Source organism: Halorubrum laminariae (genome assembly GCF_024494655.1).
Lineage (GTDB): Archaea > Halobacteriota > Halobacteria > Halobacteriales > Haloferacaceae > Halorubrum > Halorubrum laminariae.
Window position 1 is genome coordinate 1 of sequence record NZ_JANHDL010000011.1, and the last position, 96,820, is coordinate 96,820.

A 96,820-nucleotide genomic window follows, 5' to 3' on the forward strand; every position below is an offset into this window, starting at 1 on the left:
TGGTTTGTGCCGGAGTTGTCGGCTTCTGCGCGCGGGCCGAGGCCCGCTCGCACGGCCCGAGGCGCGTAGCGCCTCGCTGTCCTCTCCGGCCTACTCGCGTCGTCCTTCCGACCGGCGTCGGAAGTCCTCGCTCCTTGAGGCCGGAGGCTCCGCCTCGAAACTGCTGAAACAACTTTATACGCAGTTTCGAATGAGGTTACAGTTGTCCGAAACAAGGAGCCAGAGAATGGGAGAGAGTAGGGTCTTAACCAACAAATCTATGTCTTCGACGTGCTGTGTTGGTTAATACGAGGCGACCCCCTCATGTCAGACGAGCCACCGACACCGCCATCGGAACTGTCCACCGACATCGTCAACACACTCGACGACTATTCGCCTGAAAGGCTCCGACACGTTGCTGGGTACGCCGAGAAACTTGCAGACCACAGGGAGCGTGAGGCCCGCCTTGGCGAGGAAGATGAGGACGAGATTGAAGCGCGCCCCGACGACCTCCCTGATGACGTCCCCTTGAAGGCGACGACCACGATCAAGGAGATCAACGACAACCGCTACTACTATTGGCAGTGGCGAGATGGCGACAAAATCCGTTCTCAGTACAAAGGACCGGTCAATCCCGACGAGTAGACACGAAGGAACGCTCCATCCGGATAATCGGTGAGGTTATGAGGTGACACCCAGACTGCGAAGTGAATGAAAGGAACTGTCAGCACCGGAGTCACGGTGTTGTCTCGTCCTGATCCCGAAGAACCCCACTCCGTATTTCCCGAGAGATACAGCAATGGCTCGGGAAAACCATGCCGATAGAGGACACCCACACCGCGTTTCCTGAGTCCATGCGAAACTATGCCGGACTTTACCCCTCACCTCTTTTCCTGAGAGCTACTGCCCTGGCAAGGTTAGAAAAGTCGCCACGAAGGTGAAAAGGTAGAGTTCAACTGGAATGTACGTCGCATCTATCCGTCGATGGAAAATAGAGAAAACCACGGAGGAACAGAGGTCTGATGAATGGCATACACACCATATTTCCTCAGAGTAGTCTCTATTGTTGGATACCTGTCTCTCACCCACAAGTTGGGTCGCCAAGAGAGGACCCAGTCAGCACCGAGAGCGGACGGAATCGTCGGGAATCATCGGTATCACGCGGAGTGAGACGTGATTCCAGCTGTGAGTGTAGGCTGATTCGAGTATCCCCCGGAGCCGATATTCCGTCTCGTGTCACGTTGTAGCCTGCCAGAATGCTCTTAGATCGTCATCGAGAACGCTCAAAACTCTGCTTAGATCTCCCAGACTCATGGGGAAGAGACAGGGTTGGAAACGTGGAACGGGAGCAAGAAATACGGGGGACAGACACACCGGATTTCCTGAGAGCAGCCAAGAAACAGTACAACGAGCTAGTTGAACGCTACTCCAAACAGTACTCTAGTCAACTGCTAGAAAAGAAGAAGCTGATATTACGGATCCTGTTTAGAGGCATACCTCTTATAATTTGTCCTTTTCTAGAGGTCAGATTCGCCTTAGCTGGAAAGGTACCCTTTTGTAGATCGGATCTCGGGAAATATGGTGTGTGAGAGGGGCGTCCTTCTTTAAGTATCTCCGGCTCTCAGGAAACTCGGGAAGTCTGAGGAAACTCAGGAAGCGAGGTTTTAAGAGACATCGGGTTAGTGGTTTCTCCATGGGTCTTGAACCGTTCACGGCAGAAGACCCGGTCTTCGTTGATGAAGACGTCCTCCGTGATAGTCACAAACCTGAGGATCTGATTGAACGAGATCGAGAGCTCGCGGAGTACCAAGCTGCCCTCAAACCTGTTATCAAAGGTGCGAGACCGAGAAATATCTTCCTCTACGGTCAAACCGGCGTCGGGAAGACGGTGGCTACCCAGATGATCATGGACCGTCTTCGCCAAGACCAAGAGAACTACGACGATCTCGATGTCCATGTGATCCATGTTGTTTGTAAGAATCTAAACAGCTCTTATCAGGTGGCCGTCAAGCTAGTCAACGAATTCCGAGGCCCCAACAACAAGATCCCTACAACCGGTTATCCTCCGGACACCGTCTATGAATTCCTCTGGGAACACCTCAAGGAAATAGACGCGACTCACGCCATCTTCGTATTGGACGAGGTCGATGCAATCGGTAACGACGACGATATCCTCTATGAACTCCCCCGTGCCAACGACAATGGAAACGTCCCTGTTGATGAAACCAAGGTGGGAGTGATCGGGATCTCAAACAAATTCACGTTCCGGGATAATCTCTCAGCCCGTGTTAAAGACAGTCTTTGCGATGAAGAAATCCACTTCCCGCCATACGATGCTAACCAGCTCCGAAATATCCTGTATCAGCGAGCGGAGAAGGCCTTTGTCGACGATACACTCTCTGATGACGTTATTCCGTTAGCAGCTGCGATGGCAGGCCAGGAGTCTGGTTCCGCTCGCCAAGCGTTGAAACTCCTGTTCAAGGCAGGTGATCTTGCCCGAGGTGCCGGAGATGAAGAGGTTACGGAAGAGCACGTCAGGCAGGCAGAGCCGAAGGTGAAGGAATCTCAGGTCCGGAACGAGCTTGAATCGTTGCCGACTCAAAGCCATTTGACCTTGTACGCACTCTTGGCTTTAGACCGGCAAGACGATCTCCCAGCGAAATCCAGCGACGTTTTCGAGGTCTATGAGGTCGCCGCCAACAGGATCGACGCCGATGTGAAAACCGATCGGACTATCCGTGACCGCCTCAGCCAGCTCAAATTGAAAGGCTTCCTGGATGTCGAAGAACATAATGAAGGTCCAAAGGGCGGCAGCTACTACCTCTATGAGTTCGGAGATATTCGCCCTGACATGGTTCAAGAAGTACTGCAGGATGTCGACAGACTTGACGAACTCTTCCAGAAAGATATAACCAGCTACTGACCTCTACTCTTCTTCCAGTTCAAGCCCTCTTGCTTCTAAGACGTATTCAGCTAGAAGGTCCGGGTTCTCGATTCCGAGTTTCAGTAAGGCGTCGTCGAACTCGCGCCCCTGTGGATCCCGCACACCGTTTTTCCTGAGTGTGGCTTCAGCCTCGAATTTCGCGTCTTCCCACTCCTCCCAAGTCTCCTCGTGCGGATACAATGGTCTTTGATGATTCTTCACCGACCGAAACAACACGGTAAGACGCTTCTCCAACGATGACTACCGGCCCTTCCAGATCGAGAACCTGATATTCCCCGATAGTGCTCAGAGAGACTGTCTCTGAGTCTATTGCGAACGATACGTCGAGATCAGTATCGTCGCCCACGCGTCAAAAACTGCAAAGGGCTCTATTCGACCTGGGCTTCGTACTCGTCCCAAAGCGTGTCGATGTCCGTGCCGGTCTCCTCAGAGATATGGCGCAGCAGTTGCGCCCTGTTCTCGAACCGACGGAGCTGGCCCTTTGCGCTCATAGTAGGATATAATCGCTCCTGCAGTAATAAATCACGTGGGTACATTTTCCCGCTCAACAATACACAACCTATTCGTTCCTTAATCCCCCTGCTCAGCGAGCGTGGGAGATGGTTGGTCGATGGCTGTGTATTCCCGATCTCGGCTGGATCCGTCTGCTTCGAGGAGGTTGTATTGAGTCATCTTTGACAGATACGCCCGAACGGTTCGCTTGGTCCGTGGATCGTCGACCTCCTCGGTATAGCGGTCGTGAATCTCGCTGGGCCCGAGCGGGCCGTGCTCGCGAACGATATCGTAGACGATCCGCTGATGGGGGGTGAGTGAATCGAGGCTCTTCTGCTTAATCTGCGCCCGGGCATCCTCGGCGGCGTCCAGGAGGATGTCGTCGGTGATCCGCTCGTAGTTCTCGCGATCGGCCTTGCCGGCCGCCGTTCGGAGGATGCCGATGGCGAGGCGGGCGTCGCCGGCGGCCGCATCCGCGATTCGATAGAGCTGGTCATCGATGATGACGTCCTCGTCGAGGCCCCATTTTGCGCGAGCGCTCAGGATGTCGTACAGCTGCTCGTCGTGGTACTTGTCCATCCGGACGTGCTCGCTGGAGCGCAGCCGGCTCACGAGGCGGTCGTCGACGCGGCTGAACAGTTCCTCCTCCTTGTTCGCGATGCAAATGATCGCGAACTGTGGCAGGCTGTGGAGGTCGTAAATGACACTCGGGTCTTCCAGTTGGTCGACTTCGTCGAGGATGACGACGGTTCGCGGGCCGTCGTGTTGTTGGAGGCGATCGATGAGTTCGTCGTGCGGCGTCGATTGGCGGTGAATATCGATGGTTGCGCCGAGATCGTCGAGAATCTGGTAGAGGGTGCGGAATCGAGTATAGTTGCGCCAGCAGTTGACGTAGATAGCCTCGACGTCGAGGACCTCTTCCCGGAGACGTTCGGTGACAAATTGCGAGATGCACGTCTTCCCCGTCCCGCTGGGTCCGGTGACGATAGCCGTGTCTGCGGGTTCACCGTTCGTGATTGGTTCGAGGACGCTGGAGAGATGGTTTACTTCGGCGTCGCGATGCTCGACTTCGCGAGGAACGAACCCGGCCCGGAGGACGCGAGCATCGCGAATCATCTTTGCTTGATTGACTGGTTTTCCATCAAAATATAAAAACGTAACCGGGTCGTTTCCGGAAACTGATCCTCACGTTTCCGTGATTGACTTCCTCACGTTGTGTATCTCCCTTTTCACTCTATAACAAAGAGATGTTTCCGGACATTTCCGGAAATTCGAGGTTCCCAGAATCTGCGATATCTGTGCTTCGATCAGAAGAGACGGCTACTTGATGTGTTCGTGTTTCGGGAAACGTCCTTGGAAACTCTGTATCATGGTAGTAGATCCAGCCACGGGATGCCCCTGACACCGAATTGTTGAAACTCGGAAGCGACCCGGATTCGCACTTTAGGACGACGCACATAGTGCGATATTGCCACCTCACTATGATCGAGTTCGAGGAGCAGATCTCATCGATACTTGCTGCCGATACTAGCGACCTCTATGAGCGTGATCCAGAGACGTTTTTTGCAGCCCATATTGGCTTCTGCCCCCGTCAGCTGTACGTGAACAAGCTCGGACTCTCGAAATCCGAAACGTACTGGGGTAAGTATCGCGCGTCGCGCCTGATTCAGAACTACTTCGAGCAGCAACTCAGCGATCGTAATCCGACACTGGAGACCAAAGTAAGCTTGAACATTGACGAGGGCCCTGTCCGATTTCTCGGTCGGTGTACGCTGTATGATCCTACCGACGAAATTGTGTACGCGCTGAAGGTACGGAATGGCTGGTACAAATTCTCCCCACCTATTGACCGTCATCTCGACCAGCTCCACATCTATATGCAAGGATTGGGGGTTGAGCGTGGAAAACTCGTGTACGTTTCGAAAAACGATCTTAGTGACATTCGAGAGTGGCCACGTTCAGACGCTGACTCGTCAGTCATCCAGTTCGACGAATCACGATATGAGGGCTTAGTCACGAAAGCAAAGCGGATTCGCAACCAGATTTGGACGCATGGCATCGCGACGACTGAGGCTGAAATTCCACTTGAGAAATGCGGCTGCTACTTTTGTCAAGAGGAATCGTTGGCTTTCCCGGACTCAGTGCGTCCAATATCGGACGGATCTGGTGAGCCAGCTCTCGATACGTTTGAAGATGGGAGTTGCGTGGCAGAGAAGGCTGTCGAGACTGGCGTAGATGATGGGGCTGGACAGACTGCTTCTACTGAAGCGGAAGCCAGAGATCTGCTTGATGTACCTAATTCGAACGGTACACGTATTTTGGACGTGGATAGTTACCATATCCCGTCGGCATTGCGTGACTTGGATATCTGGGTAGTCTGGGATGGTCGGTCGAAAGTCGCTCTCGCGCCATGGCAGGCGGACACAATGTACCCGTGTGAATGGGCCGCTTCAAAAGACGTGAATCCGCGTCGAGGCTTCCAAAAAGCGAAGATGATAGCGGATCTTCCGCTTCGAGAGATACATCGTGCGTGGCCGTTCCCTGATGGTGAGGATCTTCCCGAGGCCGTGCATCCAGCGGTTCTCCTCCCACATGATCCACCAGATCCCCCGCTCTCGTTCGTGGATTTCGATGATGTTCGGGATCCAGAGACGGGCGAGGTATCAGGCGAAGTGGCAACTCTCGTTGATTCGCTTAATGGCTATACGGAGGTGAGCCAAAGTGGAACAGGACTCCACGTGTACGTGCGTGGTTGTCTCCCAGAGGGGATCGGGGCCTTTGCGACGGCGCTTTCCCAGCGTGGCGCCCTCGAGATCTACGATCATTCTCGATTCACAGGTGGAACGTGGCGCCACGTCGCCGGGACCCCACTTGATAAAGTCCCTGAGGCGACGGATGTCCTCGCTGCAATCGTTTCCCAGTATTAGTCTCGGTCTTGCTTTGCTAATTCACGGATCTTCTCTTTCGTTTCTTCCTGATGTTCACCGAATGCCACCTCGAAAATCCCTCTATAGAAGTGTTTGTTCTTCTCGAGCGTGATGTCTTCACGCTTCAGTTGCTTCTTTAACCGAGTGAATGTTACCTCGATCTCCTCACTCTGCGCCGGTTCCACGTATATGGTGGCCGAATCCCAATCCTCTCTGATGTTTAACGGTTCATCGTCTGATTCCTTGGTCGGCGATTTAGTCTCCGTAGCTGGCGTGGCACTCTCCTGACTTGGTTGCTCCTCGCTCGCTGTCGTAGGTCGGCTATCTTGGCTTTCTGCTTCAGGTGTTGTGTCCATCGTCTCGTTGCCGGCGGCGGCTTCTTCGTCTTCTGCTTCCTCTGAAGGGTCGTCGAACCGCTCATCCATTCCTCGGGGCATATTTACACCTCCTCCTGCGTTTTGTCGAACGCTTGTTCCATCGTCTCAGCAACCTCCAGGAAGAGCTCACGTTCGACTTGCTGGTCGTTAGCGTCTTCCCACTCGAAAATATCGCAGCCGTTGTCCCACGCGCGCTGTATCGCCACCCGCATTGGGAGCTTGAAAATCGGGGCTAGTGACGCATATGACTCGTCGAATGCATCCAGGAACTTCTGCGATTGCCCATCGTTTCGGTACATATTGGCCAGCAGCCCTACGATCGCTATCTCGATCTGTTGGTTATCTTCGATGGATTCCAGCTGATCCCAGAGGTCATCCAGAGCATCCCGTGATGTCGCTTGGGTCTGGGCAGCCAGGAACACGTTCTGTGCCGCGATGAACGCTGCATCCGTCAAAACCGAGAGATCAGGTGGACAGTCGATTACGATGAAATCGTAGTCGTAGCCGTCGTCAATCAGCCCTTCGAGAGCAACTTTCAACGAGAGACGAGCACCTGCATCGTCCATCCAATCTCGGGCAAGCCCCATGTCCTTGTGGCTCGGCACGAGATCGAAATTCAGGTGTTCATACTCGTCGCTGCGGATCACAATCTCTGAAAGCGTCGTGTCATTTGTGCGCGGATTGTCGACGAGGACGTCGAGGAGATTTGCGTCATCGGTCGCGAGCGTATTTGGAAGGTCGTTCTTCGGGCTTGACGGGTCGTTATCGTCGCCCGGCCCCAATCCCAGCCCCTTCGTCATATCGGCCTGTGGGTCCATATCAATCGCAAGGACATCGTGATCTCGAGAGGCCAGTGCAGCGGCACTGTTTATCGTGGCCGTTGTTTTCCCAGTCCCGCCTTTCTGATTGCCGAAAGCGATTGTGGGAATGCCAGTCGGTGGTGTGACGCCCCATCCATGAGGTGACTCGGTCATAGTTCGATCATTGATTCACTGATTCATAAATCTACGTCAGACACCCTACTGCTGATTTAGAACTAGGAAAAACGCTCAATTCAGGGGTATAAGTCCTTGACAGGTCCATACTCTATTTCTCCTGGATCGAGATTAATGAATCTATGATTCCTTGATTCAGTGCATTCTGGACTTCTCACTCTGTCTGACCCCTTGAGTAGTGGACTCTGCTACCTAAATCACTGAATCATTGATTCAGCTACTACCGGAAGCACTGATTCTCTGATCCTTGATTCAGTGATTCAGTGAATCCGCCATTCAATAACTCTGGGATTTTCTATGGTCTATTAGATTCCGAGAATCATATATTCCTTGACTCTTGGATTCAAGATTTCATTGACTCAGGGATTCACTGATTAGGTTCTACTCGCGCGCTATTATGTAGAACTGCGGAAAGACGTATTAACCAACATTAGGTGCCGATTGTAGGGGTTTGTTGGTTAATTTACTACACGAAAGTAGAATACGCACATACCTTGATCACCACTTCGGATTTCACCGAAATGGTCATCTGACCGGGACACAAAGGTTCAGACACAATGTCCCGGCCCGACGCCGCCTCGCTCACGCCAGACGAGAACACGGCCGGTCTCAATCCGATCGCAGCGTTGAGTGTCCTCGACGACACGACCCGCACGAATATCATTGGGACGATCGTCGGCCATCCGAAAGGCGCACCCTCGAAGAAGGAACTCGAATACTACAATCCGAGCGTCGCCGCGTCGACGCTCACCGACCACCTCATCCGGCTGGAGGAGGTGAGACTGATCGAGGCCATCGAGCGAGATCGTGAAGGGCTTGAACGGGGCCAACCATACCGGTTCTTTCAGCTCACCGACGCTGCCCGCGAGCTGTTCGACCGAAACAACCTCTTTGAGCCCGACGCATACCGAGAGCTGTTCGCCGAAGTCGAGAAAACAGACGAGATCAAAGCGGCCGAAGACGTCAACCGACTAGATGAACGAAACCAAAATTAACCTAGTGGTCGCAGCTGCACCGCGAGTGAGCATCGGCAAACTCGACGAGATACTGGTGAATTTCTTCTGCCAAGTTATGCAGCACCATCGCGAAATCTCGTCCAGGCCGGTCGATATCGTAGTAGAACCGCGAACGATGTTCGGAACGGAAGGCTTCGATTCGACTAGCGATGTCCTCGTCAGAAAAGACGTTTCGCGCTGCGATGTCGTCAAACACGTCCTCGTGGTTGAGGAAGTCCGCTGATTCTGCTGTCGTCATCTCGACAAGGTGAACCGCCTCGGGGTCAAGCCCCGAGACTTCCCGTGGATTAGTCGGACACTCCCACACGACCATCGGCCTGATAGCCTTGAACGGTCGGATGGGTCACGGCCGGGGCGTCCACAGCCCCCGATGCCTGCCGTCGCACCTTCCGAACAACGGGAAGGCTGTTGAGAGCAGGCACATTCCAATCGAGTTTCTTGATGCCTTTCACGGCGATGTTGACGCTTGCACCACGGTCGCTGTGGTCTTGATGCTCACAGTCCTTGCACTTGAACCGCTTCTTGTTACGGTTCGCACGCTCCGTATGTCCGCACATCGGACACCGCTGGCTGGTGTACTCGGGGTTAATCCACGCAGTCGGAACCTCCTCGAATGACGCCTTGTACGACGTATAGAACTGTAGGGCGCGGAACGGGAGGTGGTGCAAGCGCCGGTTCATCCGGGTGCCGTAGTCGATACTGTCGCGCATCTCTTTGAGGTCTTCAAAGACGATGCACGGTTTTTCGAACTGACGGCTCCACTCCACGATGTGACGGCTCACCTTGTGGAGTCGGTCACGGACGAACCGTTCCTCGCGCCCTTCCAACGTGTCGTGGATGCTGTCTTTCCCGGCGTTCTGCACGCGCTTTCGCATCGTGAAGTAGCGGTGACGCTCGAACTTGATTTCGGGAAAGTCGATAACCAGCGTGTCCTCGACGCCATCCTCTGACAGAGCGGTGAGGGCCACGTTGTCCTCATTCACGTCCACACCAACGACCGTCCGCGAGTCCTGCTTGTCTCGAACCGTCTGTTCGGTGTTGGTGACGTTGACGTGCAACTCAGGGTTGTCGTTGTGTAACAGGGCTTCTGCTGTGCCAATCTTCCACTCGTCGCTGGTGAGCGCGGTCTTGAGAATGTCGAGGTGAGCGCCGTCGCCTTCGAGAACACCCTTGACGTGCTTGTATGGCTTTGCGCTGATGCGGAACGCCACGTCACTGTCGTCGGAGAGCGACAAGTTGTACCCTTCTTCGTAGTTCGCTCGAAGCGGGTACGCGCCGTTCTTGGTGTGGCTCGGCTGGCCGAAGTCGTCGTACTCGTAGTAGTTCTCCATCGCACCGAGTGCTTTGGCGACGACGCGCTGAGTCGTGTTCTTCACGAGGTTGGCGTCGTCGGCCACGCGGTCGGGAATCGCGTCCCAATCCACGCCTTGCTTGGCGAGGCGGATGGTTTCGTTGTACACCGAGCGCGATTCGAGACAGGCGTCACGGAGCAGGCTCTCGTTGCCACTCTGGATGTCGAGTTGGAAATCCAGCGTCTTGACGAGAGCCTGTTCGTTGGTCATTCTTGGTCGTTGGGTTGGACGTGATGGTAGTGGAGGAGAAGCGTGCGGAGTACGCTGTCGAAACTCGTGTGTCCCTCCTCGTCCTTGAGTTCGTCAAGGTCGTCGTACACGCCGTCGGATACCTTGAGTTGCTTCGTCACGGCTACCTCTTGTTCATCTATAAATAAAAGTCTACCTGTAGTAGACTATGAGTCACTTCAAAGAATACTTTTTATTGGTCGTTGTACTGGTAGATATGGGCGAAAAGCGGTCGAACCACACGGTGTACAACGTCAACTACCACTTCGTGTGGTGTCCAAAGTAACGTCACGCAATTCTCGAACACATCGAGGATTCGCTGGAATCGAGTTTCCGCGACGTGTGTAACGAGTACAGCTATGAGATACTGTCATTGCACATCTCTCCCGACCATGTACACCTGTTCTTGTCATCCCATCCGAAACACGCACCGAGTGAGATTGTACGAACCGTCAAGAGCATCACGGCGCGGAAGATGTGGGAACAACACGAGTCGTACTTGGAGTGCTCTGTTGAAGAGCGATCTTATCAGCCGATATCACTGGTTTAGAAGGGTGAAGCCGAGGAAATCGAACCTGACATGGAGATCGACATCCTCGACTTCATCGAGCAGTGTCGTCACCTAGCTAAACAAGCGTTGGGGAAGCACGCGGGCGAGCCCGCCAGCGGCGGGTTCGCCCGCTGGGTTCACGTCGTCCTCCACTGTTTTCGGGTCGAAGAGACCCACAGCTACCGTGAAACGCCGAATCGGCTGAAGTACATGGACGAGGTTCGTGACGCTCTCGACCTAGATCGGGACGAGCTCCCCGATCACACGACGATCTACAAGTCGTTTGATCGGCTGAAAATGTGGGTGTGGCGGGCGCTGCTGCGCGTCTCCGCGCAGCAGCACCCGCAGTCCGGCCACGCTGCGCTCGACAGCACGTTTTTCGACCGGCGACGTGCGTCATCGTACTTCCGCCAGCGGGCAGGACGGACGATACAGACGCTGAAAGTGACGACATTGACCGATGTGGAATCGCTTGCTGTTCTCGATGTTCACGTCAACGCACGGTGGAAGCATGATACGAAGACCGGACCGCAGGTCGTCCGCCGAAACGCGGACGACCTGCAGTCCGTCGCCGCCGATAACGGCTTCCAAGACTGGCATACCGAGTACGAAATCGCCGCACACGGCGTTGAGTATCTTGTTCACTATCGCGGTTCGTCAGCGAAAGCAGCCGCGAACAACGCGCTCAACCAAGCAAATGGCTACGCTCAGCGGTGGATGGCCGAAACATCCTACTCGACAACGAAGCGCTCGCTCGGCGATGCCGTGCGAGCGCTGGGCTGGTATCGACAGTTCCGTGAAATCGTCCTGATGTTCGCTATCAGCAACATAGAACCGCTGTGTGAACCGCTGTAACCGTGACTCAGCATCTATTCAACACAGCAACTTGGAGAGGTATCTATGGAGCGGTGGATTCTGGGAATGGTCGTACTACATCGGAACTGCGGGAACAGTCTCAACGGAGACGATTGAGCGGTACATCGAACGAACAGAACACGTCTAATTGTCGGCTTCACCCTCGGGATCAAGCCCCGAGGCACTCGTCTTGCTCATCTATAGAACTGGAACGACCGCTCGATTGCGTTGAATGAGAGTTCGACGATGCTCACGTAATTGTTCGTTCCGTGCCGAAGCTGCCGACACGTCCCCAGCATGACGCATGCCTTACCGAGCTGGATATCAGCGTCATCGTCAGCCCGCTGCCAGGAGAGTGAGTCCTGTGCCGGACCGGTTTCGCCATCTTCTAACAGCTGTTCGGCGCGCTCAAGCGCGTCGACGACCTCACTCAGCCCCATCTTCGAACACCTCCCGTTTTACTGCGTCGAGTGCTGGCGAGTCTCGGAGCGTCAGTCCTTCAGTGAGAATGTTACTGATCCGGTCGTGATTCGCGGCCGACTCTTTGGGTTCGACGATGATGTGTGCCTTGTACCGATCTCCGTCAAACTGTTCGTCGGCGATTTCCTGTTCAATGGTGTGGGCCTCGCGCTGGGCTTGCATTCGATCTTCCTCGACAACGACGAACAGGTCGATGTCGCTCGTTCGGTCAGCGGTGCCTCGCGCGACGCTGCCGAAAAGGATGACACCGACGTCGTCGCCAACCCGTTCTTCGAGACCGGTGAGGATCGCTCTGACCGGTGCGTGATACTCCGATTGTGGAATGGTCGTTACCGGATCGTCAGCCTTGACGAGCATCTCTGAATCCATCCGAACAGTATTTGCCCGGCCAGATCGATCGACGGTGATCACGCCAAGTGTCTCGAGCGTATCGACGGCGGCATTCACACTACTCAATCCTTTTCCTGTCACTCGGTGGAGTTCTCGATTCGTGAACTCTCGCTCTGGATTGTCGACGAGCAGATGCAGAATATCGGCGGTTGCCCCGTATCGGAATGCATCCGTATCACCGAGTGGGACGGGGAGCTGAACGTATGAACCCTCCGTTGGCTCTTCACACCGAACCGTCTTACTGTTCATGAATGTTCTAATGGTTCAAGGCAACAAAACCCCTCGGTGACAACGATACACGGAGTTCTCGGAGCCGCCTTGACTTACTGCATCGGTGACGCAGCTGCCGAAGCGGCGAGTGAGTACTCTTGATCCCGACTTGTGCCTTCCACTTCGAGGAGGTTGTACTGAGCCATCTTGGAGAGGTATGTGCGGATAGTCCATTTCGCCCGCGGATCATCAACGTCTTCGATGACTTCGAGCCGGTGGATGCTGGTGAGATGGACACAGTTGAGGCCGAGAGCGAGTTCGGGACGGAGTGTGCCGGTCGCCCTGCTTGACACCACCGCCCTCTCGTCCTCTTCGCTATTGCGAGTGCCCCGACGACTACCACGACTGTGATCAGGGGATTATCCTAAGTCGAACCAATCACGCGTGTCTTCAAAGAAGTCTTGAACCGTATTTTGGTGGAATCTACCTACGTAGCATATCGGATATTTTCGGTTCTTTTGGCTTGTATGCCTGAGAAACCGCTGGGGATCTCGGAGTCCACTTTTATCCAAGAACGCTTCTCGATCAAAGATGACGTGATATCCAGCAAAGTCTCCAAGCGATCCCTGTTCATCAAATTCAAGACACGAGAATCCACCGTGCTGGAAGTCGGTTCGTAGTCCGCGGAGAAATGTGAGCCGACGACCATAGTACGGGGGGTCTCTATTGTTTCCCGTAAATTCGCCGTGCTGAATGTCTACAGCATCAGAAGTGTGTTGGTTAACGAGAATTCGAATGGTCTCGTTCAGTGAGTACAACGATGAGAGATAATTATGTAGCAATCTGAGAACCTCAAACCCCTCATTTTGACGATTCTGGGATTGACAAAGAAAAATTGGATTCGTTTGTAAATCTCCGTCGATATACTCATTCAGTCGGTGGTAATTCTGGTCGATAGTCCGCTTCGCTACGGTTAGTCGTCGATTCGCTGCCACATCTATACGGTCTGTTGGCTTAATTTCGCTGTCGGCAATTCGTTGAATCTGAAACGAAAAATCAGAACCGTCTGACGACGACACAGCTGCTTACTCGTCGGTATCGTCGCTGTCGGTGAACCGCACTGCTGAGAGTGCCTCTCTTGCGGTCTCGACGTCTCCACCCGAAGATTCAGCCACTTCTTCTGAAGTGGGTGCGGTTCCAGAGCTCCTCATTACAGACTATGCTTCCCACTCCGTCTATAAAAACACTCCCCTAAATGTCAATGTAGAAATGAATACTACACCGGATGTTAACGTCCTTGTTTCTGAGGGATGTTCTTAGCTGTACCGATGTCTGTGGGGCGTGTTTCTGAGGAGGCGTACTCGTCACTCACCATCTAGGATTTCTTGGGCGCGCTCGCGAACGCGCTCACCGTTGCGATCGCGATAGGACTTGTGTGTTGTCTCGATGCTCTGATGACGGAGCGCCTCCTGAGCGGCCTCCGCGTCGTGGGTGTAGAGTTCGTCGCCGAGACCACGCCGGGCCCCATGCAGCTTCAGATGCTCGCCATCCGAGCCGGACAGCCCCGACGCGTCGGAGTGTTCGCGAAGGATTCGTCGGGCCCCGCCGATGGAGAGCGCTGGCGGCGTGCCGCCGTGCTCGCGGTAGACATCCAACACGGTGTCAGGGGCGAGGCGGTCGTCGTCTTCGTCGACGCCGTCCAGCGCGCGAGCGCCGGCGTAGAGTGACGGAGGGTGTCGCGTCACCCAGACGGGCCAGTCCTCATCTCTGGGGTTCTGACGCCGATAGTGGTCCGCCAGCCGCGTTCTTCCGGCGTCAAGGAGCGGCGCTTCCTCGATTTCTTGAGACTTCCCGAGGACAGACAGCGTCCCTGCGTCGAGGTCAACATCGCGCCACCGAAGACCGTTGCGTCGGTCATTGTCCAGGTCACGGAAGAGTTCGGCGCCGCGGGCCCCAGAGTAGGCGACCGTGGCGATGAGGGCCCGCTCGCGGGCAGCATCCGCCGGTGTGACCCACGCCTGCTCGTCGTCGAGGGCGGCGTCGAAGTACCAGTCCGTCCAGCGGACGATCTGCTTGCGCGTCTCCGGGCTCCAGAACTGCTGGCCGTCGTCGGTCGTGCCGAGTGACTCATCAGGGAGTTCGTCCTCGACGCGATGGCTCTTTGCAGGGTTTTCCGAGATGAGGTCGCGCTTGACGAGGTACTCCAGCCACGCACGCACCCGAGCAAAGTACTGGTGGGCGGTGGCCCCGCTGATGCCGTGTGGTTTTCCCTGTTGCTCGCGGGTCTGAACGCGGCGGTCCAGATGCTGGGCGTAGGCCTCGAGGAGCTGCGGGGAAATCGCCTCGATGTCCTCGACGCCGCGGTCGGCTGCGAGCTCGGCGAAGCGCTCCAGCAGCCGTCTCGAGTCGGTAGCGTAGCGTCCGGAGTCGCCGACCTTCCCCTTTGATTGAGCGAACTGCTGAATCGCTGCCTCGATGGTGGTTCTGTCGGCGTTATCCCTGGGGGTAGCGCCGTCCTGAGTGTCGTCCATCCTGTCGGCTGACCCGACGGCACGGCGGTCTATAATTCTACCGTCGCTTATTCGATTAAGCACAAGTAGAAAATTTGGAGAGGCTAAACCCGCGATATTGGAGTGTAAAGGACTTCTACCCTTGAATCAGACGTTAAACACGGGGTGATAAATTGTATATCGATATATGGAAAATTTGTCGCGTGAGCCACCACGTTTTCGGGATCTCGATTTCTACCAACCACAAGCTCGCTGATACGTTGTTTGTGCGGCGGTACTGTTCGACGAGAAAGCTATGGCTCCACTAGAGAGACAAAATAGTCGATTAAGCGACTAATGTGACGACTTGAAATCTCTCGCCACCGCTCTCGGAAATGCGATGAGATCGACTATGGGAGAATCAGGAGGACGCGCACAAGAATTCGTCCAGATCGACAGAGTGCTAGACGACTACTACAACAGGTGGCCGTACCCTTTGCGTTCGAGTTCGGCTTCCAGTTCGACGTGCATCGCTTCGACAGTCTCCTCGCCGAAGTGCTGTCCCGTCATCGCTCCCGACATTTCCGCGATCTCAGCGTGCCACTCGCGAACTGCGTCCGCAAGCGCGGCGAGAAGTTCTTCTTCGGTCTTGTTTGCGCCGTCGACCTCCTCGACGATCTGCCAGCCTGGCTGGAAATTTTCGAGGACGTATCCTGTCTCCTCGAACTGAATCGCGAACCGCTCACAGACTGCTCCGAACCCGGTTTCGATGCTGAGTAACGGGATGACGTGAACGATATCCTCGTACTCCTCCAGTTCACGGAGGTCCGCAACGGGCACAGCGGTTTCTGGAAGTACAGAATACAGCGGATCAGGCAGAGGAGGGCCGCGCTCATCGGCCCCTGACGGCTCGTACTGGTCGTCGATTGAGTCTCCCTTCTCGTTCACGGCTTCCGGCTCTGTGTCACTCGGTTCCTCGCTGAGAACCTCTTTCAGAATACCATAGAAGCGCCACTCGTCGCCGTAGTCGTAGAGATAGCAGATGCGGTCGTACTGTTCGAGACCGAGCTGACGAGTCATCTCACCGATCGTCACATCGCCTGCGTTCTCGACCCGCTCGGTACGCAACACTGGGTCGCCACCAAGTGATTCCTCATACTCCTGCGGGCACTGGTATTTGACAGTGCTGTCCCAGTAGTCCTCGTCGTCGCCGACAAACCAGAGATGGCTCTGATCGAGCCCGAATGTGGGGTTGATTGCTGATTGGAATTCAGCGATCGTCCTATCCGCCCCGACAACGATATCTCGCCACAACGATGTTGGGTCCGGATCGAATTTGACGCGAAATCGGTAGGCAGTCATCCTTGCATCTCCGTACCCGTGCGGAAGCTCGTGAGGTCGTCGATACGCTGCTCCAGGTCTTCGATCTCGTCTCGAAGTTGTTCAGCTTCGTCGTCCTCGCTGGTGGCGAGACGGTCTTTCAACCCCTGGAGCCGAGATTCTTTCACGTCTTCATCGACCTCTGCCTTACGGACGTACTCGCTTTCCTCGATGTCGTAGACATCCGATTCAGAGAGTGTGGTCACCTCGAGTGCTTCATCGACTTTCGAGCGGTCGACGCTCAGTACACGCTCGCGGTCGATGCCAGCGTTCTCGAGGCGTTCCAGCACCTCTTCGTCGTCTTTGAGCGAGCGATTGCGGCGGCTCGTCCGCTGGACCGAGCCATACTGCCCGGAAACCGGACGGTCGTGATGAAGGCGGGCGAGGAGGACATCAGCTACCTCCTGACGGAACTCGTTGGCATCCCGCTGGACATCCGAGAGCAGCGTATAGAGATTCACCAACGCATCTGTGTCCAACTCAGAGAGATCAGTCACATCGTGACGTTCGAGTGCGTCAATGAGGAGGAGCGCGTCCGAGTAGACATCCAGTCCGTCGGGTTCAATTCGGTCCTCGTCCGTTAGTTCCTGTTCCGCGTCGACTACTTGCGTTGCGGTCGCAACTTCTGATTGGGTGATAACACTAGCATCCTCATCAACCTCGAATCGTGGATGGACACTCCACACCGCAGGATACGGATCGGCATCCGCCGGGAGACGATCAAGGTCAAACCCGTCCGGGGCATCCTGAATCCGTCGATAAAGCGTTTCGAACTGGTCTCGCTGGAGCGGCCGCGTCTCGTCTCTGTCTTCGAAGTGGATGATGACGCGAGCTTCCTGTGCCTCAGTAATACAAAATCGGTGATGGGAGAGCGGCGTGATGAGCGTTGTTCCTTCGGGAAGGTCGTCGAGTTCGTCGAGAAGCGTGTGCCAACTGGCGGTGAAAGACATATACTGTGGTTTTGCCCCATCCCGACTAAATCTTGTTCACAACGCGGCCATCGGCGGCTAGTCTCCGTATAGACTCTCTAATACGTATCTCTTCGGAACTACCGATATGGCTGAGACGTACGCACTCCGCGTTCAGATCGACTCACACGAGTACAACGGCGAGTTCTATCTCGTCGGCGAAGGATACGGAACCCCAGCCGACGTGTTGGACAACATCGCTGGCGACCATCTCTTGCGAATCACGAATGCGCCACGTATCGAAGAGTACCTGTCGATGTGCTGAAGCACGGAGAGAATACAAGTGAAGCCGAGTATGAGGCGACAGACAGCGACGTCGAATGCTGGATTCACGTCGATGTCTCCTACCAGAAGTACGCCTTCGGTGTCGGAGACAGAGTGTTCGAGTTCTCCAGTGAACCGATCAAAAGCGAAATCACGTCGACTGTCACGCAACTCCAGTAGGCTTCTGCCTCTCGTTCAGGGATCGAAGTGGTAGATGTAGGGGTGATCAGCCTTCCCCGTCGGCATAATCTCTTCAAGGAGCTCGCGAACCTCGGATTCGGAGGGAGCACTAGTGATGGTTCGGTCATCGTAAATCGCCACATAGGCCTCGTTGAGTCCTAATTCACGCAGCTCCCGCCCCAAGCTTCGAGCACGGGCCTTTCCCATCTCCTGGTGGTAAATCCGCTCCAGTTTGTCACTTTTCTGCCGCAACTGCTCGATCTCCGACGCGTATCGCTCTCGATTACGCTTGTTCTTCATGTAGAAGCGCAACTCTTCGGCGTCCGTCTTTTCGTCTTCCTCGGGTGCTGGAAGCGAGTCGATTATGCCGAAGCGATGTTTGGCCTCCTCGTACTCGTCGTCGATGTCGGTACTGAGCGACCCTCCGAAGATGATGTTCTTGACTCCGACCCATCCATCGTAGACGATTTCGCCTTCGAACGGCAGCAGAGCGACACTCGAAACCGGGACTGGAAGTGCGGATTCATCCCACAGTTCGGCGAACGGAAGCCGAGCCGGGCGGACTGCGTATGCTTTCGGCGGTTCTGTCCAATCGAGAAAGATCGCATCGTTCGCTCGATAGCGGACGACGACGAACTCTCCGGCGACGAAGTCAGTCCACGCTGCGACCTGTTCGAGGTCAGCCCCCGATAGGTCGGCAGGATTCTGTTCAACGAAGTCCTCTATCAGATCCGTCGTTGACTCGTTATACAGCGTGTTTCGGAGCGGGAGAAGTTCGTCAGTGTAGTGCTGTTCCAGATCTGCGACCGTTTCGATCTCTTCGATGACCTCGAATCGATCGTTGACATACACCAACAGATGGGCATACAGATCCAGAAACCGTTGCTCGCTCTCTTCGGACAGTCGTCTGTCGGCTTCACTCATTGGTAATCGACGTGTTCACGGTCACACTAATCAGGCGTTTCGAACTCCGAGCGAGTTCCTCATCGATACTCCGAGATCGTCCGATACGGCACGTAGTACCCGATCTCGTCGATCCACGTCGACAGCCACTCGTCAGCAGTCGCTTCATCGATCTTCCCAGCGTCGATTGCAGCCAACAGAACCCCGACCGACCCGACAACTGTCACGCCCTGATCTTTCGCAAACGACCGGGCATCCCCGTCGTCGGTCAGTAGGCGACCGTCCGCTGCGTCCGCCAAGGCGAACGCCTGGGCCTCGCCAGGATCGAGATGGCCCCTGACGACTGCTTCTCTATTCGCGACCGTATCCGAAATCGTCGCGACTGGAATCTCGCCGTCGAGTGTATCGAGTGCTGACTGAAGATACGGATGGTCGTCGACGCCGTCTTCGAGTTCCTCGCGAACGACTGGAACCGCACAGATTCCAGAGAGTCCTGCAACGACCCACAGTTGGTCGATATACGCGAAATTCGAGAGGACAGTCGTGTTCAGAACGCTCGGATTCGCTGGAATATCATCACCTGTCATTTCGCGCGTGACTCCCCGTCGTTCGAGTCCTCATCATCGAATTCGAGTTCGCTTGCTGCCTCTACCTCGTCAGCTGCGTCGTCTTCGTCAACGAGTCCGAGACGGAGTTCGACACCGTGCTCACGGAGGATATCCCGCATTGTCCACCGGTCAACATCAGCAAGCCTCGCAGCATCGCCGAGTGTGATCCGCTCGCGTTCGTAGAGGGCGACCGCAGCTGCAATACGTTCGTTCTCGTTGTCCTCGAAGTATTCACGCACGAACTCCCGTAACGCATCACTCTTGCCGCCAAACACACCAGCCTCGACAGCCCCCTCAATGAGGAGGTCAAGATCGTCTGGATATGACCCGGTGATTCGTGCCATCGTTCTATCCCAGTCTACGTCTTCATACTATTTATGAACTGCGCCGGATTGCCACATGCATTGAGAAGGCCGGTCTCAACTTCTGTTGTGCTATGAGGAGGTACCGCCTCAACGACGTGAACCAAACGCAGTTGACCAATCCGACTGGCGAACTCGATTACCTGTAACAGCTGTGAACACGCTTGATACGGGGCTGGTGAGTGCGTATCGACAACCGCATGGAGACTACTTGGACGAGTATCAACGTGGGAACGCTCCTGACATGATTTCACTTCGAAGTTGGGGTGTTCATTTCGAAGTCGGTGGGTCTCAGAATGTCACTGGAGGATGTCTTCGGGCGAAGAGACACTCTCGAGATCCTGAAGTCGTGGGTCTTCAGCGAGTGTAGCTGCGAGCACGATTGCGGGGCGGTGGTTGAGCTCGTGGTCTTTCTTGATCCCGCGTCTGTCGCCGCGGCCTTTTGTTTCACTCATCGTGACGCCCAAAAACTCCAACTCGTCCAGGAGGTCCGAGACACGCTGGTACCCGAGGACGTTTGATTCGACATCCTTCGCGACGGTCTGATAGCGATCGTAAACCTTCGATGTTGAGACGGTGTCGCCTCTTCCGTTAAGCCGCTTTGTCAGCGTATATAGTACGATTTTTGCTTGATCTGGGAGTGTACTGATACTCTTCGATAGGAGATCCGCTTCAACGAGGTCTCTTGCCTCGGTGACGTGGTTTTCGGTGACGGTCTCGTCCATGTTTCGTCGGGCCATCATCCCGGCCTTGTTTAGCAACTCGATCGCTTTTCGGGCGTCACCGTGTTCGTCGGCGGCGAGCTCTGCTGCTGTTCCGATCGTGTTGTCGCCGAGGACGCCTTCCTCGAAGGCATCGCGACGATTCTCGAGGATATCTTCCAGTTGGGTGGCGTTGTAGGCTGAGAACACGAATTCGGACCCACCCATCGAGCTTTTGACGCGCTGGTTAACGTTATTCTTGAATTGGGTGGTTTTGTTGCTGATGAGGATGATAGAGATGTAGGTGTCTATCTCTTCGTTTTCACGGGCGCGGGAGAGGGCGTGAAGCAGCTGGTTGAACTCCTCGAGGAGGTCGATCTCGTCGAGAATAATGATGAGCCCATCGTAGTAGTCGTCGATGATATCCCAGAGCTCCTCGGTGTACGTTTTCCACCCGACTCCGCGTTTGGGTGGTTCTGAGATGCTGGGCTGAGCTTTCAACCCGTATTTCTCGTCTAGTTCGTCGAAAATAGAGAAGAACAGCGTTCGCGAAGCGCGCGTGATGGTGTTGCTTGCGTTACAGTCGACGTATATATTGGTCGCGTGGACGCCGTTTTCTTGGGCACGTTCGACAATTTTTGAGGAGACGTGTCGTGAGACGAGGCTCTTCCCGGTGCCGGTCTTACCGTATATTTGAATATTGTCAGGAACGTCGTTGTAAATAATATCCTCGAGGCTGAGTGCGACATCCGTGATCTCTTCCTGTCGTCCGACGATTCGGTCTTCGTCGGGGACAGTACCGACCGAGACGAGAGACTTGTTCTGGAAGATTCGTGGTGAGTTACCGATCACCTGGTCGACCGAGAATCCGCTTTCGCCTGAGTCGCCCATGGTTCCGGGTTGTGCGTAGGGGCCATAAATCTGCCGCCCCTAATTTGGAGTGAGTTTGTTGATTATATTGGTTCCTAGTCGACTTTTTACGGGGATAGATGAGAGGCAAACACCCCTAGTTTTGAGTGAGAGGCGGTTGAACCCCACCCCTCGTTTGGAGTGAGCATCTCGGGTATCTGATGTAGGGGACCCCTTGTTTGGAGTGAGTCTATTAGAGAATTGATAGAGGGAGGGACCCCTCATTTGGAGTGAGTCTATTAGAGAATTGATAGAGGGAGGGACCCCTCATTTGGAGTGAGTCTATTAGAGAATTGATAGAGGGAGGGACCCCTCATTTGGAGTGAGTCTGCCAAGGGAATCGGTAGCGCAGTGAAGCCGAGAAATTCCAAACGAAGTAATCTATGGGGTGAGTTCGATGTGAACTACCCTGCCCTACTGCGCTCGGGGCTACCCGCCCCTCGCTTGTTGAGGACAGGGCTTCCTGTTTCTGTGTCAGAGCTTGTATCCGACGTGGACACAGCGGCTCGAGACTCCGCAGGCGACTTCCCTTTACGGGTGGTTCGGAGTGTCCCACTCCTACCGGGTGGACACTCAGCCACAACCGACAGTGCGCGCTTCTTGTCGCGCTTGAACACCGTCAGCAGTGTGGTGAGCATCGTACTACACCATTCAACGGCGGGGGTGGTAAATGTGGCGCAGAACGTGCAAACAAACGATGACGGCGCTGTATCCCTACCCTACTGCGTTCCTTGTCCGCTGGCGCGGACTGCGGTACTCGTTGAGGGTGGGGGCTTAGCGCCTGCATACAGCTAATTTTGATTTTCACTTCTCGTCTTGTCGAGGTTGTCTCAAACTGTCTTTTCTACAGAGAGAGCTAGACCAGAAAGGATCTAGAACTTAACCAGCAGTTCGTCTCGAGATATTCTACACTACTACTATACTAACATATTATATAGATAATGGTAAAGGTAATAAGTAAACAGCAAAAATAGAGAATTAAGTGCTATTACTGTCTGTTAGAGCTAACAAGAGGTTAGTGATATCGACTCTTTATATATTTCATGTTGTGGTCTGCCAACCTACCGTGTGTATGGTCCCGGTTGGACCGTCTCTCGTCTTCTGCGAAGCTCACTCCAAACGAGGGGAGCCCGTGTTCGGGCCGTGAAGAGACAGTTGCGAGAGACTGTCTGAAGAGCCGAGATTCCGGGGATTAACAGCGGAAACGTGGGGTGTGCTGTTCCATCCGTGAAACGAGGACCGTTCAGACTGACTGATTCATTACACTCGCGAGCTGCCGGTCGATGTCTTTGACCTCTTGGGTAAGACAGGAGACCAGCTCCATCTGGCTCTCGTTTTCGTCTGCGTCCATCAGATATCAAAGAGTGAATCGACGACGGACCGTCGTACTCGCATAAGCACCCACAGCGAAACAACTAGATTCAGTATCATGAGTCCGATCGTTCCAATTAGAAGTTCTTGTGTCGTGGGACCAACGAGAATCCACAGCGCCGCGAGAGCGAGAAGATCCACAACAAAGAGCGTCGAAACGGTCAGGAATCCTGTTCGAAATATCTGCCACTGATCGTCGAAATCAAGATCCCCGATCAGATGTTCCGTCTCCGACTGGCTTTGTGAGTTCGGCTCTTTGGGTTGCCTCGGGAGCAACCGGAATCGGACAAGCGTGCGGTGGAGCCACAATCCGAGTCTCTTTGTAAGCGGTTTCGATCCCTTATCATCGGCCATGGTTCAAACTCACCGTCCGTATTTATATAATCTGTCTACGAACTTGCGCGCTTTGCCTCTCGTCTGTCTCGGTGGGTTGAGGTATCCAGAACAGTCTTTTGAGCTGATACCAATGACCGCATATGTTCGGTACCAGCGGTGTCCGCGGTCCTGTTGGCGATGTGCTCACGGCCGATCTCGCGCTCGATATCGGCCGCGCACTCGCGACAGATGGCGCGGAGACGGTCGTGATCGGCAGAGATGCTCGCGACAGCGGGCGGATGCTCGTCCAGGCGCTCACGGCCGGGGTCACGGAGTGTGGGACCGACGTGATCGACGTCGGCGTCGAGGCGACGCCCACGGTCGCCCGCGCAGTTATTCGGAAGAACGCTGATGCAGGGGTCGTCGTCACCGCGTCGCACAACCCCGCACCCGACAACGGGATCAAACTCTGGACGGCCGCGGGTCAGGCGTTCGACGAGAAGCGAAACGATCGGATCACGGAGATCGTCGGCGAGGAAGCGTTCACCTTTGCCGCTCACGACGCGATCGGGACGGCAACCCGTGTCGATGACGCGCGAGCGCACCACGAGCGCGCGCTCTGCGAGGCGGTCGCGCTCCCTGACGACCTGTCGGTCGTCGTCGATCTCGGGAACGGCGTCGGGCGCATCACCGCGGACGCACTCTTTGCGGGCGGCTGCGACGTGGAGACGCTCAACGGCCAGCGTGACGGTCGGTTCCCAGGACGGCCGAGTGAGCCGACGGCAGCAAACTGCGAGACGGCGTGTGAGGTCGTCGCCGCCACCGATGCCGATCTCGGGGTCGTCCACGACGGCGACGCTGACCGCATGATGGCGATCGACGAGCAGGGGCGCTTTGTCCCCGGCGATGCGCTGCTCGCGCTGTTCGCCCGCCGCGAGGCGAGCGCTGGTGACCGCGTCGCAGTCCCGGTCGATACGAGTCTCCTCGTCGCGGACGCGCTCGCTGAGGTCGGCGCCGACGTGACCTACACGCCGGTCGGCGACGCCTACGTCGCCGCGCGTACCGAGGAACCGGATGTGGTCTTCGGCGGCGAGCCGAGCGGCGCGTGGATCTGGCCGGCGACGACACGCTGTCCGGACGGCCCGCTCGCGGCGTGTCGGCTGGCCGCACTCGTCGCCGACCACGGATCACTCGCTGAGCTCGTCGATGACCTCCCGACATACCCGATCCGCCGGGACTCGATCCGGACCGACGCGAAGGCGGCGGTCGTTGAACGCGTCGCCGAGTTGGCGACCGACGAGTACGACGATGTCTCGACGCTTGACGGGATCCGCGTCGAGACCGACGCCGGCTGGTTCCTCGTACGGGCGAGCGGCACGGAGCCGCTGATCCGGATCACCGCGGAGGCGCGCGACGAGACCGATGCGGACGCGCTGTTCGAGACGGCGCGCGACCTCGTCGCGCGTGGCCGTGACGCGGTCTGAGCAATCGTCGGAGCACCGAGCCGAACCAACATCCGACCGCAGCCGCTAAATTCCGTCCGTCCGTCAGGTCCAGCCATGTACGGAGTCGTACTCGCAGCCGGCCGCGGCACCCGGATGCGACCGCTGACGGACCAGCGTCCGAAACCACTCCTCCCGGTCGGCGACCGAACGCTTCTGGAGCATGTCCTCGACGCCGCGCGTGATGTCGTCGACGCCTTCGTCGTCGTCACCGGGTACCGGGGCGAACAAATCCGTGAGGCAATCGGCGAGTCGTACCGTGACCACCCGGTCGACTACGTCGAGCAGACGGAGCCGCGGGGGACCGCCCACGCGATCGCGCAGGCCGAACCCGTTGTCGACGAGCGGTTCGTCGTGCTCAACGGCGATGTCCTCGTTGACCCCTCTCTCCCGCGCGCGCTCGCCGACGCGGGCGGTACCGCGGTCGCGGCCACCGAAGTCGCCGACCCGAGTTCGTACGGCGTGATCTCGACTACCTCTGACGGGACGCTCGCGAGGATCGTCGAGAAGCCCGCCGACCCACCCACGTCGCTGGCGAACGTCGGCTGTTACGCGTTCGAGCCGGACATCTTCGAGTACCTCGACCGGACGCCAGAGAGCGAGCGCGGCGAGTACGAGGTCACGACGACACTGGAACTGTTGGTAGACGACGACCGGATAATCTCAGTCGCGCAGTACGACGGCACCTGGCTCGACGTCGGCCGCCCGTGGGAGTTGCTCACGGCGACAGAGACGGCTCTCGACGACCTTGACGGCCAGCGCCTTGCGGGGACAGTCGAGGACGGCGTCCACCTCCACGGGCCGGTCGTCGTCGAGGACGGCGCAACGCTCCGCTCCGGGGTTTCCGTCGAAGGCCCGGTGGTGATCCGCGCGGGAGCCGAGGTCGGCCCAAACGCCTACATCCGCGGGGCGACGGTCGTCGGTCCCGACGCCCACGTGGGCCACGCGGTCGAAGTGAAAAACGCGGTGCTCATGGCTGGGGCCTCGGTCGGTCATCAGTCGTACGTCGGTGATTCGGTGCTCGGACGCCATGTCAACTTCGGCGCTGGGACGAACGTCGCGAACCTGCGGCACGACGGCGAAAACATCCGACTGACGGTGAAAGGCGACCACGTCGACACCGGTAGACGGAAGCTCGGTGTGATCGTCGGCGACGAGGTGAAGACGGGGATCAACACGTCGCTGAACGCCGGCGTCCGGATCGGGGTCGGCGAGCGGACCGGGCCGGGTGAGGTTGTGACGCGCGACCGCGTGTCGGAGTGAGACAGAACGAGCGGACACTCGCCGTTGCCGCGGTAGGAGAGCTGTGATCGAAATCACAAAGTAGCCGTTTCGTGTCGATGTGCGTGAGGGCGTAGCGTCCCAGAGTGGTACCAGCGTGCTCCCGCTGTGTACCTCTGCTCTGACATGAACTCTCTGTGGGGCGGTACGCTCTCTCATCTCCTGCGTAGCAGATAATTTGTTTGTAGAGGCAGGAGCTCCCTGTGTTAACCAACACAACACGGAGGTGACAGTCTAGCGTTGGTTAACACTGGATCGCAACGGCTGATCGGTTTCGACTGCCGTTACAAACTTTCATATGGACTACCAAAAACATGTACGTAATGGCACCACAGACAGCCGTCGTACTGGCCGGCGGCGAAGGCCAACGGCTGCGGCCACTCACTCGGAATCGACCAAAACCGATGTTGCCTGCGGCCAACCGGCCGATAATCGAGTACGTCCTCGATGCGATCATTGAGGCCGGTGTTTCTGACATCCACCTCGTGGTCGGGTACAAGCGACAACGGGTCCAAAGCCACCTCGGCCCGACGTATCGAAACGTCAAGCTCACGTATCACACCCAAGAGAAACAACTCGGGAGCGGGCACGCACTGCTGCAAGCGCGTGATGAGATCGACGAGTCATTCGTCGTGGTCAACGGCGACCAGATCGCCGATCCTGCGCTCATCACCGACGTTTTAGACGCCCACGACTCCCAAGTGGCTGCAGCGACACTCAGCGTCGTCGACAGCGAAAAAGCCGTCCAGTACGGAGTTGTCACAGTTGAGGGAGACCACGTAACACAGCTGCGTGAGCAGCCACGCAACGAACCGACCGGCTTGTTGAACGCCGGGATCTATGCGTTCACTCCATCAATTTTCGAGGTGTTAGACACGCTTCCCCGGCCAAGCGGGACGCTCGCGTTGACAGCGGCTGTCTCACATCTGATCGAAGAGACCGAACAGCCGGTCCGCGGTGTGCGCGGCGACGGCTTCTGGATCGACGCGACGTTCCCGTGGGATCTCCTGGCGGTCGCCCAGCAGGTGTACACCATGGAGTGGATCGACGAACCCACCATCGACCCGCACGTGTGGGTTGCCGAGAGTGCGACCGTCCACCCGTCGGCCACCCTGGAGGGGCCAGTCGTGGTCGGCCCCGACGCCGAAATCGGAGCTGGTGCGGTCGTGGGGCCGGCAGCGACAATCGGTGGGAACGCGACGGTCGGTGCGAATGCCGTGTTGACGAATACACTCATCGATGACGGTTCACGCGTCGGTGCGAATTCGACTGTCGTCGATGCCGTCTTCGGGCAGGATGTGGTCTTCGGGCCAAATAGTGTGATTACAGGTGGTGACCACGATGTCACAATCGACACCCAGGTGTATCCAGATCGCGAGTTGGGCGCGGTCATCGCCGACCGGTCACGACTCGGCGGGGGGACGACGGTGTGTGGCGGGGTGTTGATCGGCTCCGGCGTCCGGGTTCACGATGGCGTCCGGGTTGAGACGAACGTAGCTGACGAGGTCGAACTCCGCTAACAATGTGTGGCATTATCGGGTATATCGGTGCGGGCAACGAGACGCTGAGCGTGTTGATGGGTGGGCTCAATAATCTCGAGTATCGGGGGTATGATTCCGCCGGGATTGCGGTCGGCGGATCGTCGCTGTCGGTGGTCAAGCGATCAGGGGAAATCGAGGCGCTTGAGGCCGCGCTGAATGGGCACTCGATCGCTGGCTCGCTCGGGATTGGGCACACTCGCTGGAGCACGCACGGGCCGCCGACTAACGCGAACGCCCATCCCCACACGAGCGAGAGCGGTGCGGTGGCAGTTGTTCACAACGGGATCATCGAGAACTACGAGGCGCTCAAACAGGAGCTCCAAGCCGAGGGGGTCACCTTCCAGAGTGACACCGATACTGAGGTTGTTCCGCACCTGATCGAACGCGAACGGACCCGGGGTGCCGATCCGGAGACCGCCTTCCGGCGTGCGGTCGCCCAGCTGGAGGGGAGTTACGCGCTGGCGGCCGTGATCGCGGGGACGGACGCGGTGTTTGCGGTCCGCAACGACTCGCCGCTCGTGCTCGGGATCGGGCAGGACGGCTACTTCCTCGGGAGTGACGTTCCGGCGTTTCTCGAATACACCGATCAGGTGGTCTATCTCGACGACGGTGAGATGGTCACTCTAACGCAGTCACAGTATTCCGTGACGGATCTCGATGGAACACCAGTCGACACGACCGTCGAGACGGTCGATTGGGACATCGAGGACACGGGCAAGAGTGGGTACGAGCACTACATGCTCAAAGAGATCCACGAACAGCCAACTGCGCTCCGGCAGACGCTGTCTGGTCGGGTGAATGAACAAGCGGGCACTGTTGAACTCGAGGATCTGGATGGACTTGCGGGTCGAGAGCCGGCCGGTGTCCAGTTGGTAGCGTGTGGTACATCATATCACGCGGCGCTGTATGGCGCCCGGATGCTCCGCGAACAGGGGATTCCAGCGACGGCGACAATCGCGAGTGAATACGCGCTCGAACGGCCACCCGTGGCTGACCAGCTCGTCGTCGGGGTGACCCAGAGCGGGGAGACCGCAGACACGCTGAGTGCGTTACGGACAGCAGCCCAGCGGGGCGCCGAAACGGTCGCGGTGACGAATGTGGTTGGATCCACTGCAGCCCGCGAGTGTGACCACGCGCTGTACATTCGGGCTGGGCCCGAAATTGGGGTGGCGGCGACGAAGACGTTCTCCTCACAGCTCGTGACATTGCGCTTGTTAACGGAGCATCTGACGAACGGTACCACCGATGGGATCCACGATCGGTTGGCCACGCTCCGGGCCCTACCGGGCGCACTCCAGGAGGTGCTCGATGAGACGCAGGCACCGGCGGTGGCTGAAGAGTACGTCGGGGCTGACGGCTACTTCTTCATCGGCCGTGGCTACAACTATCCGGTGTCGTTAGAGGGGGCGCTCAAATTCAAGGAGATCACGTATGAACACGCCGAGGGATTCCCAGCTGGAGAGCTCAAACATGGAACCTTAGCGCTGGTCACGAATGAGACACCCGTGATCGCGACCGTCACTGGAAATGATGAGGCAGCCAGAAAGACGGTCGGGAATGTCAAGGAGGTCGAAGCACGCGATGCGCCAGTTATTGCTGTTACGGACGGGCAGACTGATGTTGCTCGATACGCCGATCATGTGCTGGAGATTCCCGACAGTCATCCGACGACAGCACCAATTCTCGCCAATACACAGCTCCAGCTGTTTGCATATCATATGGCGAATGAGCTGGGACGTGCGATCGACAAGCCGCGGAACTTAGCGAAGAGCGTGACTGTGGAGTAGCCTGTTCAAGTCTGGGACGGTGACGCCAAACGGCAGAGTCACTGCCCATCTTGACGGGGTCGTGGACGAGCTCTGCCCTCCACGAGCACCCTGTCAGGGTGAGAGATGTAGATGGATAGCTGCTGCAGTTTGAAAGCGATACGAGCGCAGAGCTGGCTTCCTATGAGCCAGCTATTTTTTGAGGAGAATATATCGTCCGAAAACGGTAGCTCTGCTCGCTACACGTCATTAGCGTGGGATCGTCGTCTATCTGTAGCGTCTTAGTAGAGTGAGATGATAGAGGCGTCAACGATGAATCTAACGACTATACTCGGTGAGTGTAGAGAAATAGCAATTCCTTTGTAACCATTTCAAGTTATAACTGTATGGACATTCTGGTAACGGGCGGTGCCGGCTTTATCGGCGGCCACCTCGCCGTAACCTTCGCAGCCGAAGGCTATGATGTCACAGTTCTTGACAACTACGAACCCTACTACGACCTCGGTATCAAGGACCACAACGTCGAGACGGCCCGCGACGCCGCGAAAAACTCGCATGGCTCCTACGAATTCGTCGACGGCTCCGTAACGAACGAGGACCTCGTCGACGACCTCACTGAAGATGCTGACATCATCTATCACCAAGCCGCTCAGGCGGGCGTCCGCAAGAGCGTCGAAGAACCGGTCAAAGTCAACGACTACAATGTCACAGGCACGGTGAACATCCTCGACGCAGCGCGCCGAAACGATGTCGACCGCGTCGTCTACGCCTCCTCCTCGAGCGTCTACGGAAAACCCGAGTACCTCCCGTACGACGAAGACCACCCGAATGAGCCCGTTTCCCCATACGGAGTCTCGAAACTCACCGGCGAGCACTACGCGCGCGTCTACAACGAAGTCTACGGTCTCTCCACGGTCTCTCTCCGATACTTTACCGTTTACGGCCCGCGAATGCGCCCGAACATGGCCATCTCTAACTTCGTCTCTCGCTGTATGCGAGGGGAACCTCCAGTCATCTACGGCGACGGCGAACAGACACGTGACTTCACGTACGTCGACGACATCATCGACGCCAATCGAACGCTGCTCACCGAGGACAACGCCGACGGTGTGGTCATGAACATCGGTTCGACGGACAACGTCGACATTCTCACGCTCGCGAAAGTCGTTCGTGACGAGATCGATCCGAGCCTCGACATCGAGTTCACGGATGCACGTGAGGCCGACGCCGAACACACACACGCCGACGTTTCGAAAGCGGGAGAACTGATCGACTACGAACCGAGTCGCGACATCCGTGAAGGCGTCAGCGAGTTCATCGACTGGTACCGTGACAATCGCGACTGGTACGAACCACTGGTCGTCAACTCCTAGATTCGTCCTTCCGACTCCACGAGTTCGGAAGCCTGCTTGACGTCTGCGGGGCGATTGACGTTTACTCGCTCATCGACCTACCCCGATTATCGTCGGCAGGCGATGTAGGAGGCGATGCGCCTTCGAGATAGTGTTTGTCGGGAGCTGTATCTGTGGGTGGACGTGAGCGAGTCGGGATCGTGATGCCGGGATCTGGGACGGTAGGCATCGCTAACTTCGTGGGTGTGAATGGGTCGGGAATCGTCGGGAGTCGTCGGTATTGAACCCTGTTCCGGATTAATTCACTCGTTATCAGCGATAACGATTGATGGCACGATTCTTGTTCTGTTAGGGACACATTTATGGGGGGGGGGAGGTCACATCTAGATACAGAACATGACGCGGGGCCGCGATGCAGCGTCAGCAACCATAGGGGTCAGCATGGCTTTCGGCTATCGGTCGAGAGGGCTGCTGTCACTAGTTCTGAATAACGGCGATGATCGCTGCTCGGACCGGACGGGAAGGGGTACGGGTACGCCTACCAACAACTAATGACGAGCACTTTCGAATCAGCACCGGACGTCGACTTCGTCGAAGGAGAGTTCGGTCCGATCACGGTGGTCGGCCTCGGCTACGTCGGGCTTCCACTCGCCGTCGCGTTCGACGTCGCGGACCAGCAGGTTCACGGCTTCGACGTCGACGAGAAACACATTGAGACCCTGAAGAACGGCGTGGACCCGACGGGGGACCTTGGCGACCGGGCCATCGAATCGAGCGAGATCGCGTTCACGAGCGATCCGGCATGTATCCGGGACAGCGAATTCGTCATCGTCGCCGTCCCGACGCCGGTCGATGACCTCGAGAACCCGAACCTGACCTACGTCGAGGCCGCCGGGAACACCATCGGCGAGCACCTCCAGATCGGCGCGACAGTCGTCCTCGAGTCGACGGTCTACCCCGGTGCGACCCGGGAGATCCTCGCGCAGGCGATCGAGGAGACCTCCGGACTGACGGTCGGTGAGGAGTTCTCCGTAGGCTACTCACCCGAGCGGATGGTCCCTGGCGACGACGAGCATGGGCTCCGGGACGTCGTCAAGATCGTCAGCGGGCAGGACGAGGAGACGCTCCAGCGGGTCGCCGCACTCTACGAGACGATCGTCGACGCGGGCGTTCACCGTGCGCCCAAGATCGCGGTCGCGGAGGCCGCGAAGTGTATCGAGAACATCCAGCGGGACCTCAACATCGCGCTGGTGAACGAGCTCGCGATCGCGTGTGACAACCTCGGACTCGACACGCACGAGGTGCTCGACGCTGCCGGGACGAAGTGGAACTTCCACGATTACAAGCCCGGGCTCGTCGGCGGGCACTGCATCCCGGTGGATCCATTTTTTATGATCTACGAGGCCGAGCGCAACGGCTTCAGCCCAAAGCTCATCGAGACGGGCCGGGAGGTCAACGAGTACATGCCCGAGCACGTCGCGGAGATGACGCTGCGCGGGCTCAACGACTGCGGGAAGGTCCTTCGGGACAGCACGGTGCTTGTCCTCGGGCTGTCGTACAAGCCCGGCGTCGGAGACATCCGCTCCTCGGTCGTGGGCTCGACGATCGAGAAGCTCCAGTCCTACGGCGTCGACGTGGCGGGGTACGACCCCTACGCCGAGGACGACGCCATGCGCGAGGAGTTCGGGATCGAGATTCAGTCGGAGCTGTCCTTCCAGGACGTCGACGGCGTCCTGCTCGCGACGCCACATGATTCCTTCCTCGAGATCGACTACACCGAGGCAGCCCACCGCATGGCTGACGATCCACTAGTCGTCGACGTCATGGGCGAACTCAACGGGCGTCTGGCCGATTACGAGGCAATCACCTACGAGCGAGTCTGACAATGTACAGAGACCACACCATCGGCGTCGTCGTACCAGCGTACAACGAGGAGGGGCTGATCGGGAACGTGATCCGGACGATGCCGGGATTCGTCGACAGGATCTACGTCGTTGACGACTGCTCGACCGACGGGACATTGGAGGAGGTGCTTACCAGCGTGAAAGAGGACCAGCGCGAGATACCAATGCTGGACTCGGTGGTTCCCTCCCCAGCGGACTCCCAAGAGACGCAGGAAGTCACGGCCGACGGCGGTGGCATGCTCGCCCAGCGGGCGAAGGTCCACGACCCGATCGGGCGCGTGATCCCGATCGAGCACCGCGAGAACCTCGGTGCCGGCGGTTCGATCAAGACCGGCTACCTCGCCTCGCTGCAGGACGAGACGGACGTCACCGTCACGATGGACGGCGACGGGCAGATGGATCCCGACCACATGCCCAAGCTCCTCGATCCCATCGTCGACGACGACGCCGACTACGCGAAGGCCAACCGGCTGCTATACAGGGAGTACCGCCAGGAAATGCCGAAGTTCCGCTTCATCGGGAACTCCATTCTCACGTTCCTGACAAAGATCTCGAGTGGGTACTGGAAGACGATGGATCCCCAGAACGGATACACGGCGATCTCGCACTACGCCCTGGACAACGTCGGCGTCGAGGCAATGTACGAGTACTACGGCTACTGCAACGACCTGCTCGTAAAGTTGAACACGAAGGGGATGCGCGTTGCCGACGTCGCCGTTCCGGCCAAGTACGGCGAGGAGGAGTCGTCGATCAGCTATCCGACGTACATCCGCAAGGTGTCGGGCATGTTGCTACGGAACTTCCTGTGGCGGCTCAAGACGAAGTATCTCGTGTTGGACTTCCACCCACTGGCGCAGTTCTACATCTTCGGTGCGGTGATGGCGCTGTTCGGGGTGCTCGGTGGCGGGTGGTCGGTGTATCAGAAGGTCGTCGTGGGGAATCCGCTGTTCGTCAGAGCGTCGACGAGCCTGCTCGTGTTCTCGATCGGGAGCATGTTCCTGATGTTCGCGATGTTGTTCGACATGCAGGTGAACGAGAATAAGGAAATCCAGGTGCGGGATTAATCTATGTCGGACCGCCCTTTGAAAATTCTGCGTGTTGCGAGTAGTATCTATCCAGAAGTTGTCGGTGGGGTGGGGCTTCACACTCATCATATGTCTAGGCTTCAGGCCGAACAAGGTCATGAGGTGACGGTTTTGACGACTAACAATGGCGACCGTTCTTTACCCCGCAGAGAATCCCGCAATGGATATACACTCATCCGTCATCGAGAATTGTTCCGCCCTCTGGACAATAGCATTGTTCCAGGGATAGCGAGGACTCTTCGTCGGAAGATTGTTAACTTCGATATCATTCACCTCCATTCCCACTTGTACTTCACGAGTAATATCGGAGCGCTGCTGAGCAAATGGGCGGATAAGCCAGTTGTTGTCACGAACCACGGCTTGGTATCTCAGACGGCCCCGGGTTGGATACAGTCGATATTCAATTCTACTCTGGGAAAATTCACGTTTGAGGCCGCTGACGTCGTACTTTGCTACACTGACACTGACCGAAAGCGGCTAGAGAAGAAAAATATTGGGACTGACCTTGAAGTCATTCACAACGGGATTGACTGCACACGGTTTACTCCTAACAATGGAACATCTAAGAAACAGATCCTTTTCGTTGGGCGATTGAAACCCGGAAAGGGTGTCGACGATCTTGTCCAGTCTTTTGGAGAATTATCTGAGGACTATCCAGGCTGGGAGTTACATATAGTTGGAGATGGGCCATTGCTGCCAGACTTAAAAGAAGAAGCGGAACAACTCGGCGTGAGTTCCTCCGTCACGTTCCACGGGGAGGTTCCAAATGAGCGGTTGCCACATCTATATCAAACTGCATCAATTTTTACTTTGCCTAGTTATAGTGAGGGGCTACCGAGAACAGTACTAGAGGCCATGGCCTGCGGAACACCGGTCGTGACATCTGAACTGGAGCAGCTGCAGGCACTAGTAAAAGATGCTGGATTAACTGCACCTGCGGGCGAACCTCAGAAATTAGCTTCTGCTCTCGCAAACCTTGTTGAGAATCCTAGAATGCGTAGAGAATTTGGTTCAATTGGCCGGGAGAGAGTTGAAGAAAATTATTCGTGGGAGGATACCGTTCGCCAAACAACAGAGGTATATAAGGAGCTTCTTGCTTAAGAATACTCGGAAAATATATGAACAGAATTACATCATCCTCCGTCTGCCCTATCACACAAATGGATAATCCGAAAGGGAGCGTACTGATTCGGTCTAAGGTAACTCCTTATATCGAAGATATTCGCGGTGGAGCGGGGGCGCTGATGATGAATCTGGGTAGAGCTTTGGCTATATCTGGATGGGATGTCCATTATCTTTCCCCTCAACCGGCCGGTGATGTTCACTCTCAACCAAATCATCAGAGAATTCAATTCCACGAGTTCTCTTATACCAATCCGACTGGAACTATTGGCCGGCTAATTGGATCAGTGCGAGGGAGGGGCCGGTTTCTTTCTATCGTCGAACAGCACAATGTTGACGTCATTGTAGACGATGTATCGCCGATTCCGTTCTACCCAGCTCATATTTACTCATCACATGAAGCCAACACCTCGCTGTTCCTCCATACCGCTCCTTTCAGTGATGCTCGTGGCACGAGTGGGTGGCTAAAGGGGTCTTTTATAGATCTACTCAATCGTAGTCTCGATTATCTTGGCGACGTGGAGATCATATGCGCAGGTGCAAGTACTGAGGAGCGTGTTCAGAAGCACCTCAATCCCTTAGAGACCCACGTTCTGAATCCGTGTGTCGGCATATCAAACTATTCTTATAAATTCAATGTCAATTCGAAACAACTTCTCTATCTCGGCAGGATCTCCAAGCGGAAGAATGTCGAATGTCTCGTTCGAGCATGGCAGAGAATGGAACAACAATTTCCGGAATATGATCTGGTAATTGCGGGCGACGGACCGCTCAAGAATGAGGTGGTTGCTCTTTCGAACGAGTTGAATCTTCAGAATGTCTCGTTCCCGGGGTTCGTCTCCGACTCGGAAAAACACCGATTATTTAGGGAGTCGCTCCTTACGATCATACCATCTTATAGAGAGGGGTATGTCACAACTGGCATTGAATCGCTAGCCGCAGGCACGCCGGTTGTTGGTTCGGACACGAGAGGTATTAACGACTATATTGTTGATGGGGAGAATGGGTTTCTTTTCGAAACTGATGATCCGGTTGATTTGGCACAAACCATTGAGGATGCTTTGACAGAGTCGGAACGGCTCAAACCGATGGCCCAACGTGGGCGGGAAGTATCTGAGTCCCACTCATTTGAGCAGTTCAAGCGCCGTGCGGACAATGTGATTCACAAAATAAATGAGAGTTCATCAAGTTGAATGTGGATGCGTGAGATTTAAGGTGATCGTTGATTTAGCTAATCCTATCAAAGCAGATCGTTTTGATTCTCTCTTTGAATTTCGACTCTTTATGTCTTCATGGTCATGAAACGAATAGCATTTTTTCTTGGAGGGCACATTGCGCCGAATGTTGTCAGAGATGTTACCAACATGGGATCGATGTTAAGCGAGGAATTCGTTTTAGACCTAATTGCAACTGACGATCCTCAAGTAAATGATGGATTCCCCCATTTTTCAAAATTCACCTTCACGGGCACATCGAGGCGTTCCGAAATCTTTGGCCTAAACGAATATCTTTCCAACAATAACCCCGACGCTCTAGTCCAAATGAGTCAACCGACACAACACGGTTGGCTAACAACGTTACTAGGAAAGAGGGCTGGTTGTTCAACTGTTTATAGATACGGCACAGATGCTTTTGAAGCATTTAGGGTTGCTAACGGAATTCAAAAGGTCAAATTCTTTTTGTTTCACAATATGATTAGCAGTTGGCTGCCAAGAATCGCTGATAAGTCGATTGTGCTCGGACCGGCGGGGAAGGAGCAGCTTCTTAGACGAGGCGTTGATGAGTCCGATATTGGTATATTACCTCCAACAATTGCCACATATAGAATCAACCCTGATACTAAGACACCGCCCGGGATTGCCGCTACCTTCGAGACAATTCAACAGGAGAATATAGTCTTGTTCGTTGGACGATTAAATCGTGTCAAGGGATTCTCCTTGCTGATGGAATCTATCCCCCAAATCCTCCAAAAACGAGATGACGTGCATTTCGTCATTGCAGGAAGCGGGGAACAACCCGATCTAGAGGACGACTTGGTGGACCATGTGACATTCACCGGTTTTGTTGATCCAGATCATATCGGTCATCTCTATGATGGAGCAGATGTGTTTGTGCTCCCATCCCTCCGGGAAGGTCTGCCCCGTGTCCTGCTTGAAGCCCAATGTGCTGGTCTCGTCACTATCGCAAAGGACGTCGGCGAAGTTCGATCTGCCACTGAGAATGTGTTCGAATCTCGTAGTGAGTTTATCGAGATGATGTGTAAGTTTGAGGATCTCCCAGCCTCTTCCGGTGAGCAATTCTCTCGCCAGAATCTACAATCCGATCATATTGAATTCTTCTCCGATCTGGGGGAGTAAACGATTATTAGGAGTTTCTGAAACCGAATATTTCGTTGCTTTCTTATCCGGTACGAATCTGTTTCCATTTACGACGACCGTGTTTAGACGCTCGAAATTGCGGGTTTCAGGGCCTCAATCGCAACCAGCACGAATAGCCAGAAAGCCCTCGGCCTTTCAGTCCGCCAGGGATCCAGATTTGTAGACCCGCTACGCAGGGAATACACTTGGTGGATCGAAAGGGCGAACCCACTTCGCGCGTCGCTGCCTCACCCCTATCCGAACGAGCGGGAGGAACGCAATGACGACACGTGAGTGGGTGAGGGCTTTCTGCCGCTTCTCGGTAGAAGCCGGAACGTGTGGAAATCAGGCGTCTAAACAAGCCCATTAGGACCCACGTGGCAGCCAAAGTTTTCTAGCCGGTCCTTCAAGCATATTAGATAAGTTCAGTACCTCACAAAGCATCCCCGACGAACTGTTTCTGAAGCCTGAGTTCTGCATTGGAGCAGTTGACCTGACGATTCTAACGAGGGGATCATGGAGAATCAGCGGGAGCTGTCGCTGTCGGCGGCTGATCGCCGCCGACGCGACAGCGCTACCACTCTCGAAGAGGCGTGCTCGGTCAGTGATTACCGGTAGAACCGATCGTCTGGTGGGCGATTTGCGGGGACGGCCCGACGCACCACGAGGGCCGTCCACGCTGCCCGACACAGCATGTTGATGAACTCCGTGAATGACCACGACCAGAGGCGACGCCCGCCACGGCGGGGCGTCGCCACGTACTCCCAATGGAGATATCGCCAGACATTCTGCATGAGTAGGCTTATCACAACGTACAACAGCCGTACGATCTGCTCTGTTGAAGAGCGATCTTATCAGCCGATATCACCGGTTTAGAAGGGTGAAGCCGAGGAAATCGAACCTGCCATGGAAATCGACATCCTCGACTTCATTGAGCAGTGTCGTCACCTAGCTAAACAAGCGGTTGGGGAAGCACGCGGGCGAGCCCGCCAGCGGCGGGTTCGCCCGCTGGGTCCACGTTGTTCTTCACTGTTTCCGGGTCGAAGAGACCCACAGCTACCGTGAAACGCCGAATCGGCTGAAGTACATGGACGAAGTTCGTGACGCTCTCGGCCTAGATCGGGACGATCTCCCCGATCACACGACGATCTACAAGTCGTTTGATCGGCTGAAAATGTGGGTGTGGCGGGCGCTGCTGCGCGTTTCCGCGCAGCAGCACCCACAGTCCGGTCACGCTGCGCTCGACAGCACGTTTTTCGACCGGCGACGTGCGTCATCGTACTTCCGCCAGCGGGCGGGACGGATAATACAGACGCTGAAAGTGACGACATTGACCGATGTGGAATCGCTTGCTGTTCTCGACGTTCACATCGCAGCACGGTGGAAGCACGATACGAAGATCGGACCGCAGGTCGTCCGCGTTCCGGCGGACGACCTGCGGTCCGTCGCCGCCGATAATGGCTTCCAAGACTGGCATACCGAGTACGAAATCGCCGCACATGACGTTGAGTACCTCGTTCATTACCGCGGTTCATCAGCGAAAGCAGCCGCGAACAACGCGCTCAATCGAGCAAATGGCTACACTCAGCGATGGATGGCCGAAACATCCTACTCGACAACAAAGCGCTCGCTCGGCTGGTATCGGCAGTTCCGTGAAATTGTCCTGATGTTCGCCATCAGCAACATAGAACCGCTGTGTGAACCGCTGTAACCGTGACTCAGCATCTATTCAACACAGCAGTACGATCGGATTTTGTGTCGTGGTCGTCGCAATGCTTTGTTCGGAGAGCCGGTAGCTGGCCTCGATACCGAAGCGTTTCGCGTAGTGTATCGCGCATCTCGTGGTGTCTCGATGAACGGCGCGTCAGCGGCATAGCCGTGACGCGCCACCCCGTGTTCGTCGTATCGTCCATTTTTGTAGGTACAGTCGATGTAGACGGGAAACTCGATGGTCCAGCTGTGACCGTCGAGTTTCCCTGTCAGATCGTGTTGAATGACCCGACTCCAGCCTTCCGAGAGTTCCTGCTTGATCGTCTTTCCCCACCGGACGATCGGCATCACGTACGCGTAGTTCTGAGCGTGAAGGAGCGTGAGACACTTGCTATCGTAGAATTCCCGATCAAGATAGACGGCCTTGACGCTTAATGATCAAGATAACATTTGAAAGTCAAGGAACTGTTCGCACCACTTCTTTGCGAAGCTGACGCGTTTCGTTATTTTCTCGAAAGTGTCCTGAACGAGGTCTTTGAATTCCGCTTCGTTCTCAACGACGATTGGTGCCATCGTCCATTTGAGATACTTCCAGACTTGCTCGATTGGATTCAGGTGTGGTGAGCCTGATGGAATGAAAATCAGGTCGATCCCGAGCTGATGCGCGCGCTTGCGCGTGTATTCACATCTATGTGAACCGTGCTTGTCCAAGCGAGCAGAATCCCGGCAAGCGGATTCTGCTCGCGGATCTTCTCTAATACCCCGCAAATTTGCTCTTTCTCTTCGTTTTCAGTGAACGTTACCAGACTCTCACCGTTGAGGGCATAGAATCCGACCGCAGAATCGTGTGTCTTGACTAACTCCCGTTCAATGTGGGGATCGTCAACGTACCAAACACGCCGCGAATTATCGTACGGCTGTGGCTTCGATGCATCAAAAAACCCGACGACGGTACCGCCATCAGTACAGATATTGTCCTCAACAATCCACCCTTCTTCGTCTTCTCGCTCACGTTTGTTGTGTGGCTGGTCGTCCTCGTCGAGCGCGTCGTCGACGCGCTCTTCGAGGATTTCATCAGGATTCTCTGGTCGGTGTGGCCGCTTTGGTCGTGGTTTCGCGTACGAGAGACCGAGTTCCCGAAGGAAGGTACCGAGATAATTTGGGCTGTAGGAAACGCCAAATTCCTCTTGGAGAAGATGCTGAATCTCCTGTGATTTCCACGGTTGGCCGTCACGAAGCATCTCCACCAACTCGTCTTGCTCATCCTCGTCGAGTTTCGGGGGCCGGCCGCCCCCGAAACTCGGCATCAGTCCTTCTAAGCCATCCTCGTTCCAGGCATCCGCCCAGCGACCACCGGTGGCGGCCGACCGACCTTCTCGGTCGGCGGCCTCTGGAATTGAGTCGCCCTGGTAGAGATTTTTCAAAAACCCAAGCCGGCGAAGGTGGTGATCATCTTTGGCCTCACGTAGCAGCTCATTGATTTCTTCCTCAGTCAAGTGACGCTCAATCTCTTTTCGACGTGAGCGTTCTATTACTCTTCTATCAAGCTTAACTAACAAAAGTTTTCGTACTCATTATTATTGACGAGGAAGTTAAGAAGTTGGTCCTCGTAGATTTCATTGTCTGCTTGCTTGTTGGAGTGCACATCCTCAGCAAGCAGAAGTTCTAACTAACCGGCTTTGTGAGGTACTGAAGTTTGTTTATATCTCTCGGTGGGGTCGTTATCCCAAGCGACGTTTGCACACTGCCTGTCTACACGCCACGATCAGTAAGTATACTTCCGTAAGAGAATTATATTGATGGTGGATACTTCTCATTGTTCCATGGGTAAACCGAACGTCCTTCTAATCGTACTTGATACTGCCCGTGCTCAGGCTGTTTATGATGAGGAAGTGATGCCAAACCTGAATCAGTTTGCGGAGAAGAGCCTCAAATTTACGAACGCATTTACCACAGCACCTTGGTCGCTCCCGTCTCACTCATCTCTTTTCACTGGTGAGTATACGTCAAATCACAGGACACATGCGGACTCACAGCATTTTGATCCGGATATTGACCCATTAGCGGAGCGATTCCGCCAAGGTGGTTACCGGACGGTTGCATTCTCAAACAACGTTTGGATCAGTCCGACTTTTGGGTTTGATCAAGGGTTCGATGGATATTCTGTCGGCTGGGAACTTTTTGAAAATTCTACAGATATCGTTGCCATCGCCAAGGAGTATGACAGTACCGTAAAACGGGTAAAAGCACTCGTTCCAGAGTTATTCTCGATAGATTCACCGAAGACTATTGTGAATGCACTTTACTCAAACTACCTCAGAAAGTTCTACGATAGTGGCGCATGGCTGACTAACCGGCGAATTCGCCATTGGTTAGAGTCTAATTCCAATGACGAACCGTTCTTCATGTTTGTAAATTATCTTGAACCTCATTTGGACTACGATCCGCCAAAAAGTCATATTGAAGAAGTGACGCCGGAATCTGTTGAGGCCCCTTCCGCCGATGAATTGAACCAGAATGCATGGTCATACATCGCAGGGGACGAGGATATGTCTGATGATGATTTTGAGGATCTAAGACTTCTCTATGACGCTGAATTGAGGTACTTGGACAAGCGCTTGGGGCAGCTCTTCCGGTATCTCTCTGAATCGGGGCTTCTGGACGATACTGTTGTCGTCGTGACTGGTGATCACGGGGAGAATATCGGTGACTACGGGCTAATGGATCACCAGTACTGTCTCTACGATACGCTCTTGAACGTGCCTCTATTGGCACATTATCCGGACAGTATTAGCCCCGGTATCAGGGAAGACCTCGTCGAAATAAGGGAGCTTTATCCAACTCTTCTGGACATAGCTGACGTTGAAAGCCCGGCATCAACAGACCGCAATTTCATCCGGGATGGGGCGAGAGAAGCAGTGTTTGCTGAGTACAGGGTCCCTCAACCGTCTTTAGACACGCTTCGAGAGAAATTTGGAGAGCTACCCCAAGAGGTGCTCAAATACGACCGAGGGCTACGAGCTGTACGAACACAACAGTGGAAGTTTATCGAGGGTACAGATGGGGCCAAATATTTGTTCAATGTTGATAAAGATCCTCACGAGCAAATGAACGTGGTAAATATGCATCCTGATGTCGTTAGCGATCTAGAAATGGAGCTGAACTCACAGTTAGCTCCGATATCGCACTTCGACGGTCAATCGGAAACAGAAATGGATGCAAGTGTTGAGAGTCATTTGGAAGAACTGGGGTACTTACAATAATAATTGATAAACAGCTATTCTTAACGAACTGAGCTTCTGTATTACTCGAGGTATCCAAGATCCTCTAATCTACTGCGTACCTCAGAACTTTCACTGTCGACCTTAGTCTGCTTCCTCAATTTAGAGTTTGTTTGTTCTCTGGATACGTCACGACTGAATGGCGAGCTGTCTCTATCGAATGCACCTTTCAGGACTTCACCATCCATGTTGGCTGGGACAGCGCACCCATGCAGATGGAGAAATGTCGGTGCTAGATCGAGAATAGAAATTTGATCGATGTGTCCGGTACCAAAGTCTGGTCCATTTGCTACGAACAGGGCATCCCGTTTGTTCTCTCCTTGCCACCCATCGTCGTCCGGTTGTGAGAAGACTTCCTGACGACCAAGTCCACCTTGGATATGGACTCCATCTGCTTGGTCAATAATAATGTCTGGCGCCTCATCGGCGTATGCTCCATGGAATACATTCTCTCCTCGATGCACCTCGTCTGCAATGATTTTCCCGTCTGGATTTTTGAGTTCCGAGAGCGCTTTGATCAATTTTTTTCGGATCTGTTGATACTTTTCTCCATCCCCCTTAATGTAGACCGGTCCCTGGCCACTAGCAAGAGCTGAACTCGCATTCCAGTCAAGATTTGCCGTTTTACTTTCTCTATTAATCTCGCCGGATTCCGAAGGTATCCGGTCAATAACCGCTTGAGGGGTAAGTTGTTTCGCGATGTCACGAATACCGAGATTCGACGTTAGTTCAAGGAGGCGCTCTTTCGTTAAGCCGAGATTCTCCATGGTTCCGGCCACTCTCATATCGGTTGTCAAGTAGCCCTCCTGCTCCAGCCACGCATTAATATGAAAGACCGTGTCAATCTCCGTCGCACCGTGGTCGCTCATCAGAACAACGTTGAAGTCATCCTGGAGAAAGTCACCGATGTGGCGGTCAACGACTTCCCATCCCTCAAGTGTTCGTTCGTCGTCCCAGAAGAAGTGATGTAGTGAGTTCAGGTAGAATGTGGTGATTTGTAGAAACACCGGATCGTACTTATCAAGAAGGTCTTTTCCAGCACGGAAACGAAGATCAATAAGCTCAACAATCTCACGGGCCGCCTCATCGGGGCATGTCTTGAGCGACCTGTCTTTCGTAACCCGATACTCGAACTTATCTCGGAGTTCGGACTCGAGATTATTTGGATGAGTATAACCTGTTTCTTTCCCATCAGGAGCGCCAGAAACAATAAAGGAATTGACCTCTCGAGGTGGATAGGTCGTTGGAACGTTCACCACGCCAGCCGAACTATCTTCCCCGATAAGTTCCCAAAATTCCTCATGTGTGTTTTTACGCTCATCGGGATAGTAGACTTGCTTGCCTTCCATATCAACGTTCTCCCACCAAAATATACCGAGTTTGCCGGGGTTCTTTCCCGTAGAATACGCTTTCCAGTTAGGCGATGTAACTGGTGGAAGAACTGACTGCATATCAGCGGTGACTCCACCTTCAATTATATATTTGATATTTGGCAGTTTGCCCTGTTCAATCCACGGTTCGATGATCTCGAAGTGCGCTCCGTCGAGACCGATGACAATTGTTTTTTCAGCTTCCATTTGTAGTGAGCGATGACTTTGGTCGAAATACGATTGCTGTTGTATCTTCGATTTGGATCTTCTTACGGAGTCTCATAGTGGTTTCCTTACGATATGTCTCCTTCGCGAAGTTCTTGCATCCGTTTAATTAGCACCTGATTTTCGTCATGTAACGATCCAAGATGCCCCAAACCAGCGCTCATAGGTTCCCACTGATCGTCATTCGCAAAATTGTATACGTGGGTCCATAGATGAACGTGCTTGTTCGATTCTATCGCCTGGTCCATTGCTTTTATTAAATATTGGCGGTGAAGGCGACGCCGAATCCGAGAAGGAATGGTTCTAAAGATTGGGTGAGGTGGCGAACGGCCGTTGGGCAATGATACTGCCGTAAGCGATGGATGGGGTGTGACAGTTGTCTCTATAAGTCCTTTACGCCGGTGTACTTTGGAAACCGGGTGGTTTCGTGTAAGGAGCCACCATAACTTTGTGACCGGATTCGAAAACCGTGGTTCATACTCTTCGAAAGGTTTTCGTATTGTTTTAATATTATTATCTTTTATGACGTAATAATTTGGCCGCTGATGCCGAGGCATGACGATGGATTTGGGAGAAGGAAGTCCAAATTCGCGATGAATGGCTGTCGCTTTCGAGAGTTCTTCTGCTAACTCCTCATCTGGCGCCACTTCAGCAAGGTGATGTGAGTATGTGTGTGTTGCAATCTCATGGTCAACCTCTCGATTCTGAATCTCTTTGACTAGATCGGGTGCATAAAACTGCGGGTGGCTCTCTACATCGGTTCCAGGATCTTCAGTCCACCAGCCATCACGGAATGGTCCAGTGTGATGACCCGGACAGGAATCTTCTAACAGGTGTCCGACGATGTCAAATGTGATCGGAATATTGTATCGATCCGCCAAGGAGAGGAGACGCTCAAGTGCAACTGTCTCAGCAGATCTATCGTTCGATAAATGACCGTATTCCTGCTTATCGTGCATTCCCCAACCGAGTTCTAATTCGACACTCAGAGTTACGACGCCGGGCATGGAGATAGGTTCAACTGTAATTTATAGCCAAGTCAATGTTGTGTAATTCTTCTCCGGAACGAGAGGATCTCTTCCCGTACAGGAGCGTTTGCCGCCATCAATAGACCATACAACAATACTCCAGTCATAACTCCGATCGATAGTCCGACCCAGTCTGGAAGCAGATATGGTTCAATGACGTACACTCCAACACCCATAAGGATGGCACTCATGGTGCTCCAACCGAACAGTCGTAGGGGGATATCTAGGTCTATCATTTGATCAAGATAGAACCCACTGATGAGTGCGGCGACCCCCGAACTCGAGGTCGTCGCAAGAGCCGCTCCTAATATACCAAACGGTGGTATAAGTGCGAGATTCAATATGAGGTTCAAAGAGAGTGCGGTTACTTCCGCACGATACCCTAACTCCGGCTGATCCATCGCATAGATCGTTGCAGTGAATAACAGATGGCCGGTTCGAATGACTTTTTCTCCCATGAAGATTACTAATACTGGGGTGGCGATGGCGACTTCCTCACCAAAGGGAAGTCTGAGAACGGATTCTCCAAGGACCAGTGTCCCGAAGATCCCTGGAATAATCAGGTAAACGGGTGGCTGGATCCATCGATATACTAATGTGCGGATCTCTCCGACAGCTCCGTTTGCGTCCATCTCCGATATCTTCGGGAATATCGTCTCTCGGATCGCGTTTGTCAATTGAAGCGACGCTGCAGCGACGCGCCAAGCGATCTCGTAAGCTCCGACGTGAGCGGTAGGAACAAAGAAGCCCAGAATGGCTACGTCCATCCATGAATAAATGTAACTCCCCGAGCTCCTGAGCATGATATAGTACCCGAAACTTAACAGCGAACGGGCACGTTTGACCGAGGGTTTTGCATAGGCTAAGTCTAGACGAACTAACGCACCCAGGACAATAGCAAGGTCTCCAGCGATAAATCCGATCAGAATCGCAAGTGCGTCAAGTCCGGTGAGAATCAGTGCGACGCCAACAATGATCCACACGAGCTTTCCGATGATTCGGAGGCTCGCGGTCTGTCCTACGCGCATTTGCCCTGCTAATAGGCGAATTACCAGTCGGCGAGCTTGTGTCGCTACCAAGCCGAGTGCGACGTATAGACTCACGCCTTTGATACCAATGTACGTGTCAAGAACTGGCTGAGCGATCAGAATGCCAGCGACAAACGGGATCAATAGGAACGATGTTAATACGACCGTCGTTGCCATTACTTCACCTGGATCCTCACCGGCGGAGAGCTCTTTTTCTGCAGCTCGCCGTAATCCCAAATTCGATCCGATCGCCGTGAGCCCGATCACTGTTTGAAAGAGGAAAAAAGATCCAATTGCGTCGGCACCGAGGACTTGTGTGAAATACGCTATTCCTCCGAATCCGATGATAGAGAGAAGAACACGCGCCGAGAATAATTTGAAGATGGCTCCCCGAAGATCCATTATGAGTAGTGGGAACCTGTAATGTAATCAACGTAACGATAACTCGCTCAAATATCGCACTTCGGTTGAAATCGATGCTAATCGTGAACTGCACGTCAATTGTGGCGTGCATGGGGTGCCTCGTGGGCATTCGTCTTTAGTTAATACTCTCAGTAATACTGTTCTGGGCCAGTTTCTGCTCGAATTCTGCTGATTTACACCCTCTACGGCGAGAAAACCGTGTTTCTAGGGTCGGTTTATTGCTTGATTTCGGTGGATACGATGTCTGGCTCGTCTGATTAGTACGCTTCAATACTACAGAGCATAATTCCATCTATATATATTACTATCAGGCTTAAGTAAAGACGGATGGCCTCGTGGGTTTGACACCAGAGGCGACCCCTTCCGCAGGGTGTCAGTTTCTACTGAACTCTATAGGACATTGAGACGTGACCAAACTTTTTACAGGGGTAGGAGTCGCTATAAACACCAATGATTAACTCATTTGCAAAAGCAGTTCTCCCAGAGAGTGCCATAGAGAAGATCATTCGCGGTCTGGGAACCAAAGGTGCAGACAGACAGAATATCGTCACCTCATGTGTCGATTCGGACGATTCTGTCCTTGACATCGGATGTGTTCAACACTCTCTTGACAATGTGAATTGGAGAAATCCGCGAAGAGGTGAGTGGCTTCATGCGGACCTCCGCCGTGTTACTGACGATGTAATAGGTATAGATATTGTGGAAGACGAAATCGAGCGGATGTCTGAGGCAGGATTTGACGTCGAGGTGGGGAACGCTGAGACGTTCAATTTTGATCGGAAATTCGATGTGGTCGTCGCTGGTGAGCTTATCGAACACCTCTCCAACCCAGGGCAGTTTCTTGATCGCTGCCGTGAACACGTCCATGATGACGGCCAAGTTATCATCAGTACACCAAATCCACGAAGGTTAGAGATGGTACTTTGGTTCCTCTTCGGGACTGAGCACCAAGCTAACCCCGAGCACACAATGTGGTTTGACCATTACGTGATGGATTCTCTTGTCTCCCGACATGGATTCGTCCTCGATGATTTCGAATTTCATAAACCATCGATTCATCCAATTCTGCGACCACTCTATCGGTTAGGAATCGGAAGACCACTGTCTAGCGGCGGGTACATTTTCAAACTCACCCCCGTTTAATTGTTGTCTCTATTTCAAAACGTATCACCGCAACGATGTTATACCACACCCACCTGACTCAAAACAGATAGACTCCGAGTGAGTGCCATTATTGCCGTTGTGTTTAGCCGTCTCATTTTCGCTCGGGGTTCGTCGTGTCAAGTCTTCACAAGCGTAGGTATGGCTATTGGTAGATTGAGTTGTCGTGTTGAAGTTATGAGGCTGTTTAGCAGCTCGTAATCGTGAGGATCCCGCTGAACGCGTGCCACTCGATGCGACGGAAAGCCCACAACAACTCCGTGAACTTGCAGCAGAGATTCTGGTGGAGCCTGGCGATATCCCGCCACTCGAGGGCAAACTCGATTCCAGTACGAAAGAGCGACTGGAAGACCTCGGATACGTCGAGTAGCGCCGCCGACCTCATCTGAGGATTGTTTCCCAAGAAATATACCAGTTCAGTAATTCGATTTTGCCAATGAACCTCGAACTCGATGATGACCTCGCGGGTCGTCTCGCAACGCGCGCCGAAAACAACGGCTTCGATTCGACGGCCGAGTACACGCAGACGCTGCTCCGCACCGTCCTCGACGAAGTCGACCGCTTCGAAGACGATTCCGACGTCGAAGAACGTCTCGAAGACCTCGGCTATCTCTAAGCGCCGATCTTCCGCGCAGCCTGCCGAATTCGCCTGATCTCACGCTCACGGGCCGAGACCGACCGGTGCTCGACAGTGCGACTCGCTGCGTTACTCTCCTCGTCGAAGATCGACTGCCGCACAGATCCATCTATGTCGGTCGGGATCGCACAGTCGTGAAGATGGAGCAGTGTTGGGGCGAGGTCGAGAACCGAAAGGTCCTCGACCTGCCCCTGGCCAATCTCCGGTCCGGTCGCCGCGAATAATCCGTGGCGCTTGTTCTCGCCGCGCCAGCCATCTTCGCCAGGCACCGAGAACACTTCGTCACGACCGATGCTTCCAGGGATATGAACGCCCTTTGTCTGGTCTATCACGAGATCCGGCGCTTCGTCGGCGAACTCACCGGAGTATACCTCTTCGCCGGGGAGAACTGCATCGACGACTTCTCGTCCGTTCTGATCCGTGATCCCCTCGAGTTGCGTAATTAGCTCGTCGCGGAGCCGGTCGTACGCTGGATCTTCACGGTCGGCCGTCAGATAGATCGGCCCCTGTCCGCTCGCGATGACGTCAGTACGCTCCCAGTCGACGTTGTCGGTCTTGCTCTCGCGGTTGATCTCTCCCTGTTCGTCCGGGATAGTGTCGATGATTCGCTGGGGCGTCACGCGCTCGGCCACGTCTCGAATACCCAGACGTGAGGCGATCCTGATCAGCCGATCGGTGTTGATGCCGACGCGGTGGAGACCAGTTGCGACGCCGGAATCGAGGGCGAGATACCCCTCGTCGGCCAGCCACGAGTTAATGTGAAACACGGTCTGGATCTCGTTCGAGCCGTGATCACTCATCAACACGACGTTGTGACTGATGGACCGCGTTTGTAGATAATCGCCACCATCAGCCGTTGTGTCTCGCGTTTTCCGTCGACCTCCGCAAGAGCAGCTTCGAGATCCCCCACCGTAATATCTTCGAGTTTTGCCATTACTACATCAAGTACTCAAACCATCTGTTTCTATCGATTAATTCTATCGCTTAGTATAGAACGAATGGTGTTTGTCACTTGTGTTGGATCTAGTGGTGGACATACTATCGATCCGACCTTTAGTCTAGTTAAAGTGACTATTTTAGATGGTAGCAACTGGCTTGTGAGATACCAGAGCTAATTTTGAAACCGTGCAACGGGCCATAGTAGAACGAACGCAATAGGGATAGCCAAGACGACGAGATGTCGATGATCGCGGTTATACTTGCGACACCCATCAATAAATGATGCTCTTTCCGATACTTCCAAAGAATGCTCTTTTGCCCTTGAATGCCATCGTTACATGTTTATGTTTCCCAAACCTTATAAATGATATGAGTGCCTCTGTGGGCAGGCTTTATTTTCTCGTTTCGGCAACAATTCTTTCTTTGTTTTCAGCCACATATTATATTGTTTCCATAAAGCATGATTTATTCCCCTACACTTCTGCACTAACGCTTCTCATATCAACAGTTCTTCTCTCTTTGATATTCCTCGATTTAGGACCCGAGAAACCGCGATCTGTCTATATTTGGGCTGCATCAGTCTGTCTTGGCTTTTTCAATATTCTTGTTACATACGACCACACTGGCAGTATAATTGGTATTGATCCTGACGTGTATGCACTCTGGGCATATCAAACATCAATTACTACAGATCCGTCTATATCTGGTTCCTCTTTTTATAGCGACGCTCCTCTCTTCCATACATTCATCTCACTGATCCAGATGATCTTGGGGACATCAATGACAACCACGATGATGGTACTGTCACTCTGTTTACTGGCGTTCTACGTGACCTTCACGCACCGATTCACTCTCCAATACACCAACTCATATGACTCAGCGGCTGTTGGGGCTGTTCTAGCGGCGACCTTGGCGATTTTAGTTAAGCGGTCTTTCTGGCCCATCGCCCAATCATTCGGCATCATATTCTTCCTTTTATTCGCTTACATCGCCTTCTTCGGTCTGTCAAAGCCGAAATACGAGTTCCCGATTTCTATTGGGCTTCTGGCCGGCATGGCATTTGCGCATAAATTACTGCCAGTAGCTACTCTTCTAATACTCGGGCCAATCTTTATCTCAGACAAATTAACATCGTATAATGATTATAGAGAGAGTGGTGAACGTGCCCTAGTAGTTGTTTACAGCATTTTTGTCCTCCTCTTCACATTGATTCAATGGACGTATATTACAACCTTGGTTGAGACAGTTGTGCGCGACCTCACCTTTATTTTCACATTGGGGAAAGGTGGTGAGATGGTTATGATTCCTACTAGTGTGATAGTTCCAGACGCCGGTGCACTGGAAGTGTTTGGGCATCAAACAAATATGCTGGTGATGCTCTTAATCAGTGGATTGGCGTGGGTCTGGCTGGCCTATTACCGTCGTAACCGGTCTATTACCCTCTTGATCGTCACAGTGTTGTTTGCATCTCTCACTGGGATGTTCGGTATGCTTACAATTTCGACCAGTTTAATTAATTATCCACTGCGCGTCTATTTTTTATCGGCGATTTTTCTCATTTCGATCGTGTCATATGCCGCTGTCACAGCGATTCGGCTGAATAGCATTCCAATCAAAACCGTTGCCTGTTCTCTCTTACTCGTGCTTCTGGTGTTTCAGGTCTTCTCGGCGGCTGCAATTGCTGACTTTCCGGGTCAGTTCGACCCATATTTGTCGGACTCAGAGGCCGAAGGCAAATTTTTCGTAGAGACCCATTTTGATGGAGATGTCCATACGGACACTTTGTATGCTCACAAAATCGTCGACTTTGAGCGCTATACTGGGGGTCTCCAGGCAAGCAATTCTGAGGTGATATATGGGGGTTCTGGACCGAACTATGTGATATACGACGAGTGTTTGTTTAATCAGACATCGTGCGACGTGGATGATGGATTGATCATGTACCGATCTGGTAACGACATTTATCGCACCTGGGGGACATGGAAGGGGTCAGAATATCGCCTCCAATGGGATCCCAGCGGAAAATTCGCAGCTGGCGAAAATGTGGTGTATGACTCCGAAAATGTGGAGATCTACGGGGAGTGAGCCGGGCTATAGATTGTTGAGGCATAGTCCCAACCCCGTCAATAGAATTGCCAAAAGTGATATTTATCAGAGACAACGCGAAAATATCTATGATGATGGAAGAATATAGACAAGTACTTGTTGAGTGAGGACCACGCTATCGATACGCAACACTGTTCGTGATAATACGGTGAGCTGATTGAACCAGCCCAATATCGTTCTGATCGTAATGGATACCGCCCGAACGTAATCAACTCTCGGTACTGAGGAGGTAATGCCAAACCCTCAGGCACTGACGTAACAAGATTGGGTCTACGTCTCAACACCGACCCCTATATTTGCTTTAATAAAATGGCAATAGTAATAGTATATATTTATATTATGCGGAGACCATTTTCTTAATTGATCTTACCGGACCAGGGAAGAGAGAGGTGAAAAATTTGGCCTGTTGACAAACCATCAGGAATGATCAAAGAATCGAGCCCTCCAATAATATTAATGATATTTGAAGAATGTTAGCCCCGTTAACGACAAGAATCAAGTAGCCAACCCAATCCAATCTGGCCGTGCACGAATCTACCGCTCCTGATTATTCCAACATCGTCGTCACCGGTGGTACCGGCTTCATCGGGAGCCACCTCACAGAGGCCCTCCTCGCTCGCAACAACGACGTGACGATTCTGGACGATCTTTCCGCGGGCGATCCTGCCAACGTTCCTGCAGACGCCGAGCTCGTCGAGGGTGACGTCCGCGACCAAGCAATACTCGACGAACTCCTCGCGGACGCCGAGTACGTCTTCCACGAAGCCGCTCTCGCCAGCGTCGCGGACTCGATCGACGATCCGGAGGAGAGCCATTCTCGCAATTCCACGGGCACCCTCCGGGTGCTCGAAGCCGCAAGCCGCCACGACGTCGATCGCGTCGTCCTCGCCTCGAGTGCTGCCATCTACGGCCATCCGGAGTACACGCCCATCGACGAGGACCATCCTACGGAGCCCACCTCTCCCTACGGACTCGACAAACTCGCGAGCGATCACTACGCCCGGCTCTACAACGAGCGCTACGGACTCGATGCGATCCCGCTTCGCTACTTCAACGTTTACGGCCCCCGCCAGTCCGCCGCCTACGCTGCCGTCATCGCCGTCTTCCGCGACCAGGCTCGATCCGGCGAGCCGATCACCATCGAGGGTGACGGCACCCAGACCCGGGACTTCGTTCACGTCGACGACGTCGTCCAGGCGAACCTCCGCGCTGCGACCTGCGACGCACGTCACTGCGGTAACGCCTACAACGTCGCGACGGGGGAGACCGTGACGATCCAAACCCTCGCGGAGACGGTCCGCGACGTCGCGGATTCCGATTCGGAGATCGTCCACGTCGAGCCGCGAGAAGGCGACATCGATCACAGCGTCGCGGACATTACCGCCGCTCGTGAGCACCTCGGCTACGAACCGACGGCATCGCTGGAGGAGGGCCTGACCGATCTCCTGTCCGACTCTCTGTAGTCGTAAGCCCCGGATCCTCTCGAGCCCAGATATCGCATCTCTTGACCGGGGAATTATCAGCTGTAACTGCCGCATGGATGACGACCGATCCCACAAACCCCAAGGCGGGACTCCGGAAGGGGCCGACCGACCGCCATGTTCTAACGAAGGTTAGCCGATCACCTTTGATAAATAATGGAAATGTTACTTTTCTATGGGTCGCTAGCTCGTAGAGATATTGTTTATCATAATCATCGGCCTAGCGACCACGAGCGACGCCTGCGCCACGTATCAACACAGCACTCCCCGAACCATCTCGCCCCAATATCGTACAGTATAGCGCCGCTACGTACATTATATTGATCCTATAGCCAATCGAGCCAATAAACCGCCCCAGACCCCGACCCAGGCCCAATCCACATTCGAATTATATCAAATGATACTCAAGTTACTCTGTAGGACCGCTAGGATCCGGCGACTTAGGGCCAATTTGAGTTGGTTAGAATCGACAAAGATTGAATGGATTTTATCCTGGTACTGACGGCTGAGTGAATCGTCGTGAGCAAAACCAGTAAACTACGTCGAGTTTGAGAAATGAGTCCCGGATTTGAAGGTTCGACAGTGATTGTAATCCGATTGTATTCCCATCTAGCGAATCTACAGAGCAATTTCTTTCAGATTATGGCTCAACTACCGGAATTTGTCAAAAATAGCTAACTTATATACAAGTCGCCTGTCCCCATCCACGAACGTGAACGCGCGGAGTCTCAGTCGCGTCGCTATTGTCGGCACCCTCGCGGTGGTCTTGGTAGCGACGCTCGTCCTCTCCGGTGCAGGAATGGTCCTCGACGATCCCGAGCAGCGCGCCGAGGACGACGCCGACGAGACCGCTATCGAGGGCATAGTCGTTGCGGAGGGTTCCGTAACCGTCGAAACCACTGACGGCCAGACGATCGGCCGCTCCGCCGGCGAGGAGTACTTCATGTACGGCGCGAGCGCCCTCGCCGGCCTGCTCGTCCTCGTGCTCCTGCTGGATACTTGGACGCTCCGTACCCGCAAGCTCCGAGTAGATCCCCGCGCTTGACCGCTCCACGACCAGCTGCTCCTGTGCGTCCGATCCTACTTCGAGGAGGGACGCGTGGAGACGGTGGAGCTCCACCGCACCTCCAGACAGCGGACCGGACACTCGGATTGGGCCCGAAGTATCGATTCGACCGCAGTGGTGCCGATGAGTGAGTTGCTGACCCACGTGCTTGTCGCCGTAACCGCAGCCACCATTCTCTCCTGGCGCTACAAGGCGATCACCCCGTTGATGTTCTCGTGATCGACCGCCGCGACGACCGGCTGGAGCGACGTCCCAAAGACGTAGTCGCCGTTCACCACGAAGAACGTCCCGTCGACGTGCGGTTCCGTCTGAAGAACAGCATGGGCAAGCCCCGACCGCTCACGCTGGTGAACGTAGCTGACCGGCGCGCTCGCGTACGCGTCGTCGAACATGGTCGACGATCTATCCCCTTCGTAGCCGATCACCACAATGAGGGCATCCGCACCGGCCTCCAGCGCCCGATCGAACACGTGAGCGAGCAGCGGTCGACCAGCGATATCGATAAGCCCCTTCGGCTTGTCGGCAGTCAACTCGCGAGACGCAATCTGCGACCAGCGACGGGAATTACGGCCTGCATGCCACGACGTACTGACGCCATCCCCCTGTAAGCATCGTCTGGCAGACACGAAGACGCTCGATGCTCCGACTTATGCATCGAGCAACGAACTCTGCTACAACTGGACGGAAATGACGGGTTTCCACGTAGAGATCGGACCGGTAGTATCGGCCAGATTCAAAGTTGAGAGCTGTGCGTTCTCCGGGAGCGATCCCGTATCAATAGCCACCGCCACCGCGATCCGACGCGAGACGCTCATGTCGCTGTACACAAGGCTCAGGTGCGGGAAATACGCCTCGGAAGGAAGTGAAAGCGCGTCGCGCGCCCGCTGATGGAGATCGAACAGTTCGATCGACGGCTCAACGAGCTAGAAGACACACTGGTGCCGCGTCGTGGAACACCGTACGTCGCCGAACGTCACGGCGAGTGGATCCGTTTCGGCCGCGAGCAACTGTGTCGTCTCCGTGAGCGCCGTGCGGTCACCGTCGATCCCGCCGACAACCGTGATATGGAACTCAAAGACGACGGCATCCTCGTGTGTCGCGGCGAGGTCATCGATTGTATCTCGAAATTGTCGAGCCGCTGCCATCCCCTCTTCGGGAGTGAGCCAGAGCGAGTACTCGATGGGGTGTCGGTCATACTGTGTCTCCAGTCGGCGACTGATCGATCAGTACTCTCGAGACATTGCGACCACCAGCACTGAACCTCTCGCGTGTTACGCCTCTAGTTCGCCTTCTTGTAACCGCTCCTCGGCCTCGTCCCGATCCTCGGGATACCCCACGTCGATCCGCCACCCCTCCAGCCCGATTGCGTCGATCGTCCGTCCGCTTTGGATCAACAGATCGATCGCCTCGCTGATCTCGTACTCACCGCGGTTCGACGGCTGCACGAGGTGACACGCGTGGAAGATCGCGGGCGTGAACGTGTAGAAACCGGTCATCACCAGATTCGACGGCGGGTCGTCGGGCTTCTCGACCACGTCCGTGATCTCGCCGTACTTGTTCGTGTCACAGACTCCGTACCGCGACGCGTCCTCCCAGTCGACCTCCTCAACGAGGAACGCCGCGTCGGCGCGGTCCTCACGCTGGCGGCGCACCACATCCTCCAGGTTCGCCTGGAACACGTTGTCGCCCAGCATGAGCATGAAATCGTCGTCGACGTGCTCTTCGACAGTTAACAGCGCGTGGGCGAGCCCCTGCTGGTCGCGCTGGTGGGCATACGTGATCGGAATCCCCTCGTACTCATCACCGTAGTGCTCGATGATCTCCTGTTTGAGGTACCCCACGACGACGACAAACTCGTCGGCGCCGAGCTCGGCGAGCTGTTCGAAACAGTGTGTGAGAATCGGTTTCTCGTCGACCTCGACCATCCCCTTCGGCTTGTCCTCCGTGAGCGGGCGCAGTCGCGTCCCCTCGCCGGCGGCCAGTACGACGGCTTGCATGGTCGAAGAGAGCCGGGACGCCGGCATATATCTTTTCACTCCACCAACCGGTCGAGCGCGACGACCTGCCGATCCGACGTTTCTTGTGGCCCACCCGTGAACGGAGAGCCGACATGCGTCTGTCCATCATCGGAAGCGGCTACGTGGGGACGACGATCGCGGCGTGTTTCGCAGATCTCGGCCACGAGGTCGTAAATATCGACATCGACGAGGACATCGTCGAGATAATCAACGACGGGCGAGCACCCATCCACGAGACGGGCCTCGACGAGCTCGTCGCCGCCCACGCCGGTTCCGAGGGGACCGGCCGCCTCCAAGCGACAACCGATTACGAGGCTGTCCTCGACACTGACGTCACCTTCCTCTGTCTGCCGACTCCACAGAACGACGACGGTAGTATCGACCTCTCGATCATGGAGGCGGGCGCGACCCAACTCGGCGAGACGCTCGCCGAGAAGTCCGACTGGCACACGGTGATCGTCAAAAGCACCGTCGTTCCGGGATCGACCGAAGACACCATCACATCGATTCTCGAAGCGGAAAGCGAGAAGACCGTGGGCGAAGATTTCGGCGTTGGTATGAACCCGGAGTTTCTTCGCGAGGGGACGGCAGTCGACGACTTCCTGGCCCCTGACAAGGTTGTGCTCGGCGCTGACGATGACCGCGCACTCGCGGACGCTCACGACGTCTTCGACCCGCTTGTCGCACAGGCGGACGCACCGGTCGTTGAGACCGATACCCGCACGGCGGAGATGATCAAGTACGCCAACAACAGCTTCCTCGCGGCCAAGATCAGTCTCATCAACGATATCGGGAACGTCTGTAAGGAATTCGATATTGACGCCTACGAGGTCGCGGACGCGATCGGTCTCGACGACCGCATCAGCGAGCAGTTTCTCCGGAGCGGTGTCGGCTGGGGCGGAAGCTGCTTCGGGAAGGACGTGGCGGCGATCATCGCCGCGGCCTCCGAGGTCGGATACGAGCCGCCACTGCTCAACGCGGCCGTCGAAGTCAACGATCGCCAGCCACATCGGTTGGTCGATCTTCTTGCGGACCACAGTACGCTTGAGGGCGCACAGATTGCCGTGCTTGGGCTGGCATTCAAATCCGGAACTGATGATATGCGGAATTCCCAGGCGATCCCCGTCATTCAGCGCCTCCAAGAACTTGGTGCGTCCGTGACTGCGTACGACCCAGTCGCTGAGGACAACGCCAAAGCGTACCTCGACGATATCACGTATGCCGACTCTGCCGCGAACGCGCTGGTCGATGTCGACGGCGCCGTCGTCGTCACTGACTGGGATGAGTTCGCCGCTCTCGACGAGGAGTTCGACGCGATGGCATCCCCGGTCGTCGTTGACGGGAGACGGACCATTGAGCGGCGCGACGGAATCACGTACGAGGGCCTGACGTGGTAAGAACGCGGAGACCCTAGTGTCGGATGAAAGTGTCGTAGGTGAGATATTAACCAACAAGACCTCAATCTCATTCCGATATGTTGGTTAACACCGATCTGTACAAGGAACAAGGACTTCAGTTGATTTATTCACATTATTTCTGATTGATCGCCAGAAGACATTTACCTATCTTCCAGCTATCGCGCCCATATGTACCGGGGCGCAGCCGGTACATGCCCACCCCACACATATGATTACACGGGCAGTCACCATCGAAGACATCGATGACCTGTACCTGACGTGGAACAGCCATATCAACGGCTCTGCCCTCTATCGCCGCGCCCTCCGCGAGGAGATGGAGCTTCGCGATGTCGACCCGGATGAGCTTCGAGACCTCTTCGAACGGGCCCGCGAACAGGGCTACACGAAAGACGAGATCGTCGACGCAACCAACCGCTACGCCGATCTCAAGGCGCTCGTCGACGACACCGAGGAGTAACCCGCTATGTCACAGGACAACACGCCCTCCGAAACGACTCCGGATCGAGCCAACAGCCAGTCCACGACGTCAGGCAGGCGTCCGAGGCAAGCCGCGTTCATCGTCGTTGTCCTGACCCTGTTCGCTGTGGAACCCGCTGCCGCACAGACGAACGCCGTCTGCAGTGCCGAGAACCTCCCCAGCATGATCGAGGGCTTCTTCCAGCTTACCACGGCGCTGGGTATTGTCGGCCTCGTAGTCGTGTGGCAGGCTGATTCTCTTATCGAGATGTTCTCGATCACGCCCGAGCAAAAGAAGGCCCTCAAGCGGCACAAACGGTCGGCGCTGAAGTCCGCGGTTGTCCTCGTCGTTCTCGGGCCACTCTACACCGTTGCCGGATCGATGATGAACCTCCCGTTGGCGCAGTGTGTCGACCTCGCGCCCTGGTAGGCGACTTCCGCCCCCGTCGAACCCTCCCTCATGGAACACCGAGAGCTCTCCGTGCTCATGGTCGCGCTGTTCGTGACGAGCTTAGTCACGGGTATCGTCGCCGCTGACCCGCCACGGCCGGGGACAGAGGAGAACGGGCTCACCGAGAACGAGTCGGCGACGCTCTGGTCACGCGACGCGGACACCTACATCAGCCAGGAGGAGTATCAGCAGCGATACGGCGAGAATCGGACGGCGATGCACCAGCTCGCGAACGGGACAGACATCACGTTCACGCGCCCGCCGGAGACCGCTGCAACATGGACGCGAAACGACTTTGCGGATCTCGAAGCCGGTGGGTCGGATACCTCCGTCCATCCATCTCAGACATCGCTCGAAGACGGGGTGTTCATCGAGGACGCCCACGCGACGGTGTTCGCAGCCCAGCCGTCGACGCGGGGCCACCTGGAGTCAGGTGACACGCCGTTCTATATCGCGCCGAACGGGACGATGCGGGGGTTCGTCGACTATCGCGTTCGCGTCCCGAACGGGAGTTCCTCGGGGAACACGACCATCGACTGGTCGCTCACGGAGCACGAGGTCGAAGAAGTCCGGCTGAAGAAGGACGGTGAGACCATCGCGACGCAGGACGGGTCCCATACGCCAGCACTCGATTACCAGCTCGAGGATGACTGGAGCGCGAATCTCACGCTCGAAGCGGAGATCCACACCCGGTTGAAGAAGACCACCCGGATCGATCACGGCGACGAGACCGACGTCGAGGTCACGTATCAAACCGAGTCGCTCAACGTCTCGGATGGAATCGACGTCGAGATCTACGACCTGTCGGCGTCCTCCTACAACGCCGAGTATCCAAATGGTGACGCTGGTGTCGCTATGTTCCAGTCCCGGCCGTGGCAAGGATACACGCTCACCGAGGATGGCGATGCGCGGGTGCGTGGGATCTGGCGGTTCTACACCGCTCGGAACACGAACTGGGACACGCTCGTCCGGTCGGGTCGAACACGCAGTACGACAGTCGAATCCGACGCAATCCCCGTGTACGTTCACGCGTATCCATCGCGAATCGGGCCGCGTGCCGAGCCCGTTCGTGATGGGCCCGAGATCATCGAGACGTGGGGGACAGACCGACCCTCCCCCGTCGAAACTCTCGGCGAAAACATCAACATCGACATCGTCAATCAGTCCTACACGACGACGTACGGTGTCGCCGTTCGTGCCGAGACCGTCGATCGCGACGCGCTTCAGGTTGGCGGGATCGTCCGGGGCGTGAACGCCTCGATCGTGGAGCCAGACGCCGGCTCAGAGCGGCAACTTCGGCGGAGTAATCTGACTTCCGAGGTTCTCCAGCAGAACGAAAGCCAGGCCACGCTCCGCATCGAACTCCGGGACAACGAAACCGGCGCACCAATCGTTCTCAGCGATACCGGTCGACAGTATCCGATCGGCGGGACCACCCGAAACGGCTACATCACCGTCGCGGAGCAGCGCGTCGAGACCAACACATCCGGGGTAGCTATCGTGACGATCGACGAGCCGGGGATCTACACGGCCCGCTATCATCCGGGCTCGTGGCTCGGGCACAACCCCGCGTATGTGAGTGATACGGCGACTGCTCGGTGGCATCCGCTCGGAACTATCGACGGCTGGTTCGCCTTCATCGTCGAGGTCGGCTGGCAGCTTATCCCATTCTTCGTGATGTTCTACGCAGGTAAGCGGCTCCTCCGAATGCTCGGTCCGGAAGACATCTTCCAACGGAACCCATAGCCTATGACCAGAAACCACCCACAGATCAGTCGGCGAACCGCCCTCCAAACAGTCGCTGGCGCAGCGCTCGTGGGCGTCGCTGGCTGCCTGAACGACAATGGCGGGTCTGGAACGCCCAGAGACGGAACCACGTCTCCAGACGGCCACGGCCCGCTCACGCGTATCGCTGTCGAGGGGACTACACTCGTCGTCGAACTCTCTGCGGACGCCGACGTCGACCAAGTCAACCTCATCCAACCGAACGGCGAGCTATTCGGAGAGCGTGACGTAGCCACAGGTGCCCAACAGGTTTCGTTCGATATCGGCACCACGTACACGCCCGGTGAGTACCGTGTACTCGCGTTGAAGGGCGAGGAGACAGTAGTCAAGACCACGACTGAATTCCGTCCAGAGATCCAGATACAGGATGTCGGACTCTATCGGAATAATCCAGACAAGCCGTGGGACGAAGTCTATGGTGAATCCGAGACAGATCGGATCAAGAATGGCGAGGCATTCGTCACGGTAGAGAACACAGGGAGTGGCCCGGAAGCGATAACTGAACTGATCTTCTCCGGAGACGCCCCCAATCCAATTGAGGACCCCAGGGGCAGTGGAATGCACGAAACCGACCGGGTAGTAGTCTCTCCTGGTGAGACGGTCGACCTGTTCAGTAATTCGTTCCCGTTCGGTTCAGAGAGTGAGGCCGGAATGGGGTGTTCCCCAGATGGTAACAGCGGCCAGTTCACGGTTATCGTCGAGACCCGAGTCAGTGGTAATCAAGTCACGAATGCCTACAATGTCCAGTACTCTGGTTCCGACGATATGACTGACTGTACGGTCACGATCACGGGGACTGACGATGGTTGATCTCATTAACGTCGTCGTTGAGGGTGCCAAGGACGTCGTTGAGTGGTTCATCGAGCTGTTCATGGATGGTCTCAGATCGGGATATGACACGCTGACTGAGGGTATGTTCGGAACCCCGACCCCAGAGACGAACGGAGCCTTTGTCTTCGGTGACCCGATCAACGCACCCTGGCCGGCGATCCATGATGCCCTCATCGGCGGCGAAATTATGCTGATCGCTCTCTTGCTTCTCGTGATGAGTGTCCAGGGGCGTCACACGGTTCGAATCTTCAATATTGGAAGTGCCTACGAAGCCCGAAAAACGAAGAAGACGGCCTGGGTCGGAGCCTTTCTAATCATTACGTGGTATTGGGTTGGGACTCTTGCACTCTACCTCGTCGACGGGTTCACCATTGCACTGATGCCGGAGCTTTCCTCCGTATCCTCAGCAATGCTTGAGTTTCTGGGAGCAGCCATTACAAATCCCGGACTGGGGCTATTGTTCGCCGTGATTGGTGGAATCTCAATGTGGGCTCTGGAAGCACTGTTCTACATCCGGATGATCCTGATCTATGTCTACCTGTACGGGATGCCAGTTGCTATTGCAGTGGCCTACGGAAACATTCCGGTCGTATCCGATATCGCAATGGGGTTCTGCAAACGGTTCGTCCCGTTGGCTGTCCTCCCGCTTCCAGCTGCAATGGTCCTCAAGGGATACGACTTGATTTACTCAGGTGGGACGCTCACACCAGGAACAGCGTTCCTCAAGTATCTCGTCGCTGCGTCCCTCCCACTGGTCGCACTCTTCATCACGTGGAAAACGTTCAAATACGCAACGCCGTTGACGGCCAAAGTCGTCGGCGGTGCGACGAAAGGCGCAGCCCTTGTCGGCGGTGTCGCCGCCGGAGCCTACGTCGGTGGCGCCGGCGTCGCGACGACCGCCGCCAGGTGGGGACCGAAAGCCGCTGCCGGCCACGCCGTTGCACAAAAAGCGGCTGCCCGCGGTGGACAAGGCGGCGATGAGGGGGGCTCACCGTCGTACCGGCGTACCGAGAATGACCCGGGTGGAGCGACAGCGGACTCGACGAGTGACGAACACGGAATGGACTTTGACCGAGGGATCCACTAACAATGTCAGCAGATCAAGACGCGGCCGCACGGCGCATCATGGACCAGTTCGGTGAGGAGAGCCAAATCCCGTATCTCAATATCGAGGAAGGCGACGTCGGTATGCTCATCGCCTTCCCCATCATTGGGTTGTTTATCGCGGGCCTCACCGGCATCGAGTCGCTTGCCCTCCCGTTCGTCGCTGGTGGGCTCGGATTTGGCGTCGCCGTCATCTACGTCTCACCCAACCACCTGAACGCCTGGACGTGGACCAAAGACGTCTATCGGTACCTCAAACGGCCGCAGGTCACGTTCAGTGCGCCCGAGGAGGCTGACAGCAGTACCAACGAGTCAGAGCGCAACGAGGGCGGGCTCGCGAACTACACGCCGTTCACGCCCGACGAGCGAACCCAGGACCTCACGAACATCGAGCGAGCGTGGCCGGGCGCTAGCGCGATCCAACGTGAAGACGGCGCAATGGAGGCGTTCATCGAGATCGATCCAGCGAATATGGATTTCGCGATGTCCGACGACTGGGCGCAGCTCCAGGACGCCGGCGAGGAGTTCGCTAACAAGGAACTGGACTCGAAGCTCAAACTCTACGCGACCACCCGGTCATTTCCGGTGGAACAGATCACGGAGACCATCGAGGAGCGCCTCACTGACGAAGACGTCACAGAGAACCCGATCTTCAAAGAGCTCCTCGAGGAGTACCGGGAGACGCGACCGAAGGAGATGCGTGACCGCGGTATCCAGCAGGTCCGGTACTACATCGGCGTTGAAGTCAGCCCTATCGAGGTGTACGACCGCTTCCGCGACGAGGGCACCCCCGCCGAGAAGCTGACGCAGTTCCCGGTCATCGGCTTCCTGTTCAACCCGTTCGTTACCCGTCGCGAGGACCTCACCGACGTCGAACGCCGTGCCCAGATGTTCGAGAAACTCGACAGTCGCGTCAACGACGTACGCTCCGAGTTCATCCAGCAGGCGTCGGGCTGGTCTGCGCGTCGGCTCAGCACGGTCGAGCTGTTCGTCCTGAATATGGACTTCTGGAACGGCCGCGAACACGACTACGACGAAGCCGAGCGCGTCGTTCGCGACCAATCGATCATCGGCCACTCGCGCCGGGAGGATCCACACGATGCGTAACCTGGTCCTCCAGGCTGGTGGTGGCGCGCTTGACCCCGTCACCGAGTGGCTCCAGAACCTGACAGCAGTCGAGGGAGCAGCGCTTGCCCTCGTATTGGGTATCGGCCTTGGTCTCGGCAGCAAACATCTCTGGGACCGCTTCACTACGGATGATGAACCAACCGTAGATTTCTCAGACATCCTTGACGAGGAAACGCTCGAGGACGGCGAGGCCGAACGTCAGCTCCTCGATGACATCTCCGAGTCGCACAAGACGGTAACGGCGCCCGGGGCTATCGAGTGGGGAACGCGAGCCGCACGGGTCGGCGAGCAGTGGACGACGACGCTGTACATCGCCAACTATGCCGACTATCCCAACGACGGGTATTTGAGCGACCTCTTCGAGCTGACCGACGTCGAATTCGATCTCACCGCCCACATTTCGCCCAAAAATCAAGAGCGAGCCCGGAACGAACTGCAGGACATCGCTGACGACCTCCAGGTCGATGCTGACCTCGAACAGAGTATTCGGAGTGCCTATCTCCAAGAGCGTGCCAACGAGGCCGCAGCGACGTACACGGCCGTCGAGAACGGCGCGAACGTCTTCGACCAGGGGATGTTCATCACCGTGCGGGCCGACGAGAAAGACGCTCTCAGAGACGCCGTCCAAACGGTCAAGAGTGCACTCCGTGACGACCCGGCGAACCTCACGCCGAAGACCGCCATCTGCCGACAGGACCTCGCCCTCCAGTCGGCCGCGCCGATCGGCGACAACGAGTTCGGCCGCACGTCGATTGCGCTGGGCGGCGCCGTCGGTGCGTTACTGTCCTCGCCGCACAACGCGACGATCCTCGAGGAGGGCGGTGTCGAGTTTGGCATTCACAAAGACAACCAAAGCCCCGTCGTCATCGATCCCTTCTCCCGAGATAACGGATATGCGATGTTCACAGTCGGCGACACGGGCTCGGGGAAGTCGTTCAGTTCCAAGCAGAACTTCATCCGGTCCATCGAACAGAGCAAGGACCGTATCGGCATCATCCTCGAGCCGTTGAACAACTGGGCGGGGGTCTCAGAGGCGCTCGACGCCAAGCGAATCACCGTCGGTGGGACGCTCGGATTGAATCCCTTGGAGATCCGCGAGACGCCCGACCACGTCCAGCGGGCGATGGGCGAGGACGCGAGCCCGTTCAACGAGAAGCTCGACGACGCGATGAGCTTCCTCACGAACTTCTTCGCGCTCCGCGGCATCTCGCTCGGCGACCGGCGGACAACACTCGAACTCGGGCTCAAGCGCGCCTACAAGCGTCAGGGGATTACGGACGACATCACCACGCACACCAACCCGAGTCCGACCATCCGCGACATGATGGATGTCTTCGAGGACATGATCGACGACCCCGAGGAGTTCGTGGTCCGCTCCGACGAGGAAGCCGGGAAAATCAAGGAAGACGCGACGTGGCTGCTCGACCAGCTCCGCCCCTTCGAGGACGACGGCCGTCATGGGAATCTCGGCCAAGAATCCGACTTCGACATCCGAGATGAGAAGGTCGTCTATCTCGACCTCGCCCAGCAGGAGGGCAGCGTGGACAGCAGCACGGCGCTGACGATGCAGCTACTCATCTCGCTGGTGTACGAGCGAGCGAAGGTCTCGGACAAGGAAGTGGTGTTCTACATCGACGAGGCCCGCTACATCATGCAGGACGCCGCGAGTCTGGCGTTTCTCGAGACGGTGTTCCGGCACCACCGACACCACGATCTCTCGATTCGGCTGGTCACACAGACCGTCGACGAGTTCTTCGAGCACGCCGAGTCCGAAGCAATCCTCGACCAGTGTGCGGTCAAGCAGTTCCACCGCCTCGACGGGATGGACAAGGCGTGGGCCGACGAGTTCGGGCTGAACTACGCGCAGATGCGGTTCGTCCAGGACGCGGTGCCCGGCAACGAGGACGCCGGCTTCGCCGAAGCGCTCGTCGGCGTCGACGGCGAGTGGCGCGGTATCCAGGTCGAAGCGATGCCCAAGGAGAAACAGGTAATCGATTTCGAGCCAACCGAGCAACGGCGAACCTCGCTCCCCGGAACTGGTGAAGACGCTGTGGACACGGATGTCCAGGCGTTCCAAGACGATCTCGAAGCCCGAGCGACCGACAACGAAGAAACAGCGCCCGAGCGGCTGCCAGCGGAATCCGATGGCGGTTCAAAAGAGAGTGATACCAATGTGTGAGTACCTTCGCGTGACGCCGACCTCTGAACAGTTCGCTCAAGAACGTCTGCCGAAGGCAGTAGAGAGTCTTCACAAACTGACTGCAACCGATTCGACAGGGTTAGCTAACAAACTGAATCCCCTCCATAGCGAGACACCGCTGCGATTCGAATTCCTCGCGCTCAGCGAGGGGGAGGACGAACCTGTCGAGTTCTATTACGGCGCCGACGACCACTTGGATACCCTCAAGAAGCGGCTCCGATCGATCTATCCCGAGACGTTCGACCTCGAACACGTCGAGGTCGATGTCGCATCCCGACTCGTCCAGCCTGTCGAATTCGACCGTGACGCATTCGTCGAACAGTATGAGTCAGGGAGACTCCAGTACGAATTCGGTCCTGACGAGCACTACGACCACGGAACTGACGACAACAGTCAGGCCGAGCCGGCAGACACCGAATCAGCCGCAGATGGAGGAACAGCCGCTGACCTATCTGCCGACCATATCGTGAAAGTCGGAGACACCGCCCTCGAACTCGCCCCACCAGAGGCGATGCCCAGGGACAAGCCGGTCACAACGCTGGCGAAACCAACGATGACGTCAGAGGGGACCGTCCTTGCTCGGCCAGCGACAGATACCGTCTCCCCGCTCGGTGTCCGGTGGCAGGGCTCGGCGACTCGAAAACAGGACTGGATGTCCTCGATCTCGCCGTTCACTGGCGACGATGGAGACGATAGTCCCGATGCCGTCGACCAGCCCGGTGGCGCGCTCGCGTCGCTCGTCGATGACTTGACGGCGGCGAGCGCACCACTCGCGTTCCAAGTCGTCTTCCAGCAGCGAGATAGCTGGCAGGGCGATGCCGACGTTCGCATAGAAGACATCATCGATGGGCGGGACACCTGGGCACAGCGGTTTTTCGGACCCCTCTTGGAGCCTGACGATGGATCCAATAGCCGAAGCCGAGAGGAGTTGCGTGGCACACGAGCCGATCGTGTCGGCGCTATCGAGGCGAAACACGCGAAGCGCTCGTTTACGGCGAATATTCGCGCCCTTGGCGTCCCATCCGATGAGGACGAGCGTGAGGCACTCGACAAGCGCTTACAGTCACTCGGGTCAGTCTTCAATACACTTGACGGGCCGTGCTACAAGATACGGGCCGAGCGGCTGCGCGACAACGGCTTGCGGCAGGCCAAGAAAGACCAGCATGCACGAACCGCGCTACACCGGCTCTTAGACCGCGAAATCACGACCGGCCGCGGGAAGACCCGACCCGAGTTCGTGCTGGATGGCCGCGAGCTTGCGAACTTCGTGGTGGTGCCCTCCTCGGAGCAACTCTCCGTCGAAGGCGCACGCGGAACACGTGCGGAACAACAGAGTCGGAATCCGCTCGCACGACCGCATCAGGACATCATGAGCGAGTTCCGCGAGGGGATGGCCATCGGCTACGCCCTCGACGAGAACGGCGACCCCGAAGATGTCCCGACACGCATTCCGCCCCAACTGCTGCCGATGCATTACGGACGATTCGGCACCACCGGCTCAGGCAAGTCGAAAGGCCAGATCAACGATTTGCTGTCGCTGTACGATACCACCGAGGGCCCGAACATCATCATCATCCCGAAAAACGACGATATGGCCCAGAACTACATGCGGGCTCACGCACGTCGGTTTGGGATGACCGACCTCAAAGAGAACGTCGTCCACTTCCCGATCCCGGACGTGCTTCCCGGGTTCTCCTTTTTCGATCTCGAACCTTCGCTAGAGAGTGGCCGCCGACGTGAGGATGCAGTCCGGCGAAAAGCCGACCATTACGAGGAGATCCTGAAGCTCGTCATGGACGAGGAGCGATACAAGCGAGCCACGGTTGCCCCGACCCTCATCAAGACGCTCATCACCGCCCTGTTCGACGAGGAATACGGCCGGGAAAACGGCCAGTACCGCGAGTCGACGGACTACTTCGCTCACCGACAGCTCGAACACGTCGTCGACCAGCTGTGGGAATCCGGTCCACCACAGCCGAACCTCGCGGACGCACCCCGGTCGAGTGACGAAGAGGTCGCCCGCATGATCCGGCGGCAATTCCAACACGATTCGACCACCTTTGACAACGTGATGGGCGGGGTCACGCACCGCCTCAACTACATCTCGCAGAACCCCCACCTGCGCCGCATCTTCAACAACACGGAGAACCAGTTCGATTTCCGGGAGGTGCTCGATGAGAATCAAGTAATCCTGTTCGACCTCGGCGATCTCCGTGACGAGGCAGCCCGGATTATGACCGGGATGATCCTCACCAATCTCGACGATGCGCTCAAAGACCGCAAGCGTGACCTCACCCAATACCCCGACGATTACGTCGTGAATCTCCTCGTCGACGAGGCATCCTCGGTCGTGGTCTCCGACATTATGAACGACCTCCTCGAGAAAGGCCGCGGATTCAAGCTTTCAGTGGGCCTCTCGATGCAGTTTCCCAAGCAACTGGAAGCGGAAGGTGGGCGAAAAGTCTACTTGAACGCACTGAACAACATCGGAACGTCACTCGTCAGCAAGATCAACGTCGATAGAGACCTGGCACAAGCCATGGCCCACGAGGATATGGATCCAGCGAATTTCGCCAACAGGATTGGCTCATTACCCCGGGGAGAGTTGATCGGCAGCACACTCAGTCCGACATTCGGGGAAACCGGGCCGTATCCGTTTAGTCTCAAACCCCTCGACATCCCACCGGGCCATCCCGAGAGTGAGTACCCGCTGACAGAGCGTGAGGAGGAACAGTTCACTGAGACAATCGCCTCGATGTACGAGGACATCAGTGACGACTACGGAGTGCCAGCAGAATCAGATGTGTCTACAGCGAGTACACCTGCCGACTACGACGAAGTGCTCAGCCTCGAAAGCGACGATCTGGACGTCGCGCTCGCGAAGGTAGTTCGAAGCTGCCAGCTTCGAGACGGCTGTCGGGAAGAAAACGGCTGGGTAGCTGTCGAAGCAGTCGACGAGGAGCTCAGACGGCTCTTCGAAGGGGCCGACACCGAGCCGCCGTCGTATGAGGAACTGGCAGACATCCGCGAGCGGTCACGTTATCTCGATACGACTGTCGATATCGACGCCGACGAGATCCGGATTCGATTGACCGACGCTGGCGAAGACGTCGCGACACCCGAGACCGGGGGCGTGCAAGCCGCCGGTGGGAGCGACCACGATACAGCACTTCTCCAGATCGAAGAAGAACTTACCGAACTCGGGTTCACCGTCTCGATCCTGGCACAAGATGGCAGCGAGAAACCGGACGCGAGGGCGAGCCACCCCGACGTTGACGACCGATTCGCCATCGAAGTCGAGACGACGACACCCGAGAATCCCGCGAAGGTACTTACGAACCTCCGGAAAGCCCAGGAAGCAGGAGATATCCCGCTGTTCGTTGTTCGCCCCGGATCAGACGAAACAGAGTGGGCCGAGCGTGTCGACGGCATTCTCACACAACCCGTTCGAGAGTTGCAGAATGGCGATACTCGGTTCTACACTGACGATTCAAATATCACGTTCAACGGCGGGGCGACCGAAGACGGCGGGGTGACCGCTGTTCGTCCCGCAAACGACGGCGAGAACGGGACTCAAAACATCTGGCAGCGTGATGGCGACGAGGTCGTCCTTCGTGATACCAGCGGGACGGAACACGTCCGTGTCCCGTCGCTTGCGAACCTCTCGAAGGACCGTGTGCCAGCCATCTACAGCTACGACCACGCTGCCGACGAGTACGTCGTGTACGAACACGGTGAGCAACACATCTACGAGTCGAAATCGGCGTTCGAAGATGACTGGGTCCAGATAAAGCGCCCATTCATCCCTGAAAATGATATCCCCGTACCAGAGTACACGCATTCAACGTACGGCATCGTTATCCTTCACGATGAGGCAGAGTCGGTCCTGTATGAAGACGGTGGAGGGCAGCCACTCTCGGCACTTACCAAGGAAATTCTCCGTCCGGCATCGCCCGAATCAGCGGCCGCTGAAGAACCAAGTAGTCAGGCCGGCCAGCTAGATGGTCCGGTGGAAGAGGAAACAGACTCATCGCCTCCCTCGTTCGAATCATTCGTCGGCGAATATCTCGTCAAAGACACAGATGAAGCCGTGCCAAAAGATGACGTATTCGGCCTCTATAACGACTGGGCAGAGGCACATGGCATCGACGAGCCGATGAATAAGAGCTGGTTCACGCGGAAGCTCAATACTCATCTTGAGGTTGGATCTACAAAAAAGCGAATCGACGGGGAACCCGTGCGGCATTACACAGGTGTCCGCATTCGATCTGAAGAAGAATCTCAGTCTTAAAATGGGAGTACACGGCCCAATTCCCGAAATTATACAAATATTCGGAAGATGTTCCACCCAAAATAAATTATGACTCCACTCCATCAGACCTGGAGGGCAATAATCGCCCGACAACGGTATGTTCCACCCAAATCCCGAATGGGTGGAACACCAACGAGAGGGCCGAAATGGGTGGAACACCCTCACGTCCGGCGGTTTTCACCCAGTTATAGGGGATGTTCCACCCAAAAACCAACTAGTATAGAACGGGGGGTCCCCGTTGGGACCAAGGGATTGGATCGAGGAGCGGAACTGAGTGAGTTCTGTGTGGGCTCAGAGCCAGTGAGAGCCATGCGGGGTGCTATACGAGTATGAGTGAGAGTAGTATCGACGAGTCGGAGGTGATTCCGGAAACGTTGCGCGAACGCGAGCAGTGGGTGTGCTGGCGGGAAGAGGATCGAGACGGCAAACCGACGAAGATTCCGGTGGCGCCGGGGGCTGGCGGGTTCGCGTCAGCAACAGAGTCGGAGACTTGGGCGAGTTTCGAGAAAGCACTCGAGTACACCGAGACAGAGCACGCCGATGGTGTCGGGTTCGTGTTTACCGACGACGATCCCATCGTCGGCATCGACCTGGACGACTGCCGTGATCCTGAAACCGGCGACGTCGACGACGCGGCGTTGGACATCATCGCACGACTCGACTCGTACACGGAGGTATCGCCCTCTGGAACCGGCTATCACGTCCTGATCACCGGCGAACTCCCCGACGGGCGGAACCGGCGCGGGAGCGTCGAATTGTACGACACGGCACGCTTTTTCACCGTCACTGGCGACCACGTCGAGTGGACACCCACTCGCGTTGCACGTCGGCAGGACGCGCTCACAGCGATTCACCGTGAGTACGTCCAGGACACCGAGCGTGACACGGCCTCCGAGTCCAAGCAGTATGAGGGCGCTGACGACGAGTCACAGACGACCGGTGCAGCCGACGTTGACGTCGACCTCGACGACGAGGAGCTCCTCGAGAAAGCGCGGAATGCATCGAACGGCGAGAAGTTCGAGCGGCTCTGGAACGGGAATACGGCTGGCTACGACAGTCAGTCCGAGGCCGACATGGCGCTGTGTTGTCTGCTGGCGTTCTGGACCGGCGGCGACCGGACGCAGATGGAGCAGCTGTTCCGCCAGTCAGGATTGCATCGGGAGAAATGGGACGAGGTCCACTACGCTGATGGGTCGACGTACGGGGAGAAGACCATCGAGCGAGCGATTGCAACCACGTCGGAGTTCTACGACCCGGACACCGCAGACGATACCTCCGCCACATCGTCGCCAGACGTCGGCGCTGCTGACTCGGTGCGGAGTCGCGCGTATCTCGCCGAGAAGAACCGGCTCTTGAGCGAGCGCGTCGACGAACTCGAGGCGACACTCACGGAGAAAACCGAGCGCATCGACGCTCTCGAAGCGGAAGTCGAGCGCCTCACTGACGAACTCGCCACCCGTGACCGGGAGACTGCGCAGTCTCACGAGGAAGACTCCGGTACTGCGAGAGAGACCGATGACGGTTCAGAATCACCCTCTATATTGAGTCAGTTATTCGGCGGTCGGTCCGAGTAGCCGCGCGACCGTACCGACACGTCTCGTCCCGGGGACGGGGGTGTATCCAGTGTAAACTAACGCTGATAGAGATGCTGCTCACGGAAACTCTAACTACACTTGTTCATCAGTATACGCGAATATACCACGGTACCTGTTACCACTATAGTCACATAAAGATTCTTGTTCGCAGACGTAGATTTGTATATCTCGACGCTCTTCTTCCACTTTTGTGTATATTTACACTGGACGTACCCCCGTCCCCCTGTGCCGTGCTATGCTAAGAACTACTCTCGTTACATTGGACGTGCCCCCAGTACCCGGACAGTCCCCCCTTATTCGGACGGTGGGGTTTATATGATGTCGTTCCACATATGTGGCTATGCGCTCGTTCGGGGACGAAGACTCGATCTTCGTCGACATGGATCGGCTCAACCCAAACACACAGACGTACCAGCCCAAGTCGCTCCCCGAACGAGAAGCGGAACTCGATCAGCTACACTCAGCGCTGCGCCCGGCGACAATGGGGTCGACACCGCTGAATGCGTTCGTCTTTGGCCCGACTGGGCAGGGAAAGACGGTCGGCATCTCACTGAAAACGAGCCAACTGCAGGAGTACGCCGACGAGAAAGGGCTCGAACTTCACGTGGTCCACGTCCGCTGTAAGGGGATGGACAAGAGCTACCACGTGATGACACACCTGGTCAAGAAACTCCGCGAGAAGCGCTTCGGGCCCGGTGAAGAACTCCCCAGCGGCTACCAAAAGAAGACGCTGTTGTCGATGATCATCGACGAACTGGAGGCGATCGGCGGCACGGTAATCGTTATTCTCGATGAGATTGATGCCATCGGCAACGACGACTACATCCTCTACGAGCTGCCGCGTGCCGAACCCGAGGACGTCCGGCTATCGATCATCGGCATCACGAACGACCTGCAGTTCCGGGAGAACCTTGACGCCGACGTACGCTCCTCGCTCGGTGAGGACGAAATCGAGTTCGCGCCATACGACGCGAACCAGCTCCGGGACATCCTCGCACGCCGCGCCGCAGGTGCTCTGCGAGATACCGAGATTGGCGACAAAGACCGCCCGTTCGCAACGCTCGAGAGCGACGTGCTTACTGACGACGTGATTCCGCTGACGAGCGCGCTCGCGGCCCAAGACTCTGGGGATGCTCGCGAGGCGATCAAGCTGCTGTTCCGTGCCTGTCGGTTCGCCGACGACGACGGAGAATCAACTATTACCGAACAGCACGTACGCAACGCACACGAGTACCTGGAACAGGCTGCCGTCGAGCGCGGGATTCAGTCGCTCCCGCTCCAGCGCGCCCTCGCGCTGCTGACAGTCACTCACGCAACGATCAGCGGTACCGACCAGCCCGAAACAAAAGACCTCCACAACCTCTACGAGGTGTTTTGCGAGCACATCGATACGAGAGCGATCTCCGAACGACGGTTTCGCGACAAGCTGAATGACCTTGCTGACTCCAGTATCCTCGCAAAAGACACACGCGGCCGGGGGCAGGGACTCGGACAGACCAATCGGTACGAGGTTGAGGTGAAAGTCGAGACGGTTCTCGACAACCTTACTGACGACAGCCGGATTGAGGCGGTCATCGACGAGATGCTTCGCCCACGGATGGATTGACTTCTGCCATCCCGTAGCGGGGACACTCGCCTTGGCTCTATTTGACTTCCTCCCCGGAGCGTGTCATAGAATGGTGCGCATGGTTGTTTGCGGATTCGAAGCCAGCGGTTCCAAGAACGTCACCTCGGGTCGCACAGTAGTCGCTCGCTCTAAGTCGAACCACCATCGATACGGACGAAACATCAGTATTCGAACTAAAAGGGAGTGTCTCTGACTCGTTCTAAATGCTGTGCACCGGGTGCACGCTCTTCTAAACACGTTACGGCTCTAAACAGTGACTAAGCCGACAAAATCGTGGGACGTATTCTATGACACGCTCCCCCGCGCTGAAGCGCGAGGCTTTCTCCTTGAATTTCCGTAACTGCACGGGGGTGCGTCCAGTGTAAGCCCGGATACGTTGGATAGCGCGAAAGAGTTACCTATGAATGCCATCTTTACTATGAATAATGAGTGAGACTGAACAAGCAGAAAACTCTGAAAAGGAAGTCGTTGCGGTGACGAAGCACGGGCAAGCCACCATCCCAAAGCGGTTCCGCGACAAACTCGGGATCGACGCCCCCGGGAAGGTGGTGTTCCGGGAGACCGAGGAGGGCGAAGTGATCGTTGAGCACGTCCGCTCACCGAGCGAGATGCGCGGCTTCGCCGCCCGTAGCGAGGCGACCACCGACACGCCCGCAACCCAGATCCTCCAGGAGAAGCGCGAGCAGGACCGGAACGAGCGCGACGCCCGCTTCTCGACGGACGAGTGATGGCGGTCCCCGATCACGTCGTTTTCGACGCCGAGCCGCTGATCGCGCACGCCGACGACGAACCCGGGAGCGACGTGGTCGAGGAGTATCTCGACGCGGTCGCTGTCGAGGACACGGCGGGCTACGTCAGCTGCGTGACCCTCACCGAGATTCGGTACACGCTCGCTCGGAAGTACGACCGGACCACCGCCGACGACTATCTCGACTGGCTCGACGATCTTGGGATCGAGACGAGGGACATCAAGGCGGTCTGGGTCGAGGCCTCAGAGTACATCCTCGCGTACAACCCCGCACTCGGGGACTCGTTCGCGCTCGCAACTGCCGAGGATGTCGACGCGACGCTCCTCGTCGGCGGCGACAACGACTACGACGATGTCTCCGATGTCGCGATCGAGCGGTTCCGCGACGGCTCGGCCTAGTGTCTCTCACCCCCGTCAGGAGGACGGGGCTGTCGAACTGCCCCGGAGCAACACATACATTCTGCGCGACAGCGCAACCCAGACCGTCGTATCGACCCCCCAGCCGAGTCCGACGGGCCGCTGCCAAGGCGCTCAAGGACGTGGCGTTGTCAGCCGAGATGATCGAGGCCGATGATGGAGTGTTTGCCGCGGTAGCCAAATCTTCGCCCCGTTAACCAACACTGGGCGCCATTCCACTCTACTGTTGGTTAAGACAGTTCAGTCAGTTTCTTGCTCCGATTCGGTGATGGGATACGCGTACCCATGGAATCCAACCGTCGTTGCGACTCGCACACGCGTCGTCTCACCCGGTTCGACGTCGGCGACGTGGAGTGTCTCGTCGGCCGGCGTAGACGCCCGATACAGGCCATCACGGTCCGGTTGCGGACACTGGTCGTCGACTGTCACGGTGTATTCTTCGCCTGGTGAGAACGAATGCTGCCAGCGCCGCCACCACTCCTTGCCGACGTCCACCGCTGTCGCAACCAGATTGTTGCCTGCGTGCACGAGGATCGCCAGCCACCAGAGCCCCACCAGCCACAGATACAGGCTCAGCAACCCGCTGACGAACACCGGGAGGGTTCCCCGGCGGTAGCGGCGTGGATTTCGGGTATGGAGGAACGCCCACAGGACGGACCCAGCGACCAACAGCGGAAGGTGGGCGCCCCCCAGCGTGACCGCTAGCAGGTATGGACCGCCGCGAAACGTGAGTTCCTCGACCACCGGCGCGATCACGACGGCGCGGACGCCTCGCCGTGTTGACCGACGCCACCACGTGCGTTCCCAGTCGAGCCGATCCTTAAGCTCCGCAACCGTGTACGTCTCTGTCTCTCGCAAGCCGTCTTGGTGATCGCTGTGAAGGAACGAGTACCAGCCGAACGTATGCGTTCCAGTAACCCTGACAATCCAGTATTGGAGCCGGCGGATGACGCGTTCAAGCACAAGCCCCGCGACAGTGAGGACGGCCCACGCTGCAACGAGCCGTGCTGGGTAGACGACCTGTGTTCCCGTTATGGTCGGAGCCGAGATGCTCGGTCCGAATCCCATATCCAACACAGTGCCACCGGGCCTGATAAATACAGTGAGCGACCGCTCTCGAAAGCCCTCGGCCGCTCGGCATCCCGCGACCCACGCTGTGCTCCTCGCGACTGCGGTGCTGCGGGGTCGGGGGACGACCGAGACGGCCTCGCCCTTCTGAGTCCACCAGGACGTGGGTTGGGTCGCTGAGCGTTGGAACCGGATAAACGGGTGTTTCTCGACGGCTCGCCCCGCTCGCCGCGTTCCGCCCTCCGCGTCGCTCGCGACCGACCATTCCGGGCGTGCGGGCGCTCTCCGCACCGCCCGCGCCCGTTCCGGGCTAAAATGGATGTGCCCTCGACGCCAGCGCTTCACCCGTTCGGGTCCTCCGGACCTCAGCACAGCCGACCGCGACGGACATGGTTGCGTCGCGGCGAACGGGGAATGCGCTGGCCGCTCGCTCCGGGCGGGTCGACGCGCGGTGCTGGATGGTCGGCCGCCTCGGGCGCGCTCTCGCATCGCGCCCACAGGGCGCTCGCGAAGGCGCGAGCGAGAGCGCGCAGACGAGTCTGTTGGGTTGTCGTCGTCGAGAAATCCGCGATGTTGTAGCATCGCGGTGTCGGGCGCGTGAGCGCCTTCAGGTGTTGTGACACCAATGTCGAGTAAGAGCCTTTTCCGGTATGAAAGTTCGGTCGCAGAGCAAGCTAACCAAGACGAGAGCAGCCAGGCGGTCACGGGCGAGCGCGAACCAGCCCAGGTGTCGACGTGCGTGGAGTGCGATGGACAGGTGGTCACCGAGGATAACGAGTCGTTCTGTGCGGACTGTGGACTCGTCCTCACGACAGAGCACGTTGATCGCCAGCCGATGCTTCGTGTGCATGGCCCCTCGGACGATAGCGGGCCTGCTGAGTGGAGTTGTGAGTCGATCAACCCACTCCGGGTCGACAAAGGCCTACATACGACGTTCTTCCTCGGCAGCGATGGATACGGAAATTCGCTGTCGAGCGAGCAGATGGATAAGTTCGAGCGGTTGCGGCAGCGGCACAAGCGCTTCCAAATGGATGACAAGCGCGCGATTCGGCTCAACGAGGGCTATCGCGATATCGAGTCGATCATCGGAAATCTGGGACTCCCCGGATTTGTGGCCGAGGATGCCGGGCTGTTCCTGAAGCAGGCGGCCGACGCGCGGCTCCCCGGCGGCCGGATGTCGTGGGAGGCACTCGCCGGCGGGGCGGTGCTCCTCGCAGCGACCGAGACGGGGTTCCCGCGGTCCTGTGACGAGGTCGTGCAGTATACGAAGTCCTCGCACGAGCGGGTGAGCGCGGCAGCGCGGAAGTTGCGGTGCGAGCTCGGGCTGAACGTCCCCCCGGCGCGCGAGGGAGTCGTCGACGATGTGCTCATTGCGCTCGACGACGTCCTCGATGTGCAGACGTGTCTGGAGTTGCGCCAACTCAGTGACCATCTCCTGGCAATCGCCGACGACGAGCCGGTTGGGCCGGGGACGTCGCGCCTGACGATGGGGGCGGCAGCCATCTATGCGGCGGATCGGCTCACTGACGGCAAGATCGTCACCCAAGCGCAGGTGGCTGAAGCGGCAAGAACCATCGTCGATACCTCGAAAAGTCGGGTCAGCCGGTACTCTCAAGAGCTCCATGACGCCTACGTGGACAAGCACGGAAGCGACGATCCAAGTGCAGTCCTCGAACGCGGCCGCATCCGACTGCGGTAAGGGGCTCTCAAAGCCCTCTTTTTTATTGTGACCACCGCCCGGTAACGCCCCACCTCCCCACCCACCGCTCCCGGCTTCCCTCCGGTCAGCCGGCAGCCACAACCTCATTGACAACACCAGAATGAACGCCGTGCTTCTGGTGGGGCAACCGAACCGAGGCCCAGACTTGGCAGGTTTCTGTTCCCCCCCAGTAGCGTGGAGGCAGCGTAGCCAATGGCAACAGATCCCTCGTTCAGACTCGAACTCGACACCGCAACCGCCCTTCGCGACTGGCTCCTCGATGCAAGTCATCGCGATACAACCGGAACAGACGTTGCTGAATCGCTCGCAGAGCTGGCTGCTGGCATCCACGGGCAGCTCCATGGTCAGTCCGAGTATCTCGAAATCAGCGTGTCGACGACGAACTTTCCCCCAACGAACGCGTCTCCGTCACTCGATGACCAGAGCGGGATGAGTGAGAGCGACGATCTCGCAGACCAGGACACGGACGCAGCTGCGAGTCCGGTTGAACGTGATTCGGTTGCTGACGGTCACGCAGACCCGTCCCGGGTGTATGATTCACTCCCCACCGATGCGTGGCACTCCCCGACTGAAGAAGATAGTACTCGTCGAGAGAGTTCGCCGACATCGATGACCGATCACGAACAGACACCAACAGCTGCACGGAGCCGCAACCGCTCCGATATCGACGAAGACTACGCCCCGTTCCAGTTCGTCACCTCGTACGAATGCAGCGTGTGCGGAGCTATTCAGGAGATGGAAACCTCATTGCAGGTCTGTGCATTCATCGACGACTGCGCTGGCTGTGGCGCCGTCGACGTCCGGTTCAGCGCGGTCGGCATCCCCAAGCCAGTCCACGACTCTTCGTAATTCCGACTGCATCGCTACGATCGATTTTGAAGTCCTACTTCTTCGACGGTTCTCGAGGACAAGGGAACGGAGCGTGAGAGCCACACAGTTCCCAGACGGCGGCGCTTAATTAGCTGTGACGCGAAACACTAGCTATCTGAGAACCGACGATGTGGTCAAACGAACCCCGGTCGCTGCCCGATTGGATCGAGGACGCCTATCAGATCCTCGTGTCAGAGATGCCAGATCAGCAGACGGACTTCTCGCACGACCAGGCCCAAGACCTCCTACTCGGTGCCGAGACCTTCCCGGATGAATCGGCTGACGCGGAGTACGCCATCGAACGGTTGCTTGACTCCGGGTGGCTCTACGAGGTCGATGGCGAGCTGCGGATCACCGACCCAGAGAATTAACCAACGTTCACTCGTCGTCTTCCGCTACTGTTGGTTAAGTGTGCTGGGAGAGCAGGTGCGACAAGCTGACACCGTAGCAGGCAGACAAAAAATATAGGTACGTCAACGCCCAACGTCAACGTACGATGGGCACAGCCAACGAGCAGATCCGGGTCAGCGACACGGTGAAGCGCGAGATCGAGCGGCGGCGGCGAGAGGGCGAGAGCTATAACGACGTCCTCGAACGGATGTTCTCGACCGACCGTGACCTCCTCGCCGGGTTCGGCCGGTGGTCCGACGAGCGGGCCGACCGCGCTCGCGAGACCCGTGAGGCCTACGAAGAGAAGTCGATAGAGCGGACGCGGCGTCGAAGCGAAGACGCATGAAGGTCCTCGACGCGACGTTCCTGATCGACTACCTCGACGGCGTCGAATCGACCCGCGAGTACCTCCAAGAGCACGACAGTGAGGCGTATGTCTTCCCGGCCCCGGCGTACGCAGAGGCGCTCCTCGGGGAGGGAAACGGTCCTGAGGGTAATATCGAGGGCGCTCGCGAGGATCTTTCATGGGGCGAGGTGCATACCGTCGACGAGCGGACCGCGGTCACCGCCGCGGAGATCGCGGACGAGATGGGACCGCAGGGCCCGTTCCTCTCCGGGATGGACGCGGTGATCGCGGCGGTTGGCCGTGAGCTCGATGCACCGGTGGTCTCCGATGATCGACATCTGACCCACCCAGAGACGAAACAAGTTGTCGACATCGAAGAGTACTGACCGTGCCTAGGTCCGAGTAGCGTCGCGATCGCAACCTCACAGTACCACCTCCATCCGAGAACCGTTCCCTCGAGAGGGCTGGTTCCACTAACCCAGATATTAACTAACAACCCAGTTGTATCGCGCCACTTGTTGGTTAACTACACCGCCTCGCTGTATCTTAACGACTATAACAGGATGCTGAGTTTCAGTAAACTATTCCTTGGGATGAGAATTATATCCTCTGGTCTACAAGCCCACGTATGTCCGAGTCAGACGCCACCGATGGGCCACCCCCCTTCGAGGATGCGTTCGCCAGCGACGACGTCGAACAACGCATCTACGGCACCATCCTTCAGACCCACAAGCCGACGACGGCGAGTGCGATCGCCGACAGCGCCAACTGTGACCCCAAGACCGCCCGGAAGTATCTGAGCTGGTTCGACGATCTCGGCATCGTTACCCGACACGACGGCCATCCAGCCACCTACGAACGGAATAACGCGTACTTCGAGTGGCGACGCATCAACCAGCTCGCAGCCGATCATTCTGTCGAGGACCTGCAGGAGCGCGTTCGTGAGCTGACGACGCGCATCACCGAGTATGAGGAGGCGTACGACGCCGCGTCACCGGCCGCCGTCGATGCCGTCGCCGCCGCGGAGGCTAGCGATGAGCAAACCATCGACGACGTGTACAGCGACCTCGGTGACTGGGCGACCGCCCGCGAGGAGCGAGACCGCTACGAACGCGCACGCCAGCAACGCACGGATAGCGAGCGCGAACAGGCGTCCGGGTAGCCCGCTCGATGGCGCCACCGACAGATGATGGCGGGAGCCCTGCCCCCATCGATCGCCCCATTCTCGAGTTCCTTCAGACACGGCTCCAAGCCACGAGACAAGTCTCCCGAGCGACCGTCACGGATGCAAGCGGCCATCTCGAGCTGCAGGTTGTTTTTGCCCCGTCGTACTACCCGGCAGCCGTCGACGAAGCAACCCTGACTGTTCGCTGGTACACGAACGACGACTTCAAACTCCACTATCGAGAGGTCCATTCGGAGGACACCTGGGAATGCCGATGGGATCGGCATCCGAACCCCCACAATACGCGCGACCACTTCCATCCCCCGCCCACTGCCCCGACACCCGGTGACGATGACTCCTGGCCGGCCGACCACCGTGATGTCCTGCAACTTGTCCTCAACGAGGTCGAGGATCGGATTGCAGCACTGTGGAACGAATAGGCAACTGCCCCCACAGTAGCGTTTATCGCGCCGACCAAGGGTGACGGCGCTCAGCGCGAGAGGTACCACCACGAGAGTCGTCGCAGTGTCCAGACTGGTGTCAGCTGAGCGCGGTCACAGGTAAATCCATGTCTATGTCCAGTAAGAATGCTGCCTCTCGAAACGCCAGTGAGAAGCAACGATACTGTAGTATCCACTCTTCTCGAACGCACACCGACCGTCACGACTGAGAAACTGCTTGAGTAGGGATTATACCCGCTGTTCGATCCGGCCGAGGATATCCCAGCACAAATCGACCGGCGACTGTGATTCAAAAAACGCCGTCTCGTATTCGTACTCAGCGTCGGGTGCGTCGCGCTCCTGAACGTGTTCGAGACGGTCAACGTGTGGATTCGGCTCGCGATGCCAGCCGAAGTCACGGCCTGTCGAATCGTAGTAGTGAAAGACGAAATAGGCCGACTCACTCGGATCAGGCCGCGGACGCCACTCGATTCGGAGGTTCGCCTGCTCCGCGTCGACATCGAGGATACGCGGATCGAACGTGACCTCCAGTTCGCGAAACCGGCCGTCGTCAGCCGTCACGCCCGCTGCGACATCGACCGCTGGATGATGGCGAACCGTCCGTTTGAGTTCAGTTAGCGTCCGATGGCGTCTCTCGGCTGGTGATTCGCCACGTGGTCCGTCAGCCAGCAGCCGACTCCGCACTGAATTCATGCGGTTGCTGGCGGTCGCGCCGTTAACCGACCGTACTGGGCGAGCGCATCCTTGAGCAGATCAATCCGATGCTCGGTGTACTCCCAATCCTCAGCGATTTTCTGCCGATCGTACACCGCCGCCTGAGAGACATCCGCATCAGCCACGCTTACCCGAAGCTCGCCCGGATCCTCGACGTCGTACTCGTCCTGCCAGTCCTCGAGGTCGCCCTTCAGCGTCGCGACCATCTCCGTGAGTTCGTCGCGGTCATTCTCGCGGGCGAGAGTTCGCACTTCGCGATAGCGCATATACCCAGGATCGGGATAGTAGGTCGTCGGCCTATCGTCGGCGTCCTCGAGCAGGATATCCATCTCGACGAGCCGCCCGAGGTGGCCGCGCGCCGTCTTCTCAGAAACGTGCGCGCTGTCGGCGATCTCCCCTGCCGTTTGCGGCTGCTGCAGGGCGAATGCGACCGACTGCACCCGGTCAAACGCACTCGTCTCCTCGACCCAGCGGTCGATTCCAAGATTCGTGTCGGCAGTCATACGTCGGCCTACGGCCCATAGAGATTAATAATTTCCCCCTCCAATTCTTTTATTCCTCATTCCTACGACAGCGTATCGCCGGAGCGTGCCGGCCATCCCGTTCACCGTATTTTCCCGTTCAATGAGCACGCTCACAGGACCTCAGCACTGCGATGGGACGGTGACCCGCCTCTCGACCGGGGACGAGGTCGGGCCGGTCGAGTACTAGTGCGTCAGCTGTGAAACGCTCCTTCGTCGACACGTCGCGTTCGATCTGTTACTCGCTATGCTCGACCCTGAGTAGCGGCTCTCCCGACAGCCGACCAGCCGCCAAGCCGTCAGGATCGTGGCGGAATCCGGAGCTCCTCACCGACTTCATACAGATAGCCCTTCAGCAGCAGCTGCTCGATCCGGTCGCTGGCTTCGATACGCCCGACGCCCTGCTCCGTGAGGTACGCGACCGCCGTCTCTCGCGTGAGCGGGTCGTCATCCGCGTTCGCGTCGACGTACGCCTCAAGGTGGTTGAGGACATCTCGTTCACCCGGCCCGATCGGCGTCTGCGGATTCTTCATTATCCATAGCTAGTGGGTGCCACACAGGAGGCTGTTGGGGTAGCGTCTCGTTCTCTTCTGGCGGTGAACGAGGGTGACTGGATGCAGATCGCTGCCGTGAGATGTCGTGCCCGCACCGCAGGTGTGTCTATCAGCGCCAGGAGGCGTGCGGCGCGCTCGAAGCGCGTGCCAGCGTGAGTTCCTATGACTGGACCCGATATCCTCGACGATACGACAGACGATCACGAGCGGCTTGAAACCGAACTCGTTACACAAGACCGGGATACAGCCCGGGTCGCGACGGCGGACATCGACGAGCGGAGTGCCCGCCGTCTCGTGAATGATCTCATCGAGGACGATATGGTGAGGCCGATCCCTGACCAGCGAGTCCTCGTTCACGACCCCAGTGGCGAGGCCTTCGACTCTATCACCCAACTCGCCGTGTTCCATCGCGGCTGGCAGGCCGCCAGAGACGCGGAGGACGACTGATGCAACAGACGCTCGCTGGGTGTGCCTTCTGCGATGCACGTCCCGGTACAGAGATGGGCGAGGCGCATACCTGGGGGAAAGACGAACGGGTCACCCACCCCATCTGCGTCGACTGTGCCCTCCAGGAGCGGCCTGATCCCGAGGAGCGCGATCATCACGCCTGCGACGGGTGTGGGCTCGTCGTCGACGCCCTCGCGGCGCTCACGCGCTTTCGCGTCGAACTCGGGCATCTTGAGGGGCCGCTCCAGTTCTGTGCGCGGTGCAGCTCTGACGGGCCCGCGACGTACTGGACACGCGAACTCGATGAGCATCTCGTCGAGTGAGACGTGTTGCCGACGCTTGCACCGTTTTCCAACGGAGTACAATTTGAGCACGCCATTTATATCTCTGTAGCACGATGGTATTACCATGAAATACGCGAGTGTCAGCGTCAAGTTTCCAGTCGAGCTTGACACCGAGATCGAGCGGTTCCTCGATGAAACGGGAATCTACACCAACAAGAGCGAGTTCATCAAGGAAGCGTGCCGTGCCCATCTCCGCGAGCTCAATGACGAGTCGGCAATCGCCGCGCTCCGGCTGGAGCAGCTGCTCGCTGAAGCTGAACAGAGCCGCGAGTCTGATAGTGAGATCGACGCCGAGCTTACAGCACTCGGCGAGAAAGTCGATGCGGACGACCTCGAACGAGCCGTCGAAGGAGCACGAGAGGAAACGTCCGAGCAGATGTACGGATCCGACCCGTGAAGATCCTTGATACGAATCTGTGGGTCTTCGGGACGCTGCGAACCAACGAGCAGGCCGCTGAATTGCTTGCTGAAATCGACCGAGGTGAGACGACATCGGCGATCAACGCGTACATGGTTCAAGAAGCACTGGCCGCATTCGACCGCACGCAAAGCCTCTCCTCGGCGGACCGTGATACCGTCAAAACCAGGTTTCTGACGCGACTCACACGAATGACGGGCCTCATCGAGGCACCGTCTAGCCGTGATGTGAGTACGTCACTCCTGCGAGAGCAGCGATCTGCGCCCGCAGTGCAGACGCTCGCCCGCGTCTGTGGAATCCAGACCAAAGACGTCCCAATCCTCGTGTTGGCGTTTGAGCACCGTGACCGTGAGCCGACGATTCTCACGAATGACGAATCGTTCGCTGCGTTCGAGCCAGCAGCGCACTCACTCCCCAAACTCTCCATCGAACACGTTCCCTGACCAGGGCCTACTTGCCACGGCAGCAGCCTCCTCGAGAACCGTGTGGATTGACCACGTTGTCTCACTATATTGAAAGCATCGGCAGCCATCTAGACACCTATGGAGTGCCCTGCGTGTGGCGGCCCCGTCACGGTAGAGGTGGGGGCGGACCAGCCGCTCTCAGCATCAGTAGCGGATGTACTGCTCGCCGCCGACGAAGACGAGCAGATCATCGTCGCCCGAAATTGCTGGGCATGTGGCTGGTCTGAAGAGCGGTCAGTGGTCATCGATTCGATCGAGACAACCGAGAGTGATGCCGACGCTGTCGAGCGAGCCGCACTTCTCGACGACATCATGCGGGAGGCGGCGGCGATCGACAGTCTCGCGACGCTCGAACAAGCCCTCTCCGAGATTCGCCGGCAGCGACGACTGGAGCCATCGACAACTGACACGGACGAGGACATCCCAGAGTGAGTGACGATGTCCGAGTCCGAGCCCCTCTACAACGTTCGTGAACGCACGGGTGATCCAGCCCACGCGTCAGTCGACGACGTCTGCGAACTCGTATTCAAGCGAGCAGAGACACCGCGTGCTGATCACCACAATACCCATTTCGACGAAGCGATGGCAGACGTTGTCGATGAGTATGGAACGGAGACTGTTCGAACCGTTATCCACCGTGTCCTCGTCGAGCACCATCCGTTTCGCACAGCCACAGTAGGTCTCGATATGCGCAACATCGACGGCATCCGGATTGGGACGACGGCCGGCTGGTTCCTGCGAGAGCTGAACGCGGAGCAAACCAGCTGAGACCTCACACCTGAAAGCCCGCACCGTTCATGGGCGGCGCGCCACCCGATAGCTCGGGAGACGCAGTCTCCCGTTGCTCAGCATCCCCCGACCACTACTGGAGACACATTAATGCGTCTTCCACGCGTCCGTTCAACTAGATCCCATGGATACTGATCGTCAGAGTGGCGCCGTCAAGGACAAAGAGCAGCTCGCGACCACGATCGGGCTCTACGTCCTCGGCGAGATCTCGCTCGGCAAAGCCGCCGAGCGCACCGGCGTCACTCGCTGGGAGATAGAGGAAATCCTCCAGGAAGCTGGCGTTGAGCTTCGGCTCGGTCCCCAGTCCATGGACGAATTCGAAGACGAGGTCGACGTGGCGCTCAACCTCGAATAAGCGAACCGTTCGTCGCCGAGGACTGCGTTGTTGAACTTCAGAAGCGACAGACAAACACGACACCCAACGATACGAACCCTAGCGGCGGCTTGGACGTCCTTCACCGACCGATGACCGACTACCCACGTGACCAGATCAGCCAGCGCGGCGGTGACCCCGACGCAATCAGCGACCACTACCGGAATGAAAAACCCGAGTCAATCTCCGTCTCGTGGACGGACTTCGTCGAAACCATCCAGGGCGAAGACGACTCCATCGAGTACATCGCCGCAATCCAGGACACGCTCACGGAGCTCGAACGCCGCAAGCACGAGCGTGACACGGGAATGCCAGTTTCGGCGGTGTGGGAGACGGACGCCCAACAGCGGTTGATTGCTGAATTCGCGTTCGCGATTCCGACCCGTGAGGCGCTCGACTATCTTATCGACCAAGGACCGCTCGTCGAACTCGGCGCGTGGAAGGGGTACTGGGCGTACGAACTCGACAAGCGGGGTGGCGACGTTACCGCCTACGATATCGACCCGGTCCTCGACCCGTGGTTCCCGGTCGAAGCAGGTGATCAAGATGTCCTGCTTCGGTATAGCGATGCGGAAACGCTGTTCCTCTGCTGGCCGCCCGTCGGCTCGATGGCGTACGAGGCCCTTCTCCTCCACGACGGCGACGTCGTCTACATCGGCGAACGCCCCGGAGAGGGGTTCAAGGCATTCGCAGATATACAGTTCTTCGATGTCCTCGACGCCCGCTATGAACACGTCACGCAGATCGACTTGCCGAGTCACCCCGGCGCGAAAGACGACCTCCACCACTACCAGCCTCGCGAATGAGAGCATATTCTTATGTCCCGTAACTATTGGAGCGTCTAAATTCGAGGTCGTTGAAGAGGTCGAGAACGTAGCGGTTCTAAAACTGGTTTCACGGTGCTGCGGTGGCCGTGTCGCCGGCCTCTGGATCGAACGGGAGATTGATGACGAGTTCGTCGAACCAGACGACTGGGCGCTTACGCTGGCCATCTTCCTCGAAGAAGATGATGCCCAGCTGGGCGAGTCGACTGAGTTCTTCGTGGACGTTCTTCACGTCCCGATCAACGACCCGTGCGGCCTCGTTGATGCTGCCCGGTTCTTCCCGACGGATGGCTTCGATGAGATCCAGCACCCGCGGCGTCAACGTCCCTATAAGATCGTCGTAGCTAGTGAACGAGAGCGTCGGCGTCGAATCCACGTTGTCGTCCTGGTCGAGTGCAACGATATCGTTGGAGACGTCGTCGTGGAACTCACTAGATGACTTCACGGTCACGACGAGGGTTGATTCGGTCCGGAGCTGTTCGCGTTCCATGGGGTGAAGCGGCGGTGTGGAATCTGTCATAGTATCACCTTGCGGGAGCCTCACGTGACCTCGAACTCGGATTTCGGGATTTCACTCCAGAACCGCTCCCAGAGTTCGACCATCCCGGGGAACTCGATGGGGTCTGGGTCAGAGTCTGGGGCGACGTGCAGTTCGTGCCCTTTGGTGTCCTCGTGGGAGTTGTCGTACCGACGAATCGTCCCATCGTCAAGCGTGCGGGGCGGGTCCGGCTCCGTCGCACCGTAGTGGAGCTTGTAGGCCCATCCAGACGGGTACGCATTACGGTCCGTCCGCATACAGAACACACGGACGACAGTCCCATCAGGGTACTTCCGCCCCTCGTTCACGCCATCAAGGTCGTCGTCGGTCAGTGAGGCCATCCTCACCTATTGGTATACAGGCCAATAATGTATATCTATTGGTTGGAAGGACAATAGGCGGAGTATCCAACAAGGTGCATCGATTGGACTCACCCGTACAGACGCTGATATTCCTCACGGCCAGATCGTCGTCGAAAGACGCTCGATGCGATCAGCGATTACCTCGACTGTGTCTTTCTCCTCGAAACGACTCACGATATCCTGTAGTTCAATCGTGGTGTACTCGAGTTCTGAGCGAATGTACGAACTGTCGAATCGCGCCCTCATGCTGACACCCCGTAGTCCGCAGCCAGTTCCTGGAACTCCTCCCACTCGGGAAGGCGAGACGACCGCTGCTCACCGCCGGTGTCGAGATATGTGAGCAAGTCCTCGACGAGGTCGTCGACGCCGTACGTAACGGCCTGGGTACGCAGCTCGTCACGGTCGACGTCAACGTGGCTGAGCAAAAGCAGGCAGTATGACTGGGATCGCGCTCCCGAATCGATCACGAGCATGTGACAGCACACTGTCGCCGGAGAGAGGTCGTTCATCGTCTCCGAATAGAGGTAGTATCGTCGGTCGCGAGCCAGAAGTGGCAGGTCGTAGGTCTGGAACTGCTCTGGTCCCGTCGAACGGAAGTCCTCGGCGGTGATCTCGTCGGCAGTCTGTACGAGGAACTCGTCGAGTGACTCCCAGAGGATGGTGTAGGTGTCGGTGTGTTGTTCGACGGTCTGGCGATGGTCGTGGTGGGCGAGTTCCCGGGCCAGTGTACTCAACTGTTCGAATCCCTCATTCAGTACATAGGCGTCGTCGTCGGTTTTATAGACGATTCCTCGATGCTGGAGTGGATCGAGGGCACGATGGACGGTACTCCTGTGGACATCGGCCCGATGTGCGAGGTCCGTTGCGGCCCGCGGTGTCTCGAGATAGTAGAGGACGCGGAGCGTCGCACCCGACAACAGTTCGGGCCACTCGATGTGCGAATACTCCTGGGTGATCGCTGCGAGAATTTCGAGTGCCTTCGCGTCCGAAGGCCGGACCTGCTTTGTCTTTCCGTGTCGACGCGTCTCGACGAGCCCGGTCGCCTCGAGACGATCGACGAGTTCGGACGTGTAGCTGGGACTGCGATCCAGCTGCGTCGCGAATTCGGAGACTGTCTGCTCACCGTGGAGGACGATAAGCGCGCGGATCTCGCCTTCAGTGAGCATTCTGTTGCGTAGTTACGAATCGATATTTAAATAACTTCGATATCTCGCAACGGAATGGCCGTTAGCGACTATGTAATCCAATCACACTGAAGCCAGTTCGAGACCTCCGGAGCCATAGTCCACACCCTTAACCAACGCTCCGGGCCAATCCAGGCGTAGTGTTAGTTAACAGCGTCGCAATCATCGATTTTCGTGATCCGTCCCCGGACTGGCGCTGACCGACCTAAGCTGTTTATCGGCGTCCCCAGAACGCGTCGCGCTCTGGTGGGCGAACGAAAAATCGGCTTCCATCGGGGCTGGCAGGCCGCCAGAGACGCGGAGGACGACTGATGCAACAGCCGCTCGCTGGGTGTGCCTTCTGCGATGTACGCCCCGGATCAGAGATGGGCGAGGCGCATACGTGGGGGGAAGACGAGCGGGTGACGCACCCGATCTGCGTCGACTGTGCGCTCCAGGCGAAAGCGCATCCCGACGAGCGTAATCACCACGCTTGCGACGGCTGTAGGCTCGTCGCCGGCGCGTCGCGCCGGCTTCCAGCGGAACCTCCGGTCCCGCCCAGCTGACGCGCTTCCGCGTCGAACTCGGCCATCTCGAAGGGCCGTTACACCTGTGCGAGCGCTGTAGCCCGGGCGGGCTCGCGACGTACTGGACGCGCGACCTCGAGAAGCACCTCGTCGCGACGCCCGCGGAGTGAACGATAAAGGGCACACTAGCCTTCAGTGATATACCCCACGCATCTAGTAAACAACATCCCAAACAACTATCTTCCAACAGTCCCAACAGTAGCTTATGTCGAGTGGTGCCATCGATATCGACGAGTTCGAAAATGCGGACACCGACGAATTCGAGAAGCGGAACGACACCGAACGTATTGTGCTGTTCCTCAACGAACACGACGACCGTGCGTGGAAGGCGGCAACGATCGCTGAGCGACTCGGGTTAGATACGGACGGTGCCAGTGCGATTCTCTCGCGATTGAAGGAACGTGGTCTCGTGCGGCACAAGCGTCCGTACTGGGCGATTACGGACGACGAGGAACGGCTCCAATCTGCCTACCGGCTCCATCGACACCACGAAACTGCGGACGAACAGTACGGTGAGGAGTCCCTCGAGGACCTCGAGACCGAGGAGATGGAGGACGTGCAGTGACTACCTTCGAAGACCTGGACCGTGGTGATATCATCTGGGCGAGTGATCCACTTTCGGAGAAAGGTCGTCCGATGCTCGTTCTAGGCAGCCCAGAGTTCCCGAACCACGGCATCCAACTCATTACGGTCCTTATCTCCACGAAAACCTATCACGAGGAGGCACTCACGCTTCGAGATGAGGACTACGAGGGCGAGCCACTCGGAGACCGAAGCCATGTCCTCCCATGGTCGCTTGCGACACTCAACAGTCCTGCAGACGTCGACCACTATCTGACATCGCTCGTCGACGACCGCACCGAGGATATAGCGAGCCAGTTAATCGACTACATCTCTTCTTAGACGGCCTTGGCTGCTGCCAATAGCGACACCGAGGTGTCAACGTGCGGCTCCACGCTGTCCGCTGTTTTCCGATGGGCTACCCACGTCTTGGATGTCCGGCAGTCACGATACAGGCGGAGTGACCCAAACACTCTTTACTGTTTCGCTGTAATCTGTAATCAAGAACGCCCGTGTCACGCACTTCACATCGCGCCGACGGCGACATCGTCCAGGACTTCCTCTCGGTCGCGGACCTCCTCGAGGAGCCACAGCTCGCCCAGCTGTACGCCTACCTCGCCCGGGAGGGGGAAGCGACCGTCCAGGACGTGATGGACGACCTCACGCTCGCACAGGGGACCGCCTACAGCTACGTCAATCGGCTCGTCGACGCCGGCGTCGTCGATGTCACCGACGACGAACAGCCCCGTCGGTACGCCGCCCGCGAAATCGACTTGACGGTGACGGCGGCCGCGGGCGACCGCGAGTACACGATCACGCCGGCGCTGATCGACGCCGTCGGCCGCCGCGAGACGGACGCTGACATCGACACCTACATCGACCGGCACGGCGTCGCCGGCCTCGCGACGGCGCTCACCTACGCGGTCGCTCGCGAACGCGGTGAGGTGACCCACCGGCTGATGGCCGAGGACCTCGACATCTCCCCGCTAGCCGCGGAGATGATCCTCCAGGCGCTCCGGCCCGTCGTCCACGAGCACTACGACATCGAAGAGGCGGGGGCGTCGCTCGAGCAAATGGACATCGACGACGGTGACGCGATGACCGTCGACACCGCTGACAGCGACAACCGATAACTCGGCCACCTAAGTGGTCTATGAGGAGACCCGGACCGCGACTGGTGAGAAACGGTTAACGGGCGGTGTGAGAAAGTCGGATGCGTGACTGACGATCTCGCGTATCCCTCTGTCGAACTTATTCTGGATCTCCACGAACAGATCGTGGCGGAAGGCGACACCACGGAACCAGGAGTTAGATCAGAGGACGCGATTGCCTCCGCGTTGCAGTATATCTCGGAGGGGTTCTTCGGGGAGGTACCTGAGACGATCCATGACAAAGCGGTCCACCTGATGCGACTGCTCGTTGCGGAGCATCCGTTCGTCGACGGGAACAAACGAACAGCGCTCCGAACGGTGGTCGTTTTCTATATGCTGAACGGGTACACGTTCGACTACGGTGATGAAATTCGAGCCCTCTTGCACCGCTTCGCAACCGACGAAGCCGCGGTCGACACAGAGACTTCAGTCATCTACTTCCGGGCGTGTGCTCGTCACAACTGATAAAGGGACACACAGAGTATGTTCAACAGAACAATGGCGTCCAGCACCAATTCCTCGACGGCGGTCGACGACGAAGTCCGCCAGCTCTACGAGCGGTATCAGGCCGCCGAGAGTGACGCCGAACGTCGCGAGATCGCCCTTGAGATGGGGAAACTCGACGGACGCCGCCACGCGGAGATCTACGCAGCACTCGAAGACGAGTGAACGGTCCTTCTTTCAGGGTGCCGTCTGCGAAGTCGGTCGACACTAGCGAGTAGCTAATGTTCGATCTCAGGTTGTCACCATCTGGGTTCATTCGCCCTCAAGGTCGCGAGCATCGAGCTCGCCAGCAAGATACTGCTCTCCTTGGCGAGTGATATCGTAGACGCCGTTGCCAAGGTGGATGAGGAGGCCATAGATGACCAGCGTCTTGCAGCGGGCGTTGATGTGTTGCCGGGAGAACCGCACGCGGTCGCTGTCTGCCATTTCCTTCGGCGTGTCGGGTCCGTCGTCAGTAAGATGCTCTAGAATGCGGTCATCGGCGCGAGACATCCAGTCGGCGTCAAAGCTCATAATCGCTTGTGGTTGCGCCGACGCTATCCCAAACGCGCTAAGTCAATTAGTTGAGATCATCGAGACACTGGAAGCGTGTGGACTCGAGGACGACACGTATCAGCTCCACGATTACGTCGACCCTGATGCGCTCGAACAGGTGATCGCCTCCGCCGATGAGACCATCACTGTTCAGTTCACCGTCGAGGGGATTCCGCTCGATGTCTCACCGGAGGGCGTGGACGTCATCGTCGAGGACGAGTCCGACGCTGTCACCGAATAACGACTGGAACAGGGGAGATATCGATTGTTCTCGAAAGCCCTCAGCCGCTCGACATCCCGCGACCGCGCGAGACAAAGTCTCGCTAGCCCTGGTTCGCTCCGCTCACGAGAACGCCGCTTCGCGCCTCGTCCCAGCGGTGCTTGCGGGGTCGAAGGACGTTCACGGCACTTCGCACCGTGAGCTCGGGAGACGCCGTCTCCCGGTGACCGAGTCGGCCTCGCCTGTTCTGCGTCCGCCAGGCCTATCGATGGTCCACCGAGCGACGGTGTCAGCTGGACAGGTGTGTCCGTGACGGCCCGCCCCGCTCGCCGCGACTATCTGACGAGATCTCGGCGAGTCGAAAATTAGCTGAATGCAGGCGCTAAGCCCCCTCCCTCAAGGAGCACCGCAGTCCGCGCCAGCGGACAAGGAGCGCAGTAGGGAGGGGATACAGCGCCGTCATCATCTTTCGCACACTGTTCTATTCCCGGCCCACAGGCCCACGAACCGATACGTTTATGTTAAAACAATGTCTAAACAGTAGTGATGGATAGACACGAAATCGAAGGCCACGAAGTCATTGAGGGCGAGGTGAAAGCCACCGGCAACGGCGCACACGTCCTCGTTCCAAAAGACTGGCGTGGCGCAGACGTGAAAATCGTCCGAACATCAGACCCAACCGAGTAATCAATGCACTACACCTACAGGTTCCGGCTCAAGCCAACCGCCCAACAGCGTGAGTTGTTGGACTATCACCGAGACACCTGTAGGCAACTCTACAACCACGCTCTCAGGGAGTTTAACAAGATCCCCGACTCGACAGGGACACTCAACCAACGAGTGCGGCAGGTCCGCGATCAACTCACCGACCTCAAAAGCTGGTGGGACGAACTGAATGACCTGTACTCAACGGTTGCACAGGCCGCTGTCATGCGGATCGAAGACAGTATCAAGGCACTCTCTGAACTGAAAGAACAGGGCTACAACGTCGGGAGTCTCAACTGGAAAGCGCCCGGAGAGTTCCGCAGTTTCACCTACGTCCAGTCTGGCTTCGAGTTCGACAAGAAGAACGGTCAGACTGTACTCTCGTTGTCGAAACTCGCGGATATTCCCATTGAGTGCCACCAAGACATTCCTGACGATGAAACGGTCAAAGAAGTCACGCTCAAGAAAGAGCCAACTGGTGAGTGGTACGCCTCCTTCGCCGTTGACGACAAAGCGGAACCGCCCAAACCGTCGCTAGAAGATGTTGACAACGACGACATGGTGGGCATCGACGTGGGTATTCTGAAGTATGCTCACGACACTGACGGCACGGCAGTTGGTTCATTCGACCTCTCGGAAGAACGTGACCGGCTCGAACGGGAGCAACGGACCCTCTCGCGCAAAGAGCATAGGTCGAACAACTGGCAGAAGCAACGCCAGCGTGTTGCTGAGTGTCATCAACAAATCAAGCGCAAGCGGCGTGACTTCCTGCACAAGCTCTCGGCATACTACGCTCAGGAGTACGACCTAGTGGCCGTCGAAGACCTCGATGTGAAAGTGATGCTGGAATCGCCACGCAACAGCCGCAACACAGCGTCGGCGGCGTGGAACACCTTTACCGATCTGCTCGAATACAAGTGCAAACGCGAAGGCACGCACTTCGTGGAAGTCGAGCCGGCTGGAACGACCAAAGAGTGTGCGTCCTGTGGCGTCGAAACGGACAAACCGCTGTGGGTGCGTGAACACTCCTGTCCTGCCTGTGGGTTCGAAGCCGACAGAGATGCAAACGCGGCGTGGAATATCCTTTCTCGCGGACTCTCGCAACTAGGAGTGGGTCACTCCGAAGGAATGCCTGTGAAGACTGCGCTCCCTACGGGAACTGCGGTTGTTCCTGCAAAGCGCGTCGTTGAACCAGGAAGCCCCTGCCTCAAGGAGCCGCCGAAGGCGGCGAGTAGGCAGGGGTAGTTCACTAACCAGAATTTATACGATTTGGGGCTACAGAGACCGATATGAGCAATGAATCGCTTGGTAAGCGTCGTGATTTCCGGGCACTGTTTGATGAGCTTGACGGCGTAGCCCTCTGGACAGCATCCGAACCCGGGGAATTCGAGTACATCAGTGCTGGCTTCGAAGAGATCTGGGGCCTCCCACCCGAGGAAATCAAAGGCGACATGAGTAAACTGATCGAGACGATTCATCCCGAGGACCGAGATCGTGTTCGCGCAAACATCGAGGAATCAACCCGCGAACTCCGTGACACGGAGTATGAGGGTCGCGTTGTTCGCCCAGATGGTTCGGTCCGATGGACACTCAATCGGCAAGTTATGCTACGGGATGAGGCGGGCAATGTCTCGGAGATTGTCGGTATTTCCACAGACATCACAGATCAAAAACGTCGCGAGCAAGAGCTGGAACTATTGAATCGGATCATTCGGCACGATATCCGCAACGATATGGCGGTCGTCCTCGGTTGGGCAGAAATGCTCGACGACCACGTCGACGACGAGGGCCGCGAATACCTACAGAAGATCCTCGCCAGCGGGGAACACGTCGTTGAACTGACCGAGGTTGCGCGTGAGTACGTGGAAACGGTCGTCTCGGATGAAGCGCTCACCGTGGAACCCGTGCCACTGCGTTCGGTCCTGGAAACCGAGCTGTCTCTTCGCGAGGAGTCCTTCCCAGAAGCAGAGTTCAGCCTGGAAAATTCGCCGCCCGACGTGGAGGTCGCTGCCAACAGTATGCTCAGTTCAGTCTTCCGGAACCTCCTCAACAACGCTGTCCAACACAACGACGCGGATACCCCTCATATCGAGGTTTCGTTTGAGGTGCGAGACGACGAGGTTGAAGTTCGAATTGCCGACAATGGCCTCGGAATTCCTGATGATCACAAAGAGACGATTTTCGGCAAAGGGGAGCGGGGACTCGGAAGCCCCGGCACGGGAATCGGTCTCTATCTTGTTGACACGCTTGTCACCGAATACGGTGGCGAGATCTGGGTAGAAGACAATAAGCCGACAGGCGCTATATTCGTTGTCCAGCTCCCACTCGCAGCGTAACTGCATCTGCCAGCAAATCCAGTCCGATGGATTGTCCTTGGGGACTGTTAGCTGAGGGATAGCGGCACTTCGTTTCAAGGACACCGCCGGAATAGGGTGTCGGGGTCCGGTCCCGGTACCCGTTGTTGCGTCCGAAGTTACCGAAGGTACACAGAATATCATTAACGGCTCGCCCCGCTCGCCGCTGCCGCCCTCCGCGTCGCTCGCGACCGACCATTCCGGGCGTGCGGGCGCTCTCCGCACTGCCCGCGCCCGTTCCGGGCTAAAATGGATGTGCCCTCGACGCCAGCGGGTATCCCCGTCGGTTGCGCCCCTCGCGGGCTTTCGCGTTCCAGGGCTTGGTGCCGCCTGCGCTGTCGCGCGCCACTCTGCGGCGCGCGTGCTCGGCGACAGTCGCCCTGGACACGGACCCGCACATCGGGCCGGACACGAGCGGGCATATCGGTATCGGCACACCTCTGCACTGACTACGTCGCCGGTGGTTCTTTTGCGCCTGCAATGGGTGCAGGCGCGAAGCGATCGTACCTGCATGGTAATACAGGTGATTTCTGATGGAACAACGCCACCAGCGACAGGTGTATCGTCAATCAGCGGGGGACTGGCCGGATGTCCGTTGATCTTAACGAGATCGAGGAGACTGAAGTCGAACTGGAAGACTGGCTGGTCGGCCAAGCCGAATCCGGCGTTCCCGAAGTCGTCCTCATCGGGCTCCTTCGTGACTACGCTGACGACATCGAGCATCTCGGCTATGTCCCGCGGATGTGGGGCCACAGCGACCGATGATGTGACCCCAACTCGACTTGCTGGTGTTGGTTTTTCGCGCCCCGAACGGGCGAGGCGCGACGTGATCGTGCCTTCACCAGAGAGGAATTGAAAATGAGACGACGTTGCCAGACCAAATCCGACAGTAGTTTTTCGAGAATCGTGCAGTCAACTGGAATCGGCGAAGGCGTGCCCTGGATGCAATATCGTTCAGAGTCATGAAACGAACGAATACGTTCGATATCGCTCCCGACTCTGAAACAACAGAAGAGATCCTTACGCGAGTGCTGGACGCGTCGGCAAGCCTCTGGAATAAACTTACCTACGACCGCCGCCAGCAGTTCTTCGACGGCGAAAGTGTCTGGGAGTGCGATGGCTACTACGACGAGTACGTCGACGTGCTAAGCGGAGCGACGACCCAACAGATCGCTCGTGTGAACGATACTGCGTGGCGCTCCTTCTTCGAGCTTCTCGACGATCCTGAGTACGATCCGAGTCCCCCTGGCTACTGGGGGAATCAAGACGATGGCCGGGAGCTCCGAACCTACATTCGAAACGATTCGTACACCATTCAGTGGAATAGGCGGTCCCGACTGGAAATCCGCATCGGCATGGGTCTCAAAGACGAGTACGGGTACGGAATGTACGAACGTCTCCGGTTGCCGGTTCGGGGCAATCCGAAGTGGCGTGGAGACAGTGGTCGACTCGAAATCTCGTACGACTCGGTCGAAGAAACGTACCGTGTGCATCAATCCGTAACCATCGACGATGTCGAGGAGAGCAGATCAGATGGCTCCGAGGCCGCTGCACTCGATCTCGGTGCGAACGTACTCGTTGCCTGTACGACAACAGCCGGTGAGCAGTATCTCTACAGTGGCCACCACCCATTCGGGCAGTTTCGAGAGACGACTAACGCTATCGCCAGCGCTCAAGCGAAACTCCCTGATGGACAACACACGAGTCAACGAATCAAACGGCTCTATCGCAAACGCTCGCGGCGACGTGACCACGCAGTGAACGCACTCCTTCGGGACTTAGTCGAGCGTTTAGAGGCGGCTGGTGTCTCAACGCTCTACCACGGCGATCTCACCGGCGTTCTCGGTGAGTACTGGTCGGTGGAGGCGAACCTCAAGGCACGGTCGTTCTGGGCTCACCGACAGTGTATCGCTCGACTCGAATCCGTCTGTGAAGAGTACGGCATCGACGTGGAAGCACTCTCGGAGGCGTGGACGTCCCAAACGTGTCCAGACTGCGGTGAGCGAGAACGAACGCGTCGCCATCGAGAGACGCTTACTTGCCCGTGTGGTTTCGACGGCCATGCGGATCTCGTTGCGTCAAGAACATTGCTCGAACGGGCGACGGACAAACCAGTCAGGCCGACGGCACGGCCCGTGCGGTTCCAGTGGGACGATCACCAGTGGTATCCTGTCGAGGGAGCCACAGTGACGCCCAACGAATAGCGCACAGACCCGCGAGGTGCCGCCGTAGCGTCCTCAACGCTAGCGAGCGGACGCTCCTATCTGTGGAGTGGATGTCGACCCGCTGGTCGCTTGCTTTTCGCATACCGACTCATTCAGAAACTACGAGGGTCATGCCTTCATTCGTAAGCTACCAATCTATACCCTCTAATTCATCCTTTATGCACTCCTGCAGGCTACTCTCCGCGGGAGGGTTGAAATTCGAATAGTGGTTCAACCAGATGATCGGATATCGATCCAATACGTACGTCTCACCAGATGGGATATCATCAGCTGACTCGTCTTCTATCACCGATAAGATATCTACTACCGCTCTCAGGGAAGCTTCGCCAAAAACAATGATTAACGCTGGATCAACTGTATCGATTTCCTCCTGTAGGTATGGTTTCCAAGCCGAGATCGATCTTCCATTGAGGTCAAAAGGATCAAATCCATCACCGATTACTTCCTCAGATTCATCGAATCTCCCGTCTTTTTGAAGAGTGGTATAATATATCTCTTCTGCATCACATTCTGCAGTTTCCGCTATTCCACATAAAACGTCCCAAACGCCATCCAAATTACCATCCCTCACGAGAGAGGTATTGAAGTCTCTGAGATCCTCCAAAGACCACTCAGTAATGTTCAGTACCTCACAAAGCGTCTACGGCTAACTGCTTCTGACGGGTGGGTTCACTGCTGAAACGGGGGTTGGACCGGCGGTTGATGTCCATTCACAGTGAGCGATGTCACGAAGCTGTCGAAGTCGGCG

98 protein-coding genes and 9 pseudogenes are annotated in these 96,820 nt (G+C 56.8%); 65 read left to right on the forward strand and 42 right to left on the reverse strand.

Annotated features, from left to right (window positions below; genetic code table 11):
• Nucleotides 1–303: 303 nt before the first annotated feature.
• Nucleotides 304–624 (forward strand): DUF6788 family protein, encoded by a 321-nt coding sequence (locus NO887_RS14585; protein ID WP_256418947.1) that lies wholly within the window; start codon nt 304–306, stop codon nt 622–624.
• Between the two features lie 1,048 nt (nt 625–1,672).
• Nucleotides 1,673–2,902, forward strand: a complete 1,230-nt coding sequence (locus tag NO887_RS14590) for a Cdc6/Cdc18 family protein (RefSeq protein ID WP_256418948.1) — start codon at nt 1,673–1,675, stop codon at nt 2,900–2,902.
• Between the two features lie 3 nt (nt 2,903–2,905).
• Here NO887_RS14590 and NO887_RS14595 read toward each other — a convergent pair whose 3' ends face one another.
• The 3 genes from NO887_RS14595 to NO887_RS14605 all read right to left on the reverse strand — a co-directional run bounded on the left by NO887_RS14595 (nt 2,906) and on the right by NO887_RS14605 (nt 4,531).
• Entirely contained in the window at nt 2,906–3,124 is a 219-nt protein-coding gene (locus NO887_RS14595) for a DUF7970 domain-containing protein (RefSeq protein ID WP_256418949.1), read from the reverse strand.
• 167 nt (nt 3,125–3,291) lie between these two features.
• Nucleotides 3,292–3,414: a hypothetical protein gene (locus NO887_RS14600; protein ID WP_008528531.1), complete on the reverse strand. Its 123-nt coding sequence runs from the start codon at nt 3,412–3,414 to the stop codon at nt 3,292–3,294.
• A 79-nt stretch (nt 3,415–3,493) separates the two neighbouring features.
• Nucleotides 3,494–4,531, reverse strand: a complete 1,038-nt coding sequence (locus NO887_RS14605; protein ID WP_256418950.1) for a Cdc6/Cdc18 family protein — start codon at nt 4,529–4,531, stop codon at nt 3,494–3,496.
• A gap of 365 nt (nt 4,532–4,896) precedes the next feature.
• On the opposite strand from NO887_RS14605, the gene NO887_RS14610 reads away from it, so the two are divergent.
• Nucleotides 4,897–6,342, forward strand: a complete 1,446-nt coding sequence (locus tag NO887_RS14610) for a hypothetical protein (protein ID WP_256418951.1) — start codon at nt 4,897–4,899, stop codon at nt 6,340–6,342.
• Here the strand turns inward: NO887_RS14610 and NO887_RS14615 are convergent.
• Nucleotides 6,339–6,767 carry a DUF8160 family protein gene (locus NO887_RS14615; RefSeq protein WP_345780163.1) on the reverse strand — a complete coding sequence of 143 codons (429 nt, stop codon included), beginning with the start codon at nt 6,765–6,767 and terminating at the stop codon, nt 6,339–6,341. The two genes, NO887_RS14610 and NO887_RS14615, sit on opposite strands and share 4 nt — an antisense overlap.
• A gap of 14 nt (nt 6,768–6,781) precedes the next feature.
• Nucleotides 6,782–7,693 carry a ParA family protein gene (locus tag NO887_RS14620; protein WP_256418953.1) on the reverse strand — a complete coding sequence of 304 codons (912 nt, stop codon included), beginning with the start codon at nt 7,691–7,693 and terminating at the stop codon, nt 6,782–6,784.
• Between the two features lie 578 nt (nt 7,694–8,271).
• Here NO887_RS14620 and NO887_RS14625 point away from each other — a divergent pair.
• Nucleotides 8,272–8,709, forward strand: a complete 438-nt coding sequence (locus NO887_RS14625) for a helix-turn-helix domain-containing protein (protein ID WP_256418954.1) — start codon at nt 8,272–8,274, stop codon at nt 8,707–8,709.
• A gap of 1 nt (nt 8,710) precedes the next feature.
• Here the strand turns inward: NO887_RS14625 and NO887_RS18600 are convergent, their stop codons facing one another.
• From NO887_RS18600 to NO887_RS14640, 3 genes are read right to left on the reverse strand one after another with little or no spacing between them, the layout of a single operon-like run.
• The gene (locus NO887_RS18600; protein ID WP_345780162.1) at nt 8,711–9,043 is read right to left on the reverse strand and encodes a DUF8154 family protein; all 333 of its coding nucleotides are present in this window, start codon (nt 9,041–9,043) and stop codon (nt 8,711–8,713) included.
• Nucleotides 9,018–10,292: an RNA-guided endonuclease TnpB family protein gene (locus NO887_RS14635; RefSeq protein WP_256418956.1), complete on the reverse strand. Its 1,275-nt coding sequence runs from the start codon at nt 10,290–10,292 to the stop codon at nt 9,018–9,020. The genes NO887_RS18600 and NO887_RS14635 overlap by 26 nt, the downstream gene beginning before the upstream one ends.
• A complete protein-coding gene (locus tag NO887_RS14640; protein ID WP_256418957.1) occupies nt 10,289–10,432 on the reverse strand; it encodes a hypothetical protein in 144 nt (47 codons plus the stop codon). The genes NO887_RS14635 and NO887_RS14640 overlap by 4 nt, the downstream gene beginning before the upstream one ends.
• 95 nt (nt 10,433–10,527) lie before the next feature.
• On the opposite strand from NO887_RS14640, the pseudogene tnpA reads away from it, so the two are divergent.
• The 3 genes and pseudogenes from tnpA to NO887_RS14655 form a co-directional block, all read left to right on the forward strand.
• Nucleotides 10,528–10,815, forward strand: a pseudogene (gene tnpA, locus NO887_RS14645) (IS200/IS605 family transposase); the annotation flags it as partial.
• 75 nt (nt 10,816–10,890) lie between these two features.
• Nucleotides 10,891–11,715, forward strand: a complete 825-nt coding sequence (locus tag NO887_RS14650; protein WP_256418958.1) for an IS5 family transposase — start codon at nt 10,891–10,893, stop codon at nt 11,713–11,715.
• 25 nt (nt 11,716–11,740) lie between these two features.
• A pseudogene (locus NO887_RS14655) lies at nt 11,741–11,863 on the forward strand (transposase); the annotation flags it as partial.
• 46 nt (nt 11,864–11,909) lie between these two features.
• On the opposite strand, the gene NO887_RS14660 reads toward NO887_RS14655, so the two are convergent.
• The 7 genes and pseudogenes from NO887_RS14660 to NO887_RS14690 all read right to left on the reverse strand — a co-directional run bounded on the left by NO887_RS14660 (nt 11,910) and on the right by NO887_RS14690 (nt 17,614).
• A complete protein-coding gene (locus NO887_RS14660) occupies nt 11,910–12,155 on the reverse strand; it encodes a DUF8154 family protein (RefSeq protein ID WP_256418959.1) in 246 nt (81 codons plus the stop codon).
• Nucleotides 12,142–12,834 (reverse strand): nucleotidyltransferase domain-containing protein, encoded by a 693-nt coding sequence (locus NO887_RS14665; RefSeq protein WP_256418960.1) that lies wholly within the window; start codon nt 12,832–12,834, stop codon nt 12,142–12,144. Before NO887_RS14665 ends, NO887_RS14660 begins: the two co-directional genes overlap by 14 nt.
• A gap of 74 nt (nt 12,835–12,908) precedes the next feature.
• Nucleotides 12,909–13,058: pseudogene (locus NO887_RS18690) on the reverse strand (AAA family ATPase); the annotation flags it as partial.
• Between the two features lie 822 nt (nt 13,059–13,880).
• The gene (locus NO887_RS14675) at nt 13,881–14,006 is read right to left on the reverse strand and encodes a hypothetical protein (protein ID WP_256418962.1); all 126 of its coding nucleotides are present in this window, start codon (nt 14,004–14,006) and stop codon (nt 13,881–13,883) included.
• 153 nt (nt 14,007–14,159) lie between these two features.
• Complete coding sequence (locus NO887_RS14680; RefSeq protein ID WP_256418963.1) at nt 14,160–15,326, reverse strand: tyrosine-type recombinase/integrase; 1,167 nt, start codon at nt 15,324–15,326, stop codon at nt 14,160–14,162.
• A gap of 432 nt (nt 15,327–15,758) precedes the next feature.
• Nucleotides 15,759–16,646, reverse strand: coding sequence for a plasmid pRiA4b ORF-3 family protein (locus NO887_RS14685; protein WP_256418964.1), 888 nt, complete (start codon nt 16,644–16,646; stop codon nt 15,759–15,761).
• Entirely contained in the window at nt 16,643–17,614 is a 972-nt protein-coding gene (locus tag NO887_RS14690) for a DUF7983 family protein (RefSeq protein WP_256418965.1), read from the reverse strand. Before NO887_RS14690 ends, NO887_RS14685 begins: the two co-directional genes overlap by 4 nt.
• A gap of 106 nt (nt 17,615–17,720) precedes the next feature.
• On the opposite strand from NO887_RS14690, the pseudogene NO887_RS18605 reads away from it, so the two are divergent.
• Nucleotides 17,721–18,076 (forward strand): annotated as a pseudogene (locus NO887_RS18605) (hypothetical protein).
• 15 nt (nt 18,077–18,091) lie between these two features.
• On the opposite strand, the gene NO887_RS14705 reads toward NO887_RS18605, so the two are convergent.
• The 5 genes from NO887_RS14705 to NO887_RS14725 all read right to left on the reverse strand — a co-directional run bounded on the left by NO887_RS14705 (nt 18,092) and on the right by NO887_RS14725 (nt 23,284).
• Nucleotides 18,092–19,000, reverse strand: coding sequence for a hypothetical protein (locus tag NO887_RS14705; RefSeq protein WP_256418968.1), 909 nt, complete (start codon nt 18,998–19,000; stop codon nt 18,092–18,094).
• Nucleotides 19,001–19,059: 59 nt separating this feature from the next.
• On the reverse strand, nt 19,060–19,566 hold the full coding sequence (locus NO887_RS14710; RefSeq protein WP_256418969.1) for a PIN domain-containing protein: 507 nt from the start codon (nt 19,564–19,566) through the stop codon (nt 19,060–19,062).
• Nucleotides 19,563–19,931: a UPF0175 family protein gene (locus NO887_RS14715; protein ID WP_256418970.1), complete on the reverse strand. Its 369-nt coding sequence runs from the start codon at nt 19,929–19,931 to the stop codon at nt 19,563–19,565. The genes NO887_RS14710 and NO887_RS14715 overlap by 4 nt, the downstream gene beginning before the upstream one ends.
• A 317-nt stretch (nt 19,932–20,248) precedes the next feature.
• On the reverse strand, nt 20,249–21,541 hold the full coding sequence (locus NO887_RS14720) for a Cdc6/Cdc18 family protein (protein WP_256418971.1): 1,293 nt from the start codon (nt 21,539–21,541) through the stop codon (nt 20,249–20,251).
• 1,368 nt (nt 21,542–22,909) lie between these two features.
• Nucleotides 22,910–23,284, reverse strand: a complete 375-nt coding sequence (locus NO887_RS14725) for a hypothetical protein (RefSeq protein ID WP_256418972.1) — start codon at nt 23,282–23,284, stop codon at nt 22,910–22,912.
• Nucleotides 23,285–23,406: 122 nt separating this feature from the next.
• On the opposite strand from NO887_RS14725, the gene glmM reads away from it, so the two are divergent.
• The 10 genes from glmM (at nt 23,407) to NO887_RS14775 (ending at nt 37,155) form a co-directional block, all read left to right on the forward strand.
• On the forward strand, nt 23,407–24,729 hold the full coding sequence (gene glmM, locus NO887_RS14730; RefSeq protein WP_256418973.1) for a phosphoglucosamine mutase: 1,323 nt from the start codon (nt 23,407–23,409) through the stop codon (nt 24,727–24,729).
• A 75-nt stretch (nt 24,730–24,804) separates the two neighbouring features.
• A complete protein-coding gene (gene glmU / locus NO887_RS14735) occupies nt 24,805–26,010 on the forward strand; it encodes a bifunctional sugar-1-phosphate nucleotidylyltransferase/acetyltransferase (RefSeq protein ID WP_256418974.1) in 1,206 nt (401 codons plus the stop codon).
• A 341-nt stretch (nt 26,011–26,351) separates the two neighbouring features.
• A complete protein-coding gene (locus tag NO887_RS14740) occupies nt 26,352–27,548 on the forward strand; it encodes a sugar phosphate nucleotidyltransferase (RefSeq protein WP_256418975.1) in 1,197 nt (398 codons plus the stop codon).
• 2 nt (nt 27,549–27,550) lie between these two features.
• Nucleotides 27,551–29,356, forward strand: a complete 1,806-nt coding sequence (gene glmS / locus NO887_RS14745) for a glutamine--fructose-6-phosphate transaminase (isomerizing) (protein ID WP_256418976.1) — start codon at nt 27,551–27,553, stop codon at nt 29,354–29,356.
• A gap of 365 nt (nt 29,357–29,721) precedes the next feature.
• Complete coding sequence (locus NO887_RS14750; RefSeq protein WP_256418977.1) at nt 29,722–30,708, forward strand: NAD-dependent epimerase/dehydratase family protein; 987 nt, start codon at nt 29,722–29,724, stop codon at nt 30,706–30,708.
• A 530-nt stretch (nt 30,709–31,238) separates the two neighbouring features.
• Nucleotides 31,239–32,570: a nucleotide sugar dehydrogenase gene (locus tag NO887_RS14755; protein WP_256418978.1), complete on the forward strand. Its 1,332-nt coding sequence runs from the start codon at nt 31,239–31,241 to the stop codon at nt 32,568–32,570.
• Nucleotides 32,571–32,572: 2 nt separating this feature from the next.
• Nucleotides 32,573–33,655: a glycosyltransferase family 2 protein gene (locus NO887_RS14760; protein ID WP_256418979.1), complete on the forward strand. Its 1,083-nt coding sequence runs from the start codon at nt 32,573–32,575 to the stop codon at nt 33,653–33,655.
• Between the two features lie 3 nt (nt 33,656–33,658).
• Complete coding sequence (locus NO887_RS14765; RefSeq protein ID WP_256418980.1) at nt 33,659–34,777, forward strand: glycosyltransferase family 4 protein; 1,119 nt, start codon at nt 33,659–33,661, stop codon at nt 34,775–34,777.
• 59 nt (nt 34,778–34,836) lie between these two features.
• Nucleotides 34,837–35,991 (forward strand): glycosyltransferase family 4 protein, encoded by a 1,155-nt coding sequence (locus NO887_RS14770; protein WP_256418981.1) that lies wholly within the window; start codon nt 34,837–34,839, stop codon nt 35,989–35,991.
• Between the two features lie 99 nt (nt 35,992–36,090).
• Nucleotides 36,091–37,155, forward strand: a complete 1,065-nt coding sequence (locus tag NO887_RS14775) for a glycosyltransferase family 4 protein (protein WP_256418982.1) — start codon at nt 36,091–36,093, stop codon at nt 37,153–37,155.
• Between the two features lie 608 nt (nt 37,156–37,763).
• Here NO887_RS14775 and NO887_RS14780 read toward each other — a convergent pair.
• Nucleotides 37,764–37,985, reverse strand: a pseudogene (locus NO887_RS14780) (ISH3 family transposase); the annotation flags it as partial.
• Between the two features lie 76 nt (nt 37,986–38,061).
• On the opposite strand from NO887_RS14780, the pseudogene NO887_RS14785 reads away from it, so the two are divergent.
• Nucleotides 38,062–38,866, forward strand: a pseudogene (locus NO887_RS14785) (transposase).
• Between the two features lie 24 nt (nt 38,867–38,890).
• On the opposite strand, the pseudogene NO887_RS14790 reads toward NO887_RS14785, so the two are convergent.
• Together NO887_RS14790 and NO887_RS14795 are read right to left on the reverse strand one after the other, a co-directional pair.
• Nucleotides 38,891–39,300 (reverse strand): annotated as a pseudogene (locus tag NO887_RS14790) (ISH3 family transposase); the annotation flags it as partial.
• Nucleotides 39,301–39,303: 3 nt separating this feature from the next.
• Nucleotides 39,304–40,397 (reverse strand): annotated as a pseudogene (locus NO887_RS14795) (IS630 family transposase).
• A 291-nt stretch (nt 40,398–40,688) separates the two neighbouring features.
• Here NO887_RS14795 and NO887_RS14800 point away from each other — a divergent pair.
• Nucleotides 40,689–42,128 carry a sulfatase family protein gene (locus NO887_RS14800; RefSeq protein ID WP_256418983.1) on the forward strand — a complete coding sequence of 480 codons (1,440 nt, stop codon included), beginning with the start codon at nt 40,689–40,691 and terminating at the stop codon, nt 42,126–42,128.
• A 41-nt stretch (nt 42,129–42,169) separates the two neighbouring features.
• On the opposite strand, the gene NO887_RS14805 is transcribed toward NO887_RS14800, so the two are convergent.
• From NO887_RS14805 to NO887_RS14815, 3 genes are all read right to left on the reverse strand, one after another.
• Nucleotides 42,170–43,723, reverse strand: a complete 1,554-nt coding sequence (locus NO887_RS14805) for an alkaline phosphatase family protein (RefSeq protein WP_256418984.1) — start codon at nt 43,721–43,723, stop codon at nt 42,170–42,172.
• Nucleotides 43,724–43,809: 86 nt separating this feature from the next.
• Nucleotides 43,810–44,748 carry a polysaccharide deacetylase family protein gene (locus NO887_RS14810; protein ID WP_256418985.1) on the reverse strand — a complete coding sequence of 313 codons (939 nt, stop codon included), beginning with the start codon at nt 44,746–44,748 and terminating at the stop codon, nt 43,810–43,812.
• A 32-nt stretch (nt 44,749–44,780) separates the two neighbouring features.
• Nucleotides 44,781–46,199, reverse strand: coding sequence for an oligosaccharide flippase family protein (locus NO887_RS14815; RefSeq protein ID WP_256418986.1), 1,419 nt, complete (start codon nt 46,197–46,199; stop codon nt 44,781–44,783).
• A gap of 471 nt (nt 46,200–46,670) precedes the next feature.
• Between NO887_RS14815 and NO887_RS14820 the strand changes: the two genes are divergently transcribed.
• Both NO887_RS14820 and NO887_RS14825 read left to right on the forward strand, forming a co-directional pair.
• Nucleotides 46,671–47,363, forward strand: coding sequence for a class I SAM-dependent methyltransferase (locus NO887_RS14820; RefSeq protein ID WP_256418987.1), 693 nt, complete (start codon nt 46,671–46,673; stop codon nt 47,361–47,363).
• Nucleotides 47,364–47,817: 454 nt separating this feature from the next.
• Nucleotides 47,818–47,997, forward strand: coding sequence for a hypothetical protein (locus tag NO887_RS14825; RefSeq protein WP_256418988.1), 180 nt, complete (start codon nt 47,818–47,820; stop codon nt 47,995–47,997).
• On the opposite strand, the gene NO887_RS14830 is transcribed toward NO887_RS14825, so the two are convergent.
• On the reverse strand, nt 47,994–48,818 hold the full coding sequence (locus NO887_RS14830; RefSeq protein WP_256418989.1) for a hypothetical protein: 825 nt from the start codon (nt 48,816–48,818) through the stop codon (nt 47,994–47,996). The two genes, NO887_RS14825 and NO887_RS14830, sit on opposite strands and share 4 nt — an antisense overlap.
• Nucleotides 48,818–48,952 carry a hypothetical protein gene (locus NO887_RS14835; protein WP_256418990.1) on the reverse strand — a complete coding sequence of 45 codons (135 nt, stop codon included), beginning with the start codon at nt 48,950–48,952 and terminating at the stop codon, nt 48,818–48,820. Before NO887_RS14835 ends, NO887_RS14830 begins: the two co-directional genes overlap by 1 nt.
• Before the next feature lie 374 nt (nt 48,953–49,326).
• On the opposite strand from NO887_RS14835, the gene NO887_RS14840 reads away from it, so the two are divergent.
• From NO887_RS14840 to NO887_RS14850, 3 genes are all read left to right on the forward strand, one after another.
• On the forward strand, nt 49,327–51,042 hold the full coding sequence (locus tag NO887_RS14840; protein WP_256418991.1) for a hypothetical protein: 1,716 nt from the start codon (nt 49,327–49,329) through the stop codon (nt 51,040–51,042).
• Between the two features lie 545 nt (nt 51,043–51,587).
• A complete protein-coding gene (locus tag NO887_RS14845) occupies nt 51,588–52,526 on the forward strand; it encodes an NAD-dependent epimerase/dehydratase family protein (RefSeq protein WP_256418992.1) in 939 nt (312 codons plus the stop codon).
• 730 nt (nt 52,527–53,256) lie between these two features.
• The gene (locus NO887_RS14850; protein ID WP_256418993.1) at nt 53,257–53,589 is read left to right on the forward strand and encodes an OB-like fold-containing membrane protein; all 333 of its coding nucleotides are present in this window, start codon (nt 53,257–53,259) and stop codon (nt 53,587–53,589) included.
• Between the two features lie 206 nt (nt 53,590–53,795).
• Here NO887_RS14850 and NO887_RS14855 read toward each other — a convergent pair whose 3' ends face one another.
• The 4 genes from NO887_RS14855 to aglF form a co-directional block, all read right to left on the reverse strand.
• Nucleotides 53,796–54,140 carry an NTP transferase domain-containing protein gene (locus NO887_RS14855; protein ID WP_256418994.1) on the reverse strand — a complete coding sequence of 115 codons (345 nt, stop codon included), beginning with the start codon at nt 54,138–54,140 and terminating at the stop codon, nt 53,796–53,798.
• A 141-nt stretch (nt 54,141–54,281) separates the two neighbouring features.
• Nucleotides 54,282–54,518: a hypothetical protein gene (locus NO887_RS18695; protein WP_425601548.1), complete on the reverse strand. Its 237-nt coding sequence runs from the start codon at nt 54,516–54,518 to the stop codon at nt 54,282–54,284.
• Between the two features lie 15 nt (nt 54,519–54,533).
• A complete protein-coding gene (locus NO887_RS14860; protein ID WP_321169361.1) occupies nt 54,534–54,830 on the reverse strand; it encodes a hypothetical protein in 297 nt (98 codons plus the stop codon).
• Between the two features lie 51 nt (nt 54,831–54,881).
• Entirely contained in the window at nt 54,882–55,607 is a 726-nt protein-coding gene (gene aglF / locus NO887_RS14865) for a UTP--glucose-1-phosphate uridylyltransferase AglF (RefSeq protein ID WP_256418995.1), read from the reverse strand.
• Nucleotides 55,608–55,720: 113 nt separating this feature from the next.
• On the opposite strand from aglF, the gene aglM reads away from it, so the two are divergent.
• From aglM to NO887_RS14930, 13 genes are all read left to right on the forward strand, one after another.
• The gene (aglM, locus tag NO887_RS14870; protein ID WP_256418996.1) at nt 55,721–57,025 is read left to right on the forward strand and encodes a UDP-glucose 6-dehydrogenase AglM; all 1,305 of its coding nucleotides are present in this window, start codon (nt 55,721–55,723) and stop codon (nt 57,023–57,025) included.
• 229 nt (nt 57,026–57,254) lie between these two features.
• Nucleotides 57,255–57,503, forward strand: a complete 249-nt coding sequence (locus NO887_RS14875; protein WP_256418997.1) for a hypothetical protein — start codon at nt 57,255–57,257, stop codon at nt 57,501–57,503.
• A 6-nt stretch (nt 57,504–57,509) separates the two neighbouring features.
• Nucleotides 57,510–57,932: a DUF7985 family protein gene (locus tag NO887_RS14880; protein ID WP_256418998.1), complete on the forward strand. Its 423-nt coding sequence runs from the start codon at nt 57,510–57,512 to the stop codon at nt 57,930–57,932.
• 30 nt (nt 57,933–57,962) lie between these two features.
• The gene (locus tag NO887_RS14885; RefSeq protein WP_256418999.1) at nt 57,963–59,699 is read left to right on the forward strand and encodes a DUF8186 domain-containing protein; all 1,737 of its coding nucleotides are present in this window, start codon (nt 57,963–57,965) and stop codon (nt 59,697–59,699) included.
• A gap of 3 nt (nt 59,700–59,702) precedes the next feature.
• Nucleotides 59,703–60,548, forward strand: a complete 846-nt coding sequence (locus NO887_RS14890; RefSeq protein WP_256419000.1) for a hypothetical protein — start codon at nt 59,703–59,705, stop codon at nt 60,546–60,548.
• A complete protein-coding gene (locus tag NO887_RS14895; RefSeq protein WP_256419001.1) occupies nt 60,541–61,656 on the forward strand; it encodes a TrbL/VirB6 family protein in 1,116 nt (371 codons plus the stop codon). The genes NO887_RS14890 and NO887_RS14895 overlap by 8 nt, the downstream gene beginning before the upstream one ends.
• Nucleotides 61,657–61,658: 2 nt before the next feature.
• The gene (locus NO887_RS14900) at nt 61,659–62,780 is read left to right on the forward strand and encodes a TraC-like domain-containing protein (protein WP_256419002.1); all 1,122 of its coding nucleotides are present in this window, start codon (nt 61,659–61,661) and stop codon (nt 62,778–62,780) included.
• Nucleotides 62,773–64,980 carry a VirB4 family type IV secretion system protein gene (locus NO887_RS14905; RefSeq protein ID WP_256419003.1) on the forward strand — a complete coding sequence of 736 codons (2,208 nt, stop codon included), beginning with the start codon at nt 62,773–62,775 and terminating at the stop codon, nt 64,978–64,980. The genes NO887_RS14900 and NO887_RS14905 overlap by 8 nt, the downstream gene beginning before the upstream one ends.
• Nucleotides 64,973–69,292: a primase-like DNA-binding domain-containing protein gene (locus NO887_RS14910; protein ID WP_256419004.1), complete on the forward strand. Its 4,320-nt coding sequence runs from the start codon at nt 64,973–64,975 to the stop codon at nt 69,290–69,292. The genes NO887_RS14905 and NO887_RS14910 overlap by 8 nt, the downstream gene beginning before the upstream one ends.
• 350 nt (nt 69,293–69,642) lie before the next feature.
• Nucleotides 69,643–70,887, forward strand: a complete 1,245-nt coding sequence (locus NO887_RS14915; RefSeq protein WP_256419005.1) for a phage NrS-1 polymerase family protein — start codon at nt 69,643–69,645, stop codon at nt 70,885–70,887.
• A gap of 361 nt (nt 70,888–71,248) precedes the next feature.
• The gene (locus tag NO887_RS14920) at nt 71,249–72,514 is read left to right on the forward strand and encodes a Cdc6/Cdc18 family protein (RefSeq protein ID WP_256419006.1); all 1,266 of its coding nucleotides are present in this window, start codon (nt 71,249–71,251) and stop codon (nt 72,512–72,514) included.
• Nucleotides 72,515–72,960: 446 nt separating this feature from the next.
• On the forward strand, nt 72,961–73,263 hold the full coding sequence (locus NO887_RS14925; protein ID WP_256419007.1) for an AbrB/MazE/SpoVT family DNA-binding domain-containing protein: 303 nt from the start codon (nt 72,961–72,963) through the stop codon (nt 73,261–73,263).
• Nucleotides 73,263–73,682, forward strand: coding sequence for a type II toxin-antitoxin system VapC family toxin (locus tag NO887_RS14930; protein ID WP_256419008.1), 420 nt, complete (start codon nt 73,263–73,265; stop codon nt 73,680–73,682). Before NO887_RS14925 ends, NO887_RS14930 begins: the two co-directional genes overlap by 1 nt.
• 258 nt (nt 73,683–73,940) lie before the next feature.
• Here the strand turns inward: NO887_RS14930 and NO887_RS14935 are convergent, their stop codons facing one another.
• A complete protein-coding gene (locus NO887_RS14935; protein ID WP_256419009.1) occupies nt 73,941–74,768 on the reverse strand; it encodes a CPBP family intramembrane glutamic endopeptidase in 828 nt (275 codons plus the stop codon).
• Between the two features lie 365 nt (nt 74,769–75,133).
• Nucleotides 75,134–75,391 (reverse strand): hypothetical protein, encoded by a 258-nt coding sequence (locus NO887_RS14940; protein ID WP_256419010.1) that lies wholly within the window; start codon nt 75,389–75,391, stop codon nt 75,134–75,136.
• 2 nt (nt 75,392–75,393) lie between these two features.
• On the opposite strand from NO887_RS14940, the gene NO887_RS14945 reads away from it, so the two are divergent.
• From NO887_RS14945 to NO887_RS14975, 7 genes are all read left to right on the forward strand, one after another.
• Nucleotides 75,394–76,467, forward strand: a complete 1,074-nt coding sequence (locus tag NO887_RS14945; protein ID WP_256419011.1) for a transcription initiation factor IIB — start codon at nt 75,394–75,396, stop codon at nt 76,465–76,467.
• Between the two features lie 213 nt (nt 76,468–76,680).
• Nucleotides 76,681–77,337: a hypothetical protein gene (locus NO887_RS14950; RefSeq protein ID WP_256419012.1), complete on the forward strand. Its 657-nt coding sequence runs from the start codon at nt 76,681–76,683 to the stop codon at nt 77,335–77,337.
• Between the two features lie 149 nt (nt 77,338–77,486).
• Nucleotides 77,487–77,729 carry a hypothetical protein gene (locus tag NO887_RS14955; RefSeq protein ID WP_256419013.1) on the forward strand — a complete coding sequence of 81 codons (243 nt, stop codon included), beginning with the start codon at nt 77,487–77,489 and terminating at the stop codon, nt 77,727–77,729.
• A 125-nt stretch (nt 77,730–77,854) separates the two neighbouring features.
• Nucleotides 77,855–78,094, forward strand: a complete 240-nt coding sequence (locus NO887_RS14960) for an antitoxin VapB family protein (protein ID WP_256419014.1) — start codon at nt 77,855–77,857, stop codon at nt 78,092–78,094.
• Nucleotides 78,091–78,480 carry a PIN domain-containing protein gene (locus NO887_RS14965; protein ID WP_256419015.1) on the forward strand — a complete coding sequence of 130 codons (390 nt, stop codon included), beginning with the start codon at nt 78,091–78,093 and terminating at the stop codon, nt 78,478–78,480. The genes NO887_RS14960 and NO887_RS14965 overlap by 4 nt, the downstream gene beginning before the upstream one ends.
• Nucleotides 78,481–78,722: 242 nt before the next feature.
• Entirely contained in the window at nt 78,723–79,256 is a 534-nt protein-coding gene (locus NO887_RS14970) for a DUF7342 family protein (protein ID WP_256419016.1), read from the forward strand.
• 8 nt (nt 79,257–79,264) lie between these two features.
• Complete coding sequence (locus NO887_RS14975) at nt 79,265–79,699, forward strand: toxin-antitoxin system TumE family protein (RefSeq protein ID WP_256419017.1); 435 nt, start codon at nt 79,265–79,267, stop codon at nt 79,697–79,699.
• Nucleotides 79,700–79,948: 249 nt separating this feature from the next.
• Here the strand turns inward: NO887_RS14975 and NO887_RS14980 are convergent, their stop codons facing one another.
• From NO887_RS14980 to NO887_RS14990, 3 genes are all read right to left on the reverse strand, one after another.
• The gene (locus tag NO887_RS14980; protein ID WP_256419018.1) at nt 79,949–80,413 is read right to left on the reverse strand and encodes a hypothetical protein; all 465 of its coding nucleotides are present in this window, start codon (nt 80,411–80,413) and stop codon (nt 79,949–79,951) included.
• On the reverse strand, nt 80,410–80,937 hold the full coding sequence (locus NO887_RS14985; protein WP_256419019.1) for a DUF7342 family protein: 528 nt from the start codon (nt 80,935–80,937) through the stop codon (nt 80,410–80,412). Before NO887_RS14985 ends, NO887_RS14980 begins: the two co-directional genes overlap by 4 nt.
• A gap of 317 nt (nt 80,938–81,254) precedes the next feature.
• Nucleotides 81,255–81,488 carry a hypothetical protein gene (locus NO887_RS14990; protein WP_256419020.1) on the reverse strand — a complete coding sequence of 78 codons (234 nt, stop codon included), beginning with the start codon at nt 81,486–81,488 and terminating at the stop codon, nt 81,255–81,257.
• A gap of 183 nt (nt 81,489–81,671) precedes the next feature.
• Here NO887_RS14990 and NO887_RS14995 point away from each other — a divergent pair, with 183 nt between their 5' ends.
• The 8 genes from NO887_RS14995 (at nt 81,672) to NO887_RS15030 (ending at nt 85,150) form a co-directional block, all read left to right on the forward strand.
• Entirely contained in the window at nt 81,672–81,956 is a 285-nt protein-coding gene (locus NO887_RS14995; protein ID WP_256419021.1) for a DUF8069 family protein, read from the forward strand.
• Complete coding sequence (locus NO887_RS15000; RefSeq protein WP_256419022.1) at nt 81,956–82,279, forward strand: DUF7558 family protein; 324 nt, start codon at nt 81,956–81,958, stop codon at nt 82,277–82,279. The genes NO887_RS14995 and NO887_RS15000 overlap by 1 nt, the downstream gene beginning before the upstream one ends.
• An 85-nt stretch (nt 82,280–82,364) precedes the next feature.
• Nucleotides 82,365–82,697: a ribbon-helix-helix domain-containing protein gene (locus tag NO887_RS15005; RefSeq protein WP_256419023.1), complete on the forward strand. Its 333-nt coding sequence runs from the start codon at nt 82,365–82,367 to the stop codon at nt 82,695–82,697.
• A complete protein-coding gene (locus tag NO887_RS15010; RefSeq protein ID WP_256419024.1) occupies nt 82,694–83,161 on the forward strand; it encodes a hypothetical protein in 468 nt (155 codons plus the stop codon). Before NO887_RS15005 ends, NO887_RS15010 begins: the two co-directional genes overlap by 4 nt.
• A 99-nt stretch (nt 83,162–83,260) precedes the next feature.
• Nucleotides 83,261–83,614 carry a DUF8105 family protein gene (locus tag NO887_RS15015; protein WP_256419025.1) on the forward strand — a complete coding sequence of 118 codons (354 nt, stop codon included), beginning with the start codon at nt 83,261–83,263 and terminating at the stop codon, nt 83,612–83,614.
• Nucleotides 83,615–83,620: 6 nt separating this feature from the next.
• Complete coding sequence (locus NO887_RS15020; protein ID WP_256419026.1) at nt 83,621–83,950, forward strand: DUF8158 family protein; 330 nt, start codon at nt 83,621–83,623, stop codon at nt 83,948–83,950.
• A 145-nt stretch (nt 83,951–84,095) separates the two neighbouring features.
• The gene (locus NO887_RS15025; RefSeq protein WP_256419027.1) at nt 84,096–84,326 is read left to right on the forward strand and encodes a UPF0175 family protein; all 231 of its coding nucleotides are present in this window, start codon (nt 84,096–84,098) and stop codon (nt 84,324–84,326) included.
• 110 nt (nt 84,327–84,436) lie between these two features.
• Entirely contained in the window at nt 84,437–85,150 is a 714-nt protein-coding gene (locus NO887_RS15030) for a hypothetical protein (protein ID WP_256419028.1), read from the forward strand.
• A gap of 88 nt (nt 85,151–85,238) precedes the next feature.
• Here NO887_RS15030 and NO887_RS15035 read toward each other — a convergent pair whose 3' ends face one another.
• From NO887_RS15035 to NO887_RS15045, 3 genes are all read right to left on the reverse strand, one after another.
• Nucleotides 85,239–85,688, reverse strand: a complete 450-nt coding sequence (locus NO887_RS15035; protein WP_256419029.1) for an HVO_A0114 family putative DNA-binding protein — start codon at nt 85,686–85,688, stop codon at nt 85,239–85,241.
• A gap of 20 nt (nt 85,689–85,708) precedes the next feature.
• Nucleotides 85,709–86,047 carry a toxin-antitoxin system TumE family protein gene (locus NO887_RS15040; RefSeq protein WP_256419030.1) on the reverse strand — a complete coding sequence of 113 codons (339 nt, stop codon included), beginning with the start codon at nt 86,045–86,047 and terminating at the stop codon, nt 85,709–85,711.
• 263 nt (nt 86,048–86,310) lie between these two features.
• Nucleotides 86,311–87,234, reverse strand: coding sequence for a MarR family transcriptional regulator (locus NO887_RS15045; protein WP_256419031.1), 924 nt, complete (start codon nt 87,232–87,234; stop codon nt 86,311–86,313).
• A 329-nt stretch (nt 87,235–87,563) separates the two neighbouring features.
• Here NO887_RS15045 and NO887_RS15050 point away from each other — a divergent pair.
• The 6 genes and pseudogenes from NO887_RS15050 (at nt 87,564) to NO887_RS15075 (ending at nt 90,199) form a co-directional block, all read left to right on the forward strand.
• Nucleotides 87,564–87,928, forward strand: a pseudogene (locus NO887_RS15050) (DUF7558 family protein).
• 95 nt (nt 87,929–88,023) lie between these two features.
• Complete coding sequence (locus NO887_RS15055) at nt 88,024–88,383, forward strand: MarR family transcriptional regulator (protein ID WP_256419032.1); 360 nt, start codon at nt 88,024–88,026, stop codon at nt 88,381–88,383.
• Nucleotides 88,380–88,721: a type II toxin-antitoxin system PemK/MazF family toxin gene (locus NO887_RS15060; protein WP_256419033.1), complete on the forward strand. Its 342-nt coding sequence runs from the start codon at nt 88,380–88,382 to the stop codon at nt 88,719–88,721. Before NO887_RS15055 ends, NO887_RS15060 begins: the two co-directional genes overlap by 4 nt.
• Nucleotides 88,722–88,891: 170 nt before the next feature.
• The gene (locus NO887_RS15065) at nt 88,892–89,512 is read left to right on the forward strand and encodes a DUF7437 domain-containing protein (RefSeq protein ID WP_256419034.1); all 621 of its coding nucleotides are present in this window, start codon (nt 88,892–88,894) and stop codon (nt 89,510–89,512) included.
• 84 nt (nt 89,513–89,596) lie between these two features.
• The gene (locus NO887_RS15070; protein ID WP_256419035.1) at nt 89,597–89,995 is read left to right on the forward strand and encodes a type II toxin-antitoxin system death-on-curing family toxin; all 399 of its coding nucleotides are present in this window, start codon (nt 89,597–89,599) and stop codon (nt 89,993–89,995) included.
• Nucleotides 89,996–90,013: 18 nt separating this feature from the next.
• Nucleotides 90,014–90,199 carry a hypothetical protein gene (locus NO887_RS15075; RefSeq protein WP_465261997.1) on the forward strand — a complete coding sequence of 62 codons (186 nt, stop codon included), beginning with the start codon at nt 90,014–90,016 and terminating at the stop codon, nt 90,197–90,199.
• Nucleotides 90,200–90,286: 87 nt separating this feature from the next.
• On the opposite strand, the gene NO887_RS15080 is transcribed toward NO887_RS15075, so the two are convergent.
• Nucleotides 90,287–90,547, reverse strand: coding sequence for a MarR family transcriptional regulator (locus tag NO887_RS15080; RefSeq protein ID WP_256419037.1), 261 nt, complete (start codon nt 90,545–90,547; stop codon nt 90,287–90,289).
• Here NO887_RS15080 and NO887_RS15085 point away from each other — a divergent pair.
• From NO887_RS15085 to NO887_RS15110, 6 genes are all read left to right on the forward strand, one after another.
• On the forward strand, nt 90,504–90,809 hold the full coding sequence (locus NO887_RS15085) for a HalOD1 output domain-containing protein (RefSeq protein ID WP_256419038.1): 306 nt from the start codon (nt 90,504–90,506) through the stop codon (nt 90,807–90,809). The genes NO887_RS15080 and NO887_RS15085 overlap by 44 nt on opposite strands.
• Before the next feature lie 525 nt (nt 90,810–91,334).
• Nucleotides 91,335–91,475, forward strand: a complete 141-nt coding sequence (locus tag NO887_RS15090; protein WP_256419039.1) for a DUF2080 family transposase-associated protein — start codon at nt 91,335–91,337, stop codon at nt 91,473–91,475.
• Between the two features lie 3 nt (nt 91,476–91,478).
• Nucleotides 91,479–92,738, forward strand: a complete 1,260-nt coding sequence (locus tag NO887_RS15095) for an RNA-guided endonuclease InsQ/TnpB family protein (protein ID WP_256419040.1) — start codon at nt 91,479–91,481, stop codon at nt 92,736–92,738.
• A 44-nt stretch (nt 92,739–92,782) separates the two neighbouring features.
• Entirely contained in the window at nt 92,783–93,829 is a 1,047-nt protein-coding gene (locus NO887_RS15100; RefSeq protein WP_256419041.1) for a PAS domain-containing sensor histidine kinase, read from the forward strand.
• 606 nt (nt 93,830–94,435) lie between these two features.
• A complete protein-coding gene (locus NO887_RS15105) occupies nt 94,436–94,612 on the forward strand; it encodes a hypothetical protein (protein ID WP_256419042.1) in 177 nt (58 codons plus the stop codon).
• Between the two features lie 197 nt (nt 94,613–94,809).
• The gene (locus tag NO887_RS15110; protein WP_256419043.1) at nt 94,810–96,051 is read left to right on the forward strand and encodes an RNA-guided endonuclease InsQ/TnpB family protein; all 1,242 of its coding nucleotides are present in this window, start codon (nt 94,810–94,812) and stop codon (nt 96,049–96,051) included.
• Between the two features lie 148 nt (nt 96,052–96,199).
• Here NO887_RS15110 and NO887_RS15115 read toward each other — a convergent pair whose 3' ends face one another.
• A complete protein-coding gene (locus tag NO887_RS15115) occupies nt 96,200–96,676 on the reverse strand; it encodes a hypothetical protein (RefSeq protein WP_256419044.1) in 477 nt (158 codons plus the stop codon).
• Nucleotides 96,677–96,820 lie beyond the last annotated feature (144 nt).

What these genes read in the sequence shown, in the direction of transcription:
- NO887_RS14710 (WP_256418969.1), bottom strand. Translation starts at nt 19,566, where the DNA reads ATGACAGGTGATGATATTCCAGCGAATCCGAGCGTTCTGAACACGACT.
- NO887_RS14720 (WP_256418971.1), bottom strand. Translation starts at nt 21,541, where the DNA reads ATGGGCGACTCAGGCGAAAGCGGATTCTCGGTCGACCAGGTGATCGGT.
- glmM (WP_256418973.1), top strand. Translation starts at nt 23,407, where the DNA reads ATGTTCGGTACCAGCGGTGTCCGCGGTCCTGTTGGCGATGTGCTCACG.
- NO887_RS15025 (WP_256419027.1), top strand. Translation starts at nt 84,096, where the DNA reads ATGGATACTGATCGTCAGAGTGGCGCCGTCAAGGACAAAGAGCAGCTC.
- NO887_RS14995 (WP_256419021.1), top strand. Translation starts at nt 81,672, where the DNA reads ATGACTGGACCCGATATCCTCGACGATACGACAGACGATCACGAGCGG.
- NO887_RS14585 (WP_256418947.1), top strand. Translation starts at nt 304, where the DNA reads ATGTCAGACGAGCCACCGACACCGCCATCGGAACTGTCCACCGACATC.
- NO887_RS15100 (WP_256419041.1), top strand. Translation starts at nt 92,783, where the DNA reads ATGAGCAATGAATCGCTTGGTAAGCGTCGTGATTTCCGGGCACTGTTT.
- NO887_RS14875 (WP_256418997.1), top strand. Translation starts at nt 57,255, where the DNA reads ATGATTACACGGGCAGTCACCATCGAAGACATCGATGACCTGTACCTG.
- glmU (WP_256418974.1), top strand. Translation starts at nt 24,805, where the DNA reads ATGTACGGAGTCGTACTCGCAGCCGGCCGCGGCACCCGGATGCGACCG.
- glmS (WP_256418976.1), top strand. Translation starts at nt 27,551, where the DNA reads ATGTGTGGCATTATCGGGTATATCGGTGCGGGCAACGAGACGCTGAGC.
- NO887_RS14705 (WP_256418968.1), bottom strand. Translation starts at nt 19,000, where the DNA reads ATGAGTGAAGCCGACAGACGACTGTCCGAAGAGAGCGAGCAACGGTTT.
- NO887_RS14835 (WP_256418990.1), bottom strand. Translation starts at nt 48,952, where the DNA reads ATGGCAAAACTCGAAGATATTACGGTGGGGGATCTCGAAGCTGCTCTT.
- NO887_RS14675 (WP_256418962.1), bottom strand. Translation starts at nt 14,006, where the DNA reads ATGAGGAGCTCTGGAACCGCACCCACTTCAGAAGAAGTGGCTGAATCT.
- NO887_RS18600 (WP_345780162.1), bottom strand. Translation starts at nt 9,043, where the DNA reads ATGGTCGTGTGGGAGTGTCCGACTAATCCACGGGAAGTCTCGGGGCTT.
- NO887_RS14605 (WP_256418950.1), bottom strand. Translation starts at nt 4,531, where the DNA reads ATGATTCGCGATGCTCGCGTCCTCCGGGCCGGGTTCGTTCCTCGCGAA.
- aglM (WP_256418996.1), top strand. Translation starts at nt 55,721, where the DNA reads ATGCGTCTGTCCATCATCGGAAGCGGCTACGTGGGGACGACGATCGCG.
- NO887_RS15020 (WP_256419026.1), top strand. Translation starts at nt 83,621, where the DNA reads ATGTCCGAGTCCGAGCCCCTCTACAACGTTCGTGAACGCACGGGTGAT.
- NO887_RS14775 (WP_256418982.1), top strand. Translation starts at nt 36,091, where the DNA reads ATGGTCATGAAACGAATAGCATTTTTTCTTGGAGGGCACATTGCGCCG.
- NO887_RS15110 (WP_256419043.1), top strand. Translation starts at nt 94,810, where the DNA reads ATGAAACGAACGAATACGTTCGATATCGCTCCCGACTCTGAAACAACA.
- NO887_RS14650 (WP_256418958.1), top strand. Translation starts at nt 10,891, where the DNA reads ATGGAGATCGACATCCTCGACTTCATCGAGCAGTGTCGTCACCTAGCT.
- NO887_RS14600 (WP_008528531.1), bottom strand. Translation starts at nt 3,414, where the DNA reads ATGAGCGCAAAGGGCCAGCTCCGTCGGTTCGAGAACAGGGCGCAACTG.
- NO887_RS14620 (WP_256418953.1), bottom strand. Translation starts at nt 7,693, where the DNA reads ATGACCGAGTCACCTCATGGATGGGGCGTCACACCACCGACTGGCATT.
- NO887_RS14950 (WP_256419012.1), top strand. Translation starts at nt 76,681, where the DNA reads ATGGCAACAGATCCCTCGTTCAGACTCGAACTCGACACCGCAACCGCC.
- NO887_RS15015 (WP_256419025.1), top strand. Translation starts at nt 83,261, where the DNA reads ATGGAGTGCCCTGCGTGTGGCGGCCCCGTCACGGTAGAGGTGGGGGCG.
- NO887_RS14990 (WP_256419020.1), bottom strand. Translation starts at nt 81,488, where the DNA reads ATGAAGAATCCGCAGACGCCGATCGGGCCGGGTGAACGAGATGTCCTC.
- NO887_RS14885 (WP_256418999.1), top strand. Translation starts at nt 57,963, where the DNA reads ATGGAACACCGAGAGCTCTCCGTGCTCATGGTCGCGCTGTTCGTGACG.
- NO887_RS14945 (WP_256419011.1), top strand. Translation starts at nt 75,394, where the DNA reads ATGTCGAGTAAGAGCCTTTTCCGGTATGAAAGTTCGGTCGCAGAGCAA.
- NO887_RS15105 (WP_256419042.1), top strand. Translation starts at nt 94,436, where the DNA reads ATGTCCGTTGATCTTAACGAGATCGAGGAGACTGAAGTCGAACTGGAA.
- NO887_RS14905 (WP_256419003.1), top strand. Translation starts at nt 62,773, where the DNA reads ATGCGTAACCTGGTCCTCCAGGCTGGTGGTGGCGCGCTTGACCCCGTC.
- NO887_RS15045 (WP_256419031.1), bottom strand. Translation starts at nt 87,234, where the DNA reads ATGCTCACTGAAGGCGAGATCCGCGCGCTTATCGTCCTCCACGGTGAG.
- NO887_RS15040 (WP_256419030.1), bottom strand. Translation starts at nt 86,047, where the DNA reads ATGGCCTCACTGACCGACGACGACCTTGATGGCGTGAACGAGGGGCGG.
- NO887_RS14750 (WP_256418977.1), top strand. Translation starts at nt 29,722, where the DNA reads ATGGACATTCTGGTAACGGGCGGTGCCGGCTTTATCGGCGGCCACCTC.
- NO887_RS14960 (WP_256419014.1), top strand. Translation starts at nt 77,855, where the DNA reads ATGGGCACAGCCAACGAGCAGATCCGGGTCAGCGACACGGTGAAGCGC.
- NO887_RS15035 (WP_256419029.1), bottom strand. Translation starts at nt 85,688, where the DNA reads ATGACAGATTCCACACCGCCGCTTCACCCCATGGAACGCGAACAGCTC.
- NO887_RS14680 (WP_256418963.1), bottom strand. Translation starts at nt 15,326, where the DNA reads ATGGACGACACTCAGGACGGCGCTACCCCCAGGGATAACGCCGACAGA.
- NO887_RS14685 (WP_256418964.1), bottom strand. Translation starts at nt 16,646, where the DNA reads ATGACTGCCTACCGATTTCGCGTCAAATTCGATCCGGACCCAACATCG.
- NO887_RS14615 (WP_345780163.1), bottom strand. Translation starts at nt 6,767, where the DNA reads ATGGATGAGCGGTTCGACGACCCTTCAGAGGAAGCAGAAGACGAAGAA.
- NO887_RS14715 (WP_256418970.1), bottom strand. Translation starts at nt 19,931, where the DNA reads ATGGCACGAATCACCGGGTCATATCCAGACGATCTTGACCTCCTCATT.
- NO887_RS14815 (WP_256418986.1), bottom strand. Translation starts at nt 46,199, where the DNA reads ATGGATCTTCGGGGAGCCATCTTCAAATTATTCTCGGCGCGTGTTCTT.
- NO887_RS14820 (WP_256418987.1), top strand. Translation starts at nt 46,671, where the DNA reads ATGATTAACTCATTTGCAAAAGCAGTTCTCCCAGAGAGTGCCATAGAG.
- NO887_RS15080 (WP_256419037.1), bottom strand. Translation starts at nt 90,547, where the DNA reads ATGAGCTTTGACGCCGACTGGATGTCTCGCGCCGATGACCGCATTCTA.
- NO887_RS14740 (WP_256418975.1), top strand. Translation starts at nt 26,352, where the DNA reads ATGGCACCACAGACAGCCGTCGTACTGGCCGGCGGCGAAGGCCAACGG.
- NO887_RS14880 (WP_256418998.1), top strand. Translation starts at nt 57,510, where the DNA reads ATGTCACAGGACAACACGCCCTCCGAAACGACTCCGGATCGAGCCAAC.
- NO887_RS14955 (WP_256419013.1), top strand. Translation starts at nt 77,487, where the DNA reads ATGTGGTCAAACGAACCCCGGTCGCTGCCCGATTGGATCGAGGACGCC.
- NO887_RS15005 (WP_256419023.1), top strand. Translation starts at nt 82,365, where the DNA reads ATGAAATACGCGAGTGTCAGCGTCAAGTTTCCAGTCGAGCTTGACACC.
- NO887_RS15090 (WP_256419039.1), top strand. Translation starts at nt 91,335, where the DNA reads ATGGATAGACACGAAATCGAAGGCCACGAAGTCATTGAGGGCGAGGTG.
- NO887_RS14590 (WP_256418948.1), top strand. Translation starts at nt 1,673, where the DNA reads ATGGGTCTTGAACCGTTCACGGCAGAAGACCCGGTCTTCGTTGATGAA.
- NO887_RS14920 (WP_256419006.1), top strand. Translation starts at nt 71,249, where the DNA reads ATGCGCTCGTTCGGGGACGAAGACTCGATCTTCGTCGACATGGATCGG.
- NO887_RS15000 (WP_256419022.1), top strand. Translation starts at nt 81,956, where the DNA reads ATGCAACAGACGCTCGCTGGGTGTGCCTTCTGCGATGCACGTCCCGGT.
- NO887_RS14760 (WP_256418979.1), top strand. Translation starts at nt 32,573, where the DNA reads ATGTACAGAGACCACACCATCGGCGTCGTCGTACCAGCGTACAACGAG.
- NO887_RS14980 (WP_256419018.1), bottom strand. Translation starts at nt 80,413, where the DNA reads ATGAATTCAGTGCGGAGTCGGCTGCTGGCTGACGGACCACGTGGCGAA.
- NO887_RS14830 (WP_256418989.1), bottom strand. Translation starts at nt 48,818, where the DNA reads ATGAGTGATCACGGCTCGAACGAGATCCAGACCGTGTTTCACATTAAC.
- NO887_RS14895 (WP_256419001.1), top strand. Translation starts at nt 60,541, where the DNA reads ATGGTTGATCTCATTAACGTCGTCGTTGAGGGTGCCAAGGACGTCGTT.
- NO887_RS14840 (WP_256418991.1), top strand. Translation starts at nt 49,327, where the DNA reads ATGAGTGCCTCTGTGGGCAGGCTTTATTTTCTCGTTTCGGCAACAATT.
- NO887_RS14810 (WP_256418985.1), bottom strand. Translation starts at nt 44,748, where the DNA reads ATGCCCGGCGTCGTAACTCTGAGTGTCGAATTAGAACTCGGTTGGGGA.
- aglF (WP_256418995.1), bottom strand. Translation starts at nt 55,607, where the DNA reads ATGCAAGCCGTCGTACTGGCCGCCGGCGAGGGGACGCGACTGCGCCCG.
- NO887_RS14925 (WP_256419007.1), top strand. Translation starts at nt 72,961, where the DNA reads ATGAGTGAGACTGAACAAGCAGAAAACTCTGAAAAGGAAGTCGTTGCG.
- NO887_RS14930 (WP_256419008.1), top strand. Translation starts at nt 73,263, where the DNA reads ATGGCGGTCCCCGATCACGTCGTTTTCGACGCCGAGCCGCTGATCGCG.
- NO887_RS14800 (WP_256418983.1), top strand. Translation starts at nt 40,689, where the DNA reads ATGGGTAAACCGAACGTCCTTCTAATCGTACTTGATACTGCCCGTGCT.
- NO887_RS14725 (WP_256418972.1), bottom strand. Translation starts at nt 23,284, where the DNA reads ATGGCCGATGATAAGGGATCGAAACCGCTTACAAAGAGACTCGGATTG.
- NO887_RS14965 (WP_256419015.1), top strand. Translation starts at nt 78,091, where the DNA reads ATGAAGGTCCTCGACGCGACGTTCCTGATCGACTACCTCGACGGCGTC.
- NO887_RS14690 (WP_256418965.1), bottom strand. Translation starts at nt 17,614, where the DNA reads ATGTCTTTCACCGCCAGTTGGCACACGCTTCTCGACGAACTCGACGAC.
- NO887_RS15095 (WP_256419040.1), top strand. Translation starts at nt 91,479, where the DNA reads ATGCACTACACCTACAGGTTCCGGCTCAAGCCAACCGCCCAACAGCGT.
- NO887_RS14970 (WP_256419016.1), top strand. Translation starts at nt 78,723, where the DNA reads ATGTCCGAGTCAGACGCCACCGATGGGCCACCCCCCTTCGAGGATGCG.
- NO887_RS14770 (WP_256418981.1), top strand. Translation starts at nt 34,837, where the DNA reads ATGGATAATCCGAAAGGGAGCGTACTGATTCGGTCTAAGGTAACTCCT.
- NO887_RS14665 (WP_256418960.1), bottom strand. Translation starts at nt 12,834, where the DNA reads ATGAACAGTAAGACGGTTCGGTGTGAAGAGCCAACGGAGGGTTCATAC.
- NO887_RS14765 (WP_256418980.1), top strand. Translation starts at nt 33,659, where the DNA reads ATGTCGGACCGCCCTTTGAAAATTCTGCGTGTTGCGAGTAGTATCTAT.
- NO887_RS14975 (WP_256419017.1), top strand. Translation starts at nt 79,265, where the DNA reads ATGGCGCCACCGACAGATGATGGCGGGAGCCCTGCCCCCATCGATCGC.
- NO887_RS14660 (WP_256418959.1), bottom strand. Translation starts at nt 12,155, where the DNA reads ATGGGGCTGAGTGAGGTCGTCGACGCGCTTGAGCGCGCCGAACAGCTG.
- NO887_RS15085 (WP_256419038.1), top strand. Translation starts at nt 90,504, where the DNA reads ATGCGGTCATCGGCGCGAGACATCCAGTCGGCGTCAAAGCTCATAATC.
- NO887_RS15055 (WP_256419032.1), top strand. Translation starts at nt 88,024, where the DNA reads ATGTCGAGTGGTGCCATCGATATCGACGAGTTCGAAAATGCGGACACC.
- NO887_RS14610 (WP_256418951.1), top strand. Translation starts at nt 4,897, where the DNA reads ATGATCGAGTTCGAGGAGCAGATCTCATCGATACTTGCTGCCGATACT.
- NO887_RS14755 (WP_256418978.1), top strand. Translation starts at nt 31,239, where the DNA reads ATGACGAGCACTTTCGAATCAGCACCGGACGTCGACTTCGTCGAAGGA.
- NO887_RS14910 (WP_256419004.1), top strand. Translation starts at nt 64,973, where the DNA reads ATGTGTGAGTACCTTCGCGTGACGCCGACCTCTGAACAGTTCGCTCAA.
- NO887_RS15030 (WP_256419028.1), top strand. Translation starts at nt 84,437, where the DNA reads ATGACCGACTACCCACGTGACCAGATCAGCCAGCGCGGCGGTGACCCC.
- NO887_RS14805 (WP_256418984.1), bottom strand. Translation starts at nt 43,723, where the DNA reads ATGGAAGCTGAAAAAACAATTGTCATCGGTCTCGACGGAGCGCACTTC.
- NO887_RS14985 (WP_256419019.1), bottom strand. Translation starts at nt 80,937, where the DNA reads ATGACTGCCGACACGAATCTTGGAATCGACCGCTGGGTCGAGGAGACG.
- NO887_RS14635 (WP_256418956.1), bottom strand. Translation starts at nt 10,292, where the DNA reads ATGACCAACGAACAGGCTCTCGTCAAGACGCTGGATTTCCAACTCGAC.
- NO887_RS14825 (WP_256418988.1), top strand. Translation starts at nt 47,818, where the DNA reads ATGAACCTCGAACTCGATGATGACCTCGCGGGTCGTCTCGCAACGCGC.
- NO887_RS14900 (WP_256419002.1), top strand. Translation starts at nt 61,659, where the DNA reads ATGTCAGCAGATCAAGACGCGGCCGCACGGCGCATCATGGACCAGTTC.
- NO887_RS14890 (WP_256419000.1), top strand. Translation starts at nt 59,703, where the DNA reads ATGACCAGAAACCACCCACAGATCAGTCGGCGAACCGCCCTCCAAACA.
- NO887_RS14915 (WP_256419005.1), top strand. Translation starts at nt 69,643, where the DNA reads ATGAGTGAGAGTAGTATCGACGAGTCGGAGGTGATTCCGGAAACGTTG.
- NO887_RS15075 (WP_465261997.1), top strand. Translation starts at nt 90,014, where the DNA reads ATGTTCAACAGAACAATGGCGTCCAGCACCAATTCCTCGACGGCGGTC.
- NO887_RS14935 (WP_256419009.1), bottom strand. Translation starts at nt 74,768, where the DNA reads ATGGGATTCGGACCGAGCATCTCGGCTCCGACCATAACGGGAACACAG.
- NO887_RS14625 (WP_256418954.1), top strand. Translation starts at nt 8,272, where the DNA reads ATGTCCCGGCCCGACGCCGCCTCGCTCACGCCAGACGAGAACACGGCC.